This window comes from Ruegeria sp. AD9 (assembly GCF_056542305.1).
Genome location: NZ_JBQFZP010000006.1, coordinates 1 through 112,777 on the forward strand (window position 1 = coordinate 1; position 112,777 = coordinate 112,777).

Sequence of the window (112,777 nt, forward strand, 5' to 3'; positions counted from 1 at the left end):
CCGGTGCGTCTCAACCGTCTTTCCAGTCCGTCAGGCCAACCTCAGCTGCGCCGGTGAAGGGGTATTTACGGATTAGACTCCCTACCCGCAAGCGGAAAATGACGATATTGATCTTTTTTTTGAGTTTTCTTTGTTTATTACTTAATTTCAATAGCTTATACGCAATCACAATTGCCCGCCACCCTTCCGTCCGGGTGCTATTAGGCATGATCTGACCGGCAAGCCCCTAAAAACAAAAGGGGCCGACACAAGATATAGAGACTCCGCAATTTCAAGATACAAGTCAGGGCGACTCGAAACGGGAAAACGAGTCGGATTTGCGGCCAGAATACGGTCAAAAACCTCTCACCCCCGTCGGACGCCTTGTACTGCGGGTCGCTCCCTGCCGGAATGTGGACGCATCAGGCACAATGTCGGCTATTGAACGCCCTGTCTTGCGCATCCCCTAAAGATGCGGTCAGGTTCCACCAATTCACTCTTCGATCCGAAAGCAGATCAGCAATGGCGCGCAATGTTCAGTTTCCTTTGGTCAGAACCGTCGGATTTGATGGCGCGCTGGTGACCTTTGCAGACAAGATGACCGACACCGCGAACCGGGCGGCGCTGGCGTTTCGGGCCGAAGTGGATCGTCTGCACTGGGATGAGGTGACCGAGTCGTCAGCCTCCCTGGGTTCGGCCTTTGTTCGGTTCGACACGCAGCGCATCTCTCATCAGAAGATGCTGCAAAAGCTTAGGGAACTGGTTGAGCAGAAGGACTGGTACATTACACCGCTGCCTGCCGGCCGCAGATTGTGGCGCGTTCCGACGGTTTACGGGACCGATCTTGCTCCCCAGCTTGACGATGCCGCCGCTGCCGCCGGCCTGACACCAGACGAAGCAATACGTAGGCTTGGACAGTCCCGCGTGCGGGTTCTGACCATCGGCTTCGCTCCGGGGCAGCCTTACCTTGGACCTCTGGGGCCCGAGTTCAACATTCCCCGGCTGCAAAGCCTGACCCCCATGGTGCCGGAAGGGGCTTTGGTTCTGGCGATCTCGCAATTTGTTCTGTTTTCCGGGCCGACACCAACCGGGTGGCGGCATATCGGACAGACCGCCTTTCGGTGTTTCCGCCCTGAAAGGGCCGAGGCCTTTACCCTTAGACCCGGCGATGAGCTGTTGTTCAAGCCCGTTTCCCGCGACGTTCTGGAACACATCAAGGCCAACAACGAGGACGGCACAGGCGGCGCAACCTGTGAGGAGATTGCACCATGAGCCTGATCGTCCACCGGATTGGCCCGGCCTGCACCATTCAGGATCAGGGGCGAACAGGCTATCTGGATCAGGGGCTGTCCCGGTCGGGGGTGGCGGACATTCTGGCCTTGCACGAAGGGGCGGCGTTGCTGGATCAGAGCGCAAACCTTGCGGCGCTGGAAATGGCCGGGATGGGGGGCGAATTCGAGGCGACGCATAACATGCGCATCGCCCTGACTGGCGCGCGGATGCAGGCCAGTATTGATGGCAGCCCTGTGGCCTGGAACGCGTCGCACCAACTGATCGCCGGGCAAAGGTTGGTTATAGGGGCGACGCTGGCTGGAAACTATGGCTATCTGCATCTGGGCGGAGGTATCGATGCCGAGGTTTTTCTGGGGTCCCGCTCAACCCATCTGACAGCGCGAATAGGCCGGGCGCTACAGCAGGGTGACAGGCTGACCTGTGGACCGGATGCAGGCAACAGCGGGATGAAACTGGCTGCTGCCGAGCGGTTTTCGGGCGGGGTGCTGCATGTGATTGCCAGCTTTCAGACCCCTTTGTTTGATGGCGCAACACTTGAACGGTTTGCCCAAACCAATTTCCGGCGCGGCGCACGCGCCAACCGGATGGGCATGCAGCTGGACAGCGACGGCGACGGCTTTGCTGCCTCAGGCCAGCTGAATATCCTGTCCGAGGTGATCACCCCCGGCGATATCCAGATGACCGGCACTGGCGACCCGTTCATCCTGTTGCCGGAATGTCAGACCACAGGCGGGTACCCTCGTATCGCGACCGTTCTGCCATGCGATATGCCCCGCGCGGCACAGACACCCGCAGGCGGCGACATCCGGTTCGAATTTGTCAGCATGGAACAGGCAGAAGAAATGCATAAAACGTTCCTGTCAGACCTTGCGCGCCTGCCCTCAAAAGTCGAGGCGCTGGTGCGTGATCCCCATGACATACCGGACCTGTTGTCCTACCAATTGATCGGCGGAGTGATCTCTGCCACCGACTAAGGAGATGTGCCAATGCCAAGCGTCGATCTGAATGCCGATATGGGGGAAAGCTTTGGCCCCTGGAAAATGGGCGATGACGAAAGCCTTTTGAAAATCATCACCTCGGCCAACATCGCCTGTGGGTTTCATGCCGGTGATCCGGATGTAATGGCATCAACGATGAAACTGGCGGACGAAAACGACGTCGGCATCGGCGCGCATCCCGGCTTTCCCGATCTGCAGGGATTTGGTCGGCGGAACATGAAGCTGCCCCATGACAACCTCCGCAATCTGGTCCGGTATCAGTTGGGGGCCGCAATCGGCATGGCCAACGCGGTTGGCACCAAAGTACGGCACCTGAAACTGCACGGGGCGCTGGCCAATATGTGTTCAGCCGATATCGATATGGCGCGCGCCTGTTATCAGGGCGCATTGGATGTTGATCCCGATATCATCGTCATGGTGCTGGCCGCGACAAAACAGGAAGAGGCCGTGCGTGAGCTCGGGTGCAGCTGGGTGGGCGAGATTTTTGCCGACCGTGCATATAATGACGACGGAACACTGGTTGACCGCAGCCTGCCCGGCGCCGTCATCCACGATGCCGAGGTCGCAGGCCCGCGCATCCTGAACATGGTCCGCGAAGGTGCGATCATCACCGAAAGCGGCAAGCGGCTGGAAACATCCATCGACACGATCTGCCTTCATGGAGACGGCCCGAACGCGGTTCAAATCGCTCGCTCGGTTCGCGACAACCTGATCGGGGGCGGTGTCGAGGTCACGAAATTCACCCGCTGAACATCATGCGTTAACGTCGGCAACCCAATTTTACGACTGTTGCCCGTACAGGTCTCAGCGCCTAGCATGACGGGCAAGCACATGTTCTGAAACCTACAATTTCAAACGATAGCTCGCCCCGGTCGGGGTTCCGCGCAAGGAGGTAGTCGAATGTCCTTTGATCTGATGTCCTATCAACCCCGGGGCGACAAGAAGAACTCGGACTTCTTTGCGCAATACCTTCCGAAAATCTACGAGCGCCGGACAAGCTCGGGCATCGCCGATCAGGTCGGGCCAATGCGCGCAATCTGTTTGCAGATCGAAACCGACGCGCTGTTCGATACCCTCGTCGAGCTTTACGTGATGACACCCTATCGCCACAGCGCCAGCTATCTGGGGCAGACCCACAAATTCTCGATCCTGCATTCGCATCCCGACTATCCCGCGCTGATCGTGATGGCCCCGCTCAGCCCGGGTTTCGAAGACTTTATTCCCCGCATCAATCGCATGTACCCGCTGGCCCGCAACACACCCCAAACGCGGTATGTTGGCGAGGTTTTCGCGGCCAGTGATCTGAAGGCACTGACCGGGACGCTTGAGGATCAGAACATCCGCTTCGAATATGCCGGAGACACCGAAAACCCGTTCTACACATTGAACGGCTTCCGGTTCACGACCCCTTCGGATTTCACCTGCAACCGGGTCGGATATTCGACACATGATTTCAACGACACAGACAGCCTGGGCCTTGGTGATCGCGTGTTGCTGAGTGACGCGGAACAAGCCCGGCTGGATCAGGCCGCCGCTTTCGGATCGGATAGCAAAATCGCGCCTTTGATGCTGGGCATTGATCATCTGGCGACGCGCGTGCTGGCGGGTGAGCGCGAGGATGCGATCCTCGAATTCCTGACCATGGTGCCCTACTATTTCTGGGGGGCCTACAACATCTTCGACATGAACTCGTCCACCAACGTGAACCGCAACGCCAATGTGGATGATGACAAGAAATCCCCGGCCAAGGTTTTCACGGCCAATAACACGCCGTCCTTCGTCAACTCATTCGCCAAGCTGCCGATGCCGACCGAAGATTTTGTGCGCAATTTTGGCCGTCGCCTGCATCACATGGCAGTCGAGATCAAGGATGGCGATCATGGCGCCGGGGAAAAGAATGTTGACTTTGTCGTGAACACGCTGAAGGACAAGGGCGTGCCGTTCCTGGCGCATGTAGTGGGCGAATGCAAAGACGACCCTAACCTGAAGCAGATCTTCTCAAAACACTCGAAGAACACGCTGCTGATCACCGAATATATCGAGCGGTGTCACAAGTATGACGGGTTCTTCACCAAGGACAATGTCGCCGCCCTGACCGCCGCCGCGGGACAGGACGAGCAATATCAGCACGGTCACGTTTTCGATTAAAAAAGGGCTGCGGATGACCGCAGCCCAGACCCAACAGGAGAGAATATGCCGGACCTTATGATGGCCCGATCATGAAACAGGTGACATTGCGGGCTTGCAGGCGGCGACACGCCAGATCGGCCTGTTCCCGCGTCATGCCTTGGAATGTCGCGTCAAAGCCGCGCGAGCTCTGACTGACCTTGCGCAGACTGCCATCCAGCGTGGTCATCTCCGACAGCGCCGTTTTCAGCAGAACCTTCTCGGCCTCGTATCGTGTGGTGTAGCGGCCCACATTGACCCCCCACAGATGCCCACCGGACGAAGACAGGCGGGTAACCACTTCCTGCTCGGGCTCTGGCTGGCTGACGGGCTCGGTCGAGGCCAGCACCAGATTGTCCGGGCGCAGCGCCGGTCGGGTATCGGATGTTTCAACTGGTGGGGCGGCTGGGGTTATATCCGCTTCGGCAATCGCTGCGGCAATGCCGCTGCTGATACGGTCGCTGTTCTGGTCTGCCGATGCCGCAACCGCACTTGCAACCTGTGTCGCAGCGCTGGGGCGCCCAAGCGGGCGCAGGCTGGATTTCGGTGCGCCGCTCAGCGCTGCGACCTGGGTATCGCCCCCCAACCCGGCATTGCCCGCATAAACCGGGCGCTCAGGCTTGCGAATGGGTGCGCGCGACGGGGCAAGGCGAAACCCCAGATCCAGCAGTTCCGCAACCTTGGCGTTCCGCGACTCTCCGGATTTTCCGCCAAAGACAGTTGCGATGATACGCTCATCCTTGCGTTTGGCCGACGCCACCAGGTTGAACCCCGCCGCACGTGTGTATCCGGTCTTTATTCCGTCCGCACCCTTATAGGCTGCCAGCAGGCGGCGGTTGGTGTTGGGAACAGTCTTGATACCGGCATCCGTCGATTGGCGCGAGAACAGGTTATAATACTGCGGGTAATCATACAGCAGATGCCGTCCCAGCGTGGTCATGTCGCGCGCGCTGGACAGGTGCCCTGCCTCAGTCAGACCATGCGCATTCTTGAAGGTCGTGCGGCTCATGCCCATCGCTTTGGCGGTTCGGGTCATGCGGCGGGCAAAGGCCGCTTCCGAGCCACTGATGGCAATGCCGATCGCCGTAGCCGCGTCATTGGCCGATTTTACCGCAGCAGCACGGATCAGATAGCGGAACGCAATCGTCTGGCCCGCGCGCAGGCCCAACTTCGACGGGGGCTCGGCCGCTGCCTTCTGGGTAATCCGAACGGGTGTATCCAGCGTGATCTCGCCGTTTCGCACCGCCTCAAACGCGATATACAGCGTCATCATCTTGGTCAGCGAGGCCGGGTGCAAGCGCGCATCCGCATTGCGTGAATGCAGCTCCTCGCCAGTTCGGGCGTCGATCACCATAGCTGCATAAGGCGCCGCCATGGACCTGAGCGGCGCAAACGCCAGCACACATAGCAACGCTATAAGGAAAAAGCCCATTCGGGCCGGAACTGTCCGCCGAATCTGCACGATCTTTGCCTCTGTCTGCCTCGCGCTGCCGGGTTTTCCCGGTCAGCAAAAATTATTTTATTGTCCCCAAGGCTATCACAGCGACCCAATGAAATAAACCGAAAGCTGAGGTTTTCGCAGTTTCGATTTGCTTCTGGGCTGAGGCTATATCTTGCGAAATTCCCCCTCAGAACCACCAAATGCGCGATAAAGGCGAAACTGCGTCAGGATGCGGCAGGGTTTATGTGAAACTGAGGCGAAAAGGCAACATCACTTCAGGTTGCCCAGCAGATCGGTCAGATCGCCCAAATCTCTCAACTCGCGGAATCGGGGGCTGTCGACAGGGGCTTCGGCATGTTCCACCTCCCAGACCAGACCGTGGGGCACGTAGACGCCCCAGCACCCGGCCTGAATCGGGGCTACGACATCTGACCGCATCGAATTGCCGATCATCATTGCGGCAGTCGGGCCATCACCATGACGGTCGAACACGAACCGATAGGTTTCGGGCGTCTTTTCGGAAACGATTTCCACACCATCGAACAGATCACCCAGCCCGGATTGGGCCAGTTTGCGTTCCTGATCGATCAGATCACCCTTGGTGATCAGGATAACCCGATACGCATCGGCAACACCTTCGACAGCCTCGCGGGCATGGGGCAACAGCTCAATCGGATGGGCCAACATCTCTTGCCCTGCTTCGATCAGCTGCCGGATGACCGACGCAGGAACGAGGCTTTCGGTAACTTCGATCGCAGTTTCGATCATCGACAGGACAAACCCCTTGATGCCATACCCATATCGCTGAATGTTGCGTTTTTCAGCAGCAAGAAGTCGCTCCATCAGGTGATCACGATTGGCATGATCGGCCAAGAGTTCAGCAAAACGAGCCTGCGTCAGCTGAAAAAACCGTTCGTTATGCCAAAGGGTATCGTCCGCATCGAACCCGATTGTCGTCAGCTTGGTCGTCATCCCGTTTACGTCCGCTTGCTCTTTTCACTGGCCATGCACACGTTATATAAGCGCCAAGATAAACCCCAAGCCTGAATCGGACAGTTGCACACGATGCTTGAAATGATCTGGATGATGTCTGACAAGCCGGACGACGACAGTGACGCGTCCGTCCTGGTACAGACACGCCCAAAAACCAAGCGTCCGCCTTTATACAAGGTCCTGTTGCTGAACGACGATTATACACCGATGGAATTTGTGGTGCATGTGCTTGAACGCTTCTTCGGCATGACCCATGCGCAGGCGTTCGAGATCATGCTGACCGTTCACAAGAAAGGCGTGGCCGTAGTCGGTGTTTTCAGCCACGAAATTGCCGAGACCAAAGTTGGTCAGGTGATGGATTTTGCCCGCAGGCACCAGCACCCTTTGCAATGCACAATGGAACGCGAAGAGTAAGGCCTTTGGCCTGACGCGCGCGCCTCTCTCAGCCGGAATTGCCCATGTCCCCTCGTCTGGAACTTGCCTTGCAAAACGGCCTGACGCTGTCCCCCCCTCTTAGCGTGATTTGCCCCACACCCGACCATGATCTGTCTGCGCTGGCGGGCGGCGCACAAGTTGTGCAGCCTTTCAAACCATTTCACGACCATTTCGCCGCGCAGGGTTTTGAAACGGTGCCCGACGCAGATGGCCCCTGTCAGGACGCCATTGTCTTTCTGCCCCGCGCCAAGGCACTGGCCCGGTCGCTCATTCATCAGGCCTGTGCGCGGGCGAGCGGCCTGGTTGTCGTCGACGGTGCCAAGACGGACGGTGTGGACAGCATATTGAAGGATGTGCGCAAGCGGGTTCCGGTCGAGGGACCGCTTTCCAAAGCACATGGCAAGATTTTCTGGTTTCAGGCCGATGATCAGGCCTTTGCGGACTGGGCCGCGCCGAAACATCAGATGGTTGACGGATACCACACAGCGCCGGGTGTGTTTTCAGCGGACGGGATTGATCCTGCCTCAGCCCTGTTGCTGAAGACTCTGCCTGACCGGCTTGGTCCCTGCGTGGCCGATCTGGGTGCGGGATGGGGGTATCTGTCTGCGGAAATCCTGAAGCGCTGCGGGATAACCTCGCTGCATCTGGTCGAAGCTGACCATGCGGCCCTGACCTGCTCGCGGCTTAATGTCACTCAATCCCAGGCGCATTTCCACTGGAGCGATGCCGTATCCTGGACCGCCCCGGAACCTATCGACACCGTTGTGATGAACCCGCCATTCCACACGTCTCGCAGCGCGGATCCCGCCTTGGGGCAAGGGTTTATAACCTCCGCCGCCCGCAATCTGACACGCAACGGAACCCTTTGGATGGTCGCCAACCGGCACCTTCCTTACGAAGCTACACTGAACGAACATTTCGCTCAGGTCGGTGAAATTGCCGGCGACAACCGGTTCAAGGTATTCCAGGCCTCTCGCCCTCGGCGTTAAGGCCCGTTAACCTGCGCCCCAATTCAGGAGGATTCGGATGTCCTTTTCCATCGCTGGCAAGACAGCAATCGTAACGGGCGGGGCCAGTGGCATCGGCCTGGCCATCGGGCGGCATTTCGCGGATGCGGGCGCAAATGTCATGTTTGCCGACATAGATGAAAAACGCCTGATCGACGAGCTTGGAGAACAGGCCGAAGGCAGCAATATCCGGTACTTTGCGGGCGATCTGCGCGAAAAGCTGACCATAGCCAACCTGTTATCTGCGACGCTGGATGCGTTCGACCAGGTGGATATTCTGGTCAACGGCGCACGGCAAGTGATCCCGTCTGATCCGCTGGATCCGGATGACGATTCGATGCGCACCCTGCTGAACCAGAACCTGATGCCCGCCTTGCGGCTCAGCCAGTTGGTCGCAAATCGCATGATCAAACAGGCCGACGGCGATGTCCAAAACCCGGCGGGGACGATCATCAACCTGTCCTCGATCGCGGCCCGGCGGACCCACCCCGATCTGATGGCCTATTCCGTTTCGACCGCTGCACTGGATCAGCTGACCCGGTCCCTTGCGGTTGCGCTGGCTCCGAAACGGATCCGCGTCAACTCGATCGCGCTGGGTTCGGTCATGAGCGCATCGCTACAATCGACCCTCAAGGACAATCGCGACTACCGCGTCGATATCGAAAAGCACACACCCCTGGCCCGTATCGCCTCGGCCACGGAACTGACGGAAACCGCGCAATATCTTGCGTCTGATGCCGCCGGTTTCGTCACCGGGCAGATCCTGACAATCGACGGTGGCCGTACCCTGCTTGACCCAGTCGCGGCCCCTGCACATTAAGACCCATGTTCAAAACAGAAAAATCTACCGCCTCCGCCTGGTTTCGCCAATTGCGCGATGACATCGTTGCAGCGTTCGAAGCCCTCGAAGACAGCCACACCAACGGGCCGTTTGCCGATGCCGCACCCGGGCGGTTCGAGGTCAAGGAAACCAAACGCCAGTCGGACGATGGGTCAGACGCGGGCGGCGGGTTGATGTCGGTCATGCGCGGCGGTCGAGTGTTTGAAAAAGTAGGTGTCAATGTCTCGACCGTCTACGGCACGCTGGGCGAACGTGCGCAACAGGCAATGGCGGCGCGCAAAGGCATCCCCGGAATGACCGAAGACCCGCGCTTCTGGGCGTCGGGGATCAGCCTTGTGGCCCATATGCAGAACCCCCATACCCCGGCGGTTCACATGAACACACGCATGTTTTGGACACCCCATGCCTGGTGGTTCGGTGGCGGCTCGGACCTCAACCCCTGCATCGAGTATCGCGAGGACACCGCGCATTTCCACGCCACGCAAAAGGCGCATCTGGACCCGCACGGACCCGCCCATTACCCGCGCCTCAAGGACTGGGCCGACGAATATTTCTACATCCCTCACCGCAAACGCGCGCGCGGCGTCGGCGGGATCTTCATGGACGACTATTGCACCGGTGACTGGCAGGCGGATTTCGCCCTGACACAGGATATTGGCAGAGCCTTTCTGCCCGCCTTCCTGCCCTTGGTTGAAAAGCGCCGCGTTCAGAACTTCTCAGAAGCGGACAAGACCACCCAACTGGTGCATCGCGGCCTTTATGCGGAATACAACCTAGTCTATGACCGGGGCACAAAATTCGGTCTGGAAACCGGGCATGACCCGGATGCCGTTCTGATGAGCCTGCCGCCGATGGCAAAATGGGTCTGACGATCAGAACGTGTCCATGATGAAATTGTCGTAGCAATAGTTCTGCGCCGACACCGCCGACATGTTTGCTCCGACTTTCTTGACCGTGATCGAATAGCCGGGTTTCGTATCGGCCCCCGGCGGCGGAGTCATGGAAAACTGCACCGTTCGCACGCCGGGTTCATACGCCCGCCAGATATAGATCCTCTGCAAGTTCGGAACGCCCAGTGTGCGAATGGCATAATCTCCGATCCCGCACCAATAATTGACCGGCGCGGATGAACCGACAGCCTTTACTTCGTAAACCCCGTCCGGCAAGGGCGTGATCTCGGTTCGGAACTGCGGCCGGACTGACAGGCCGAACCCAACGGCCCCGGCCACCGCAGGCGTCATAACAAGTGTGGCAGCGATGAATGGCTTGAGAAAACGCATGATCCAGATATCCCGAAACAATGGCACCAATACCGATAGCATAACCACGACACCCTGCGAGTAAAGTGGGGCACACCAGCTGCGCCGGCACAGTTATCCGGGGAAATTCCACTATTCATATCGCCGGAAACAAGTACACTACCCGAAAGAATTAATAACGCATCAAACTGTCGGCAGTTCCGTTGAACAAGAGTTTTCCAAAAGACTGGTTCGATTTCCCACCCGAGAAATATGCGGATCTGGGTGCGATGTTTTATCTCGCGGGTCTGACGAAAACGCACCAGAAACGTAATCTGGCACAAGTTCTTTATGCGTTCGAAACCCCGTTTCGTCTGGGCCAATACCAGATCTTCAGGCAGAATGGCTTTCCCCGCGGATTTGTCACTTTTGCCGGTCTCAGCCCCGAGGCCGAGTATCGCTATGCGGTGAAAGAAAATCCGCTGATGGACAAGGATTTTACCAGCGGGTCCTCCTTCTGGATCATCGACCTTGTCGCGCCGTTTGGACAGACCAGCCAGATTGTTGATTTCCTCAAGCAAGAGATCCCGCATCCGCGCGTGCGCACCAACCGAATGGACAGCGACATGACACGCAACCGGATTGTCGAATGGACGCGGGACGATGCAGGCGAGGTTCATATGCGCCTGTACCGAAAGAAGGAATTTGAGCGGATGCTGCAACAAGGCGAGGTCTAGTTGGTTTCAGTTCCGATCACAGGTGAATTGACCGGCAACGTGACCGGGTCCCCACCCAATGTGGCGATGGGGCAACCCACGCTGAACAACGGAAACTTTACACCGCTCACCCAAACCTGGACAATTGCGACACCCCCTGCCAACGGTACAGCCACGATCGACCCAAATACCGGTGAGTGGACCTATACGGTCGATCCGACGTATTTCGACAGCCTCGACAATGGTGAAGTTGTCTTTGATTCCTTCTTCATCAGTGTCTCGGGAACAACGCAAGCCGGTCCGATTACACTTCCTTTTACCGGCTCTCCGGACCCGGTAGAGGTGGTCATCCGGATCGAAGGCGTGTGTTTCGTAGCCGGAACCCTGATCGAGGCCGAAAACGGCCCCCGCGCCATCGAGACCCTGAAGGTCGGGGACAAGGTGGCGACAGCCGACCACGGGTTGCAACCTGTTCGCTGGATCGAAAGCAGCACGATCCCACCCGACCGATTACGCGACGAACCCGCAATGTGGCCCGTTCGCATCTCGGCAGGCAGTCTGGGACCCAACACACCCTCGCGGGATCTTCTGGTGTCTCAGCAGCACCGTATTCTGGTGAAAGGCCCCCGGGTCGAACTACTTTTCGGAACCACCGAAGCGCTGGTTGCCGCCAAGCACCTGTGCAGATGGCCCGGAATAGGGCTCGATACCTCGGTTGAAACGGTCGAGTATCTGCACATCCTGCTGGATCGGCACGAAATCCTCTCGGCGGATGGGGCACAGGCGGAAAGCCTGTTTCTGGGGGAAGAGGCGCTACATACCCTTTCATCCGACGCGCTTCAGGAACTGGCCGCAATATTTCCCGACCGTCCCTCCTCCGGCCATCAGGGGTTTGGGCGCGCCGCGCGCCTTATCCTGCTGGAACACGAAGCCCGCGCACTTGCCTGAGGTCAGGTGCCGGTCCCGATGCGGCCACCGACATTCTGCGGGGCCAGTGCAACCGTCTTGATCACGGCATGGCACGTGCTGCCCGGCTGCAAGTTCAACGCCGCAACTGACCGGCGCGTGACCCGCGCCAGAACAGTCCCAGCCAGTGTCCTGACCGACACGATCGCTCCGGGACCTTCACCCGACCGGATCGAGTCGACCGTCCCGCTGAGCACGTTCAATGCCGACAGACCCTCGGGCTTTTGGACGGACAGGATCACCTCCTGCGCCGGAATGCGAATTCGCAGATGTGTGCCGACCTCCTGCCCGATACGTGGCAGAAACAGACGCGCGCCATTTGCGTTCAGCTCGGTCAACCCGTCAGCGTGGTGCTGGTGCACCTGCACTTCCAACACGGCCCCGACCGCGCGCACACCTGCGGGCGCCACGGACGGATCGGACAGAACCTCGGACGCGGGACCATGGCGGACGACCCTGCCATCCTGCAAAGCGACAACCGATGTGGCCAGACGGGCCACCTCGTCGGCTGAGTGGGTCACATACAGGATCGGGACAGACACCTCATCCCTGAGACGCTCGAAATAGGGCAGGATCTCCGCCTTGCGGGCCTCGTCCAGCGCCGCAAGCGGTTCATCTGCAAGGATCAGTCGCGGGCTGGCCAGCAACGCCCTGCCTATCGACACGCGCTGTTTCTCGCCCCCTGACAACCCGGCTGGACGGCGGTTCAGAAGGTGGCCGATCCCCAGCATCTCGATGACTTTTTCCGGGTCTTCACGCCGCGCGCTTTTGGGGGCGAACCAGCGGCCATAGGCAAGGTTCTGGCGAACGGTCAGATGCGGGAACAACCGCCCTTCCTGAAAGATATAGCCCAGCCGCCGCCGGTGCGGCGGCAGCCAGTGCCCGCGTTCGGTGTCAATCAACACCCAGTCATCCACGGCCACCCTGCCCGCGCGCGGTCGCAGCAATCCGGCCACCGCGTTGACAATCGTGGTCTTGCCCGACCCGGAACGCCCGAACAGCACAGTCACACCGGGTGGCGCGTCAAAACTGACCTCCAGATCGATCCCCGGTAGCTGATGATGCAAGCGAACAGACAAGCTCATGATCCGGCCACCCGCGCTGCGGCGCGCCGTCCCACATATTCCGACAGCAGTAACGCGCCCATGGCGATGACGATCGAGATCAGGACCAGCCTTGTTGCAGCAGCCTCGCCCCCCGGTACCTGCAAAAAGGCGTAAACAGCCGATGGCAATGTCTGCGTCTGTCCCGGAATATTCGACACGAATGTAATCGTGGCCCCAAACTCACCCATGGCCTTGGCAAAGGCCAGAATGGCCCCGGCGATGACACCGGGCAGGATCATCGGCAAGGTTACGGTCAGAAACACCATAGGCCGCGACGCCCCCAGCGTCGCCCCAGCCTGTTCCAGCTTCGGGTCAACCGCCTCGATCGACAGACGTATCGCCCGGACCATCAGCGGAAACGCCATGATACCTGCGGCCAGCGCGGCCCCAGTCCAGCGAAAGGCGACCACAATGCCGAACTCGGCCAAAAACCGCCCCAACGGCCCCTGAATGCCGAAAGTCAGCAACAGAAGATACCCCGTCACTACCGGCGGCAGGATCAAAGGCAAATGCACCAGACCATTCAGAACCTGCCGCCCGGGGAACCGCCAGCGGGCCAGAATGTAGGCAACAAAAATGCCGAACGGCAAAGTGGCCAGCGTCGCCCAGAACGACACGCGCAGCGACAGCTTCAGCGCTTCAGCTTCGGCGGGGCCCAACCACTCCAACGCGATCACCCGCCCGGCAGGGAAAATCCCTGCTCCTGAAAAATTGCCAAAGCCGCATCGCCGTGCAGATGATCCAGAAAAGCCCGCGCCGCACCTGTGGCATTACCTGTCATCGCCGTCGGATAGATGATCGGAGGGTGCAGGTCGGTGGGAAAACTGGCCACAACACTGACCCGCTGTTCCGCCTGCGCATCTGATCGATAGACGATCCCCAGAGGCGCGGCACCGGTTGCCACAAGGGCCAGCGCAGCGCGCACATTGTCGGTTTGTGCCACTCGGTCCTGCACCGCCTCCCACTGGTTCAACCCCTGCAAAGCCGCCTTGCCGTAGATACCGGCGGGCACCGCATCGACCAGCGCCATGGCCAGAAAGCCTTCGCCCAGCTCGGCCCTGAGGTCTTGAACCGCCCGAATATCGCCCAGATCAGGACGCCCCGCAGCGCCGATCAGAACCAGACCGTTGCCCAGCAAATCCGACCGTGTCCCAGGCTGCAACAAGCCCTGTTGTTCCAGAAAATCCATCCATTCGGGATTGGCCGAGATGAACACGTCCGCAGGCGCACCCTGCTGAATCTGACGCGCCAGCACTGAAGACGCTGCGTAGGACACGGTGACATCGTGACCCGTCCGCTCTGTGTATTCCGTCGCGATTTCGTCCAAAGCGGTCTTGAGGCTGGCTGCGGCAAAAACCAAAACCCCTTCTGCCCCGGCCCGGACCGGAGCCAGCACAAATGCGCCAAGGACCAGTGCCACCATCCAGATACGGCAGGCGAAGGGTAGGATCATGTGTGCTCCCGACCGGAAAGTTGCAGTCTCTTCGGGCATATCGGAGGCCATAGGGCGCTTGCAAGCGCCTTTGATCTTTTACACCCGCTGATCCAGATCAGGCGCTGGCAACCCACCCCGGCCAGCCTCGTCAACCTGTGGTCACCCCAGGCACGCGTTGATGGGGGCGGCATTTCCTATCCGCAACCCATCGCGGAATAAAAATCTCACAGACCCTCTTGCGCACGCCCGCTGGCTTGGCTACATGCAGCGTCACGGGTGATTAGCTCAGTTGGTAGAGCGCTTCGTTTACACCGAAGATGTCGGGAGTTCGAGTCTCTCATCACCCACCATCCTTTCCCCACAATGTATCAAGGTCTTACGCGACTGGCATCTATTGCTATGCTGCGCATGAAACCGTGTCCGCTGCGCATTGATCGCCCGGCAGTTTAAATAGCGTTTTCTTGATTAGTGACGCGTATCTCAGCATGATCCGAATATGTCGGATGAAATGGACACGTGGCTTAACGACCTCGGACTGGGTCAGTACGCAGATGTTTTTGCGGTAAACGACATTGATGCGCGGGTTCTGCCACTGCTGACAGGCGACGACCTGAAAGAGCTTGGGGTAAGTCTTGGTCACCGAAAGATCATCCTTGCGGCAGTTCAGGATTTGGTTGGCTCTGGTCACCTGTCTTCATCAGCGCCTGCCGCAGGAGAGCCCACCCGCGAGAATACTCGGCCATCCGCCGTTGATGTCGTGCAGGGCGAAGCTGCACCGACGAAAAAGCCCATCGCGCCCGCGGCTGAACGGCGTCATCTGACAGTCTTGTTTGCGGATCTGGTCGGCTCGACAGAGCTGACCAACCGTTTTGATCCCGAAGACATGCGGGATCTGCTACAGAACTATCAGGATACCGTCGCGGGGGCAGTGAGCAGGTATGGTGGCTATGTTGCGAAATACCTTGGCGACGGTCTTCTTGTGTTTTTCGGCTGGCCAACAGCCTACGAAGATCACGCCATTCGCGCAATAAAGGCGGGGCTTGAGTGCGTCCACCGGGTTGAAGAGCTCAACACTCCTGACGGTGAGCGTTTGTCGGTCAGACTGGGTATCGCGAGCGGCGATGTCGTAGTCGGCGACACGATCGGCGAAAACTCGTACGAGGAAGGTGCCATGACCGGGCCGGCGGTCAATCTGGCGGCGCGGATACAGGAACACGGCTTGCCGAACTCGGTGGTTTTGTCTGCGGAAGAAACCGAAGCCGCCTTGCACCGGATATTCGAGTTCGAGACCCTTGGATCAACTCAATTGAAGGGGTTCAAAGACCCTCGGACCTTGTTGAAGGTCGTATCGGAACGCAGCGCGGAAAGCCGGTTTCGCGCGTCGTACAAGGATGACGCCGACAGTACCATGATTGGCCGGGACTACGAAAAGGGGATCCTGTTGCAATCGTGGCAGCGCGCCCAAAGCGGTCATGGTGAGGTGGTTCTGCTGTCGGGTGAGGCTGGAATAGGAAAATCGCGCCTGACTGAGGGGTTTCTTGCGGATGTCACGGCAACCGGACAGGCCGATGTGATAAGGCTGAACTGCTCTCCCTATCTGACCAGCAGCCCCTTTCATCCGGTCACCCAGCGTATCTCGCAGGATGCAGGTGTTGAACCGGATTTTGATGACAATCAAATTCTGGAGCATGTCAGGAAGCTGCTGGAAGGCCGGGAAGGTCTGGACTGGGAACAGGTTCTGCCTGTCTTTGCAGCGCTGGTCGCGCCGCGCAGCGCACTGGCTCGTGAAGTTCTCGAGATGTCGCCGCAGGAGCAACGCGACATAACGATCCAAACCCTGATCCATACGGTGCAGGTCCGGGCAAGCGTGCGCCCGGTTATTCTGTGTGTTGAGGATGCACATTGGATCGACCCCTCGACGCAAGCCCTGCTAGAGCGGTTCAAGGCGATTTGCACCGATCTTCCCCTGATGATCCTGATGACCCACAGACCCGGGTGGGACCTGGCCCGCGATGACGGGGACACGCATGTTCAAACACTCCTGCTGCGCCGGTTCGGTTCTGCTGATGTCGCGGATCTGGTCCGCAATATCACTGGCAAGGACCCGGACGATGCCTTGATCGCGACAATCATCGAAAAGACGGACGGTGTGCCCCTGTTTGTCGAAGAATTGACCCAGGCGATCGTGAATGCTGACGAGCAGGGACAGGTCCGCATACCATCGTCGCTGAAGGGCGCCTTGATGGCGCGGCTTGATGCAGTTTCGCCCGAGGCCAAACAGGTCGCGTTGACGGGGTCAGTCATTGGGCGGGAATTTGAACCAGATTTGTTAAGGGCCGCGATGGGGCTGGAACGCGCAGATATCAATCTTCGCCTCGAAGAACTGTCGCGAACGGGACTGATCTTTGAAAGCGGAAACAACCGCGGGCATTTCGTGTTCCGCCATGCCCTTATCCGCGATACGGCATATCAATCCATGTTAAGCTCTACCCGCAGGCAGCAACATTCAGACGTTGCCCGCGCACTGATCGCGATGCGATCTGCTGAAATCGAACGCCGGCCCGAGCTGGTGGCCCGCCATCTGTCAGAAGCAGAAGAATGGCGCGCCGCATTCGACAAATGGGAAGCTGCGGCTGAAATGGCGTTGGCCCGGTCAGCCAGCCAGGAAGCGATGACTAATGCGCAGGAGACGCTCAAAGCGGCTAAGCAGCTGAACTCGGAAACCTGCCCGGAAATGGTCAGGGGCATGATCCTGGTTGGCCGCAGCCATGACAGCCAGGGTCAGTTGTCCGAGGCGATAGCGGTTCTGAAAAGTGCATCTACCGCTGCCCAGAAACTCCACGATGTGGAGCTGGCAGCCGATGCAGCCAATCATTTTGCTGACTCGTGCATGATGACGAGCAAGCGACATCACGAAGCGATTGACCTTTGTGAAAAGGCGCTAAAAGACCTGTCTGACAATGACGAAGTCAGGCGGTGCCGGTTGATGAGCCAACTTGCGCGGGCGTATATGTTTGTCGGCCAGTTTTCCGTAGGCACCCGCTTTGGTCAGCAATCCATGGAACTGGCGGCGAAGCTTGGGGATCATAAATCCCAGTTTTCGGTAATGATGATGCATTTTGGGGCGCCATTCGTTGCGCGCAACGGGCAAGAGGCACGACATTGGCGTGAAAACCTGGACGCCATGCATCAGGTAGCGGAACACCTTGGCAGTATTGATCAGGGCCGCGACCGGACGCTCAGCCTGTTTGTCGGCGCTGAAATGGCCGACCGCGACCTGTTGGACAACTCACTCGAATTGCTGACGGCGATTTCCGAAAAGGACAATCATCTGCAACTCTATTGGGTTCAAAAACACGCACGCGCCATGGTTGCAATCATGGACGGCGACTTTGTTCAGGCTGAAAAGCACGCCACCGAAGCGGTCAAGATCGGTCGAAAAACGCACGGCGAACATGTCGAGGGCGTTTTCGGCGTTCAGATGTTTACCATCCGGCGCGAGCAGAACCGCCTGCACGAGGTCGCGCCTGTGATCAAGAAACTGATGACCGACAGTCCCGAAGACATCTCGTGGAAGCCTGGTTTTGGCCTTATCGCAGCCGAACTGGGATACACGGAACCGGCTGAAAGAATACTGAATGAAATGGCGGAAAACGGCTTCGACCTACCGCCAGATGCCATGTATTCAACAACTCTGTCCTATCTTGCCGACATCTGCGTGGCTGTCGGGCATCCGGGTCATGCCCAGACGCTTTACAGTATGCTGCAACCTTACGAAGACCTGACGATCACCGCAGGGGCAACCACAGTTTGCACAGGTGCCGCAGCCAGACGCTTGGGGAGACTGGCAACGGTGCTGAAAGACTGGGAAATTGCCGGGAAGATGTTCCGGAAAGCCATCGAGATTGACACGCGGATGAATTGCCCGCTCTGGATTGCGCATTCCAAGGCAGCGTATGCATCAGCACTCAGACAACAGGGCCGCCCCAGCGATTTGGAACTGGCGTTTCAACTGGAAGGGGAAGCGTTGGCAATATCACAGAAATTGAGTATGGTTTCCCTTAAGTCAAAGCTCGAAGGGGTAGCCAGTTAAGGTCCGGAAAATGCTTGGGGGGCATAATGCCACGATACATCATTGAACGAAATTTTGCGGAACAGCTGAATATCAGCGACAACGACAAAATTCACATCAAAGAAATCAACGACGAAGTCGGCATTGAATGGATCTTTTCCTTCCTCAGCGCAGATAAGCGCAAAACATACTGCCTTTACGAAGCCCCGGATGAAGAAAGCCTGCGAAAAGCGGCCGAGCGTCTAAACATTCCTGCCGATGTCATCACGCCGGTAGATCGGATCGATCCGGGAATATTTGCCTGACGACCAGCTTTCCCCCACAACCAAGTATCCCCTTCTCAGGGCAATAACAAATTCACGAGGCAGCCGTGCGCGAAACCTTTCCTGAAACAAGGGAGGCCTAAGCATGTTTGACCTGAAAGCACTCGACGGACGTATCGCGACTGTGGATCAAGGCGATTTGGACGCGCTTGATGCCTCACTGCGCGGTGGGGTCTACCTGCCGGGAACCCCGGAATATGAAGAAGCCAGGATTACCTGGAACAGCATGTTCGAGCGTTACCCCGCCTTCGTGATCCGTGCGATGGGGGCAAGCGATGTCCAGAAGGCAATAAACTTCGTCCGACAAGCAGGCCTCATGATGACCGTTCGATCAGGTGGACACCAGATTGCAGGGCACGCCGTCGCGGACAAGGCCGTCATGCTGGACCTGTCCCAGATGCGTTCGGTTCACGTGGACCCTGCCCGCAAAACTGTCCGCGTTGCACCGGGTGCGTTGCTTGGCGACGTTGATCGCGAAACACAGGCCCATGGTCTTGTTGTCCCCACAGGCATCAACTCGACAACCGGCATCGCAGGGCTGACCTTGGGTGGCGGTTTTGGCTGGACGACGCGGAAATTCGGCATGACGATCGACAACCTTCTGTCGGCAGAAGTCGTGACGGCGGATGGCGCGATCGTCACCGCCTCGTCCACGAGCCACCCGGAACTTTTCTGGGCTATTCGTGGTGGTGGCGGAAACTTCGGTGTCGTCACCTCATTCGAATTCCAGTTGCATGATCTTGGGCCCGATATCCTGTCCGGCCTGATCGTGCACCCGATCGAAAAGGCACCAGAGCTGCTTTCCGCGTTTGTGGCCATTGCAGACACCTCCCCCGATGAGCTCACCGTCTGGAGCGTGATGCGAAAAGCGCCGCCACTCCCGTTCCTGCCGGAAGAGTGGCACGGGCGCGAGGTGCTGATTTTCGCGGCGTGCTATAGCGGCCCGATGGATGAGGGTGAAAAAGCGATGTCGGCCTTGCGCGCGCTGGGTGAACCGATTGTGGATGTCATTTCACCGCACAGGTTCGTGGACTGGCAGGCGGCGTTTGATCCCCTGTTGTCGCCGGGCGTCCGCAACTATTGGAAAAGTCATGACTTCAACACGTTGCCCCCGGCCGCCATCACGGACCTGCTGGACGCGATTTCCACCCTTCCTGACCCAGCATGTGAGGTTTTCATTGCTCATGTCGGTGGCGCGATGGCCCGCGTTGAGCCCGCTTCTACCGCCTACCCGCAAAGATCTGCGCATTTCATCATGAATGTCCACACGCGATGGGAGGACCCTGACAAGGATGACACCTGCATCGGGTGGGCACGCCAGCTGTACGAACAGATGAAACCATACTCAACAGGCAGTGCCTATGTGAACTTCATGCCTGAAGACCAGGCAGACCACGTGACCGGCGCTTATGGTGTGAACGGCGAAAAACTTTCCAAGATCAAAGGAAAGTACGATCCCACCAATTTGTTCAGGATGAACCACAATATTCTACCAACGTAAGACAACCATAGTGGTAGTACCCGATCGGCATTGATGTTGAGACTCTTGTCTTAGCACCACGCAAATTGTGTCGCTGGCCAATAATCGCGCCAAGCGGTTCCTCTCACCTATGGCCGCGCTGGCAATCATGCCCTCTTTTCGTGCAGCTATCCTAGATGCACAAGCGCGTTGAATTCACGGATCGCGAACGAAACCAACTTCCCTGATCCCGTTTCAAACACCTGTTTTACGCTTAAGCCTGCAATCTCGGTCGCTAGGAGCAATTCATCGAATAACCGCTTCGCTAATCGCAGAGCAAGTTTCCTTCGGCTTCTTGCTAGAACTATCCGATGGGCCCATTGCGGCGTCCGGTTCCCAGAACCTTCACCTCCAGCCAGTGGAAAACCAAGGCAATTACGCCCGCTATGAGAATGTAGAATACGGCCAACAGGATAAGCGGTTCGTAGACGATAAACGTATCGGCGCGCACACGGGACGACACGGCATAGATATCAACCACGGTTATTGTGGCGACCAGCGGTGTTGCCTTTAATTGCAGGATGGTTTCACCGCCCAAAGTCGGCAGAACATTGCGGATTGCCTGTGGTAACCAGATACGGCGAAACATCGTCAGCCTTGGCATACCAAACGCCTTGGCCGCCTCCAGCTGTCCTTTGGCAACGCCCTTGAAGGCTCCGCGCATGACCTCACCTTCGTAACCCGCATAAGAAAGTGTCAACGCCAGCACCGCATAGGGCCAAGCCTGACGCAGGTACGGCCAAAGTTCAGATGATCGTATCCATGGAAACTGCGGAAACAGAGAGCCGAGGCCATAATACAGCAGCCAAAGCTGCAAAAGCAGCGGCGTGCCGCGAATGATGGTACAAAACGCCTTTGCAGGTGCCGCAAGGTACCATGGCCCAACGGCCTGCGCTAACCCAAGGGGTACAGCCAGTAAAAAACCAAAAACGATCGTGACAACCAGCAGCCAGAGCGTGGCCCAGATTCCCTGCAATGCAAGCGGCGCATAATTGGGTATCCAGTCCCACCGCAATGTCATCGCGCACCAAACCACGATCCCGGCAAAGATCAGCATCATCACGATACGATGGGGTTGCATCAGAGATCTGAGGTCGATCATCTGCTGCCTCCGTTCAGAGCGGGTTGACCGCGCCGGGCCCATTTCTCAATCCGCGCAAAGATTCCACCCGAAAACAGCGTAACCATCAGATAAAGGAAGCCCGCCGCCAGGAAAAAGGTAAAGTAGGCCCGCGTGCTGCTGGCCGCCTGGCGCGTTTCCAGTGTCAGCTCGTTAAAGCCGACAACGGCCAGCAATGCGGTGTCTTTGGTTGCAATCAGCCACAAGTTGGCCAGACCCGGTACCGCAAAGCTCATCATGGCGGGGATCGTGACGCGCCGCATGGTCATGAAGGCCGGCATTCCGTAGGATTTCGCCGCTTCGATCTGACCGGGCGGAACCGCCTGAATGGCACCGCGCAGAATCTCGGTCGCATACGCGCCCTGAACGACGCCCAGCACCCAAATGCCTGCGGCAACTCCGTTGATCTCAACCCGGCCACCACCCATGGCAGCAGATATTTTGTTGATAATATCGGATCCTACGTAATACAGGATCAGGATCAGGACCAGTTCCGGCACGGCCCGGATCACGGTCGTGTAAATGGCAAGAAGGTCGCGCGTGACCTTCCCGCCGTAAAGTTTGCCATACGCTCCGAACAATCCGATCACGAGGCCCAGTGCATATGCGCCAAAAGCGATCTGCAATGAGTGGGACAATCCGCGTAGCAGATTGGCCCCCCACCCCGGTGGCGAGAGCGACAAAAGCTCTGCGCTCTGCGCCAAACCAAGTGATTCCAGAAATCCGGTCACGGCAACGGCTTAGTAGATGCTGGTCGAGAAATAGTTCGACGTGATCTTCTCGTGCGTTCCATCGGCAAGAATTGCCGCGATGCCCTTGTTCAACGCCGCAAGCAGGTCATCCTGCCCTTTACGAACGCCCGCACCGACACCACGCCCCAAAATGGCGGGATCGTCCTTCACGGCACCTTTGATTTCGCAGCAAGCACCGGCATCCGAATTCACAAAATCGGCCATCGCAATGCTGTCAGCTTGTGTGGCGTCGATCCGACCGGCAAACAAGTCCTGATTGGCCTCATCCTGAGTTTGATAGACGCGCAGTTCGGAATCCTTGAAGTATTCCTGCGCATAGGCTTGGTGGATCGTCGAAGCCTGAATGCCAATGACTTTACCCGCCAGCGATTCCGGGGTTGCTTCGATATCCATCGATTTATCGGCAACGATAACCGCAGGTGTGTTATAGTAAGGATCGCTGAAATCAATGGTTTTCAACCGTTCCTCGGTGATCGACATCGAGGCCATGATGGCGTCGATCTGCTGTCCGGTCAGCGAGGGGATAATACCGTCCCAGGCCACCGGCGTGATAACACAGTCAAGTTCCGCGGCGGCGCAAACTGCATTGATGACATCGATCTCCCAACCAACCCAGTTGCCTGAGCTGTCCAGCGACGCGAAGGGCGGATAAGGCTCGGCCGCGATGCCGATCTTGACCTCTTCTGCACTGGCAACACCAGCCGAAAGGACAGCGGCGGCAAGACCGGACGCGAGCAGTTTTTTGACGTTCATTTTGTTACTCCCTTTGGTTCATTATGTTGTTTTTCTGGATCAGGCGACCGAGCTAAGGAACTGCTTCAATCGCTCTGATTTTGGATTTCCGAAGACTTCGGAAGGTGGGCCTTGCTCTTCAATGCGGCCCTCGAAAAGATAGACGACGTGGTTCGCGACTTCGCGCGCAAATTTCATTTCGTGGGTCACAAGCAGCATTGTGCGCCCTTCCGCTGCAAGATCCCGGATTACGGTCAGAACTTCGCCTACAAGCTCTGGATCAAGCGCCGAAGTTGGCTCATCGAAAAGCATTACGGAAGGATCCACCGCAAGCGCGCGTGCGATGGCAGCGCGCTGTTGCTGACCGCCTGACAGATAGGCCGGATAGGTGTCGGCCTTGTCGCCGAGGCCCACCCTCTTGAGCAGTTCATGCGCCCGCGCGATAGCCTCTGCCTTTGGTACCTTAAGGACATGTACCGGCACCTCGATCACGTTTTCCAGAAGCGTACGGTGTGTCCACAGATTGAACTGCTGGAAAACCATCGCCAGCCGTGTACGGATACGTTCGATCTGGCGGCGGTTCGAGGGGCTGCCGTCGGCATGCATTTCAACCAGCTCACCGCCGATCGTGATCTTTCCCGAGCTTGGTGTTTCCAGAAAGTTGATACAGCGCAGCATCGTGGATTTGCCCGAGCCTGAGCCCCCGATGATGGCAACGACATCGCCCTTGTTCGCTGTCAGCGAGACACCTTTCAAAACCTCCAGCGTGCCGAAAGACTTGTGCAGGTCCTCAACCCTTATCGCCTCTTCAGACGTGGTTGCTTCGCGTGCGGGTGTTGCTGCTTTGGCTGTGTCCATATCCAAGAATCTTCTGATTTCAGCTTGCAGTAAGCCTCGAATCTCGCAATTATGCAAGTGTATAATAATTCCGTACCATGGATGACCCGGACGTGCAGGACGACAGCCGTAAATTTACACGTGAATCTGCCGAGTTTCGGCGCGAGGCGCTGATCCTGGCGACTTTGGACCTGATTGCCGAGATGGGCGTTCGGGGTGCCACTGTGCGTCAGATCGCGGCCCGCGCGAACGTGACCCAAGGGCTGATCCGGCACTATTTCTCATCCAAGGAAGAACTGGTTCAGGCTGCGTACGAACATCACATGAATACGCTGACCGATCAGACTGCTGCGTCGTCAGGGAAAGGCAGCGCAGTATCTCAGTTGACCAACTTCGTTGATGCGTCGCTGCGACCGCCAATCGTTGATCCAAGCGCTGTGGCCTTGTGGGCCGGCTTCCTGAACAAGGTACAGCGTGATCCGAAAATGCAACGCATCCACCAGCAAACCTACAGCTATTTCCGGGATCAGCTTGAAAAGCTGATCGTCGCCGCATTGCAAGAAACCGGACGTCCAGTCACCACGTCGCAAGCCGTGCAACTGGCCATTGCCTGCAACGCGGTTATCGACGGTCTTTGGCTGGAAGGCGGTGCGCTTCCAGATGAATTTTCCGAAGGTCAATTGGCGCAGATCGGATTGGATTCCGTCAGTGCTATCGTCGGTATCCCATTGATCAAAGAGGTGGAACAACCATGAAGACCACATCTGTGACAGAACGGTTAGCGGGCTTGGGTGGCGCCAAATGGGGCGTACATCTGAAAGCGCGCGACCTTATCAAGGCCGGAGCGGACATCGTCGAAATGACGATAGGTGAACCGGACGTGCCGGTGTCGGACGCGCTGGTCGAAGCCACCGTAACCTCACTGCGGGCCCAGCGAACGGGCTACTCCAATGGCCGTGGCGAAGCTGGCTTGCTTGACGCGCTTTCCGCCCGTTACTCGGCTTCCCGCGGACGCGTTTTCGGGCCCGAGAATTTTCTGTGCTTTCCCGGAACGCAGACCGCACTGTTCGCTGCCATGGCCGGCGTTGCCGAGGCCGGTGACGAAGTTCTGGTCGGTGATCCGATGTATGCAACCTACGAAGGGGTCGTGCGTGCTTCCGGGGCGGAAATGGTGCCCGTACCTCTGCGCCCGGAACACGGGTTTCGCATGCAGGCCAAAGATATCACCGCACGCGTAACACCGCGCAGCCGCGCCATTCTTCTGACAACGCCACACAACCCAACGGGCGCGATCCTGACCGCCGAGGAGCTAACCGAGATCGGACAGCTCGCGATTGCGCATGATTTGTGGATTATCTCGGACGAGGTCTATGAAGAACTGATCTTTGACGGGGCCAGATTTGTGTCGCCACTGGCAGACCCGGAACTGGCGGATCGTGTCATAGGCGTATCATCCATCTCGAAATCGCATGCCGCGCCGGGGTTCCGCAGTGGCTGGTGTGTCGGGCCAGCCGCGTTTTGCGAAGCGCTACTGCCCTATTCCGAGACCATGCTTTTCGGCAATCAGCCCTTTATCGCCGATATGACTGAAAAGGCGATCCGCGACGGGTCCGAGGTTGCCTCCGGCATGGCCGCCCGTTTTTCAGCGCGCGCCACGCTTTTGGCTGATCGCCTCGAAGCAGAAACGGATCTGACCGTTCACCGGCCTCAGGCGGGAATGTTCGCCATGATCAACGTCTCCGCCACCGGGCTGGACGGCGAAGCCTATGCCTGGGACTTGTTGCAGACCGGGGTGGCTGTCATGCCGGGATCCGCCTTTGGGGACAGCTTGAAAGACTGGGTGCGAGTGGCCCTGACGATCAGTGACACCAACTTTGCCACTGCGGTGTCCCGCCTCATCGATCACGCCAACAGAAAATCACGCGAGGTTGCATGAGTGAAATGACCGTGGGCGAAGCATTGGTTGCCAGGCTTCGCCAAAAGGATGTGACCTGCGTGTTCGGAATTCCGGGCGTTCATACGGTCGAGCTTTACCGCGGGCTTGCAGGCTCGGGCATTCGTCACGTTACACCCAGACACGAACAGGGTGCAGGGTTTATGGCCGACGGCTATGCGCGCGTGTCAGGCAAACCGGGTGTGGCCTTTGTGATCACCGGGCCTGGATTGACCAATACATTGACGCCGATGGCGCAGGCCCGCGCGGATTCAATACCGATGCTGGTGGTGTCCGGTGTCAACAAAACCGCATCTCTTGGCAGGGGTTTAGGGCATCTGCATGAATTGCCAGACCAGTTGGGACTGGCCAGGACCGTTGCGTTGCTGTCCGAACAAGTTTCCGCCACCAACGCTCTGGACCCGGTCTTGGACCGCGTGTTCCACACCCTCGCCAACGGTCGATCCGGACCGGTGCATATCGAAGTTCCGTTGGATATCGCAGCTTCAGATTATCAGGAAACACCGGTCGAACCGCCTGTCTCGGTCTCACCGATTGACCCGGCTTTGATCACCCAAGCCGCAAAGCAACTGGCCAAAGCGAAGAACGTTGTCATTCTGGCGGGCGGCGGCGCAAAGCATGCAGAGGCTGGATTGCAGGCACTGGCCGAAGCTCTGGATGCCCCCGTGGTGCAAACCGTCAACGCGCGCGGCCTGATGCACAGGCATCCACTGACCGTTCCGGCCAGCCCCAGCCTGAACGCGGTACGCGGCTTGATAGAAAGCGCCAATTGCATCCTTGCGCTGGGAACTGAGTTGGGGCCAACCGACTATGATATGTATGCCACCGGCCAAATTGCTGAAATGTCAGGGTTGATACGGGTTGATCGATGCAGCGAGCAACTGACGCGACATGAGGCAGCGCTCATCATTCAAGGTGACGTCAACTTGGCTGTATCAGCGCTGGTTGACGCTTTACCGCACAAGCCAAATCAAAGCGACGGTACGGAACGTGCAGGCAAAACACGTGACGCCGCCTGGGCGGAGATTGGTCCGGACTATCGCAAACAGGTAGAAATCCTCAACGCAATGCGCTCTGCGCTCCCGAACGCGCTAATGGTCGGAGATTCCACCCAACCGATCTATGCCGGCAATCTTTTCTACGACCACGACCGGGCCGGAGGCTGGTTTAACGCGGCAACTGGGTACGGCGCACTGGGCTATGGAATCCCCGCAGCCATCGGCGCTTCGGTCGCCGATCCCACAGCACGTGTGATATGCATCGCGGGCGATGGAGGCGCGCAGTTTTCTCTGCCTGAAATTATGGCCGCAGTCGACGAAGACCTGCCGGTCACCTTCGTGATCTGGAACAATCACGGATACCAGGAAATCGCCACGTCAATGCAGGATGCGGGCGTAACAGTCATAGGATGTGATCCCTCGCCTCCCGATTTTTCAGCAACGGCCAAGTCATACGGCATTCCATTCGCTTCGGTTCCAGCTGAACCGCAGGCTGTCGCGCAGGCATTGCGCCAAACTGCCGCCCAGAACGGGCCGGTAATGATCGAAGTCACCACTCCGAAATTCGCAGCTCAGAAAGATTGAAACATGTCAGACCCAACCTTTGAGTTTTCCCGCGCCATCACCCGCCGTCCGGCTCCGACTATTGCAGGCGGGTTGCGTGCAGAAGATATCGGAAACCCGGATTTCGACGGGATGACAGCGGCCCATAAGGCATATGTGGCAGCACTGAAAAGCACCGGGGCCGAGGTGATCGAACTGGATCCCCTGAACGCGTTTCCCGACGCACAATTTGTCGAGGATACAGCCCTTTGCCTGCCGCAAGGTGCGATACTGATGCGGCCCGGCGCACCTTCTCGGATGGGTGAAGTGGCTGAAATGGCACCGACCCTTCACGGCTGCTACGATACGGTTCTGGAAATCCAGGGCCCCGGCCATATCGAGGGTGGAGATATCCTTGTTACCGGTCGCGAAATTCTGGTGGGCCGGTCAGACCGTACCGACGCGGAAGGTGTCGCCGAGCTGGCGAAAATCACCTCGGAGTGGGGGCACAAACTGCGCGAGGTGTTCACGCCCGAGGGCGTCTTACACTTCAAGACAGATTGTTCACTGATGGACGCCGAAACAATACTGTCGACCCGACGGCTGGATGCCTCAGGCTGTTTCGAGGGCTACCGGGTGCTGCATGTTGCGGACGGAGAGGAAGCTGCCGCCAATGCGATCCGCTTCAACAATCTGGTGCTGATGGCCGCTGGCTTCCCACGCACAGCTGAGATGTTAGATCGTGAAGGGTATGAGGTCGTTGAAATCGACAACATCGACTGCGCAAAGCTGGATGGAGGAATGTCCTGCCTTTCGCTAAGATTTTAGGAGTGTAACCGGTAGCGTTCGATCCTTGGTGTTTCTTGCGAAAACTGTCGCCCGTACCGGTCTTTCCTTTCCCGCCATTCGCTCATAAATATAGGTGGCTGTCGATGATCTCGTCCGCCGAGTGCGGCCTGCAACCGGTTGCAAGACTTTTGTGATGGTGCATAATGAAGCTCTGATGAAAAACACCTTGATATCTCTGACCATCAACGACCGGAGCCGCACTGCGTGAGCGTGACCCTGAAAGACGTCGCCGCCTTGGCTGGCGTATCGCGATCTGCGGTGTCGCGCACCTTTACCGAAGGCGCCTCGGTCTCTGCAAAAACACGCAGCAAAGTTGAAAAGGCCGCGCGAGAGCTTGGCTACAGCCCCAATGCCCTCGCCTCGTCCCTGACAACCGGGCGCACCAAACTGATTGGGTTGATTTCGAACAACTTTCACAACCCGATTTTTCTTGAGGTGTTCGATCAGTTTACCCGCGCCTTGCAGGAACGCGGGCTGCGTCCTTTAATCGTGAACCTGACGGACGAGACCGAGCCCGCAAACTCGGTCCGCATGCTGCGCCAGTATTCGGTTGACGCGGCCATCGTTGCGTCTTCGACGCTGCCGCCCAGCTTTGCCAAGGCGTTCCACGATGCGGGCGTACCGGTGGTGCATACATTTGGCCGCTCGGCCACCTCGCCCGAAGTGCATGTGGTGGGAATCGACAACGTCGAATGCGGGCGCATGGCCGCGCGAGAGCTTTTGGCGCGCGGATACAAGCGTGTCGGCTATCTGGGCGGCCCCGAAGATGCAACCTCGGCACTTGACCGGTATCGCGGGTTCATGGAAGAACTGGCAGACCACCCCGATATCGAAGTAAGCCATTGTTTCGCAGGGGCTTATTCCTTCGAAGCTGGCCGCGCCGAAATGTTGCGCCTGTTGGCCGACACCCCGTCCGAGGCGTATTTCTGCGGCGATGACATCCTGTCTGTTGGCGCATTGTCCGCACTGGCCGATCACGGGCTGAAACCGGGTCAGGACATTGGAATCATCGGTCTGAACGACATGGAGATGTCGCGCTGGGAAAGCGTTAACTTGACAACGATCCACCAGCCGATCAAACAGATCATCACTTCATCCGTCGATCTGGTCGTTGAGATGCTGAAAGAGCCTCAGCGCTATCCCGAGGCCCGCATTTTCCCCTGCCGCGTGATCGAACGGGGCACATTGCGGCCCCGCCCCTGATCAGCGAAACATCGGCGGGCGCGCGTCCTGCCATGCGCCATCGGCCTTGCCCGACGCAACAGCCGCGTGGACGGCCGCAATGGACCGCAGCCCATCTGCCGCACCGGGTAGACCGTCGCGTCTTTCACCACGGATCGCATCCGCCAGATCGCAATAGATGTTGGCGACCGCCAGCGGAAAACCCTCGGGGTGCGCAATGGCGACACGCGACAGGCGTTGCACCTCATCGTGCAGACCGCCCTCACCCTTTTCGATGATCTGAGTACGCCCGCCGACCGGAGTATAGATCAACTGATTGGGCTGTTCGGACGCCCACCGCAGCCCACCGGTTTCGCCAAAGACCTGAATGTCAAAGCCATGCTGCCGCCCGATCGCCACTGATGACGTCCAAAGGCGTCCAACCGTGCCGCCCTCCATCCGGAAGTTGATCATTGCATCATCTTCCAGCTCACGGCTGACGATGGTCGAGGCCATGTCGGCAGACAGGGTTTTCACCTGATCGTCACAGATGAAACTGGCCATGTGCAACGCATGGATGCCGCAATCGGCAAACTGCCCTGAAACCCCGGCCATCGCAGGGTCATAGCGCCAGCGCACGCGCGGGTTATCCGCATCTGTGGCATCGCCATGATGGCCGTGGCTGAAATTGGTCACCACCAGACGCACCTTGCCGATATCGCCTGCGCGCACCATCGCACGGGCCTGACGCACCATCGGATAGGCGGAATAACAGTAGTTCACTGCACAGATCCTGCCCGAGGCTTCGGCCACGCGCACAATCTCTTCGCCCTCTTTCACCGTCATGGTCATCGGCTTTTCGCACAACACGTTAAAGCCTGCCTCAAGATAGGCCTTGGTAATCTCAAAATGGGTCGAATTGGGCGTCGCGATGGTTACCAGATCAATCCGATCCTCGCGGTCTTTTTCGCCCGCCAGCATCTCTTGCCAATCGCCATAGGCACGATCGGCAGCAACACCCAATCGCTGCGCGTATTCGCGGCCCACCTCGGGCCGGTGATCCAGCGCGCCAGCCGCAAATTCGAACAACCCGTCCGCCTGCGCCCCAAGGCGGTGTGCTGGGCCAATCTGGCTGCCTTCACCGCCCCCGATCATGCCCCATCTCAACTTAGCCATGGTCATTGTCTCTCATTGGAATTGTCACGTAGAGCGATCAGAAATCGCTAATGTCCTGCCACTGCCGCTGATCGGACGAGGTCAGCGCAGCGGCCAGCACACGATTGACCTCATGCCCGTCGCGGAACGTGGGCCAGATCGCCTCGCCGGTATGGATGGCCTGTAAAAAGTCCTTGGCCTCGATGATGATCTGGTCCTGATAGCCGGTTCCGTGACCCGGACCCTGACAGAAGGGCTCATAATCCGGGTGCGCTGGGCCAGTCAGGATCTTGGTGAACCCGCGCGCGGCTTCGGGCCCTTCGCGCTTGTACAGCCACAGCGCATTCTGGTCCTCCTGATCGAACCGGAGCGCGCCTTTTGTACCTGATATTTCATAGGCATAGCCCATTTTCCGCCCCGTCGCGACGCGGCTGAAATACAAGCTTCCCATGACCCCGTTTTCGAACCGGCACATCATCTGGGCATGGTCGTCATTTGTTACCGCACCACCGGGGCGGGTTTTGTGAACGGTCTCAACATCGGCCATCACCTGCGCAATGGGCCCGACCAAGGCCAATGCGCCGTTGACCATATGCGGGGCAAGATCGCCGATTGTGCCGTTGGCCATACCGGTCGTGCGCCAGGTGGCCGGGGCCTGCGGATCTGCATAGAAATCCTCGGTATGTTCGCCCCGGAACCACGTGATGTCACCAATCGCGCCATCGGTAATCAACTGGCGGGCATATTGGCTGGCGGGTGTGCGGATATAGTTGAACCCCACCATGTTCACCGCCCCCGAAGCCTCAGCCGCGGCAACCATCGCCCGACTGTCTTCAAGCGATGCGCCCAGTGGTTTCTCGCACAAGACCGGTTTGCCCAAGGCAAAAGCCGCTTCGGCAATCTGACGATGTGTTGACTGAGGCGAGGCGATCACGATTGCCTCGGCCTTGGGGTCTTCAACCAACATGCGCCAGTCATCGGTTGCCCGCTGAAATCCATAGGCCGCCCGGTAGCGTTCGGCACTGTCCGGGCTCGACGCGCAGATGACCTCAAGCCGGGGGCGCAACGCCGTGTTGAACACCGCTCCGACGGCCGACATCGCGACGGAATGGGCCTTGCCCATATAACCGCCACCCACGATTCCCACTCCGATTTCAGGCATCTGCCATGGCCTCGCACATTGTGTTTGCAACCGGTTGCAAAATCAGTATCGTGTGAATCGATTCAACGCAAGGTCCAAACTTTGCCCACCCACTTTGCCGGAGGACATGACGTGAGCGCTTTGATAGACGGTATCAAAGGAAATCGCTTTGCCGTTCTGGGGCGTGCGGGTATGGACCTTTACGCAGACCCGGTCGGTGTCAAAAGCGAAGAGGCCGATACGTTCCATGCCGATCTTGGCGGCTCGTCCGCGAATATCTGTGCCGGTCTGGTCAAGCTGGGCAGCCAGGCATCCTTGATCACCTCCATCTCGGACGATGCAATTGGTCGGTTCTGCCTCAACCGGTTGCAACATTACGGGGTAGATACCTCTTATATCCGCGTGTTGGGGGGCGAGTATCGCACCTCTCTGGCCCTGTATGAAAGCCGGACCGAGAACTTTCAGAATGTCATCTACCGCAACGGAGCGGTCGATTTTCAGGTTACTGACGCGGATGTGGACAGGGTTGATTACTCATCCTTCTCGGCCTTGATTTCGGCTGGCACCGTCTTTGCATCCGAACCCTCGCGCAGCGCCACGTTCCGAGGGTTTGAAAATGCGCGCAAAGCTGGTCTTCCGATCATTTTCGATGTTGATTACCGCCCCTACAGCTGGCCTTCGCCGGAAATTGCCGCTGACGTTCTGTCCCGTGCGGGCGAAGCCAGTGACCTGATTGTCGGCAATGATGAAGAGTTCGGCTTCATGGCCGGAGGTCTGGAAAAGGGCTTTGCCAAGGCACAGGACCTCGCCAAAAAACCGGGCCGGGTCGTCATTTACAAGATGGGCGAAAAAGGCGCCGTGACGCTGGCGGATGGGCAGGAAATCAAAACCGGGATCTACCCAGTGGACGCTATCAAGCCCGTCGGGGCCGGTGACAGTTTCATGGCAGGGCTTCTGGCTTCGATCGCGGCGGGGCACGCGCTGAAAGACTCGGTGATGCGCGGTTCTGCCTGCGCATCCATTGTCGTATCCAAACCCGGCTGCGCCCCCGCTATGCCCACGACCCCCGAACTGAACGCGTTCCTCGCCTCTCACTCCGGTCTGACCACATAGGAGTATCCCATGCATATCGCGCCCCATGACAATCAGAACAAGCCCATCGTTGACGCCGGCGATCCGACCGTTCCGCTGAACTATTTCAACATCGTCAAACTGAAAAAAGGCGAGGCGTTCGAATACCGGGTGCCGGGCTACGAGACCTGCATCGTCCCTGCAACCGGCAGCGTCGATGTGGATGTCGAAGGCGTTTCCTTCCCCAGGCTGGGCAACCGGGGCGAAGATGTCTGGGATGGCGAGCCCGAGGGCGTCTACGTACCCGTCGGCGCAAAGGTGCAGATGGTCTGCCTTTCTGACGCGACCGAAGTGTTCATTGCCGGTGCGAAATATGACAAGGTGCTGGACCCGTTCGATGTGCGCGAACACGACCTTGTGCAATATGGCAGCGACGACACCAAAACTCACCGCAAAATCAAACACATCCTTGGCCAAAAGCACCACGACAAGGTCGGCCGCCTATTGGTGAGCGAGCTGTTCACCGTCGGTCAGGGCGGCTGGTCGGGCTTTCCCAGCCACAAGCATGACACCAACCGCCTGCCGGACGAAACCCGCCACGATGAGACCTATAATTTCCGGTTCAAGCCCAACTGGGGCTCGGGCCTTCAGATGTTGCAGCGCGAAGATAACCAGCCGGGTGACGCCTATCACATCGTGGATGGATCGACCGTTTGCATCGACAAGGGCTATCACCCCTGCTGCGTTTTGCCGGGGTACGAGATGTATTATTTCACCATTCTCGGCGGCCTGACCCAGCGTTCTCTGGTGCAGTATTTCCAGCCCACACATGCCTATCAGATCGAAACCATTCCCGGCATCAAAGACATGATTGCGAAATTCAAATGACCCTCGTCACGCTGAAAGACGTCCTGCAACCTGCTTATGAACAGGGCTATGCCGTAGGCGGGCTAGTCACACTCGGCTGGGAAGATATGCGCGCCTATGTGGCCGCGGCCGAGGCCGAGAATGCGCCCGTGATCCTGCAAGCCGGTCCCAGCTGCCGCGACCACACTCCGCTGCCTGTACTGGGCAAGATGTTCCGGCATCTTGCCGAAAACGCTTCGGTTCCGGTCGTTGCGCATCTGGATCACGGCTATACGTTCGAAGACTGCAAGATCGCGCTCGACAGCGGTTTTACGTCCCTGATGTTCGACGGGTCGCGCAAGCCCCTGCGGCAAAACATCGATGAAACCGCCGCAATTGCCGAGATGGCCCATGCGGCAGGGATTTCCTGCGAAGGCGAGATTGGCTTTGTCGGCTATTCCGGCGGTGAAGGATCAAACGGCACCGACCCGGCAGAAGCCGCCCAGTTCGCACGTGAAAGCGGTGTGGATGCGATGGCGATATCGGTCGGCAACGTCCACCTGCAACAAAACAAGGAAGGCGGTCTGGACGAAGCCCGCATTGCCGAGATCGACGCCATGACCACAGTGCCTCTGGTTATTCATGGCGGGTCGGGCGTGCCGGTAGATCAGCGCATGAAGCTGTCCCGCGAAACCTCGATCTGCAAATTCAACATCGGAACCGAGCTGCGCATGGCCTTCGGCAATGCCCTGCGAGACGCTGTCAATCGCGATCCCGAACGATTTGACCGCGTGACCATCCTGAAAGAAACCCACGATCCGGTCGAAGCCGCCGCGCGGATGGTCATCCGTACCTTTGGCGCGCCGCCGCAACGTTGACGCGCGCTTTCGTCCTCAGATCGAACCCCCCTCGACCATGAAGTTGCCCGCGCTGCACATGGCGGCGTCGTCCGAGGCCAGAAACAGCACCATGCGCGCGACATAGACAGGCTCAATCGGATCGGGCAGGCATTGGCGGTCGACCTGTTTGGCCAGCGCCTCGGGCGTGACCCAGAGGTTCTTCTGGCGCTCGGTCATGATCCAGCCCGGCACCACCGTGTTCACACGAATGCGGTGATCGCCCAATTCGCGCGCCATGGTGCGGGTCAGGCCATGCACCGCCGATTTGGCGGTGGCATAGGCCGGAAAACCTGCCCCGGCCTCCCACCACGAATTCGATCCGATATTGACGATCGAACCTGCGCCCTTGGCGATCATACCCGGGGCCACAGCCTGAATGGCAAAGAACATATGGCGGATATTGGTCGCCATCCGCTCATCCCAATAGTCCGGCGTCACCTTGCGCCAGTCGTGGCGGTCATCCTGGGCGGCGTTGTTGACCAGCACATCCGCCTCGCCCAACTCCTCGACCAGTTGCTCCAGCGCGGCCCGCATCCCTTCAATATCGCGCAGGTCACATTGCGCAAAGGCGTGTTCACCGTCCAGGTCCGCCAGCAGAGCATGGCCCGCATCCGCATTGATATCCAGAAACCCGACCTTCGCCCCTTGCGCGGCAAAGGCGCGAACGGTTTTCGCACCAATTCCCCCGGCCCCGCCGGTGATGACAACCGTTTTGCCCGCAAGGCTTGGGTAATTGGCGAAGTCTTGGCTCATCCGTCACGCTCCATGATCCATTCGACCTCGGGGGCCAGGGCAAACCGCCATTTGCGCAGGGGGCCCGCCATGACGTTCAGGTAATACATCTCAAACCCATAGGGCGCGCCACAAGGGTGATGGCCGCGCGGAACAGTCACAACATCGCCATCGGAGACAGCCATCGTCTCATCCAACTGGCCATCATCGGTATAGACCCGCTGAATTCCGAACCCGTTGGCCGGGTTGAGGCGGTGATAATACGTCTCTTCCAGATAGGTGATGCGGGGAAAATCATCCTCATCATGTCGATGACTGGGGTAAGAGGACCAGTGCCCATTGGGCGTAAAGACCTCGGTCACCAGCAGACTGTCGGCATAATCCTCGTTCTCCATCGCGATATTGTTGATATATCGCGTATTCACGCCCTTGCCGCGTTCGGTCAGGGTGATGCCATCCGGCCCAATCCGGCGCGCTTTGTGGCCGCCCTTGCCCGGGGCCGAGCAGACCGCCACAACACAATCGGTTTCCGCCACAGCCTCCCACTCGGTTCCGTTGGGCAGATACAGGCTATGCGGCGGTGTCTTTTCGAACACGTTCATCCGACCGCCCAACACGCCCCAGTCCTGCCCAGCCCCGGTGATCCGCGCCTTTCCTTCGACCATCACCAGAATGACTTCGCGGTCTCCTGTCGCCTCGGCCGCCCTGTCGCCTGCTTGCAGATGATAGAGCCCAAAACCCACATATCGCCATCCGGCACTGTCCGGGGTGATGTCATGTACCTTGCCACGGGTTCCAATAGGCTTCTTCAGCAGATCTGCCATTCTTGTTCTCCTTATTGGACGGGCCTAAACGGCCCGCCTGTATCGCCCTCAGGCCGCTTGCCGTGCTTGCAGGGCCAAAAGCGCGGCAGACAGCTGAGCCTCGGCCCACCCTTCCGATACGGCCCTGTGCAATATGTCGGCCTGGCTTTCGGGCGCGTTGCCACCAATCGGCGGGTCGGTGTCCAGATTGGTCGGGAACGGATAGCCCTCAGCCGTTGCGGCAATAGCGGCATTCAGCTCTGCCGCACTCAGCGCCCCCCGTTGTTTCAGGGCGACCAGCGACGGAAACACCGCCTGCGACATGGACTGCCGGTCAACCATCTCCATCGCGCGGCCAAAAGCGGATGAGACCTGCAACAGGTTCGCCATCCGCTGAATATCCGTACTGCTGTTTTCCCCGGCAGCGTGGAACAGCGCCGGGTTGAAGAACACCGCATCCCCCTTCGCAAGGGGCAACTGAATGTAGTTCTCTTCAAAAAACGCCCGGTGTGCCGCATCGTGAAAGGCCAGATATCCCGGCGCGTAAAGCTGCGAAAACGGCAACAGTTTGGTTGGGCCGCTTTCCACGGGCATGTCACAATGCGCAACCGCGCCTTGCAAGGTCAGCGAGGCCGTCACCAGATGGGCATGGGCCGGATACCGGGCGGCGCTGTCGGCGGTTTGAAAGCCCAGATGGTAATCCCGATGCGCCTGCTGTGCCTTGCCGCCGGGGCGCACCTGATTGATTTGCGCGGTCATTTGATAGTTCGGCCCCAGCCACGCCTCGCAAGCCGCTGCAATGGCCACATTCCCGAAATAGAGTGCAAAGCCCTCGGGGTCGCGCAAGCACTGTTTCTGCAATGCGTTCCATATGCGGTCATTCGCGCCCGAGGCCGCGAAGTGGTCGCCTTCTCCGGCCCCGCCCTGACGTTCTTCCACGATGATCTGCTGGAACACAGCCGTCGCCCGGTCGATCACGGACGTATCCGCAAATGCGCCTTTTAGAACGATCACACCCGCAGATTTGTCCAACACGCCTGCCCATTCCGCCAGCAGCGCTTTTCTTTGATCTGCCTTCTCCAGCGCCGGGCGCAGCGCATGCATATCATAGATCGGAACGTTCTTTTGCACCGATGCGGCATGAGGAACCGCACCGGCTGTCAGGTTTTGCGAGGTCAACACCTTGAATTCATCCAGATCACAGGATTCCCGGTCAAAATAGCCGACATATCCAAGGTCTTGATGTACCATGACAAACTCCTCTTTCATGGCTTCGGTGTTGCCCCGAGGGGCGGTGATTAAACGGTGATCTCCAACCCTGCCTTGCCGCAAACCTCGACGATGTGGTCATAGCCCAATTTGGAGTACTCATAGGGCGGCGCCTTGGCGGGGTCCTGCTCTGCCTCGACCACGATCCAGCCGCTGTAATCCATTGCTTTCAACGCGTTGGCTACGGCCTGAAAGTCGATGCAGCCATCACCCGGCACGGTGAATGCGCCGGCAATTACGGCATCCAGAAAGCTGCGATTGTTCTCGCGCGTGTCCTGCACGATGTCTGGGCGGATGTCCTTGAAATGCACGTGATGCACCCGGTCGCCCCAACGGTTCAGCGTGGCCATCACGTCGCCACCGCCAAACAGCAAGTGACCCGTATCGAAACACAGCTTCAGCTCGGGGCCTGAACCTTGCATCAGCCAGTTCACATCCTCTTCGCTTTCGATGATCGTGCCCATATGATGGTGATAGGCCACCGGCATACCCTGATCTGCCATCCATTTGGCAAGCTCGGTCAGCTTGCCCGCATAGGCCAGAACCTCGTCTTTGGACAGCTTCGGGCGGTCATTGACCGGTGTTCCGATCTGCCCCTGAACGGTATTTGAACACTCGGCGTAAACAATGCAGGGGCTGTTCAGCGCAACAAATTGTTCCACCTGCTCGCGCACGATGGCGATCTCGGCCTCAAGGTCATTGACCAGAGTACTGCCCGAACACCAACCGCCACACAGCGCGATGTCGTTTGCGTCCAGATAGGCGCGCAACCCTTCGGTGTCGCCGGGCATCCGCTGGCCCCGTTCAACACCGGTATAGCCGATCTCGCGCGCTTCTTTCAGCGCCTGCTCCATCGTGTAGGCTGCGGTCAGGTCCGGCAGATCGTCATTCTGCCAGGCAATCGGAGAGATACCGATCTTCACGCTCATTTCGTGTTTCTTTCCTTGATGGCGACCTCATAGGCCGCACGTTTTTCGTTTACTTCCGGACGGATGCTGACCTCGGGCACCGCCACTTCCCACCACGTTCCGCCATATTCGGTCGATGGGTAGGGATCGGTGTCGATCACCACCACATAGGGGCCTTTGATGTCACTTCGCTTCGCCAGTGCCTCCTCAAGCTCGGTGATCGAGCTGACCTTGAGCGCGGTCGCCCCCATTGCTTCGGCATGTTTGGCAAAGTCGATCACCGAATTTTCGCCGCCGATTGCGTGATCCAGCAGGTTGTTAAACTCGGCCCCGCCGGTTCCCATCTGCAAACGGTTGATGCAGCCAAAGCCGCGATTGTCGGTGACCACAACGGTGAACGAAATCCCCATCATCGCCGCCGTCGCCATTTCCGAGTTCGCCATCATGTAAGTACCGTCGCCGGTAAAGCAGATCACGTCGCGGTCGGGCTGGGCCATCTTGATGCCCATCGCACCGGCGATCTCATACCCCATGCAGCTGAAGCCATATTCCATATGATAGGCACCGGAGCGCGGTGCCTTCCACAGCTTGTGCAACTCACCCGGCATCGTGCCCGCGGCACACATGGCAACGGTGTTTTCATTGGCCACCCGCTGCACGGCACCAATCACCTGCATATCCGTGGGCAGCGCATTGGTGTCTGCGGGCGCGTCGGTCAATGCGTCGACCTTGGCAAACCATTCCGACTTCAGCGTTGCAGGCATATCAGGCGCGCGGTAACCGCCCAACGCGTCGCTCAGTTCACCCAGTCCAACGTGGGCGTCAGCCTGCAGCGGCATCGCGCCGTGCTTTGCCGCGTCATAGGCGGCGGTGTTCAGGCTGATCAATTCCCGCTCGGGGTTCGCGAACAATCCCCATGACCCGGTTGTGAAATCCTGAAACCGGGTGCCGACGCCCAGCACAAGATCCGCCTCGGCGCAGATATCGTTGGCAGGCTCACCGCCGGTGACGCCAATCGGACCAAGGTTCAGCGGATGATCCCAGGCCAGCGCGGATTTACCTGCCTGCGTCTCGGCCACCGGCACATTGTGCGCCTCGGCAAAGCGCTGCAAAGCGGCGGTCGCGTCCGAATAATGCACACCGCCCCCGGCCACGATTACAGGGCGCTTGGCTGCCTTAATCGCGGCCACGGCCCGTGTCAGTTCACCCTCATCCGGACGAATTCGGCGCTGATACCAGACGCGCGGCTCAAAAAAGCTTTCGGGATAGTCATAAGCCTCGGCCTGCACATCCTGACAAAAGGCCAGCGTCACCGGACCGCAATCCGCCGGGTCCGTCATCGTGCGGAAGGCGCGCGGCAGCGCCGTCAACAGGTGCTCCGGCCGGGTGATGCGGTCGAAATAGCGGCTGACCGGTCTGAAACAGTCATTCGCGCTGATGGTTCCGTCCGAGAACACTTCGGGTTGCTGCAAAACCGGGTCGGGACCACGCGTGGCGAACACGTCACCGGGCAGCAACAAAACCGGCAGGCGGTTCACATGGGCCAGAGCAGCAGCGGTGACCATGTTGGTGGCCCCCGGCCCGATGGACGAAGTGACCGCCATCGCCCGCCTGCGCCCCAACTGCTTGGTATAGGCAATCGCGCAATGCGCCATGGTCTGCTCATTATGACCGCGATAGGTGGGCAGGCTGTCTTTCGCACCGTGCAGCGCCTCGCCCAGACCGGCCACGTTGCCATGGCCGAAGATCGCCCAGACACCTGCGATAAAGGGCTCTCCGTCCTCGTTCATCTGCGCGCCCAGATAGCGCACCAGAGCCTGCGCCGCGGTCAGTCGGACTGTCTTGCTCATCATGATCCCTTTCAACTCAGCTCCGCCTTTGGCGACCTACGGGTTTTCTCATTTGCGAAAGTGCCAGCTTTTGTATCAAAGCCTGAAAAAAGTGGGGCGTCACGTGCCACCGCCCGATGGATGCCCCATTGGGGCATCCAAGTTCTGTACTTTAAACCGTACCGCCCAGCGATCCTTCTAGCTCGGCCATTTCCTGACCGCCTGCCATCAGGTCCTGCAACTGCTCTGGCGTGATCTCGCCACGCGTTGCTGTGCCCAGCGTCTTGCCCCGGTTCAAAACGGTGAACCTGTCACCCACCGCCAGCGCGTGACGCACGTTGTGGCTGATGAAAACCACGCCGACGCCCTGACTGCGCACCTTGTCGATGGTGGCCAGAACGTTCGAAGTCTGGCGCACACCAAGGGCCGAGGTCGGCTCGTCCAAGATCAGGATCTTGGCACCAAAATACACGGCGCGGGCAATGGCAACGGTCTGCCGTTCCCCCCCAGACAGGGTGCCAACAGCCTGATCCGGCCCGCGCAGGTTGATGCCCATCTTGCGCATCTCTTCCATGCAGACCTCATTCGCGTGTTCAACATCGAACCGCTTCAGCAGACCTTTACCCTTGGTCGGCTCGCGCCCCATGAAAAAGTTGCGCGTGACGCTCATCAGCGGGATCATCGCAAGGTCCTGGAACACGGTCGCAATGCCTGCCTCCATCGCATCCCGCGGAGTGTCAAAATGCAGCGGTTTGCCCTCGAAAAAGATCTCGCCCTTGGTGGGTTTATGTACCCCGGACATGGTCTTGATGAAGGTCGACTTGCCCGCGCCGTTATCGCCCAGCAGGCAGTGGCATTCACCCGGCTTGACGTCAAAACTGACGCCCGCCAATGCGATGATGTTGCCAAAGTGCTTCTCGATATCCTTCATTTCCACGATGGGGGCCTGATCGCCTGCCGCATCGCCATGGTGGAACTTGGTATCTTCGGTCATATCAGCGCTCCCCGGTTACGCGTTTGCGGATCGCGTTGTTGAACAGAACGGCAATCAGCAGCATCGCGCCCAGGAACACCTGGAACCAGTCCTGATCGAAATCCGTATAGGTCAGTCCGATGACAACCATGCCAAAGATGATCGAACCAAAGAACGCCCCGATGGCCGAGCCATATCCGCCCGTCAGCAGACAGCCCCCGATCACGGCAGCGATGATCGCCTCGAATTCTTTCTGGAAACCACGCCGTGCGTCGGTCGAGCCCGCGTCGATCACCGTAATGATGGCCACCAGTGCAGCGCAACAGGCAGTCAGCATGAACAGAGACACCTTGATCTTGCTCACGGGAACACCGGAATTCGATGCCGCAGTGCTGTCACCGCCCGCCGCGAAAATCCAGTTCCCCGCCGGGGTTCGCAGCAACACATAGGTGGCGGCCAATGCCAGCACAATGAACCACAGGATTTCGACCGGAACGCCGGGCACCTTGGGTGCTCCGCTTTTGAAGGTGTCGATCATGCCGTTGGCCGCCAGCCAGGCAAACAGGCTGCCAAAGGCTTCACCCGAAAAGAACGGCGCCAGCCAGTCGTTTTCAACCACGTCACGCACACCGCGCAACTGGGTCGACCCTCCGGTCGCCGCTTTGAGGCCAACAAGGGACAAGCCACGCAGAATGAACAGGAAAGCCAGCGTCACGATAAAGGACGGCAGGCCAGATCTTATGACGATATTGCCGTTCACTGCTCCGACGAATGCCGCGAATACAAATGTCATGGGGATCGCAATGATCAGTGGCAGATGCCATGTCACCACGCAGACGCCGAAGAACAGGCCCGCAAACGCCACCATCGATCCGATGGACAGATCAAACTCACCACCGATCATCAAAAGCGCTGCGCCGATTGCCAGAATACCCAGCTGTGCCGCAGGTGTCATGAAATTCATGACCCCGGCCAGGGTAAACATCGAATCGTCTGCTGTGATGGCAAAGAAGATGACCACCAGAACGACACCGGCCATCGCACCGAGTTCGGGCCGTTTCATGAGCTTGGTCATGAAAGGTTCTTTCTTGACCCTTTCGTCCCCGGCGATTTGCGCTGAGTCACTCATCGTTTCCTCCCACTTGGGTGGGAGCGGCGCCACCGCGCCGCCCCGTTTAGTTCAGGTTGCGGTATGGATCAGCGGATGCCCTGCGCGGACAGCTCGATCACCTGCGCGGCCTTGTCCTGAGTGATCAGGTTCGGACCCGAAGGAACGTTGCCACCGGGCATCAGGCCGTATTTGGCGTGCAGGCCCATGAAGTTCACCGACAGGTACCCTTGCAGATACTGCTGCTGGTCAATGGCAAAGGCCGCGTCGCCATCCGCAATCGATTGCAGGAAGTTGGCCGACAGGTCGAAGGATGCAACGTTCACATCACGGCCCGACGCTTTGACAGCGGCAACAGTCGGCTCACCGGCCGAGCTTGCACCCAGCGCCATAACCGTATCGACGGCTTCGTTTGCAGCCAGAGCAGCCGAGACCTTCGACTCGATTTCCGACGGATCGTTCGAGGTCGGCAGAACTTCGACATTACCGCCAAAGCCTTCCGCGAAACCTGCGCAACGCAGGTCCAGCGCAACGTTGCCCACTTCGTGGTTCACACAGATCGCGGTTTTGCCCCCCATCGAAGCCAGTTGTTCACCCGCAGCTTTCCCGGCGTCAAACTCGTCCTGACCCACGTGCAGCAACGCACCCAGCTGTTTCGACACATCCGATCCCGAGTTGATCGAGATCACCGGGATTCCAGCGGCAACGGCACGTTCGATTGACGGGCCAAGCGCATCCGCATCCGGGATCGAAACGATCAGGCCATCAGGTTCCTGGTTCACCGCTGCGTCGATCAGCTGCGACATGGCCACCATGTCGAAGGTTTCCGGCGCGCGGTATTCCACATTCACACCGACATCCTTGCCAGCCTGTTCAACACCGTTCTTCACGACGTTCCAGAATGCGTCATTGGCCTGGCCATGCGATACGACCACGATGTCCTGCGCAAGAGCGGGCGTAGCCAGGGCCAGTGCCCCCGCGGCAAGTGCACCTTTAACGAATTTCTTCATTTCAGTTTCCTCCCATTGGTTCAGTCTGATCTTCTGTTGGGGTACCGGCCCCAATCATCCGGCTGTGCCGAATCTCAGTGGCTGCGGCGCAGGGCCGAGCTGTTGTTAGTTTGAAGAATTTTGGTCATTTTGCAACCGGTTTCAAAATTTCCTCCATCCGGACGGGCTTTCCCGTCTTCGCTGACAGGGTCGCGGCCTCGGCCATCGCCAGCGCCGCCACACCATCCTGCAACGTGACGGGAACGTTGGAACCGCCGCTGACGGCATCAACAAATGCGGCCCATTCCACGCGATAGGCCGGCATGTAGCGTTCCAGAAAGAAATAAGTCGGCTTTGCGCCCACAACGCCATCTGCCGTCGATTTCACGACGGTGTTTTCCAGCATGTTATGCGCCTGCAACAACCCTTCCGAACCCAGCACCTCGACCCGCTGATCATAGCCATAGGCCGCCCGGCGCGAGTTCTTGATGACCCCAATCCGGCCGTCTGCGTAAGTCATTGTGACCACAGCTGTATCCACATCGCCTGCCGCGCCGATCTCTGCATCCACAACCGACGATCCCACCGCCGTGACGGTCTGGGGCACATCCCCCATCAGAAAGTTCGCCATGTCGAAATCGTGGATCATCATGTCCCGAAACAGTCCACCGGACACTTTTACATAGCTGACCGGTGGCGGGGCCGGGTCAAATGACGTGATCGACAACAGTTCGGCCTTGCCGATTTCACCTGCGTCCAAACCGGCCTTCAAAGCTGCAAAATTAGGATCGAACCGCCGGTTAAACCCGATCATGACAGGTTTGCCACGCCCCGCGACCGCTTTCAGACAATCCTGTGCCCTCTGAAGGCTCAGATCGACGGGCTTTTCGCACAGAACGGCTTTGCCAGCGCCCGTGGCCGCCTCGATCAGGTCGGAATGCGTATCCGTCGGCGTTGCAATCAGAACCGCGTCAATCTCGGGATCAGCGATTATTTCTTCTGAACTGCGTGCCTCGGCCCCATATTCATCCGCCAGGCTGGCTGCCGCCTCGGGTAGCGCATCGGATACCGCACACAACCTGCTCCCCGGATGGGAAGATATGGCCTGCGCATGAACACGCCCAATACGCCCGGCACCCAGCAATCCGACCCTCAACATGCAGCTCTCCCGAATCTTGTTGTTGTGCGTAACAATGATTTTCTTTGCAACCGGTTGCAATATTTTTTTTGCATCGCCGCCGGTTTTGCCAGCCTATCCCGCACCCTCACCGTGAATGCCGCGCAAAAACCCGGTCTGATCTCAACAGGATTACCCCGCCCGACACGCATTTTCCGCGCAAATGCCAGCCTACGGGAATCCCCCAATATCGCCGCCCGGTGAATCACGTTAGATTGTACTTAAGGAACACATACTACCACTCTGTGACCCCTTAGAGGGGCTGGCATGACCCCCTCGTCCAGCCCCTCATACCACACCAAACAGCCACAAGATCACATCGCGCCGACCAAAGCAGGCGCATGTCCGGTATTGATCTGGTTTGACAATGGCGATCCCTGAAGGACTCGAACCCTCAACCTGCTGATTAGAAGTCAGCTGCTCTATCCAGTTGAGCTAAGGGACCGCTGCGCCCTTCTTGCGGTTTTTACCCGCGGGGTTCAAGAGGCAAGCGCATGAATGCGCTGTTGGGATCGTCAACATACCCAAAGATAGGCCCGCAATAGGAATAGCCCAGCGACTCATACAGCTTGCGGGCGGCATCATATTCGCGAAGATGGCTTGCCCCGGTCTCAAGAACCAAAGCCTCGCACCCCTCTGCGCCAGCCTGTTCAGCCAGATGCGTCATCAGCACGTGCGCCAGCCCGCGCCCTCTTGCCTGCGCCAGAATATGCACCGATTTCACTTCGGCGGTTCCATCGGGCAGCGCTTTCAGCGCACCGCATCCCAATGGCTGCTGTCCGTCAAAAATGGCCCAGAATCGCACCCCCGGGCCAGCCAGTGCTTCGGCGTCCATCGTGTGGTTGCTTTCCGCAGGTCCCGCAGTTTCGCCATGGGCAAAATGCGCCTCGACAATCGGGCGTAATACGTCCGATGTCGGGTCAGCCTCGCGGATTTCGATCATTCAGTGAGTCCAGGGGGCACGCCGGTCGGTTGCGAAATTCTCGCCATAGCCCCGCGCACGCAGATTGGGTTTGCGCTTGTGCGGCTCGCTGACCTGCGCATCGATACCGTGGGCCTTGGCATAATCCAGCGCCTCTTCCCTCGTGTCGAACTTCAGGCGCACCTGAGCCTGCGTGTCGCTGGACGACGTCCAGCCCATCAGCGGATCAACCCCGCGCGCCGAGGCCGGGGCGTATTCCAGAACCCATTTGCGGGTCTTGGCCATCCCCGAGGTCATCGCATTTCTTGCGGGCTGGTAGATCCGTGCGCGCATGTCGCCTCTCCGTACTCACTTGGCTGAGCCCGTTTATGCGTCAGAGCGCGCCCGGGGGCAAGATTGCAATTGTCGCGGCCCTCGCCCGCGAACTCATGCCAGAAACTGTCATCAGGCTGGGATAGGATCGCGCCAAACAAACGCAAGAACATTACACCATCTCACCCCTCGCACAGTCTCAGACCGCATTGCGCGCAATGAATTCGGATCGGCCCTTGCAGTTGGACAAAATAAGAACAAATGTAAGGGCCTGACGCCCGGAGCCTGCCAATGCCTTACGCCCATTCCGACAAGACCCAACTGACCGCCGAAGACGTGCGCGCGCGCCTGAAACTGGAAGGCGGCAGGCAATTCGTGATGCATACCGAATTCAATCCGGCAGGCGATCAACCCACGGCGATCAAGGAATTGGCGGGCGGCGTGCTGGACGGGGAACGCGATCAGGTGCTGCTGGGCGCGACCGGAACGGGCAAAACCTTCACCATGGCCAAGGTGATCGAGGAAACCCAGCGCCCCGCCATCATCCTGGCCCCCAACAAAACGCTCGCCGCGCAGCTATACGGTGAATTCAAGGGCTTCTTCCCCGAAAACTCGGTGGAATATTTCGTGTCCTACTACGACTATTACCAACCCGAAGCTTATGTGCCACGCTCTGACACCTACATAGAAAAAGAATCGCAGATCAACGAACAGATCGACCGGATGCGCCACTCGGCCACGCGGGCGCTGCTGGAACGCGATGACGTGATCATCGTCGCCTCGGTGTCGTGCATCTACGGTATCGGTTCGGTCGAAACCTACGGGGCGATGACGCAGGATCTGAAGGTCGGTCACGAATACGACCAGCGGCAGGTGATGGCCGATCTGGTGGCCCAGCAATACCGCCGCAACGATCAGGGGTTTCAGCGCGGCTCGTTCCGGGTGCGGGGCGACAGTCTGGAAATCTGGCCCGCCCACCTTGAGGACCGCGCCTGGAAACTGTCCTTCTTCGGCGAGGAATTGGAACAGGTCACCGAATTCGACCCGCTGACCGGCGAAAAGACCGACACGATGGACCATATCCGGGTCTATGCAAACTCCCACTACGTGACGCCAAAACCGACGATGCAGCAGGCGATCATCGGGATCAAAAAAGAACTGCGGATGCGCCTCGACCAGCTGGTCGGCGAAGGCAAACTGCTCGAGGCGCAGCGGCTGGAACAGCGCACCAATTTCGATCTGGAAATGCTCGAGGCCACCGGCGTCTGTAACGGGATCGAGAACTATTCGCGCTATCTGACCGGTCGCGCACCGGGCGAGCCGCCCCCGACCCTGTTCGAATTCATCCCCGACAACGCCATCGTCTTTGCCGACGAATCCCATGTCAGCGTGCCGCAGATCGGCGGCATGTACCGGGGCGACTATCGGCGCAAGTTCACGCTGGCCGAACACGGGTTCCGCCTGCCGTCCTGCATGGACAACCGGCCTTTGAAGTTCGAGGAATGGGATGCCATGCGCCCGCAATCCGTCTTCGTCTCGGCCACCCCCGCCGCGTGGGAGCTCGACCAGACCGGCGGCGTCTTCACCGAACAGGTGATCCGCCCCACCGGCCTGCTGGACCCGCAGGTCGAAATCCGCCCCGTGTCGATGCAGGTCGACGACCTGCTGGACGAGGTGCGCAAGGTCGCCGCCGATGGCTATCGCACGCTGGTCACAACGCTGACGAAACGCATGGCCGAGGATCTGACCGAATACCTGCACGAACAGGGCATCAAGGTGCGCTATATGCATTCCGATATCGACACGCTGGAACGCATCGAGATTCTGCGCGACCTGCGTCTGGGCGCGTTCGACGTGCTGGTCGGCATCAACCTGCTGCGTGAAGGGCTCGACATTCCCGAATGCGGGCTGGTCGCCATTCTGGACGCCGACAAGGAAGGCTTTCTGCGGTCCGAGACCTCGCTGGTTCAGACCATCGGCCGCGCCGCGCGCAACGCCGATGGCCGGGTGATCATGTATGCCGAAAAGATCACCGGTTCGATGGAACGCGCGCTGGCCGAAACCGACCGCCGCCGCGCCAAGCAGATGGCCTATAACGTGGAACACGGCATCACGCCCGCGACCGTGAAAAAGAATGTCGAGGATGTTCTGGCCGGGCTGTATGCGGGCGACGTGGACATGAACCGCGTCACCGCCACCATCGACAAGCCGATGCACGGCGCCAACCTCGAGGCGCATCTGAACGGGCTGCGCGACCAGATGCGCAAAGCCGCCGAGAACCTGGAGTTTGAAGAGGCCGCCAACATCCGCGATGAAATCAAACGCCTGGAAGCGGTCGATCTGGCCATCGCCGACGACCCTATGGCCCGCCAATGGGCGGTCGAGAAAGCGTCTGAGGATGCGGTGAAATCGCGTGGGCGGTCAACGGCTGGACGGCCGGGGCAGCGGGGTGGGAATGTAAAGAGAAGGAAGCGGTAGGAATTCTTTACTGCCGACGATACGGAATGTTCGCTCCCCGCACTTTCTTCGCCAATGTCGTTTTCTTAAATTCTTGCAGCATCTTGCGGGTCGCCATCACAGAAATTGGCGTACTGGCCGTTGGGCCAAGAATTACCGCGTCAGCTAAATTTTCATAGGAATAGTCCATGCCAAAGATGCTGCTAAGCTCTCCCATATTCAGCTTCAGGCGAGGCTCGATTCCACGGTCTGAAATGGAGTAGCTCTTCATCTTCTCAAATTGAGAGTCTGGATCGCGGTCTTTCAAATATGCAAGGCGCCACTCTTGTTCTTCTCGAAACCCGACGTCCTTTGAAAAGATCGAGGCCAACACAATCCTCTTAAACACTTCTTTGGCAAGAGTAGGGACCGCAGCATCATCAAATTCGACTTTTCTCAAGAACTCCGCGACAGAACTGAATAGCCTGTCAATCCAAGCTAACCGCTCTTGCGCAGTGCCGTAGACTACCTTTGCCAAGACAAGGCCACGCTGTGGAACACTCGTCAGCTTCGCAGTGTCTAAAACAATCGCAGCTCCCCCACCATCAGCGCCATAGGCTCTCCACATCGACAGTTTTCCGTTGGGCTCACGATCATCGTATTGCGAGAAACAACCAACGTACAATTCGGCTATCTCACTCGTTCCATATTCGTCATAGCAAGATTGAAAACTTGCTAGAAAAAGATCACATCTCTGCTTTGTTTGTAGTGAGTTTAGCAGCCTTTCATGCTGATATATCGCTCGCAGTGACGCGTTGATCCCAAATGCAACTTCTTCATAGTCGTTCATTACTAAAGGGTTAGAAAGCCAGAGCTCATCATTCTTCAACATGCTCTCAAGCACAAAAAGCGAGGAATAATGTGCCAGCTTTGGTCGCGTCGTTTCAAATTCATTTTCGGCGGGTAAGTCCGAGTATAGAAACTGAACAAACTGCTGGATCGGATCTGCGTGTTGGTCTGACACTAATCTACTTCGTATTGGTTAATTGGTCTTCGAAACCTGTCCACGTTCGCGCTCATTTGCAAGCGTTAGTTGTATCATGTTGCGTCTTCCACGGCACTCCACCCTTGCAGCCCAGTGCGCACTCCTCCACGTTTGAAATCACAAATTGTGTTTCCAAGCGGTTGCCATGACGAACCCGAACACCCTGGCCAGACCGCATGAGGTCCAAATCGCTGTTCTCTCCAACTAAAAGAAAGGGCGGGAACCCCCGCCCGAACCGTTACCCCTTATCCCAATGGGCAATCACGTCGTACCCAACCGGCGTCGGCGGGCCTTCCATGAATTCGGCGAAATGGCCCCACAGCTCGGCCACTTTGGGAGCATTCGCGTTCGAGGTCGCCTCGCTTTCGACCACCGAAATCACATAGCCCGAACCATCCTCGTTCATCACATTGGTAAAACTGTGCATGCCGGGCATACCCATGATGTCGGATTTCAATTCATTCATCTTCGCCGTCGCCGCCTCGCGCGTACCGGGCTTCATTTTGTATTGGGTAATTCGTGCAAACATCACTTTCCTCCGTCGTCTGGCAAAATTGCCATGTAACACGGCCGGAACGGCCCCGCCGCGCGTACCCTAGCACGACGGTCCGAAATCTCGCATTGATACCGGCGATTTGCGCCGATTTTCAACCATACACCGCACTGCATCCGGGCGGCTGTCCCTTCAGGGTTGCAGCCTCGCCCCCAGTGCGGTTGTTTTTGCACCGATGGATGCTTGATCCCAATCAATGTCGAAACGCGAATGCGTCGGCAAAGTGGGTCCCATGCAAACACAGAACCCAACCGGAATTGACGCCTACAAACCCGCCCAGATCGCCGAGCTGGTTGAAACCGCCGGTGTTGCCAAGGCACATCTCACGGTCGGCCAGACGCTGACTCTGGCGATACTCGCGGGCGTGTTCATCGGCTTCGGCGGGGCCGCCTATACCATGGTCATGACCGGCGTTGACACCGGATTCGGACCAGCCCGGTTTCTGGGTGGGGTCGTGTTCTCGCTGGGCCTGATCCTTGTGGTCGTCGGCGGGGCCGAGCTGTTCACCGGAAATGCCCTGATGACTATCGCGGCGGTGGACCGGAAAATCTCGCCGCGCGCCCTGCTGCGCAACTGGGGCCTCGTGTATCTCGGGAATTTGGTCGGGTCTATCGCGCTGGCTCTGGCCTTCGCTGCAACCGGTTTGCTGGACGGGCCCATGGGGGCCACCGCATCAGCAATCGCAAATGGCAAGGCCGACCTCTCGGCCACCCAAGCCTTTACGCGCGGCGTTCTGTGCAACGCGCTGGTCTGCCTTGCTGTCTGGCTGAGCTTCGCGGCCAGATCGGTGGTGGGCAAGGTCATGGCGGTACTCTGGCCCATAGCGGCGTTTGTCCTCTTGGGGCTCGAGCATTCCGTCGCCAATATGTACCTGCTGCCGCAAGGCGCGCTTGCCGGTGCCGACCTCGGTTTTGGCGCGGCCATCGGCAACCTGTTCTGGGTCACGATCGGCAATATTTTCGGCGGCGCAGGCGGCGTCGCGCTTGCCTATCGCTTTGCCTATCTGCGCAAGATACCCCAATGAACACGCCGAACCTCCGGTCGGGGACGCGGCAAACCCCGGCATTTCAAACTTGCACCCCGCTCCACCCTCCTCCACGTTTGAAATCACAAATTGTGATTCCAAACGGCTGCCATGACGAACCCGAAAAACCTGCCCAGCGCGCATGAGGTCCAAAGTGCCATTCACAGGGTGCGCGGCACCCGCGTGGTGCTGGCCGAGGATCTGGCGCAGTTCTACGGAAAATCCGTCAGTGCGTTTAATCAGGCGGTGTCGCGCAACACCGACCTGTTCGAGGGCTACCGCTTTCAGCTGACCGATGCCGAGGTCGCTGATTTGCAATCACAGAATGTGATCTCAAAACCCAAAGGCCGCGGCGGGCGGCGGGTCAATCCGTGGGTCTATACCGATTACGGCGTGGCCATCGCCTCGGCTCTGTTCAAGGACCCGCGCGCGATCAAGATCACGCGGATGATCACCGAAGCCTTTGTCGATGGCGCGAACGCCCTGGCCGAAACTCCACGCAACCTGCCGGAAATCCTGCCCCCCGAACAGACTCCCGCCCCGCTGCTGCCCAATGGCGACCAACTGCGTGAACTGGCTGAAAACATCCTCGATTCCGGGCAGCAGAGCCTTGTCGATTACATCGCCAACCCCACCACCAAACGCCAACAGGCCGTGGCGGTGATCATGAAGACGCTGGCCGAAACCGCCGGGGAAGAGGTCCGCACCCAACAGGAACGCCTGCGCCTGCGAATCGCCGAACGGCTGGCCACCGGCGATTATGCCAGTGACGACGACCGCAAAGGGTTGTTGGAACTGCTACAGGCGATGAAAGGCTAGACCCTTCCCCCGAATTCAGGGGCGCACGAACTTGGCGCTTCCCACCGACCGTTCGCGCGGCTTCGGCTGGTCTTGCGCCTGCACGGTGGTCGCGCGCGGCAGCTCCAGCTCGGCATACCCGCAGGCCACCCCGTCACCATCCGGGTCGTTGCGCTCATGATATCCCGGCTGTCCTGCGCGGAACGGCCCGATCCCCATGGCCTGTGTCGCATCACATCCCGCCAGCGCGATCAGGTGGATCACCGCCTCGTCCCGCTCATAGCCCGAGGTGCGCAGAAAGACGCCCGTGGCAATCAGCGCGGTCGTCAGCGGCAGCAGCAGAACCATGACCAGTATCCTCAGCGGGGACAGCGCCTGCCGCCGCGCCGCCTCGGCGCGCTGGTGTCGTTTGGCCGAGCGCGGGTTCAGGTCAGGTGCTTCCTGCGTTGGTTTCTTGAACAACATGCCCAGACCCATAAGGGCAATATGTGGCAAAGCCGAGGCAACACAGTTCCACCGGGTTCAAAAAATCTGGCCCGGCCCGAAACCGCCGCCCGCACAGGCACAATTTTGCTTACTGCCAGTGATGTCCGACTGTCACCGAACCACATGCACCGCACAAGGGGCGTGGCGCACGATATGGGACGCGGTTGACCCCAACAGCAGATCCTGCATCCCCGGCCGGTGCGAGGCCACGATGATCAGGTCCGGGTGATGCGCCTCGGCCCAGTCCAGAATGGTCCGGCCGGAATGCCCTTCGATCACGACGCCCGTGGCATTCGGCAATTGCGACGCCAGCGTATCAAGCTCTGACTGAATCGCCTTTCGGGCCTCGGTCAGATATTCGGACGGCATGTACGAGATTGCATAATTTGGAATATGCTCAACCACATGCAGCAATGTGACTTGCGCGTCCGGCGTGGCCAGAACCCGGGCCAGTTTCAACGGCCCGGACGTGTCTCTTTCAGCATCGAAAGAGATCGGAACGAGAATGTTGTGATACATAGCATGCGCCTCCGTTTTGCAGGCTTACTTTGAAACAGACATGCACGGCAGGCTTTGATTCAGGTCAGGTAGAGCCAAATGTCTCTGCAACGTCATACATGACCGGCTCAAAGCTCTTGCACAGCTCGTTGATCTTGCGGTTGCGGTCGCGCATCTCGGCGGTCCGCAGCATGGCCAGGAAATCCTCGCGGCGTTGCCATTGCGAATAGTTGGCAATCCGGGTTTGCGCATCATTCACATGAAGCCCGGCAGAAACAAAGCCGGGCTGCTTCGAGATGAACTCGGAATAGGCGTCGGTCAGCGCCTCCAAAAGGTCCTGACAGGTGCCGGGCGTCATTTCAAACGTGGTGATAACTGTCTGAACATTGGCGTTTTTGGCGATTTTCGGCATCGGGATTCTCCATTTCTTTCCCCAAGCCTAGCACATCAGATTAAAACGTCGCCTATTTCCTTGCCGCTGCGCCAATCCGCGCTTTTCTGCGCCCGTTTGTCAGGCGGCTGGCCACCCGAAATGGGCGGCCAGCCGCTGCTTCAACGCTCCATGCGCATCGTGACCGAGACTTCGCCTTTCAGGTGATCCGGCCAGCGCAGAATAAGACTGTCGCCACTGATCCCTTGTTCGGTCAAAACATGAGGGGCCGAATAGACAAGGTTGTTGAACACCCCGGTCAGCGACCCGATGGCAGTGACCCCATCGCAGCCGCGCGCCTTGCCGCCAAATGGCAATTCCCCGTTTGCCGAAACAGACCAGACATTCGCGACCGAGTTCTGCTGGCTGCGGACGCGCAGCGGGTTCGATGATCTCTTGGCAATCCCGTGATAGGTATTGTTCTCGTAGGTTACGTTCGAATGCCTGTTATTGTCCAGATCGGCAAAAGATGTATCGACCCGTTCCGCCCGATCGATCGAACCGCTGGTGGCGCGGAACTTGTTGCCGGTCACCGTCACACCATTCAGGTAATGGCCAGCGCCATAGGGGCGGATGATGATATAGCTGAACCAGGCCGGTGCATCGCTCGAGAAAAAGATATTGTCCGTGATGCTCATCGAACTGAACGAGAACCCGCTGGTATAGGTGGGTGCCGCATCGCGTTCATTGGTCCATTCGATAAAGCAGTTGTCGACATAGTTCTCGGCAATGGTCGAAGTGTTGTAGGTGCCGATCATGATCAGCCCCGCGGTACGGACCCCCTGCGGGATGCCGTCGCCCTGAAAGAAATGGTTGCCCAGAACCAAATTAGTACCGCCGCCCAGAACGGCAAAATGCTTGAACCGCACCGCCTGATTGTGACGCAGCTTCACATCGTTCGAGTTGGTGTTCAGCCCGATGGAATTCCGGTCCGTCACGTCAAGCGCTTCTTCTGAGGACAGGAACTGGCAATTATCGATCAGCAGCCCCTTGCACCCCGTCGCGGTCGAGGTCAGGCCCCGATCCTTCGGGCGACTGATAAAACAGTCTTTCAACGAAAACGTACTGCCCGAGGCCGCCAGACGAATACCGCTGCACCGGCTGTTGCACTGAAACTCGATCTGTTCCATGCCGAATTTCCGCAACGTATCGAAACCGCTGAAATCCAGCAGGTATTTGAACGACTGAAAGGTAAAGGTCTGGGTACCGGCGGCGTCATAGATGGGTGCACTCAGGGTTATCTCACCGGCACCTATGTTTTTCGAGCGCACGTAAACCTCACGCCCGACACCACTGCCTTCAACCAGCGATCCTACCGGAATATTGGCCACATTGGCGACATTGGTCAGGCGTGTCTTGTCCAAGGGGTCATAAGTAGCGACAGAGGTGAAGGTTTCGGTGTCCCAGGCGGTACCGCTTTTGACATCGAGCTGCCCGTTGCGGATCACGCGGCGCGTGGAAAAGCCGCTTTGCTTGTTGGGAACCGCAGCGGCCATGTCGATCGGCGCGGAAACGGAAATCTTGCGCCCGCCAAGATCCAGCGAGTCATGGTCCGAATTGTTTAGCAGAGCCTGAAACGCCTTCTTGAAAGCCAGCTCCTCATCTCCGAACGCCTCAATATATGCGGGCAGATGGAAATCCTTGGTCAGCAACAGCATCTTGTCATCCGGCATGGTGACGGTGCCTTCGAATTCAATCTCCGCATCGATGCTGGTGTTTTCCGCAAGGTGATAGATGCCTTGCGGAACAAAGACCCGGCGGCCACCGGCCGCCTGATCCGCCGCCTCAAACGCAACCGAGTCATCCGTCACACCATCACCAACAGCACCAAAGTCGCGCACATCGACCAGGCTGATCATCTCGCGCAGAAAAAACCCGGTGACATCGGTGATCTCAAGATCATCGACACGCACCAGCGCGCCGTTGGCCCCTTCGATATCCAGGCCGAAATGCCCGTAAAGGGCGGCCAGCCCCCAGGGCATGTCCACGCCCGGGCGCTGGCCGGTGCCGACAATCGCGGTGATCTCGTGAACCGTGCCATAGCCCGACAGCTGGGTGGCAGGCCCCTGTTCCACAAGACCGGCCACATGCACATCACCCGCGCCACCGGCCCAGGCTGCAATGCGCACCGACGGCAACGGGCCGCTGATCGCCTTGACCCGGGCTTTGATCTGCAAATAGCAACCGGGCAGGATCGGCGTCTGCCCCATGTAACGCAATTGCTGCGTCGTGTTGACCTTCAGGATTTCAAGACAACCGGCAAAATCCGCATCCGCCGGAACAAATACCCCCGTGCCGGACCCGCCATATGTGGGCGATCCGGGTGTTCCGTCCCCCGCAGACCAAACCGTCAGACCATTCGCGAATTGAGGCGGCATGAACACGATGCCGTCGGTGATTGCCTTGTTCATTGAAAACCCTTTCCCAATCGCGTCGCGCAAATCCGGCGACGCGTTCAAACCCCGTGTTCAGGTCCGCCCCGAACGCGACAGTCTGGATATCGAAAAGGAATTAACCACGGCTCATCTCACCGTGACGGTGGTGTTGCCTCAGGCCGCAGGGTCAGCGGCACCCAACAGTTGCACCCCGTTGATCTTCCAGCCTTCCGTCAGCGGGATCATCTGATAGTCCAGAAGATGCACCCGCCCGTTACCGTCCGTAATCATCACCTTCTGCCACAGCGCGCCATCGACCTCGCGCAGTTCCAGAAAACGCACATCGGCGGGGCGCCAGACCATGGGATAGCCATTGCGCACCATCGCGCCGAAATTGTCGGGGTTTCGGAACAGACGCTGGATGCTGGGGCTGGCAAAGGTGAAGGCGGTCGCAAAGTCATCCGCCCGGAAGGCCTGTATCTGCGCCGCGATATTGGCCTCGATCTCGGCACTCTGCGCAAACGCGCCCGACGCCAGCCCGGCGCTCAGGGATAATGCAAGCAATAATCGACGCATGGGGCCACCTCCTGTGCCAAGGATAGCCCCATGCCGGTTCAGGTCAAATCAGACCAGCTCTCCGGCCAGTGCCTTGTCGATCAGCGCGATGGTCTCGGGCACGCCGTAAAGCGCGATAAAACCCCCGAAGCGCGGCCCTTGCGAGGCCCCCAGCAGCACCTCATAAAGCGCCGAGAACCATCCTTTCATCGGATCAAACCGCTCGCGGCCGATGGCATAGACCACCGATTGCAACGCTTCATCCTCGGTCGGGCCATCATACGCCTCAAGCGCCGCTTTCAGCGCTTCCAGCGCCTCGCGCTCCTGATCCGTCGGCGCGCGATGCTTGCGCGTCGGCTTGACGAAATCGTTGAAGTACCGCACGGCGAAACCAGCAGCCTTGTCCAGATCGGGATGGCTCTCTGCCGTTGCCTCGGGCGCATAGCGGCGAATAAAGCCCCACAGCGCCTCCTTGTCTTCGGCACCGGAAACCGATGCCAGATTCAGCAGCATCGCAAAGGGAACGATCAGGGTCGATTCCGGCACGTCGCCGCCGTGAATATGCCAGACCGGGTTGTTCAACTGGGCCTTCAGGTCCTGCCCCGGATAGGCGCGCAGCTGCTGATGATACTCATCATAGGCTTTCGGGATCACGTCGAAATGCATCCGCTTGGCCGTCTTGGGCTTTTGGTACATGAAATAAGCCAGCGACTCGGTCGGCGCATAGGTCAGCCATTCGTCAATCGACACACCATTGCCCGACGATTTCGAAATCTTCTGTCCGTTCTCGTCCAGAAACAGCTCATAGCTGAAATGCTCGGGCGCGCGGCCACCCAAGGCCCGGCAGATCCCGTCATAGATCTTTTCGTTGGTCGCGTGTTCCTTGCCGTACATCTCGAAATCAACGCCCAGTGCCGCCCAGCGCGCCCCGAAATCCGGCTTCCATTGCAGCTTCACGTTGCCGCCGGTGACGGGAACGGTCCATTCCTTGCCGTCTTCATCATCGAAGGTAACGGTATAGGTTTCGGCGCAGACCTTTTTCATCGGCACATACAGAACCCGCCCGGTTTCCGGGTGGATCGGCAGGAAGATCGAATAGGTCTGCTGGCGTTCTTCCCGCAGGCTTTTCAACATGATGGCCATCACGTCGTCGTAGCGTTCAACCGCACGCTTCAGAATCTCGTCGAACTGGCCCGAGCGATAAAAGTCGCGCGCCGAGTAGAACTCGTATTCGAACCCGAAGGTATCAAGGAACCGGCGCAACATCGCGTTGTTGTGTTCGCCAAAGCTGTCAAATTCGCCAAACGGATCAGGAACCGAGGTCAGCGGGCGCTGCAAATGCTCTTCCAGCGCCTCGGGGTTCGGCACGTTGCTGGGAACCTTGCGCATCCCGTCCAGATCGTCCGAAAAACAGATCAGCTTGGTCGGGATATCCGACAGCGCTTCAAAGGCGCGCTTGACCATCGTGGTCCGCGCCACCTCGCCGAACGTGCCGATATGCGGCAGGCCCGACGGGCCGTATCCGGTTTCAAACAGCACATACCCCTTTTCCGGAGCACCTTTCTGATAGCGTTTAAGCAACCGGCGCGCCTCTTCAAAGGGCCAGGCCTTGGACGACATCGCGGTTTCGCGCAGTTCAGACATTTCAATGTGCTCCATTGGGGAAACGGTCGCGGCTGCACCACGCAACCCGACCGGCCCCTCCTATTGTGCCAGTGCAGCATGAGTCAATAAAGCACCGGTGTTTTCACCGCCCGGAACCCTGGAAAACCACCTTGTCACGGGGTTTTGCCGCCAATTGACTGTTCTGCCCGCCCTCAGCCTCTGATCCACGCCCCCTGCGTCCGCCATCCCGCACCGGTTTTTCCATCCGCAGGCCTTACTCCAGCCACACTCATGGGGTGGATTTGGCGCGCGAAACATAAAAGACACGGGCGACAGGCTTTGACCTGATCCGGATGTTTCGCGTGTTTGCACAGCGGTGCTACGATAGACAGACGCCGGGAAACCTCCCCGGTCCAAAGGAAACGAGATGCGACGCGAAACCACCAACCTGATCCGCTTTGTGCTCGAGGATATCGTCCCGCCGATCCTGCGCGACAGCGCCGCCTTTCACTGGCTTGCGCGCCGTGTCTGGGGGGAACACATTACCCGGCTGGCAGCGTTCCGCGAACGCGCGCCTTTTCTGACAGACGAAGAATACGAAACGCTCTACCGGGAACACCCGCGCGTGCATGACGGAACCGACAATTCCGACGCCTGCATCGACCGGTTCGCCAGCGACATTGTTGGCGACAGCATCTGCGACGTCGGCTGCGGCACCGGGGCCCTGCTGCAACGCATCCGCTCCCTACGCCCGGACATCACGGCCATGACCGGCGTCGATTTCGTTGTCGATGACGCTGAAGCCATCGAAAAACCGCTCAAGGATCAGGCAGCATGAGCGCAACTGCACCCATAATGCTGATCTGGACCGGGCTGCTTCTGACACCTGTCATGATTTCGATTGGACAGGTTCTGTTCAAAATTGCCAGCGGGCGGATCGACGGCCGCACCGCGACCGGGGCGATGGGGGTGTTGCATACCCTGCTCGATCCTTTCTTGCTCGTCGCTCTGGCGATTTACGGCACAGCAACGATACTATGGATTTACGTCCTCAGGCATGTGCCGCTGTCGCAGGCCTATCCCTTCATGGCCCTGAGCTTCGTACTGGTCCCCCTCGCCTCGTGGCTGTTCTTCGGGGAAACGCTGGGGCTGCGCTATTGGATCGGGGCGGGCCTTTTGCTCAGCGGTATGGCGGTGATGAACACCTGACCGGTTCAACCTGCCGCACAGTTGGGGCAAAACAAGATGTTGAACCTGCCCTGCCCCCCTTCTATCCTGCGCCATTGACGAACCCCAAGCAGGATGCCCCGAATGACCGAGCAAGTTCCCCACCCGATGTCCCCACAGGATTGCCTTGTGGCGATCATGGTTGCGATCTCGGCCTCCGACGAAACCATCCGAACCGCCGAGCTGGTCAAGATCGAGGTCGCCGTGAACATGTTGCCGGTCTTCGCCGGGTACGACATCGACCGGATGCGCCACGTGTCGCAGGTCGTGTTTGACTTGTTCGAACAGGAAGACGGGCTGGATGCGCTGTTTGGCCTGATCCGGGACAACCTGCCCGAACGCCTGAACGAAACCGCTTATGCTCTGGCCTGTGACGTCGCTGCCGCTGACGGAACGCTGGCCGAATCCGAACTGCGCCTGCTGGAAGAAATCCGGTACGAGCTGAACATCGACCGCCTGCACGCGGCCGCGATCGAGCGCGGGGCCAGGGCGCGCCATACCGTCTGACGCCCGCTTCAGGCGGGTTTCAGGTTTCAGCTTCCATAAAGTGACCCCCAGCGCTCCAGCAAAGCGCGCTGCAATTTTCGCGATCTGCTGTTCCAGCTGCGTGCACCGTCCGGGCGCTCACGCTGCGCGCGTGGGATCGTTGCGCGATGGTCCACGTCGGCGGTGAATATCGCAAAGGCCAGATCAACCCCGTCCGCAGTCGTCAGGAAACCGCCCAACCCGGATACAAAGTTCAATGTCCCTGTCTTGGCATCAACCTTGATCGGGTGGTTCTTGACGGGCCGCCCGTTCCGGTCGGTCAGTGCAAAAGGTTTCATCAAGGGCCGCAACATCCCCGACTTCTGTGTTGCGACAAGGGCCGCAACCAAATCCTCCGGTACCATGCGCGAGGCATCGCTCAGACCCGAATGATCGACCATGGCGATTCCTGTCACGCCGAAACGACTGGCGGCCCACCGGTTCATCTCGGCTGCCGAATCCGCCAGGGTGTGCGGGTTAACACCGCGCGCCCTGGTCGCGGCCAGCCCGACCATCTCGGCCGTCAGGTTGGTCGAGTATTTCAGCATCCCGCGCAGGACACGATCCAAACTGTCGCTGCGATGCACCACAAGATCGACACCCTGCACGCTCTGGCGTGTCACCTGAACGCGCTTCAAAACGATCCCGTTCGACCGCGCCAAGGTGCGAAATACATCGCCCGCGTACAAAGCGGGCTTGCGCACCGGCAACCAGCGGGCCCCGCCATTGCCCAGCGCGCCCTTGGCCACGGTCCAGCGATCCTGCCGCGCGCTTGCCTGATAGGTATAGATCGGCAGGCTACGATCCTCGACCCGCATGGCCGAGACATCCACCGCAGGCACATAACGCTCGCTGCGGGCATCCATGGTTATGTCATAGCCACTCCCTGCGCGTTTCCATTCGAAATGGACGCGATTGAAGTTCAGGGAAATGCCGCTGACGGCTGGGCTATAGCCCACATGATCCGGCTGCTCGGGATCGATGCTGAACACATAAGGCAACGCCCCGTCGTAAACCCTGAACGCGCCGCGCACTTCGATAATCCCGGCCTCGCGCAAATTGGCCGCCATCGTAGCCAGCGCATCCGTATCCAGCAGCGGGTCGCCGCCCCCAACCAGAATCAAATCGCCGTGCAAAACGCCCTTCTCGATCCGGCCATCCGCCACCAGACGGGTCTCGAACCGGTGTTCCGGCCCCAGAACATCCAGCGCATAAAGCGCGGTCATTGCCTTTCCGACGCTGGCCGGGGGCAGACTTGCGCCCTCGCCAAACACTTCCAGCTGCGCCCCGGTCGCCACATCCGCAACCGCAAACACAACCTCGCCCTTCAGGCCTGCTGCGGCCACCAATCGCTCAGCGCCGCTTAATATGACCCCGCGCGCCTGCGGCCTAAGCGATACAAGCGGCGCCTGCGCAAGGCCCGCTGCCGGGATCAGGGACGCCCCTAATCCCCCCAGAAACAAACGACGTGAATAACGACCAGCCATAGCCGAATTAAAATCCCACAGATCAAAAGCACACAACCACTGTGTTAGATTATGCGCCCGTTGGGGCTATTCCGGCAACACTTCTGCGCCCCATTCGCCGCGCGTCCGGAGTTCGGTCGAACTGACATCGATCATCGGCACGTTCACGAAACACCAGGCCGGAGCCTGCGCCTGCCCCAAAAGGTGCCGCGCCTGCCCGTCGATCCGGTACTTCGCATAAACCCGCGCCGCAGGTGACATCCGGGCCGAGATCCGCTCACCCGGCCGCGCCACCACGCCCACCGGCACAGTGTCCATGATCAGCCGCCAGTCTTTCCAGCGATGAAACTGCGCCAGATTGTCCGCGCCCATCAGCCAGACAAACCGCACCTGCGGGTAAAGCCGCCTGAGCGCTGTCAGAGTGTCCGCCGTTGCCCGCGTGCCGACCAGCGCCTCGATATCCGTCACGTCGACCTTCGGATGCTGCATCACCCGCCGCGCCGCCGCCATGCGCCGCGCGATCGGCGCAGGCCCCCGCTCTTTCAACGGATTGCCGGGTGACACCAGCCACCACGCCCGATCCAACCCAAAGGCCTTCATCGCCTCACGCGTCACATGCACATGGCCCTGATGCGGCGGATCGAATGACCCGCCGAACAACCCAACGACCTGCCCGGGCCGCGCGTAAGGGATGTCGTACCGCTCCATAACCTGCTGATGTTCAGAACCGGGCCGCGTTGTCAATCAATCGGTTGCACGGCGTCGCCCAGCGCAACCCGCCCCGGCCTGACAACTTCGGCGCACCATCCCCCATGCCCCCGCACGGCAGAATAGCCGCCCTTGCCCAGCGCCTCTTCCATCCGGCTGCATGGCGCACAGATCACGGTAAAGCGCAAAACCGCCTCACCCACCTGCACCTCACGCCCCTTGAGCGCGGCCAGATTGATCCCCGAAACCACCAGATTGCGCCGCAGGGTTTCGGGGGCAACCGGTCCTTGCCCCAGATAAGATCCAATGGCCGCCAGATGCTCCCGCTGGATCAAAGAAACCGCCCGCTTACCCGCACGGCCCCGGTCACCGTCGAGCCCATCGGCCGAGACCACCGCCTCCCTCACCACCTCCACCCCAACCCGCCGCTCGGGCCGGACGCCAATCCACTCCACCCGCCCCGGTTGCGCCCAGCCTGATATCAGTTCCGCCAGTTCCACCACTTCATGCCCCTCATACAGCCCGGCAAACCTAGCCCATGCAGATACGGGACGAAATTCACAAAACCACCAGCTTGCCCCGCCCGCCCCGCTCGGATATCCAGCGTTTCAACCCAATTTCCCGACCCAGAGGACGCGACATGGCCGCCTATCAATATGTCTACCACATGCAGGGTGTCTCCAAGACCTATCCCGGTGGCAAGAAGTGCTTTGAAAACATCCACCTCAGCTTTCTGCCCGGCGTGAAAATCGGTGTTGTCGGCGTCAACGGCGCGGGTAAATCGACGCTGATGAAGATCATGGCCGGGCTCGACACCGACTTCACCGGTGAGGCCTGGGCCGCCCAAGGTGCCAAGGTCGGTTACCTGCCGCAGGAACCGCAGCTGGATGAATCCCTGTCGGTCCGTGAAAACGTCATGCTGGGCGTGGCTGCTAAAAAGGCCAAGGTCGACCGCTTCAACGAGATTGCCATGGAGATCGCCGAGAATTACTCGGACGAGCTGATGGAGGAAATGACAACCCTGCAGGACGCCATCGACGCGGAAAACCTCTGGGACCTCGACAGCCAGATCGACGTGTCGATGGAGGCACTGCGCTGCCCGCCGGACGACGCCAACATTGCCAACCTTTCGGGCGGTGAAAAACGCCGCGTGGCGCTCTGCAAGCTGCTGCTCGAAGCGCCCGACATGCTGCTGCTCGACGAACCGACCAACCACCTCGACGCCGAGACCATCGCCTGGTTGCAACAGCACCTGATCGACTACAAGGGCACCATCCTGATCGTCACCCACGACCGTTATTTCCTCGATGACATCACCGGCTGGATCCTCGAACTCGATCGTGGCCGCGGCATCCCTTACGAGGGCAACTACTCCGCATGGCTGGAACAAAAAGCCAAACGGCTGGAGCAGGAAGCCCGCGAGGACAAATCCAAGCAGAAGACCCTGCAACGCGAACTGGAATGGATGCGTCAGGGCCAGAAGGCCCGTCAGGCCAAATCCAAGGCCCGAATCAACGCCTATAACGAGCTGGCCGAACAGTCCGAACGCGAAAAGCTGACCCGCGCCCAGATCGTCATCCCCAACGGCCAGCGCCTCGGCGGCAAGGTGATCGAGGTCGAGGGCCTGTCGAAGCACATGGGCGACAAGCAACTGATCGAAGGGCTGGATTTCGCCCTGCCCCCCGGCGGCATCGTCGGCGTCATCGGCCCCAACGGTGCCGGTAAATCGACGCTCTTCAAGATGCTCACCGGTCAGGAACAGCCCGACAGCGGCACCATCACGTTGGGCGACACGGTCGAGCTGTCTTATGTCGACCAGTCCCGCGACGACCTGAAAGACAACGACACCGTGTGGGAGGCGATCACCGGCGGTGCCGAGATCATTCAGCTGGGTGACGCGCAGGTCAATTCCCGCGCCTATTGCTCGTCCTTCAACTTCAAGGGCGGCGACCAGCAGAAAAAGGTCTCGCTGCTATCCGGCGGTGAGCGCAACCGCGTCCACATGGCCCGCCTGCTGAAAGAGGGCGGCAACGTCCTGCTGCTGGACGAACCCACCAACGACCTCGACGTCGAAACCCTGCGCGCACTGGAAGACGCGCTGGTCGATTTCGCTGGCTGCGCCGTCGTCATCTCACACGACCGCTTCTTCCTCGACCGGATTTGTACGCATATTCTGGCGTTCGAGGGCGATGCCCATGTGGAATGGTTCGAGGGCAACTTCGAGGATTACGAAGAGGACAAAAAGCGGAGGCTCGGGCCGGACGCGCTGGAGCCCAAGCGGTTGAAGCATAAGAAGTTTGCGCGGTGATTTGATTGGAAAAAACAATCTAAGAAAATACATCCATTTTGGCGCAGTATTGCTTTTCGTTCGAAGCAATGCAGAGGATAGTTTGCCCTACATCGGAGAGGGATTTATCCAGCAAAATTTGGAACGAGTATTTAGTTACATCGAAGAACTAAATCTCAAAGTTTCAAACAACGCGTCTAAAAAACTCAAAGAAATGAAGGCGGAATTTGACAACAAATATAAAGATGGTTCGAACTTAGAGGCTCCCGACGGCAAGGCACTATTTGAGGAGATCAATGTTCTACAAAGAGTTATATTCGCGGAAGCAGAAGAACTATCCGCGTTCTTTCCTGATGAGAGAAGATACAATACCGACCTATTGTTCGAAGATATCTCTGGCATATTTGGCCGAGAAACTTTTGCACGCTTGCCAGAAAACGCCCAAAATGACTTCCAAGAAGCTGGAATGTGCCTAGTCCTTGGGCGCGGCACGGCGGCTGCATATCACCTCATGCGCGGCTCCGAATGTTGCCTAAAACAACTGTACTTTTCTGTTATCAAACAGAAAAGACTGGACAAACCGATGTGGGGCCCAATGGTAAAGGCACTAGAAGGTCGAAAAGCGCTTGACGATGCGTTGAGCGGAACTTTGGACAATTTCAGGAGCGGGTTTAGAAACCCGGTGGCGCACCCCGACAAGTTTTATACGATTGACGAAGCTCAAGACCTATTAGGCACAACCACCCAACTTGTTTCTTTGATTGCTAACCACAACAAGTACGCACCGCCGAAATTAATAAGCAAGCGTTGGATGCGTGCTCGCACCCCTTGCCCGTAGGCCGGGCTTCAGCCCGGCACCCCTCGAAACACTCACTCCTTTACCAACATCCGCCGATGAATGGCCTCATAACCCTTCAATCGCTCTGAGGGGAATGGTGGATGCCGGGCTGAAGCCCGGCCTACGGTTTGCCCTGTTCACGCCCATGGTGAACCGCGCCTTGATCGCACCCCACCGCGTGGAATAATCCGCATCGCCCGGCGGCAAGGTCCACACCGCGTGCAGATGATCGGGCAACACCACAAACGCATCACACCAGAACGGGCGCTCCCGCTGCGTTTCGGCAAATGCCGCGCGCAGATGTGCGACCTCGCGGATCAACAGGTCCGATGACCGGTCGGCCAGCGACACCGTAAAGAAATATCTGGCACCGGGAATGCGGACGCGGCGATAATCACTCATGCGTGCAAGGTGGCGCAGGTGTGACTACCAAGTGGTTAACACGCGCCTTTGCAGGCAACCGTCGAAAGTCGCATGCTCCACCGACCCCCGGTGTCCCATATCACAGCATTCAAGGATGGTTGCAGACGCGGCGCTTACCCGAACCGGTTGCCACGCAGCCGTCCGACACCGAACAGCCCCGTCAGCGCCCCAAGCAGCAGCAGCCAACTGGCCGGAAGCGGCACGGCCGAGACGTTCACGTCCACCGGCGTTTCTTCGGACCCGGGCTCATTGCACCACAGCTCACAAAACTCAGGCCCGGATTCCGCCACGACCTCCGTCCGTTCAGTCAGTATCTCGGGCAAATGCTTGGGTCCTCCAAGCTCGACAAGACGAGGGCGTCTTTCCTTACGGCGCGGGTTCTCCTTCGCGAAGACCGGAGCCTTCAGCTCGTGTTCAAATTCGAACATGTTGTAGAGTTTGAGCCCGCCTTCACGCGCGCCCGGCATAAAACCCTCAGTCCCAAATGGAACAGTCAGGGCCTGCGAGGCTCCGGCCCAGCACAACAGCGTTATCGTGTATACAACTTTCATATCCGCCCCCACGGCTGCCAAATAGTATAGCACCGGATCGCAGATTTTCCAAACATAGTGTTTAACGAATAAAAACTGTCGGTTGTGAGAAGACCCCCCGCTCAACCGGTCAGAATGACACTGGTCGTGAACACGTGCCTGCAACCAAAAAGTGTCCCCCTCCCGCGCAGGCGTGGCACGTGGTGATCGCTCCGCATGGCCGACCGGGAAGGTGTGAGTCCGGGTTTCTCATTGCCGTCGCGCGCGTCAACAGACAGGGTGACCAGAGCACCCGGAATGCTGTCAAACACCGCCAAAACCAGCCTGAAACCCATCAGCGGATTCTTGTACAAATTGGGCTTTCTGCCCTCTGGCCCCAGTACAATCCGTACAAACCACTCTTGCCACAGGCTTACCTCAATGCCATATGCGGGGTGCTAACGTTTTTCTATTTCGACCTACTGTCTCCTTCTACGGCGCTCAGTCTATCGATACAGACATACGACGCCAGGCTGCCGCAACTCCGTGGGCAGCACCAAACAGGAGACACGGATATGCCAGCAGGCACCGTAAAATGGTTCAACACCACCAAAGGCTACGGCTTTATTGCACCAGAAGATGGCGGCAAGGACATCTTCGTCCACATCTCGTCCGTCGAACGCTCGGGCCTGACCGGTCTGGCCGACAACCAGAAAGTCACGTACGAACTGCGTTCGGGTCGTGACGGCCGCGAGAGCGCCGACAACATCCAGCTTGCATAAGCTCTTGAAAGGGTGAGGGAAATCCCTCACCCTTTTGTTCAACCGCTGCCGTTTCAGGTGGCCGATTGATCACATCACGGATGCGTGATGCTTGCCCCAGAATTGACCAAATAACATATCATGATGAAACTGGTTCTTGGGTTTCATTGGTCAATTGATGAGGGTTTCGATGTTTACACGCCGAGTTTTTCTGGCCGGAACAGCAGCCACGCTGCTGCCGGGCATCGCCAGCGCCAAGAAAGCGGTCGAGTATGATCCGACACCGCAATTCGTGCGCATCAAAAAGCAGTTCCTGCCCGGGCAGCTGCTGGTCGCCCCCCGTTCATTCTATCTTTACTATGTCACCGAACCACGCAAAGCGATCCGCTATGGCTGCGGTGTCGGCAAGGCTGGTCTGGAATTCACCGGCACCGCTACTATCGATGTAAAAAAGGAATGGCCGACCTGGCGCCCGACCCAAGAGATGATCCAACGCGATCCGGTGGCCTATGCAAAATTCAAGGACAATGACTATGTCCAACCGGGAGGTGGGGATAACCCCCTCGGCGCGCGTGCGATGTACTTGTTTCAAAACGGTGTCGATACCTATTTCCGAATCCATGGCACGACCCAGCCACAAACCATAGGCAGGGCGGTGTCAAACGGGTGTATTCGGATGCTGAATGAACATGTCATCGATCTGTATAACCGGGTCCCTATCGGAACGGTGGTCACGGTCGTCTGATCGCTATCGCGGGGATGGCTAACCTTCCCCGCCCGCCTGCGTCACAAGTTGCAACACAGAGGGGCCCAGCGCTTCGACGATCTTCGCCACCCCGGCCGCATTTGGATGAATGCCGTCCGATTGCATGAATTGCGACACGGCTGCGGGGTCACCCTCCGCTGCAAGCCCTTCAAAGAAACTGCTGAAAAACAGAACTTCAAACTCCTGCGCCAGTACAGGGTACATGCCATCGAATGCCTGCTTGTATTCAGCGCCGTAGTTGCCCGGCGCCTGCATTCCGATCAACAAGACAGGAACCTTTGTATCGCGTGCAACCTGAAGTATCTTGCGCAGATTGGCTTGCGAAACTGCAGGATCGATCCCGCGCAACACGTCATTCCCGCCTAAGGCAACGATCAGTCCGTCCACATCGGGTGTCAGGGTCCATTCTACCCGCGCAGCGCCACCCGCCGTTGTATCGCCCGAAACGCCTGCGTTGATAACGCGAACATCTTCGCCCTTCGCCTGCAACCAACGGTCAAGCTGGGGAACAAACCCGTTCTCCTCCACCAGCCCGTAGCCTTGCGTCAGCGAGTCCCCAAGGGCTGCGATCACCACCTGATCGGCTGTGGCCGCAAAACCGCAGAACACAAATGGACTTGCCATCAAAACCTTGCGCAATACGGTGATCACTCCATATCCCAAAAACCGCTCCTTTATCGGGAAGACCCATGACGCCTGCTGTTCTCGCTCTTCAGAATGCCGCTTTATCGCTGGATGGCAATGCCGGGCGGGTCGATATTTTGCATGACATCACGTTGACCGTGAACAGGGGGGAAACGCTGGGGCTGATCGGGCCATCGGGGTCGGGAAAATCGTCGCTGTTGATGCTGATGGGTGGGTTGGAACAGGCAACAAGTGGTCAAATCTTGGCCTTGGATCAGAATTTGACAAGCATGGACGAGGACGCCCTGGCGCGGTTTCGGCGCGACAACATGGGCGTCGTGTTTCAGAATTTCCACCTGATCCCAACGATGACCGCGTTGGAGAACGTGGCGACACCGCTGGAACTGGCGGGGCACAAAGATGCGTTCGACCGTGCCGAGACTGAACTGAATGCCGTGGGGTTATCCCATCGTCGCGATCATTACCCGGCGCAGTTGTCGGGCGGCGAGCAGCAACGAGTTGCCCTGGCGCGTGCATCGGCACCACGCCCCAAGATCTTGCTGGCGGACGAACCAACCGGGAATCTGGACGAGACAAACGGTGCCGCGATTGTTGATTTGCTGTTCGGGCTTCGGCGCAAATATGATGCGACGCTGGTTCTTGTAACGCACAGCCGTTCACTGGCTGAACGATGTGACCGGGTGATCAGGCTGCGCGACGGCAGGATTGCCGAAATGACCCGGCAGGAGGCCGCAGAATGAGCCTTCGGCTGGCCGCGCGGCTGGCCCGTCGAGAGCTGCGCGGGGGCCTGCGCGGCTTTCGCATCTTTCTGGCCTGTCTGGCCTTGGGCGTCGCAGCCATCGCAGCCGTCGGATCGGTGAGTCAGGCGATTCAGACCGGGCTGACCCGTGAAGGCGCATCCCTGCTGGGCGGCGATGCCGAGCTTGAGTTCACCTATCGTTTTGCTACTGAGGCCGAGCGCCTCTGGATGCAGCAGTCATCCGAACAGGTGTCAGAAATTGTCGATTTCCGCTCGATGGCGGTTGTGCCCCGCGACGCCGGGCCGGAACGTGCGCTGACCCAGGTCAAATCCGTCGATAAGGCTTACCCGCTCATCGGATCGGTCAAACTGGAGCCGGGCATCACGCTGGACGACGCCCTGAATGGCAGGTCCGGATTACCCGGTGCCATTATGGAACCCGTTCTGATAGACCGGCTTGGTTTGTCGGTCGGTGATCACTTCGCGCTTGGCACGCAAGAGTTCATTCTGATGGCCGCACTTCGGAATGAACCCGACAGCGCCGCGGCTGGTTTTGCCTTGGGGCCACGTACAATGGTGCGTACCGAAGCGTTGCAGGCATCTGGCCTGCTGGAGCCCGGAACGCTTTTTTCGACCAGGTACCGGCTGACCTTGCCCCAAGACGCGAACCTGTCGGAGGTGTCCGCAAGAGCCAGCGCGGCGCTTGAAGGCTCGGGGATGCGCTGGAGCGATGCGCGCAACGGCGCGCCGGGCATATCGGAATTCGTCAACCGCCTGAGTGCCTTTCTGGTCCTTGTCGGATTGTCGGGGCTTGCCGTCGGTGGCATCGGTGTGTCCGCCGCCGTGCGAGCCTATCTGAGTCAGAAAACGGAAACCATTGCGACATTGCGGACATTGGGGGCGGATCGCTCCACCATTTTTCAAACTTACATGATTCAGATCGGGGTGCTGTCCCTGACTGGCATTGTAATTGGGCTGGTACTGGGCGGGATGGCACCGCTTTTGCTGGCACCGCTGCTGGAATACCAGTTGCCCGTTCCAGCAGTGTTTTCTCTGTATCCGCAACCGCTGATAGAGGCTGCGCTTTATGGCCTGCTGACAGCATTTCTTTTCACGCTCTGGCCGCTGGCCAGAACCGAAGATGTGCGCGCCGCAACCCTGTTTCGCGATGCGCTGAGTGCGGCTCGTCCCATCCCACGCGCAATTTACGTCGTGGCAAGCGGGATTGGATTGGCGTCCCTGATCGCGATTGCGTCCTGGTTCAGCGGCTCAACGCGCCTAACCCTGTGGACCAGCGGCGGACTTGCGGGCGCACTGATCCTGCTGGCGCTCGCAGCCCATGCCATTCGCAAACTGGCACGGGCTGGGACACCTTTGGCGCGGGGCCGCCCTGCCCTGCGATGGGCTTTGTCCGCCATCTCTGATCCGCGTGAGGGTGCGGGGTCAGTGGTTTTGTCACTTGGTCTGGGTTTGTCAGTGCTGGCGGCGGTTGGGCAGATTGACGGCACGCTGCGCAACGCGATCTCCGGCAATCTGCCGGATGTCGCGCCCTCATACTTCTTTGTCGATATTCAAAAAGACCAGATGCCCGGTTTTACCGAACGGCTGCAAACCGATCCTGCTGTCAGCCGCATTGAAAGCGCACCAATGCTGCGGGGCATCATCACCCAGATAAACGGTCGCCCTGCGCGCGAGGTGGCCGGAGATCATTGGGTTCTGGAGGGAGATCGCGGCGTCACCTATTCAGCCCGCCCCCCGGCAAATGCACGGGTGACAGCGGGGGAGTGGTGGGCAGAGGATTATTCTGGCGCACCACAGATCAGCTTTGCAGCCGAAGAAGCCGAAGAGATGGGTCTGAAACTGGGCGATCAGGTAACTGTCAACATCCTGGGGCGGGATATCACCGCAGAGCTGACCTCAACCCGAGAGGTGGATTTTTCCACAGCGGGTATGGGTTTTGTCATGTCGATGAACCCGTCGGCACTGGCGGGTGCGCCACACAGCTTTATTGCGACGGTATATGCAGAAGAACAGGCCGAGGCCGCCATTCTGCGAGATCTTGCAGGCCAGTTCCCGAACATCACGGCCATCCGAGTGCGCGACGCAATTGACCGTGTTTCGGGCCTTTTGGCAGGGATCGCCGCCGCAACCTCGTATGGCGCGGGCGTGTCTTTGTTGACAGGATTCCTGGTGCTGATCGGGGCGGCAGCCGCCGGCGAACCCGCCCGCAGATACGAGGCGGCAATCCTCAAGACGCTGGGGGCTGACCGTGGCCGCATCCTGCGCAGTTTTGGACTACGCTCGGTCCTGCTGGGCGCCGCAGCGGGCTGCGTCGCCTTGCTGGTTGGCATCCTGGGCGGATGGGCTGTGGCCACCTACATCTTCGACACAGGTTTTACCGTGATCTGGTCTTCGGCCTTTGGCATCGTTCTGGCCGGTGTCGGCGTCACGCTCTGCGCAGGTTTCGCATTCGCGCTGCGCCCTCTCTCTGCCCGGCCAGCCCGCATTTTGCGGGCCAGCGACTAAGGTCAGCGTACGCAGGCCACGGGCTGCAACAGCTTCAGCAACGGGTCGTTGTCACAAACCAGCGCATCCAACGACACTTCGTCCAGAGATGCATAGAAAACTTCCGCCGCATCCTGCAATGCCAACCGCAGCCTACAGGCATCGGTCAAAGGACAGGTGTTGTCCGCATCCGCAAAACACTCGGCGATGGGCAAGGCCCCTTCGACGTGCCTGAACACCGCGCCGATCCGGATTTGGCTTGCCGGACGCGCCAACGACATACCGCCGTTGCGGCCGCGCTGAGTGCTCAGGTAATTCAACTGGCTTAACTGGTTGATCACCTGAGCCAGATGGTTTTCCGAGATGTTGCAGACTTCGGCGATCTCGGCTTTGGTGACCAGCCGGTCCGGGTGTGCGGCGCAATACATCAACAGGCGCACAGCGATATTCGTCCGTTTGGTAATCCGCATGAAGGCCTCCCTGAATAAAAGATGAAGCCTTATTGCATGTCGCGGAAAAAAGCGGTTTGACATACATCAATCGACCCAAAGGACACCTCTCACATGGCCGACCCCTATTTCTTTGGTTATGGAAGCCTTGTGAACCTCGCCACACATGATTTTCCCGACCCCCGCCCAGCAATACTGAAGGGGTGGAAACGCGCATGGCGACACACTGATCTGCGCCCGGTCGCGTTCCTGACAGCTGTCCCGGACCCCGAGTCTGAGATCGAAGGCATGATCGCGCATGTCCCCAAGAACGACTGGGCTGCGCTGGATGAACGGGAATGGGCCTATGACCGAATTCCGGTATCCCGGTCGATTTCACATCCACTGACACATGAAGTTGAAATTGCGGTCTACGCCGTCCCGCAAGATCGGCACAACGAGCCCAGCAATCACCACCCCCTGCTACTCAGCTACATCGATGTTGTTGTTCAGGGTTACTTGCGGGCGTTTGGAGAAGACGGGGCAGACCGGTTCTTTGCAACAACCAGCGGATGGGATGCCCCGATCCTGAATGACCGGGCCGAGCCACGTTACCCGCGACATCAACAACTCAAACCTGTCGAGCGTGATTTTGTCGATGACCGCCTGACCAGTTTGTCGGTTCGGATTGAACAACCGGTTTGACGACAAAAGGCCACGCCGACGGCGTGGCCCTTAAATGTCGTGTACTACCGCGTTAGCCGCGCGCGCGGATCACCTGCAGCAACGGCAGCAACGCCGCCATTTCCGGGCCACGTTCTGCACCTGTCAACGCCTTGCGCAGCGGCATGAACAGGCCTTTTCCCTTGCGGCCTGTTGCCTCTTTCACGGCGTTGGTCCAAGCTCCCCAAGTTTCACCATCGAACGGGCCTTCGGGCAGCAGCGACATGGCCTTAGCGATGAATTCGCGATCTTCATCGGCAACCAACGGTTCGGCGCCGTCACGGCACAGGTCCCACCACCCTTTGAGGTCGGCCAAAGTGGTGATGTTTTCCCGCGCCATGGCCCAGAACGGTTCGGCCAGTTCGGCAGGCACCCCGGCATCCGCGACAGCATCGGCCACATTCGCCAGCGGCAGCGATTGCAGGTATTTGGCGGTCAGCGGGAACAGGTCCTGCACGTCGAACTTGGTCGGCGCGGCACCAAACCGGCTCACGTCAAAGCCGTCGATCAACTCGGCCATATCCGAGCGCAGCTCGACCGGATCGGACGAACCCAGTCGCGCCATCAGGCTCAGCAGTGCCATCGGCTGCACGCCCTGTTCACGCAGATCGCGCAGGGCCAGCGTACCGAGGCGTTTCGACAGAGCTTCGCCCTGCGGGCCGGTCAGCAGCGAGTGATGCGCAAAGCGCGGGCAATCCCCGCCCAGTGCCTTGATGATCTGAATCTGGGTCGCAGTGTTGGTCACGTGATCCGAGCCGCGCACGACATCAGTCACGCCCATTTCAGTGTCATCCACCACCGACGCAATCGTATAAAGAACCTGCCCATCACCACGGATCAGAACCGGATCAGAGACCGAGGCCGCATCGATCGAGATGTCGCCCAGAATTCCATCGGTCCACTCGATCCGTTCGTGATCCAGCTTGAAACGCCAGACACCGTTGCCACGTTCAGCGCGCAGCGCATCCTTCTCGGCATCCGACAGGTTCAGCGCGGCACGGTCATAAACCGGCGGCTTGCCCATGTTCAGCTGTTTCTTGCGCTTCAGGTCCAGCTCGGTGGGCGTCTCAAACGCTTCATAGAACCGCCCCATCGCGCGCAACTTGTCAGCCGCTTCGGCGTAGCGATCCAAACGCTCGGATTGACGCTCGACGCGATCCCAGTGCAAACCCAGCCACTCAAGATCCTGTTTGATGGCATCGACATATTCCTCTTTCGAGCGCTCGGGGTCGGTGTCATCGATGCGCAGGATGAACGTACCGCCCGCCTTGCGGGCGATCAGATAGTTCATCAGGGCGGTGCGCAGGTTGCCCACATGGATGTAACCGGTGGGCGACGGGGCGAAACGGGTGGTTGTCATGGGTGTCTCCTGTTGGCGCGGCTCTTGTCACATGGGCGCGTTTTTGTCCAGCCGCCGCTTGATCCATCAGGTGATTCAACGCGGTTCCACGGGCCATATCCTGCCAAGGTCGTCCAACCCGGCGCGAATGAGTTCCGACAGAACCTGCATGTCGATATCCGCCAGCTTGTTCACATACAGGCAGGACTTGCCCAACTTGTGCTTACCCAACCGGGCCAGAATGCCGCCAAAATCCGCGTAACCCGGCATGATATAAATCACCAGCGCCGACTTGCGCGGAGAAAATCCGGTTGCCAGAAAATCGCCCTCTCGGCCCGAGGCGTAGCGATAGTGATAACGGCCATACCCTATCATCGACGGGCCCCACATGACCGGATCAAATCCGGTGGTAGCCCGAAACAGGTCGTCCAGAGCGCGCGTCTCTTCGGCCCGACGTTCTGATTGGACCGAATTAAGGAAGTCTTCTACACTTTGATCCGTTGGAACGGTTTTGTTCTGCGATCGCGACATGAACAAAAATTAACACGTATTGTTCATCCATGCACCCTGCGTGGATGTCGTAACATCTGGTCAGAATCTCACACCGTTCTAGTTTTTCTAAAGGTGTTCTGACAGGGAGAACGATAATGACGATCAAACTTACTCGCCGCGCCGCCTTGGGAACTGCTGCCGCCTTACCGTTTGCCACGGCAGCAGCGCCGGTTTTGGCCGCAGGCTCTGACGCCAAGGCCAACTCGACCATCGCCAAGTCATTCCATGTCGGCGACTTTACCGTCACGACCTTGCTGGATGGCAGCCTGCCCCGCGATGGCGCCCAGGATATCTTTGGCGGCGGAGCGTCAGATGAAGACTTCGCAAAGGTTTCGGCCGAGAACTTTATTCCCGCCGACACCGCCCAATTTTTCTTTACCCCCTCACTGGTCAACACCGGATCGGAACTGGTATTGTTCGACACCGGTCTGGGGCAAGGCGGCATTCAGGCCGCTTTGGCCGATGCAGGTGTCAGCCCGGATCAGATCGACGTTGTCGTGCTGACCCATATGCATCCAGACCATATTGGCGGCATGACAACGGATGGCGCACCAACCTTTGCCAACGCACGCTATGTGACCTCGGCAACGGAATACGATTTCTGGTCCGCGCAAGAGGCCGGAAACAATGTCGGTGATCTTGTAGCCGCAAAAGTCACACCGCTGGCCGAGAAGATGAGCTTTATCGGCGATGGAGAGCAAGTGGCGTCGGGCATAACTGCGGTTGCGGCCCACGGCCATACCCCGGGTCATACGGTTTATCATCTGGAGAGCAACGGACAGCGCCTTCTGCTGACAGCGGACTTGGCCAACCATTACGTGTGGTCCTTTGCCCATCCGGAATGGGAGGTTCGGTTTGACATGGACAAGGCCGCCGCAACCGCCGCGCGCCGAAATGTTCTTGGCATGCTGGCAGCCGACAAGGTGCCGATGGTCGGCTATCACATGCCCTTCCCTGCCGCGGGCTTTGTCGAGACACGGGGCGAGGGCTTCCGCTTTGTTCCAGTCAGCTATCAGATGATGGGCTAAGCCCCTAGTAACCCGGATCCGGTCGCACTTTTGAGCCGTCAGTGAACCGAGACAGACGGAACGCGGTCGGATCCACACAAGGGGTTGAATCAGTGACAAGGTCCGCTGTCAGGCGGCCGGCGCCGGGACCGATGCCAAAGCCGTGGCCGGAAAAGCCCGTGGCGATATACATACCCGGCATGTCATCCACGCCCGAGATTACGGGAATGGCGTCGGGGGTGACATCAATCATACCCGCCCAACTTTGGACGATTTCACTATCCAGCAAGGCAGGAAATCCTTTTCGTGCACTGGCCCAGGCTTGTCGCAAAAACTTCTGCGAAGGTTCAGGATCCAAAACCCGGCACAGCTCGAACGGGGTTATGTCGGTCGGCAACCATCTTCTGTTTTGACGGGCCTCGATAGCCCACTGATTTGACCAGCGAAAGCGCAGGGATTTCCATTCCTGCGCAAAGGCAAAGCGAAACTGCAACCCCAGCCGGAAACTGTCCGGTACGATATCGACCGTGTTCTGATGTCCGGACGCGATGGTGTGCCCCCCATCAGCGCGCTTTCGGATCGCAACATCATCCGACCATAACGCAGTTTCGGGCCCATCTTTCACCGGAGAAGTCCGCAGAACCGTATTCAGAACCTTAAGCTGCGGCAGGTTGATACCTGCATTTCCCGCAAACAAACGCGACCACGCGCCCCCCGCCAGAACCACGCGCCCGCAGGCGACCTTGCCGCGCTCGGTGAATACACCAGCAATACGCCCATCCTGAATGTCTACACTTCGCACGGCGCAGCCTGTCATGATTACAGCACCCAGACGCCGTGCGGCTTCGGCTATGGCCGGGGCAGCCCATTGCGGCTCGGCGCGCCCGTCCTGCGGCATGTACAGGGCAGATGTCAGGCCGGTTTCATGCCCGTGCAACAACTCTGCCAACTCGCGTCCCGACACCATTTTTGCCCCGGTCTGTAATCCTTCTACATGGCGCATCCAACGCTTCAGATTGACTTCGCCCCGCTTGCCGGACGCGCCAAAAAGAATGCCGGATTGCGTATATCCGGTATTGCCATCCAGGCGGGCATCAAGGGTCGGCCATATCCGCAACGCCTCTTGCATCAGGGGAATTTCGCGGGGGTCTCGCATACCCAAACGCACCCACCCCCAATTGCGCGAGCTTTGTTCAGCCGCAATCTGTCCCTTTTCGCACAAAAGGACGGAAGCTCCGCGTTCTGCCAGTTCCAGCGCTGTTGAAACGCCGATTATGCCGCCGCCAACAACGACGACATCAACAGATTTGGGAAGGGCAAGATTGGATTCTACGGGGTTCGGTTTTGGTGCCGTCATAAATATGCATTACTCTGTCGCCTGAACCCGTATGGGGACCAAGGTCTAGAAGTTTGGCAACACGAATTGTCGCAATGTTGGCACTATTTATGACGCCTGTGGCCCAGACGCCAACGGCATCGAAAATCCTCAGCACATCACGCTGCGCCGGACAGTTCCGCCCATTTCTGACGCAGCTTCGCGGTCAACCCGGTGTCTTTTTGCACGGTCTGGGCGGTTACGTCCTTCTGCGGCAACAAGCTTGGAAACTCAGCCCGAAGCGACGCCGCTGCCTGTTCGTCGGACAGCCGCTGTTCATTCAGGACACCGGCAATCGCCGCTTCCAGCTTTTCCTCATCCAACTCCTGCGGCGGAGATTCCATCGTCCGCCGTTTCAAAAGAGCATGATGCGATCTCTGATATTCACTATACATGTCAAAACCAAACCATTTACTCAGACATCCAACCCCGGATGCGTCACACTTCATCAAAATCGGCTTGCGACTTTGAGAATTGCGTCGCATCCGCCCCACATAGGGCAATTTTCAAGCTGAAATGTGGCAGAAAGTTGTCACTACAACAAGTCAAAGGCCGGATTTTGTTCCTCTGGCAGGCCCAAAACGAGAAATCGGAAAACAATCAAAAGGAGGGAAACTTTACTGTTTCCAATGCAACGCGCGAATTGCGGCAATCAGGGGCGATCGCGCCAGCGATTCACAATTGGATACCGCCGGTCCAGCCAGAACGCGCGGTTGCTCAGGCGCGTACCGGGGGCGGACTGGAACCGTTTATACTCGCTGATATAAACCAGATGTTCGACCCGCTGAGCATCTGCTTCGTTGTACCCGGCGGCGACGCAGTCCGCGATCGATCCGTCCTGATCGACCAGGATCTCAAGTATTCCGTCCAGCACCGGGTAATCCGGCAGGCTGTCGCTGTCTTTCTGATCTTCGCGCAGTTCCGCACTGGGCGGTTTGTCGATGACAGAGGGACGGATCACTTCGCCTGCAGGGCCCATCATCCAGTTGCGGTGATTGGCATTGCGCCAGCGGCAGGTTTCAAACACACGGGTCTTGTACAGATCCTTGATCGGATTATAGCCGCCGTTCATGTCGCCATAGATCGTGGCATAGCCCACGGCGACCTCGGATTTGTTGCCGGTGGTCAACAGCATTTCGCCGAACTTGTTCGAGATCGCCATCAACAGCAACCCGCGCAGGCGGGATTGAATGTTTTCTTCGGTCAACCCTTCATCCAGCCCTGCAAACAACGGGGCCAAAGTACTGGTGACGGCTGCGCGGCTGTCCGAGATCGGCACGTAGTCATAATGCACGCCCAGCGCTTTGGCGACCGCCTCGGCATCGTCAAGCGAGGCCTGACTGGTGTATTCCGACGGGAGCATCACGCAGCGGACATTTTCGGCCCCGATGGCATCGACCGCAATGGTCGCGACCAGCGCGGAATCAATCCCGCCGGACAAGCCCAGCAGCGCCTTTTTGAAACCGGTTTTCCCCATGTAGTCGCGAAGAGACTGCACCATCGCGCGGTAGTCCTGCTCCCACTCATCCGGTTGGGGCACGATTTCACCTGATGCGATCCGCCAGCCGTCTTCGCCGCGCTTAAGATCGACATACGAGAGCAGCTCGTCGAAAACAGGCATCCGGAACGCCAATTCCCCGCCCGGGTTCAGGCCAAAACTGGCACCGTCAAAGACCTGATCATCCTGCCCGCCAACCATATTCAGGTAAATCAGCGGCAGTCCCGTTTCGACCACGCGCGCGACCATATGGTTCAGTCGCACATCGTATTTATCCCGGAAATAGGGCGACCCGTTGGGGATCAACAAAAACTCGGCCCCGGTTTCCTCCAGCGTTTCTGCCACGTCCGGGTGCCAGCTGTCTTCACAGATCGGGCTGCCAATCCGGAAATTCCCTACCGAATACGGCCCACCCAGAGGTCCCGCATCGTAAAGGCGCACTTCGTCGAACACCGTCTCATTCGGCAGGTGGTGCTTCAGAACCTTGCTGGTGATCCGGCCACCCTTCAGGATCAGGTAGGCGTTGTACAGCTTTCCATCATCGACCCAGGGACCACCTACGGCAATTGCAGGACCTTCGGCGCATTTTGCAGCCAGCGCTTCGACCGCAGACATGGCCGCGCGGTGGAATACCGGTTTGAGAACCAGATCCTGCGTGTTGTAGCCGGTGATGAACATCTCGGGGAAAGCCACCAGATCCGCGCCCGCTGCCTTGCCTTGTTCCCATGTCGCAAAGGCCTTTGCTGCGTTGCCTTCGATATCGCCAACGGTCGGGTTCAGTTGCGCCAGAGTGATGCGGAAACGGTCGGCCATGCTGCCCTCTTGCCTCGTAAGTCCTATTGCCATTTAGCAGATCACCGCGCGAGTAAAAGACCAATGCGGCAAAAGCCGTTGCTCTGCCTGCAACGGTACCTTAGTTTTGCGCAAGAGATATCACCAGCGACGACCGGGCAGACAGGACCAGAAATGAACGTGATCCGAAACTCAATTTTGGCAGCGGGGATGAGCCTGGCAGCTGCCACTGCTTTCGCGCAGGACGGGACTGTCATCGTCAAGGATGATGAAGTTGGCGGTGTCTATGAAGGCACTTACGAGAACGGGTTGCGGCACGGGACAGGAACGTATCGGCTGCCGAATGGGTTTGAATACACGGGGCAGTGGGTAGAAGGCGAAATTCAGGGTCAGGGTACGACACGCTACCCCGACGGGTCAGTCTACGAAGGCATGTTCGCCAAGGGTCAGCCCGAAGGGCGCGGCAAGATCATCTATGCCAATGGCAGCAGCTACGAGGGCGATTGGTCCAAAGGGTCAATCAACGGCACCGGCATCGCTGAATTCGCGAACGGCACGCGCTATGAGGGTGAGTTCAGGAACGCTCAGCGACATGGCAAAGGCGTGCTGAGTTTTCCCGACGGATATATCTATGATGGCGACTGGGTCGACGGTGAGCGGCAGGGCAAGGCCAGGATCAACTATACGGATGGCAGCGTTTACGACGGCGACGTCAACGCAGGTTTGCGCGATGGAACCGGCACGCAGACGATGCCCGACGGAATGGTGTATTCAGGGGATTGGTCCGGCGACCAGATCACCGGGACGGGCAGCCTGACTTATTCCAATGGCGATATATACGAAGGCGAACTTCAAGAAGGGCGCCGCTACGGTAAGGGCAAAGTGACCCACGCGCAGGGGGATGTGTACGAAGGCGATTTTGTCGACGACCGTCGCCACGGCAAAGGAACGTTCACCGGAACAGACGGCTTTGTGTATACCGGCGACTGGAACGCCGGGCAGATTGAAGGCCTAGGCGAAGTGACCTATCCGGATGGCTCTGTCTATGTCGGCGATTTCGTTGCCGATCTGGCCGAAGGAAACGGCAGCATCACCTATCCGGACGGATCGACCTATGAAGGCGAATGGATCGCGGGTGTTATCGAGGGTCAAGGCACGGCCACGTATACCAATGGTATGATCTACAAAGGCCAATTCAAAAACGCGCAAAGCCACGGCAAAGGTGTGGTTACGCGCGCAGATGGCTCGGTATATGACGGCGACTGGGTTGAAGGTGTGCGTCAGGGCAAAGGCAAGGCGACCTATTCCGATGGCACGGTCTACATCGGTGATTTCCTGAACGGAAAACGGCATGGCAAAGGCGAAATCGTAACCCCCGCCGGGTTCAAATATTCGGGCGACTGGTCGGACGGAAAAATCAACGGCGTGGGTACCGCCACCTACTCGAACGGCGACGTGTATGAGGGCAGCTTTGTTGACAACAAACGGCAGGGCAGTGGGACGATGCGCTATGCCAACGGCCAGGAGGAAAGCGGTGTCTGGGAAAACGGCGTGTTGCCGAACCAGACCTCGGACCAGCAGAGTGACGCTGACACCCCTGCCCCGCAACCCAGCCCGGATGCAAATACTGAAGCAACCGGAAGCTCGGACGGGTGAAGGCTCACCACTGGACCGGCTTACCGGCCCAATCATAGAACCCACCGGTATCAGCCAGCGTTAACCCGCGTATCACGTTCAACAGGTTGTCGGCGGCTGCTTCAGGTTCGACGGAAGGATGACGACCCAGGTATTTGTTCGTGAACTCTGTTTTTACCGTGCCGGGGTGAAGGGCGACGCAAATTGCTTGTTTATGTGTTCGGGCCAATTCAATTGCGGCGGTATGGACGACCTGATTGACCGCTGCCTTAGCCGCACGGTAGCTGATCCAACCACCTGTCCGATTGTCCCCGATTGATCCCACCCGCGCCGAAAGCACCGCGAATACAGATCGTCTATGTCGCGGCAACAGCTGATACGCGCGGCTTAGCACCAATGCCGGACCAACGGCATTCAACGCAAACTGATCCATCATGGCTTTGGCTGAAATCGCCCGAATGGTCTTTTCCGGCACAGCGCCGTCTATCTCTAACGCGCCCGAAGCCACCAGAATCAGATCAAACTGGTCTGGCAGGCTTTCAAGCATCAGCATCACCCTGTCCCGATCGGTCAGGTCAAAGCCGTCCTCCGACCGGGACAAACGCGTAACCGAAACGCCCTGCTCAACCAGCCGTCCGGTAACAGCTGCGCCAATCCCGCCAGAAGCACCAATTATCAATGCAGTTTCCATCCGTGACCAGCTAGCGGCGCAGTGCGAACAATCAAGGCTGTCGAAAAAGGGCAGTTGCCAGAAGTTCGCGTATTGCAAATTGGTTCTTTCCATTCCCGGCGGGCTCTGTATAACCTCAATCCCATGATCAACCGCGCAGATATCCCTTGTGTCGACACCGCCCTTCGCGGTGCGTCGCTGCGTGGCCTACTGATCCTAATCCGCCTCTGAGCGTGCCATCCGGCGCGCCCGCTCAGAGGAGGACGCCAGCGCGCCATAGGCTTTAGGACAGAAGAAGAAAGAGAACCCCATGACCAACGTGACCGACCAAGACCGCGTCTTGATCTTCGACACCACTTTGCGCGACGGCGAGCAGAGCCCCGGCGCCACCATGACCCATGACGAAAAACTCGAGATCGCCGAACTGCTGGACGACATGGGCGTCGATATTATCGAGGCCGGCTTCCCCATCGCGTCGGAAGGCGATTTCAAGGCTGTGACCGAAATTGCACAACGGTCGAAAAACAGCCGCATCTGCGGTCTGGCCCGCGCGAATTTTTCCGATATCGACCGCTGCTGGGAGGCGGTAAAACACGCCGAGAAGAACCGCATTCACACGTTCATCGGCACTTCACCGCTGCATCGCGCCATCCCGAACCTGACGATGGACGAGATGGCCGACAAGATCCACGAAACGGTCAGCCACGCGCGCAATCTGTGTGAAAACGTCCAGTGGTCGCCGATGGACGCGACCCGAACCGAATGGGATTACCTGTGCCGGGTGATCGAGATCGCAATCAAGGCCGGGGCAACCACGATCAACATCCCGGATACGGTGGGCTATACCGCTCCGGTGGAAAGCGCGGACCTGATCAAGCGTCTGATCGAAACGGTGCCGGGGGCGGATGGCGTGATCTTTGCCACCCATTGCCACAACGACCTTGGCATGGCGACCGCGAACTCGCTGGCCGCTGTCGCAGGCGGTGCGCGCCAGATTGAATGCACCATCAACGGTCTGGGCGAACGCGCAGGCAACACGGCGCTGGAAGAAGTGGTCATGGCGCTGCGCACGCGCAACGATATCATGCCGTGGCACACTGGCATCGACACCACCAAGATCATGCACATCTCGCGTCGGGTTGCGACGGTCTCGGGTTTTCCGGTGCAGTTCAACAAGGCAATTGTTGGCAAGAACGCTTTTGCCCATGAAAGTGGCATCCATCAGGACGGGATGCTGAAAAACCGCGAAAACTTTGAAATCATGCGTCCTGAGGACATTGGTCTGTCGGGAACATCCCTGCCGTTGGGCAAACATTCGGGCCGCGCAGCCTTGCGCGACAAGCTCGAAACGCTGGGGTTTGAGGTTGGTGACAACCAACTCAAGGATATCTTCGTCCGGTTCAAGGATCTGGCGGATCGAAAGAAAGAGGTGTTCGACGACGATCTCATTGCGCTGATGACGCTGGACGAGGCCGACGACCACCTGCAACTGGTTTCGATGAAGGTGACTTGCGGCACGGGCGGTAAGGCGGAATCGACGGTCGAGCTGGAAGTAGAAGGCGTGGACAAAATCGCCACCGAACATGGCGACGGCCCGGTGGATGCAACCTTTAAGGCGATTCGTGCGATTTATCCCAACACGGCGCGTCTTCAGCTTTATCAGGTTCATGCCGTAACCGAGGGCACGGACGCGCAGGCAACGGTTTCCGTGCGCCTGGAAGAGGATGGCATGATCGCAACAGGCCAGTCGGCAAACACCGATACCGTCGTGGCATCAGCTAAGGCTTATATCCACGCTCTCAACCGCCTGATCGTGCGCCGTGAAAAGGCTGGACCGGGCGCAGATGCGCGCGAGATCAGCTATAAAGACCTGACCTGATCGACGAAGCTCCAGAAAACGGCCCGAACTTCCGGGCCGTTTTTTACCTCAGGACAATCCAGCCTTAGCCAGCCCCTGGATAAGATGCTGCAAATCCTCTTCGCGTCCGTAATGAAGGTTCGCGACAAGGTCCTGAACAGTCAAATCCGGCTGTGACACATGGATTTCCTTGACATGTTGGCGGGCTTTGGCCTCGTTGCCCAGCCAACTGTGACACGCCGCAACATAGGCGTGCTGAACCACATCCAATGCCGGTAAGCGCGAAAAGTCCTCGATCGCAGCTTCATATTGCTTTGCGCCGAAATGGGCTTTGCCCAAATGGCTCCAGAACCGGGCCGGATGATGGGGGTTCAGCCGCATCGCTTTTTCGATCCACTCGGCACCTTCCTCGGGTCGACCGGACCAGGTCAGCAACTCTCCCATCTGCACCACGACCAAATCGTAGTTTGGATTCAAAGACAGCGCGCGTTCCTGATGGTAGCGGGCGCGCCCAAGGTCATTTTGCAAAATTTCCACCGCCGCCATCAACCTGTGTACGTCGGCATCGTTATCGTCCAGTGATGCCGCCTTCTTGGCCGAATCCAGCGCCAGCATCTTCATCGCCTCGCCGTCCTCGGCCCAGCCGTACCCCCAGGCCTGACCGCGAATGCAACCGCGCCAGGCATGGGCATGAGCATATTCCGGGTCCAGTTCGATGGCCCGCTCGATCAGTTTCATCGCTTCGGCATTGTCCTCACGTGTGCTGCGGTGGTGCAGAACCTTTGCGGCCAGAACGCACTCATACGCCGCGAAATTTGAAGGGGTCTTTCGCTTTAACTCTTCCTGTTGCGACGCTTCGATGCGGCCCGGCAGTGTCGCCACAACTGCCGAAGTGACCTCGTCCTGGATGGTAAAGATATCATCCAGGTCACGGTCGTATTTCTCGGCCCAGATATGGGCGTCGTTCTGACTGTCGATCAACTGTACCGTGACGCGCAGGCGATTTCCGGCTTTGCGCACACTGCCTTCGACGATGTATTGCGCGCCCAGAGTCTCGCCGACTTGGCGAAGGTTCACGGCCTGCCCCTTGTAGACGAAACTGGAATTGCGCGAAATCACGAACAACTCGTGCCGACGGCTGAGTTCGGTTAACAGGTCTTCAGTCAAACCGTCGACGAAGAACTCCTGTTCGGGATCGCCGCTCATGTTCTCGAACGGCAGAACCGCAATTGTCGGTTTGACGACTCTGGTTGAGCCGTCCTCTTTGGAATTTTCACCAGCCGCCGCAGCAGGCGCGTCCAGTTCAACGCGGAAGGCATGAACCGGCTGGGAAATATTCTTGAGCGAAATCTCCCCCAGATCCTGAAAGCGAAGATCCAGCCGACTGGTCACCTGGTTGTGCACCGCGCCGGAAATCAACACGTCACCAGGAGAGGCAGACTGTTCCAGGCGCGCGGCCACATTGACCCCACTACCGAAAATATCCCCGTCTTCAAAGATGATTTCATCCAGATTGATGCCGATCCGAAATTGGATGCGCTGATCCTTAGGCACATCTGCATTTCTGCGAAACATCCGGTTCTGGACTTCGACGGCACAAGCCACGGCATCGCAGGCGCTGGTGAACTCGACCAACATCCCATCGCCGGTTGTCTTGATAACAGTGCCTCGGTTTTTTTCGATCGAGGGGTCGATTAATTCGATCCTATGAGTGCGCAAACGGGCCAAGGTGCCTTGTTCATCCGCTTCCATCAGGCGGCTGTAACCCACCATGTCTGCTGCCAGAACTGCTGCGAGTCTGCGATTCATTGCGATCCCCCCAGCGCCAAGTCTAGTGCCGCATGCCCTGACCGAACAAGAATTTTAATCGGTACATGCAGGGCGTGTATCGGCGAGGTGGCGTGCGCCTTCAACATGTCGTCTGGTGTCAGCCGAGACCGGAAAAAAGCGCATCCAGTTTTTGCGTTTCTTCGGCAAACCCGAATGGCGCATTCACAATGAACATCCCGGACCCCACCATCCGATGCCCTTCGCGCGCGGCGGGAAAGCGGACCTCATGACGCACAGATTTCGGCATATTCTGAGCCTTCAAAGCGGCGACCATCCCGACGTGCCTCTCATCCGTCAGGATCGGGTACCAAAGGGCAATCACGCCCACATTCCACTTGCGGTGCAGCTTGGCGATAATGCCGGGCATGCGGTCGTAATCGGTTTTCACCTCGTAACTGGGGTCAATCAGCATCATGCCCCGGCGCGGAGTCGGAGGCAGCAAAGACTGCGCCAGATCGAACCCATCCTGCTGATAGACCTTCGCCCCAAACGGCGACATCGCCAACGACAGGGCCGCAAATTCCTGTGGGTGCAGTTCCGCGAGGTTCAAACTGTCCTGTTCCCGCAACATTGTCGCAGCAATCATCGGCGATCCCGGATAGGCCGTGTCGCCGTACCGCGCCTGTACCTGCTTCAGGACCTGCTCCATCGGGTGGTCGGGCCCGAACCACCCTTCCCGCTGTGCGCGACCGATCCCTTCCGCTGCCTCTCCTGTCCGAATGGATTCGTCTGCATCCAACCGGTACAACCCGCGCCCGGAATGCGTCTCGATATAGCTGAGCGGCTTGTCTTTGCGTGTCAGATAATCCAGCACCCACGCCAGTAATGCGTGCTTTTGGACATCCGCCAGATTCCCGGCGTGGTAAATGTGTTGATAAGAGAGCATTTTGCCTTCTAAAGTCCCATTCAATAAGGCGGAAAGGTGCTGATTGTCGCGGAATCAGCCCTTTTACCGGGCGTGATGGCACCCTATAAGTCATCCGTCCCGGAACCGTCGAGTCGCGGGCAGTAGAAAACCGACATTACAGGATCAGGGAAAACATGGGGATCTTTGGCAATCTGGGCGGCCTGTTCACAGCGGACATGGCTATCGACCTTGGAACAGCAAACACGCTGGTTTACGTCAAGGGGCGCGGTGTCATCCTGTCTGAACCTTCGGTTGTGGCCTATCACGTCAAGGACGGTGTGAAGAAAGTTCTGGCCGTTGGCGAAGATGCAAAGCTGATGCTGGGTCGGACACCCGGTTCGATCGAGGCCATCCGTCCGATGCGCGAAGGTGTGATCGCCGATTTTGATACTGCCGAAGAAATGATCAAGCACTTCATCCGCAAGGTGCACAAGCGCTCGACTTTCTCGAAACCCAAGATCATTGTCTGCGTTCCCCATGGCGCAACCCCGGTCGAAAAGCGCGCAATTCGTCAGTCGGTCTTGTCAGCAGGTGCCCGTCGCGCGGGCCTGATTGCCGAACCGATTGCGGCCGCGATCGGGGCCGGTATGCCGATCACCGACCCGACCGGCAACATGGTTGTCGATATTGGCGGGGGCACCACCGAGGTTGCGGTTCTGTCGTTGGGCGACATTGTCTATGCCCGTTCGGTCCGTGTTGGTGGTGACCGGATGGACGAGGCCATCATTTCCTACCTGCGTCGCCAACAGAACCTTCTGGTGGGTGAATCCACGGCTGAGCGCATCAAGACAACCATCGGCACCGCCCGCATGCCCGACGACGGGCGCGGTCAGTCGATGCATATCCGGGGGCGTGACCTGTTGAACGGCGTGCCCAAGGAAATCGAGATCAGCCAGGCCCAGATAGCCGAAGCGTTGTCAGAGCCCGTGCAACAGATCTGCGAGGCTGTTATGACCGCACTTGAGACAACGCCGCCCGACTTGGCTGCGGACATTGTCGACCGCGGTGTGATGCTGACCGGTGGCGGTGCGCTGCTGGGCGATCTGGACCTGGCCCTGCGCGAACAGACAGGCCTGGCGGTTTCCATTGCGGACGAAAGCCTGAATTGTGTGGCTTTGGGCACCGGCAAGGCACTGGAATATGAAAAACAGCTGCGCCACGCGATTGACTACGAAAGCTAAGGCGCGCACCCTCGGAAGATAGGGTTATATCGGCGCGAGCAGCACGGGAAGGTAACCTGTGGCAAAAGACCGATCACAGCGCGATGAGTACACGCCCCCCCTGCGACGCTTGTTGCTGGGGATCGTTGTGCTGTGCCTGCTTGGTATCTTCCTTTTGTGGCGGATCGACAGCCCGCGTGTAGAACGGTTCCGCGCGCGAATCGTGGATACGGTTGTACCATCGATGGAATGGGCCATGGTCCCGGTGACTGCCGCCGTCAATCTGGTGCGTGACTTCCAAAGCTATCAGCGCCTGACCGAGCAAAACAGGGAACTGCGTAGCGAACTGCGCCTAATGCGCGCCTGGAAAGAGGCTGCTTTGCAGCTTGAACAGGAAAACGCGCGACTTCTAGATCTGAACAATGTCCGCCTTGACCCTCGTCTGACCTACATCACCGGCGTTGTCATGGCAGACAGCGGGTCGCCATTCCGGCAATCCGTTCTGCTGAATGTCGGAGAGCGTGACGGGATCGTAGATGGATGGGCCACGATGGACGGCATTGGCCTGGTGGGACGGATATCAGGTGTTGGCCCTGACACGGCACGCGTGATCCTTGTGACGGACGCGACCAGCGCCATTCCCGCAACCATTCAACCTTCTGGGCAGACCGCTCTGATCAAAGGCGACAACAACCCCGCGCCCGCGGTGGAGTTTCTTGAGAACCGCGAGTTGGTTCGCCCCGGCGACCGGGTGATCACTTCGGGTGATGGCGGCGTGTTTCCTGCGGGCCTGCTGATCGGTCAAATCGCGGCAGACCCCGGGGGGCGCCTGCGGGTCCGACTGTCGGCAGATTTCGAAAGGCTCGAGTTTCTCAGGGTTCTGCGGTTTCACTCGGCTCCGCCCATTCAGGATCCGGGCAGTATCGTAGGCCCCACCCGCCCAGAGGTGGCATTGACCCCGGATGAGGTCAGCGATGGATAGACCGACTTCGCAAATCTGGGCCATGCGCAGCCTTTATGCCTTGCTGGCTTTTGCTGTGCTGTTTCTGCACCTGTTGCCATTGGACGCTCAACCCGATCGTTGGCCTTTTCCCGACGTCCTGATTGCCCTGACTTTTGCCTGGGTGTTGCGGCGGCCCGATTACGTCCCGACTGTTTTGGTCGCGCTTGTCATGCTGATGGCCGACTTTCTGCTACAACGTCCACCGGGTCTATTGGCAGCGCTGACCGTAGTCGGGTCGGCCTATCTGCAGTCAGCGGCTTTGGGTATGAGGGATGCGGGATTTGCCGGGGAGTGGATGTCTGTCGGCATTGTGATCACGGCGGTCATCTTGATGAACAGGTTAGTACTATCGGTGATGTCCGTACAGCAGGCTGCAATGGGGCCGGTCGTGGTTCAGCTTGTGCTGACGGTCGCTGTCTACCCGTTGGTCGTGTTGCTTAGCCAAAGCGCGTTGGGAGTCCGCCGCATATCCGCTGCTGATGTCAGCGCTGTGGGAAGCCGGGCATGAAACAGCGCAAATCCAAATCCCAGGGCCTTGCCTATAAGCGACTGCCACGCAGAGCGCTGTTGCTGGGTGGTCTACAGGCGGTGTTCATAGGCAGTCTGGCGGCACGAATGCGGTTCATGCAGGTAGAACAGGCCGACGAATATCGCCTGTTGGCCGAAGAAAACCGCATCAACATCCGGCTTATCCCACCGACCCGTGGGCGTATCTATGACCGGAACGGTCAGATCATCGGCCAGAACTCACCTTCCTATCGCATCGTCATTGTGCGTGAGGATGCCGATGACGTGGAAAAAGTCATCGCCAAACTGTCGGAACTGATCCCTCTGAACGAAGATGAGATCGAGCGCGCCAGGACTGAAATGCGCCGCTCGGCCCCGTTTCTGCCGGTGACGCTGGCGGATCAGGTTACGTGGGAGGATATCTCGAAGGTTGCGGTCAATGCTCCGGCGTTGCCGGGCGTAACGCCCGAGGTCGGCCTGACGCGGCAATACCCACGATACGAGGATTTCGCCCATATCGTCGGCTATGTCGGCCCGGTCAGCGACTATGACCTCAGCAAAATCGAAGACCCTGAGCCGGTATTGCGCATCCCAAGGTTCCAGATTGGAAAGGTCGGCCTTGAGGCAAAGCAGGAAATCGAACTGCGCGGCAAAGCCGGTGCAAAGCGGGTCGAGGTCAACGCGACGGGGCGTGTCATGCGCGAGCTTGACCGGCAGGAAGGACAACCCGGGGCAGATCTGCAACTGTCCATCGACGCTGAACTGCAACAATATGCACAGGCGCGACTGGCGGGCGAAAGTGCGGCCGCAGTTGTCATAGACTGCGAAACCGGCGACCTGCGCGCGGTCGCCTCGGCACCCAGTTTTGATCCGAACCTGTTTGTTCGCGGCATTTCGGTCGCCGATTACCGGGCACTGACAGAAGACAAGTATCGTCCGCTGGCGAATAAGTCCGTGCAAGGCACATATCCTCCGGGATCGACCTTCAAGATGGTCACCGCGCTGGCCGCGTTGGAAGCTGGCGTAGTCTCCCCCGGCAACACCGTGTACTGCCCCGGGCACCTGAAGGTCGGCAGTCGTCGCTTCCATTGCTGGAAACGTGGTGGGCACGGGACGGTCGACCTCAACCTCTCGCTGAAACGCAGCTGCGATGTCTATTACTATGACGTGGCTCTGCGGGTTGGCATCGACAAGATCTCTGACATGGCCCGCACTTTGGGACTGGGGGTCAAGCATGATATCCCGATGTCTGCAGTGGCAGATGGGCTGGCCCCCAATCAGGAATGGAAGCAGCGCGCGTATGGTCAGGAGTGGCTTGTGGGCGATACGGCAAATGCGTCCATCGGTCAGGGCTTCATGCTGGCTTCGCCGCTGCAACTGGCTGTGATGACCGCCCGCATCGCCACCGGTCGTGCAGTCACGCCGCGCCTGGTGCGCTCGATCGACGGTGTTGAACAACCCTCGGGCGCCGGAGAACCACTGGGCCTCAGTTCCTACAATCTGGAACAGGTCCGCAAGGCCATGTTCTCGGTCTCGAATGACAGGCGGGGCACGGCATATCGAAGCCGCATCATCGCGGATGAGTTCCGGATGGCAGGGAAAACCGGAACCAGCCAGGTTCGAAACATAACCAAGGCCGAACGAGCGGCAGGCGTGATCCGCAACGAGGACCTGCCGTGGGAACGCCGCGACCACGCACTGTTCGTTTGCTTTGCACCGTTTGATAACCCGAAATACGCCGTAGCCGTGGTTGTTGAGCATGGCGGCGGCGGGTCCACAGCCGCAGCCCCGATTGCACGCGACATCATGCTGCAAGCTCTTTATGACGGCACTCCGCCGCTTGAAGCCTACCCCGTCGCCGACCGCGAACACATCAAAGAACAGCAAAAACGGCTGGAGGGTGAAAAACGCCCCAAGGCGCGACCGGATGGAAAGGACCGTGCATGAGCTATCTTGAATATGCCGTCAAATCCACGCCGTCGGGGTTTCGCAAATTCCTGTATATGAACTGGCCGCTGACGTTGCTGTTGATCAGCACCGCCAGCGCGGGCTTTCTGATGTTGTATTCCGTTGCGGGCGGTTCGTGGACGCCCTGGGCCGAACCGCAGATGGAACGTTTCGGGCTTGGCCTGGCAGTGATGTTCATCATCGCACTGGTTCCGATCTGGTTCTGGCGCAACATGTCGGTGCTGGCCTATCTCGGCTCGGTGGCTTTGCTGGTATTTGTTGAACTGTTCGGCACCATCGGAATGGGTGCGCAGCGCTGGATCGACCTTGGGTTCATGCGCCTGCAACCCTCGGAGGTCATGAAAGTCACGCTGGTCATGTTGCTTGCGGCCTACTACGACTGGCTTCCCTCGCATAAGACATCCCGTCCGCTTTGGGTTCTTATCCCGGTTGTCCTGATCATCCTGCCTACCTTGCTGGTTCTGAAACAGCCCGATCTTGGCACATCTATCCTGCTTCTCGCCGCAGGTGGTGGGTTGATGTTTCTGGCGGGGGTTCACTGGGCCTATTTTGCCGCCGTTATTGCTGCTGTCGTGGGCCTTATCGCCACTGTGTTCAACAGCCGTGGGACCGACTGGCAATTGCTGAAGGACTATCAGTTTCGGCGCATCGACACCTTTCTGGACCCGTCCACCGATCCCCTGGGGGCCGGTTACCACATTACACAGTCCAAGATTGCCTTGGGGTCCGGCGGCTGGAACGGGCGTGGTTTCATGCAGGGCACGCAGTCCCGCCTGAACTTCCTGCCCGAAAAGCACACCGATTTCATTTTCACGACGTTGGCCGAAGAGTTCGGATTTGTCGGGGGAACGACCCTGTTGACCCTTTATGCCTTGATTCTGGTTTTCTGCATGGTCACGGCACTGGCAACCAAGGACCGGTTTTCATCTCTGGTCACGCTGGGTATCGCGCTGAACTTCTTCCTGTTTTTTGCCGTCAACATGTCGATGGTGATGGGCATGGCCCCTGTCGTGGGTGTACCACTGCCGATGGTCAGCTATGGTGGCTCGGCCATGCTGGTTCTAATGGCAGCCTTTGGCATCGTCCAAAGCGCCCATATTCACCGCCCCCGTTGATCTGAAAGGTCTATGATGTCTGTGAACGTCCTGTTTTCCGCGCGCCCTGCCCTATGGCCGGTGTATGAGCCGCTGCTGACACAATATCTTGATGAGGCGGGTCTGGACGTCCAGCTTGGAACCGAGTTCGAACCGGATCAGGTCGATTACGTTGTTTACGCCCCAAACGGAGGGGTACAGGATTTCAGACCTTTCACGCGCCTGAAAGCGGTGTTGAGCCTTTGGGCCGGGGTCGAAAAAATCGTGGGTAACAAAACACTTACCGTTCCGCTGGCGCGGATGGTGGATCACGGTCTGACGCAGGGCATGATCGAGTGGGTGGTTGGCCACGTGCTGCGCTACCATCTGGGGATGGACCGGCACATCATGGTACAGGACGGTGTCTGGACCCCAGACGTCCCACCGCTGGCGCAAGAGCGCAACGTTTGTATTCTGGGGCTTGGAGCATTGGGTGAAGCCGTGGCCCGCGCGCTGACAGCGCTTGAGTTTCGGGTCTCAGGCTGGAGCCGTACAGCCAGGGACATTCCCGGTGTAACATGCCTGCATGGTGCCGAAGGGTTGCGCCAGGCGCTTTCTCACACAGAAATCGTAGTCTTGTTGCTGCCCGATACTACTGCCACGGAAAACGCGCTGAATGCGGAAACGCTGGCCCTGCTGCCCAAAGGTGCGCGGATCATCAACCCGGGACGCGGGCCGCTGATTGATGATGATGCGCTGTTGAATGCCCTGAACTCGGGTCAGGTGGGCCACGCAACGCTGGATGTGTTTCGTGTCGAGCCCTTGCCCGCCGACCACCCCTATTGGGCGCATCCGAATGTCACCGTGACCCCTCACATAGCGTCCGAGACCCGCCCGGTCACTGCCGCACAGGTCATTTGCGAAAACATCCGGCGTGGCGAAGCCGGTGAGCCCTTTGTGCACCTGGTCGACCGCACGCTGGGCTACTGACGTCACGCCGCAATCAAACCGCGGCCTTTTAACAGGGCATCCACGCCCGGCAATCGCCCCCGGAACGCAAGATACAGGTCCTCCGCCTCGCGCGAACCGCCGGTGGACAAGATACTATCTTCCAGCGCTTTGGCCCGTTCGGGATCGAAGGCGCCACCTGCTTCTTCGAAGGCGGCAAAGGCGTCAGCATCCATCACCTCGGACCACATATAACTGTAATAGCCCGAGCTATAGCCATCGCCTGCGAATACATGCGCAAAGTGGGGCGTGGCATGGCGCATTCCAATGGCTTGTGGCATCCCCAACCCGGCTAGAACCTCGGCCTGTTTTGCCATCGGGTCTGCTGGGGCGTCGCCATCGTGGAAGGCCAGATCAACAAGGGCCGAGGCGACATATTCCACCGTCTGGAACCCCTGGTCGAAATTGGCGGCATTCAGCACTTTTTCAAGCATCTCTTGTGGCATCGGCTCGCCCGTTTCGGCATGGGTGGCAAACTCAGTCAGAACTTCGGGCACTTCCAGCCAGTGTTCATAAAGCTGGCTGGGCAGTTCGACAAAATCGCGCGCAACCGAGGTACCCGAGATGCTTTCATAGGTCACGTTGGACAGCATCTGGTGCAAGGCGTGGCCAAACTCGTGGAACAGGGTGCGTGCATCGTCATAAGACAGCAGTGCCGGATCACCCTTGGCGAAGTTGCAGACATTGATGACAATCGGTGCCTGTTCATTCGGGAATCTGGCCTGTGCCCGCATCGCGCTGCACCAGGCACCTGATCGCTTTGACCCCCGTGCAAAGTAGTCACCGATGAACACGGCGACGTGCCGACCGTTGCGTGTAACCTCCCACGCGCGGCAATCAGGGTGATAAAGCGGCACGTTCAAAGGCTTGAATTCCAGCCCGAACAGGCGATTTGCGCAAGCAAACGATGCCTCGATCATTCGGTCAAGTTGTAGGTAGGGTTTCAGTTCCGCCTCATCCAGATCATGTTCCGCCTTACGTCGCTTTTCAGCATAATAGCGCCAGTCCCATGCTTCCAGCGGGCCGTTGACGCCGTCGTCCTGCATCATCCGGGTCAGGATTTCTGCGTCCGCATCGGCGCGGGCCCTGGCAGGTTCCCACACCTGCATCAACAGCTCACGCACCCGGTCCGGCGTGCGCGCCATCTCGGTTTCCAGCTTGTAATCGGCGAAACTGTCATAGCCCAACAGCTTGGCGCGTTCCTCACGCAAGCCCAGAATCTCAGCCGCGATCTCGCGATTGTCGGTCTCGCCGCCATTCGCCCCGCGGGCAGCCCAGGCGCGATATGCTTTTTCGCGCAGGTCCCGACGAGGTGAAAACTGAAGAAACGGCACGATCAGCGACCGGGACAGAGTAACAACCGGCCCCCCCGCACCCTTTTCCGCACCAGCAGCGCGCGCCGCATTCACAACGAAATCCGGCAGGCCCTGCAGATCTTGTTCGGTCAGGTCCATGAACCAATCCCGCTCATCCGCAAGAAGGTTCTGGGTAAAGGATGTCCCCAACGAGGCGAGGCGCGACTTGATTTCTTGCATACGAGCGTCTTCCTCCCCGTCCAACGCCGCACCTGCACGAACAAAACCTCGATGGGTCAGCATCAGAACGCGTGCCTGTTCCTCGGTCAGGTTCAGGTCATCGCGCCGTGCCCAAAGGTCGGCAACGCGTTCAAACAGCGCCTTGTTCGAGGAAATCCCCGAGAAATGCGCCGAAAGCTTGGGTGAAAACGCGCGCTGCAACTCTTCCCGCTTTGGGTTGCTGTCTGCGCCTGCAACGGTGAAGAAGACCGACAGAACCTTGTCCAGCTGCTCGCCCGCAGCCTCGAGGGCTTCGACTGTGTTGGCGAAAGTAGGGGCCTCTGCATTTGCTGCAATCGCATCGATCTGGGCGTTATGCGCGGTCATCGCCTGATCCAGAGCCGGGGCAAAATCATCATCCGAAATATCGGCGAAAGGGGCTATTTCGAATGGGGTGGTCCAGTTGGACAGGATCGGGTTGGTCATGCGGATCTCCTTTGACCCTATAGCTAGTTCGCCATGGCCGGGTGTTCCAGAACCCCCAGCCCACGTTAAGAAAGGTTAATCGCTTGCGGTACCGCAGATGGGGCAATCAGCACGGCGGGTCAGTGTGATCTTGCGGCTTTCACCATATAGGGCGTCGTAGATCAGCATCTCACCCCGCAGCGCCATGCCAGCGCCCGTGATCACCTTTATCGCCTCAACCGCCATCATCGATCCGACGACGCCCGGCAACGGGCCAATCACACCGGCCTCGGAGCAGGACGGGGCCAGACCGGGGGCCGGGGCTTCGGGAAAGATACACTGATAGCACGGGCTGCCATTGGCTGGGTCAAACACGCTGAGCTGCCCTTCCCATTGCGACAAGGCCCCCGAAATCAGTGGCTTGCCCAGCGCGGCGGCAGTCCGGTTGGCCAGATAGCGGGTCTCAAAATTATCCGTACCGTCAAGGATCAGATCGAAGTCGGCAAAAAGATCTGCCGCGATTTCATCGCTCAATCTGCGATGAAAGGGCAGAACCAGCACATTCGGGTTCTGCGCCTCCATCGCTTGCTGGGCGGAAAAGACCTTGGGCATATCGATATCTGCATCGCGGTGGATCACCTGCCGCTGAAGGTTCGCATTCTCGACTATGTCGTCGTCAATGACCCCGATTGTACCCACACCTGCGGCCGCCAGGTATTGCAGCGCCGGGGCGCCCAAACCTCCCGCACCGATCACCAGAACACGGGCTTGTTTCAACTTTTTCTGACCCGGCCCGCCCAATTCGCGCAGCACGATGTGGCGGGCATACCGGTTCAGCTCGGTTTCAGTGAAACGGTCAGAGGGCAAGGTAGATTCCGGTTTGGAGGCCTTTACTGCACGGTTGCGAAGGGCCTTCAGCACACGGCCATATAGCAAAACGATGGCCGCGAATCCCGCAAGGATCAGCCACAGCGCCGCAGACCCACCGGTTGCTTCGCGCAGGGGATGCCCATTCGGCAAGATCAGATGAGACAGGATCACCCCGACCAACAACACACTCACCGACACCACGCGCGCGGTTTTTGACGCGCCCGCGATATAGCCGACGCCCCATAGCCCCGCTGCCAGAACAAGAACCAGCAGCATCAGCCGCGCCCGGTCGAGCCGAAACCACCAGCCCCGCGATCTGTTTCACCCAATGCCTCAGCCAGTTCGAATGCCGCCTGCACAACAGGGGCAACTACCAGCTGCGCGATACGATCGCCATGAGCAATCTCGAACGGTTCCTGACCGGCATTCATCACGATTACCCCCAGAGGTCCGCGATAATCACTGTCTATGGTGCCCGGCGTATTGAGCAGCGTGATCCCGTGTTTCAGTGCAAGGCCCGAGCGGGGACGGACCTGAACCTCGTATCCCTGCGGGATTTCAATGCGCAGACCGGTCGGCACTAGCGCCCGCTGTCCGGGCTCCAGCATAATCGAAGCCCCCTCGGGCAAATTGGCACGCACGTCCGCGCCAGCAGCACCCGCAGTTTCGTAGGACGGAAGCGCCACGGCGGGGTCTGCCCCGTCTTCGCGGATCACTCGAATTGCAACCATGGTTTTGCCTTTCCTTCAGCCCGCCAACGCGTCTGCGATCCTGCTTGCCAACCGCCGCGCAACCTCGGCCTTGCCCATACGCGGCCATTCTTCGGCTCCGCTGTCCGAGATCAGGATAACTGCATTCTCGGACCCGCCCATGATCCCGGTGGCAGGGCTGACATCGTTGGCAACAATCCAGTCACAGCCTTTGCGCAGTCGCTTGGCGGTGGCATGTTCGATCACGCCATCGGTCTCGGCTGCAAAGCCGACAACCAAAGGTGGGCGCCCATTTTCCATCCGCGAGACGCGTCTGAGAATGTCGGGGTTCTCGGCAAATTCCAGAACCGGCAGACCGTCGCGGCTTTTCTTCAGTTTCTTGTCCGACGCACTGGCCACACGCCAATCTGCCACCGCCGCCGCAAACACGCCCGCGTCGACGGGCAGCGCCGCATCAACCGCGTCCGACATCTGTTGCGCGGTCTCGACCGGCACGACCTGCACACCCGCCGGTGGCGGTACGTCAGCAGGGCCCGTGACAAAGATCACCTCGGCCCCCAAATCCGCAAGCGCCTGTGCCACGGCCGATCCCTGCGCCCCGGAAGAGCGGTTCGCGATATACCGAACCGGATCAATCGGCTCATGCGTCGGGCCCGATGTTACCAGCACGCGCTTTCCCACCAAGGGTCCTGCCGCAAGCTGCGCCTCAACCGCCGCGACGATTTCCAGCGGTTCCGACATGCGTCCGGGGCCATATTCACCGCAGGCCATATCACCTTCGTTTGGGCCAACAAAGCGCACGCCATCCGCTTGAAGCTGCTTCAGGTTGCGTCGCGTCGCCGGGTGTTCCCACATGCGTACATTCATCGCGGGCGCACACAGAACAGGCGTGTCCGTCGCCATCAGAAGGGTCGATGCCAGATCATTTGCCAACCCCCCGGCCATCTTGCCCATCAGGTCCGCGGTTGCGGGGGCCACAACAATCAGATCGGCAGAGCGTGACAGCTGGATATGGCCCATCTCGGCCTCGGCGGTCAGATCGAACAGATCGCCATAGACCTTTTCTGAGGCAAGAGCAGACACGGACAGAGGTGTTACAAATTCCTCTGCCGCACGCGTCAGCACAGGCGTCACGGCTGCGCCACGCTCACGCAGCTTGCGGATCAGATCCAGCGATTTGTAGGCCGCTATGCCGCCGCCAATGATCAGCAGAATGCGTTTGGATGACAGCATGTTCAGCCCTTCCTGTCCCGGTCGGCCCCGACATTAGGCAAGGCCAGCAGGTTGTTCCAGCGATTAATTCTGAACCTGAAACGCCACACAGGGGTCTTCACGCTCTACTGTGGGGCTATCGATTACGAGATCAAAGTCGCCATCGATAATATCGTCCTCAGACTGTCCGACCGAGACCACCTTCCATCCGGGTTGAAGCCGTTCAAGATATGTCGGGATACCTCGGTCTTTGCGCGCATGTCCGTTCCCAGTGATCACGGCAACCGGGCCGCCCGTTTCTTCCATCGCGCGCATCACGGCGCGAGCCAGCACAGCATCGCGCAGTCGCTGGATCGCAACCATCTGGGGTAACATCTCGGGCGGGAGAGCATCGCAATGCGCGGCCAGTTGATCCGCCTCGCGCGCCTCCTGCTCCTCAGGCGTCAGCGGTACAGTCAAACCATAGCGCGCCGCATCTGCACCCAACGCGGTGGCTGCTCCGCGTTCCATCGCAGCCCGCGCGGCAGCACGCGGCACCATGGCCCCGTAAACCGGCGCACCGGAGGCCTTGAACACCGGATAATAAAGCCTAAGAGGTGGCCAACCGCTTTCTGCCCATTGCAGAATGCGGCTCAACTCTTCAGGGTTGGACACCGCTTTTTGCGCCAGCCGTTGCGCGCCTTCTTCGGTAACCATCTCCCAGACAACAGCCGAAGGTGAGATTTTCATAATCGCTTCAGCTTGAATAAGGTGGTGGCGGGGATTGTCGTGAACCTCTCCCAGAATGACCACATCAGCATCCCGCATCGCGAGAGCCACATCATCAGAAATAAGATTTTCCGCCAGTCCGGGTCGCGCTGCTGTAACCGTAAGGCCCAGAACACAGGCAAGAATCGCAAGCTGTTTCATGCGATGAAGTGTTGCACCTCGCTCGACTGGGCTTCAAGGTTCTTGCGCATTTTTGCGAACGCCGCAGCCTCGAGCTGTCGCACGCGTTCCTTGGACAGACCCAACTCGACGCCGAGACTTTCCAATGTCCGCGCAGGCTCGCGCAGTTTGCGTTCGCGCACAATGAACCGCTCGCGGTCATTCAGTGCGTTCATCGCGATCAGCAACCATTGGCGCAATTGTTTGGTATCGTGGGTGTGTTCAACTGCTTCGGCGGCCTGTTCACGTTCATCTTCCAGCGCATCGATCCATTCACGCCCGTCTTCGTCGGCGGATTGCACCGCGTTCAGAGAAAAATCTGACCCTGACAGCCGACCTTCCATCAGTTCAACGTCGCGCAGAGGAACCCCGATTTCCGTGGCAATCATCTGATGCAGCTGGTGGCGATCCAATTCAAGACCTTCGGTCGCGGCCTCGCGTTCAAGGCGGGCCTGAACCCGACGCATGTTGAAAAACAGCGATTTCTGCGCCGAGGTGGACCCCGTTCGCACCATGGACCAGTTCCGCATCACATAGTCCTGAATGCTCGCCTTGATCCACCACACCGCATAAGTCGAGAACCGCACGCCGCGATCAGGGTCGAACTTGTCTGCGGCCTTCATCAATCCCAGACCGGCCTCTTGGATAAGGTCATTCATCGGCGCGCCATAGCGTTTGAACTTGGCCGCCATCGAAATTGCCAGCCGCATATACGCTGTGATCAGGCGGTGCAGTGCCTGTTCGTCACGCTGGTCACGCCAGGCATAGGCCAGCTTCAGTTCCGTTTCCGCATCCAGCAACTCGGCCTTCATCGCTTGCCGGGACATCGAAAAATCTGTCGCGTTGTCCAGTGCCATAAACCTCTCCCCTGTTTTGCAGGCGTTGGCCGGGCTTGCCATGCCGACCTATGACCGATACGCAAAACAGCACCAATTGGATCATCTTTAGGTAAGTACTGTGACGTCAGATTTAACCTTAATTCTGGGTGGAGCTGCTTCGGGCAAGTCGGCATTTGCCGAGAACCTCGTTGTTTCCACTGGGAAAAATCGAGTTTACCTAGCGACATCACAAGTGTTTGATGACGAGATGCGGCAGAAGGTTGATCGCCATCTGGAACAGCGGGGCGGCGGGTGGACCACGATTGAAGAGCCTCTTGACCTGGGACCGGTGCTGTCCAGCCTATCCTCGGATCAGGTGTGTCTGGTAGATTGCGCCACCATATGGCTCAGCAATCATTTGCTGGCCGAAACCGATCTGGGGGCAGTCCAAACTGACCTGTTAAAGGCCCTGCGCGCTTGTTCAGCGCAGATTGTGATCGTGTCGAACGAAGTCGGACACGGTATTGTTCCGGATAACGCGCTTGCCCGTCGCTTTCGCGAAGCGCAGGGTCGGCTGAACATCGCACTTGCGGCACAGGCTGATCTGGTGGTGCAAGTGACCGCCGGGTTGCCGTTGGTCCTGAAAGGGCAGCTGCCGTGACGCGACTGCATCTTGTTCGCCATGGGCCTACGCATGCAAAGACGATGGTTGGCTGGTCCGATCTGCCTGCTGATCTGAGCGATACAGCAGCGCTGAAGCGCCTGCACGATCATTTGCCACCCGATGCATTTGTGATTTCGTCCGACCTGTCGCGTGCAATTGACACTGCTTCGGCCATTCAGGGCCAGCGTCACCGTCTGCCACATCACCCGAACCTGCGGGAAATCCATTTCGGTCAGTGGGAGCTTCGCGGGTTTGCCGATATTGAAGCCGAAGACCCCGAGCTGGCTTTTGCCTATTGGGACAACCCCGGTGATGTCCGCCCACCGCAAGGTGAAAGCTGGAATGAGGTCCGCGACCGGGTCGATTCCGCGATCGACGCGCTTATGTCCGCGCATACGGGCCGCGATCTGGTGATCGTCGCGCATTTCGGCGTAATCCTAACGCAAGTACAACGCGCCCTTGGTCTGGACGGGCAGCGGACCTTTGCGCATCGGATCGACAACCTTTCCGTTACGGATATTGCTGTCAACGGCGGGGTGTGGACTGTCGGATCGATCAATCACCTTCCGTGAACAGGTCCAACACAAATCACTGATTTACCGGTCCGAAAAGCTGAGGCATCGTCCGCGCATGACTTATGACCTTTATATCGGCGATCGCCTCTTCTCCAGCTGGTCAATGCGCGGCTGGTTGATGCTTGAGAAATTCAACCTGCCCTATCGCAGCCACATGATCGGCCTCTATTCCGGCACCATGGCGCAAGACATGGAACCGCTGGCCCCTGCCCGCCTTGTCCCTGCCCTGCGCATGCCGGATGGAACGGTTGTGGGGGAAAGCCTGGCGATGGCCGAAACCCTGGCCGAACGCCACCCCGATGCCGGGTTGTGGCCTTCGGATGCCGCAGCCCGGGCAACAGCCCGCTGGCTATGCGCCGAAATGGTAGCCGGTTTCAGCGCCCTGCGTGGAGAATGCGCCATGCAGCTGCGCAACGTGTGGCAAGGCTTTACGCCGTCTGAGGCGACTTTGTCAGACCTGGAGAGGATTGAAACACTCTGGGCACATGCGCGGAGCGTGTCAGGGGCAGACCAAGGCCCGTTATTTGGTGCCTATTCACTGGCAGACGTCTTCTACACACCCGTTGCTGCGCGGATTATAGGATATGGGCTGCCGGTGTCAGAGGCGAACCGGGCTTATTGCATGGAATTGCTCTCTGATCCCATAGTCAGACAGTGGCGCGCCATGGGATTGACCGTTGTGTACGGCACCTTCCCATACGCGCAGGATTTACCGTCCAGCCCTTGGCCGGTCGGGGGTGTATCTGCTGCGAAGCCGGTTTCAGGTGGTCCGTCAATCAACGCCGCCTGCCCGTATTCCGGCAAGCCTGTCACCGATTTCCTGGAGCTAGACGGACAATGTTGGGGGTTCTGCAACCCATTCTGCCGGAACAAAACCGTGGCCGATCCCGAAGCATGGCCCAAATTCGCGGTCATGCGCGCAGCCGTTAACGACTCTTAAACCAGAACCGTGGCAGCAACGTCCTGTTAACCAAAACAGGACTGCCATGGTCGCCCGCGCCCACACCGTTGCTTTTCAAGGCGTTGATGCCCGCCCGGTCGAGGTGCAATGCGCAGTCTCACCCGGACTGCCAGCCTTTTCCATCGTGGGCCTGCCCGACAAAGCCGTGTCCGAGGCGCGTGACCGCGTCCGCAGCGCGCTGAACGCTATGGCCATTGCGCTGCCGTCCAAGCGGATCACCATCAATCTGTCCCCCGCCGACCTTCCTAAAGAAGGCAGCCATTTCGACCTGCCCATCGCGGTCGCGCTTTTGTCCGCGCTCGACATCATCCCTGCCGATGCCGCGGAAAGCACCGTTGCATTGGGGGAGTTGTCACTCGACGGTTCTCTGGTGCCCGTTGTTGGTGCTTTGCCCGCCGCGATGACGGCCGCGTCAGAAGACCGCACATTGCTTTGTCCGCGCGCCTCCAGCGCCGAGGCGGCCTGGGTCGATGCCACTCAGGTGATCGGTGCCGGATCGCTTGGAGAGGTCGTGCGCCATTTCTCAGGCCAATCCCCTTTGCCAGCGGCACAACCCGGCGAAGTGAACCTGACACCGTCCAATCGCGACCTGCGCGATGTGAAAGGGCAGGAGCGCGCCAAACGCGCCCTGGAAATCGCCGCCGCCGGACGTCACCATCTGATCATGATCGGCACGCCGGGATCGGGCAAATCCATGCTGGCGGCGCGGCTTCCCGGAATTCTACCGCCGCTTACAGCCGTGGAGGCCCTGGAAACGTCGATGATCCAATCGCTATGCGGGTTGCTGGATGAAGGCGGAATAAACCGCACACGCCCGTTCCGCGAACCGCACCACACGGCCTCGATGGCGGCCATAGTTGGTGGTGGGAAAGGGGCCAAACCGGGCGAAATCTCATTGGCCCACAATGGTGTGTTGTTCATGGATGAATTCCCTGAGTTTCCACGAACGGTTCTGGAAACCCTGCGCCAACCCATTGAAACCGGCGAAGTCATGGTGGCGCGCGCGAACGCCCATGTGAAGTACCCTTGTCGTTTCATGCTGGTGGCCGCCGCCAACCCTTGCAAATGCGGCTATCTGACCGACCCGTCCCGTGCCTGTTCGCGGGCACCGGGGTGTGGTGAAGATTACCTGAACCGAATCTCGGGCCCTTTGATGGACAGGTTCGATCTGCGGATCGAAGTCCCGCCCGTGGGTTTTACCGACCTTGATCTGCCCCCTTCGGGCGACAGTTCGTCGACGGTTGCAGCACGTGTCGAAAGGGCGCGTGCCATACAGGCAGACCGGTTCCGTGACACGCCGGAGTTACGACAAAACGCTGACGCAGAAGGCAAAATACTGGAAGAGATCGCCACGCCCGATGCCGAAGGAAAAGAACTGCTGTTGAAAGCTGCGGATCGGTTCGGCCTGTCAGCTCGGGCCTTCCATAGAATCCTGAGGGTGGCGCGCACCATCGCCGATCTGGACGGCGCGACCGATATCCGCCGCCCACACGTGGCCGAGGCACTGAGTTTTCGCATCTCTGCCCGGGTTATGGCCTAAAGCCTGGCCTCGATGGCCTGCCAGATCTTTTCCGCAATATTTACGCCATCAAACCGTTCCAGCTCTTGAATGCCAGTCGGTGAAGTCACGTTAATCTCGGTCAGATAGTCGCCAATAACGTCAATTCCGACAAAGACCTGACCCTTTTCCTTCAGCAAAGGTCCAATCGCCGCGCAGATCTCAAGATCGCGTTCGGACAAGCCGATCTTTTCCGGACGTCCGCCAACATGCATGTTCGACCGCGTTTCGCCTTCGGCTGGTACACGGTTAATCGCGCCGACCGCTTCGCCATCCACCAGGATCACCCGTTTGTCGCCATTGCTGACATCCGGCAGGAATTTCTGCACGATCAAAGGTTCGCGCGAGAATCCGGTGAACAGCTCATGCAAGGAAGTCAAGTTGCGGTCATTGGCATCAAGCCGGAACACACCCGCGCCGCCGTTCCCGTAAAGCGGTTTGAGGATGATATCGCCGTGCTTTTCCTTGAACGCCTTGATTGTCTGCAAGTCGCGCGCAATCGTTGTTGGCGGGGTCAGTTCGGGGAAATCCAGCACCAGCAGCTTTTCCGGGTAATTGCGCACCCAGAACGGATCGTTGACGACAAGCGTCTGCCCCTTGAGACGATCCAGCAAATGCGTGGACGTGATGTAATGCATGTCAAAAGGCGGGTCCTGACGCAGCCAGACGACATCGAAATCGGCCAGATCCACCTCACGTTCGGGGCCCAGAACCGCAGGATCTCCGGCAACCCTTTGCACGGTCATGTCGTGACCTCGCGCGGTGATGCGACCTTGCTGATAGGCCAAGTGATCCGGACCGTAGAAAAACAATGAATGCCCGCGCGCCTGCGCCTCTTCCGCCAGACGGAACGAACTGTCGGCGTTGATATCCACGGCCCCGATCGGGTCCATTTGAAAGGCGATTTTCATGGCATGTCCCTCAGTTTCCCGCCAGATACATGGACCAGCACGCCTGTGGGTTCAATGGGGCTTAGCCAAAACCAAAGGCGTTTTCGATGATGTGAACCGCGCCAGAGCCATCCACAAGTGCCGCGTCAAAGCGCACGTTTGTCAGTTGCCCGGTCGGCTCGTTTTCCAAGAACTGCGCGGCAGAGGCGTAGATTCGTTCGATCTGCCTGCGGCTGATCCGGGCAGCGGCCTTTTCAAAGCTGGTGCTTTTCTTAACTTCGATGAACACAAGCCCGTCGCCGTCGCGCGCAATCAAGTCGATCTCTCCGCCAGCGCCCCGCCAGCGGCGATGCGCTATGGCAAAACCCCGACGTTCGTAATCTGCGGCGACCTGTGACTCTGCGGCCTGTCCAGCGTGGTATGAGATCGAACCCTGTCGTTCACGCCGCCCCATGTCATCCCTTGCCCAATTTCAGAGCTTTCTGGTAAATCGGTCGGCGCGGCAGGTCGTACATTTCCGATACAAGATCCGCTGCATCCCGAACTGAGTGATTTTCCAAAGCCCGTTTCAAAGCTTCTTCTAGGTCGGATTCGTTAACACTTTGCGAATGACTGCGGTCCACCAACAGGACGATCTCGCCTTTGACGGTCTTGTCCCGATACTCTGCTGCCAGTTCGGACAGGCTGCCGCGGCGGACCTCTTCAAACTTTTTCGTCAGCTCTCGACAAAGCACAGCCTGCCGTTCAGGCCCCAGGCATTCAGCTAGGTCCGACAGACAGGCGGCAACGCGTTTCGGAGATTCGTAGAACACCAATGTGCCGGGGATGTCCTTCAACGCCTCGATACGGGTGCGGCGTGCTTTGGATGCGTTGGGAAGGAAGCCTGCAAAAAAGAAGGCGTCGGTGGGAAGCCCCGCCAACGTCAGGGCCGTTACAACGGCAGACGCGCCGGGGGCACAGGTCACGGTATACCCGGCTTCTGCGGCCTGCTTGCCCAGATCATAGCCCGGATCGGCAATCAGCGGCATTCCAGCTTCGGACGCGTAGGCCACCGATTGCCCCTGCGCCAGCGCCTCCATGATCTTGCCGCGTGCGCCAGCGCCGCTGTGGTCGTGATAAGCTTGGATTCGTCGGCCTTCCAACGGGATGCCATGTATTTCCATCAAGCGACGTAAACTGCGGGTGTCTTCTGCCGCAATCACATCGGCTGAGGCCAAAACATCCAGGGCTCTGAGCGTAATGTCGCGTGCTGTTCCAATCGGAGTGGCAACAAAATACAGGCCCGCAGCCAACTTGATCTTTTGGAAATTCAAAGCTGGACCCTCACAGCGTGACGTTTATTATCGCGGCTCAACAGAACAGAAGCATTCGCAGCCGTCGGATCAGGGAGTTTTCATTTAGATGTTTACCGTTTGCAAGCCCGTAAGCAAGCTGGCGAAAGTCGCCGCTGCCCTGACGACCGCAGCGTTTCTTGCTGCCTGTGAACCGGGTGGTCTTGGCGAAGGCCCCTCGATCAATACCTCAAAGCCGGTTCCTGTCGCCTTGCTGGTTCCCAGAGGATCTGCGCAATCTGGTGATGCAGCGCTGGCGCAAAGCCTTGAGAATGCCGCGCGGCTTGCGATGTCGGATTTGCCGAATGTCCAGATCGACTTACGCGTTTATGACACAGCCGGAAACCCGAACACGGCGACAGCCGTTGCACAGCAGGCTGTCGCGGACGGGGCAAAAATCATCATTGGTCCGGTATATGCCCAGGCAGCAAATGCTGCCGGGTTGGCCGTGCTGAGCAAGAACGTCAACGTTCTTTCGTTTTCAAACAACGCCAGCATTGCAGGCGGCAACGTCTTTGTATTGGGCCCGACCTTTGACAACACGGCCAACCGGCTGGTGAATTATGCGGGCAGTCAGGGCAAGGTTAACACGGTGGTCGTGCACAGCAACGACGCTGCAGGACAGCTGGGCCAGTCCGCAATCGCCAATGCCATAGCGAACAGCCGGGTCAACAATGCAGGGACCGTCGCATACGACCGGTCGCAACAGGGCGTCATCAATGCGGTTCCCACGATCAAGGCCACTGTTGATTCGACAGGCGCGGATTCGATCTTCCTGACGGCGACCACGGCGGGGGCATTGCCGCTGTTCTCGCAATTGCTGCCAGAGGCCGGTGTTTCTCCGGCAACCACGCAATACATTGGCCTGACACGTTGGGATATCCCTCCTCAAACTCTGGAGCTTCCGGGGGTTCAAGGGGGGTGGTTTGCATTACCTGACCCGTCCAAGGCACAAGCCTACCGTCAGCGTTACAACGCAACTTACGGCGAAGCACCGCACCCAATCAGCGGTCTGGCCTATGACGGTATCGCCGCAATTGGTGCCTTGGTCAGCCAGGGCAAATCAGACGCCCTGACCGCTTCGGCCCTGACACAGAACGCCGGTTTCCAGGGCGTTGGCGGCATCTTCCGCCTGCGCCCGGACGGCACCAACGAACGCGGTCTGGCAGTTGCCACGATCCAGAACAAACAGGTGGTTGTGATTGACCCTGCCCCACAAAGCTTCTCTGGCGCCGGTTTCTGATCTGACTGGCGCGATCAACGTGCCCGAAAGCGCGTTGATCTGCCCTGCCGGGGACATCTTCGACAGCACTGCCGTCAATGATGCACTGGCTCAGGCCTTTGAGGCCTGCCCGGACAACACCAAAATGCGGTCCGAGACGGTGCGCATTCTGCGCGAGGCTCAAAAGTCTGGCCGCGCGGTCATTGCAGAGGCATTTGGCGAACGTCCTTTCGACGCGCGGGCACTCACGCGCTCATACACTTACCTGACGGATCAACTGGTTGGGACGGCGATGCTGGTCTCAAGCACAGGCCTGCATCCGCTTGCAACGCCCACCCAAGGTGAAAAGATCGCCGTTCTGGCTGTTGGCGGTTATGGGCGCGGGGAAATGGCGCCGTTTTCCGACGTCGATCTGCTGTTTCTCACCCCCTACAAGATCACCGCATGGGCCGAGAGCGTTATCGAGTCGATGCTTTATATCCTTTGGGATTTGCGGCTGAAGGTCGGGCATTCCTCACGCACGATCAAGGATTGTCTGCGGCTAGGCGCCGAGGATTTCACGATCCGCACAGCGATGTTGGAGCAACGCTATCTGGCCGGTGACAAGGCGCTGGCGGACGGGTTGGACCGAAGGCTGAAAGACGAACTGTTCAAGGGAACTGAACGCGAGTTCATCGAAGCAAAGTTGCACGAACGTGATGAACGCCACCACAAACAAGGCGAGCGTTACATGGTCGAACCCAACGTGAAGGAAGGCAAAGGCGGCCTACGCGATTTGCAATCCCTCTACTGGATCGCGAAATATGTCTATGGCGTTCAGGACGTGGCCGAACTGGTGCCTTTGGGCTTGTTCACACCCGAAGAGTTCAAGACCTTTGTTCAGGCCGAAGAATTCCTTTGGGCTGTGCGTTCGCACCTGCATCTTGTCACCGGTCGTGCGACCGAGCAGCTTACCTTTGACATGCAGGTCGAGGTTGCCGCGCGCATGGGGTACGAGGACCGCGCCGGGCGTCGCGCGGTCGAAGTGTTCATGCAGCGGTATTTCCGCGAAGCCACCCGCGTGGGTGAGTTGACGCGCATCTTCCTGACCAAACTCGAATCGCTGCACATGAAAGGTGCGCCGTTGCTGGAACGCATTTTCCGCAGGCGTCGACGGGTCAAGGCGGGGTACAAGGTGGTTCACGGCCGTCTGGATCTGGTGGAACCTGAAAAATTTCTATCCGACAAAGTGAACCTGCTGCGCCTGTTCGAAGAAGGTTTGCGGACAGGTATGCTGATCCATCCCGATGCCATGCGGCTGGTGAGCGCGAACCTGCATCTGATCGATGACGAGATGCGCGGCGACAAGGAAGCCCAGCGCATTTTCCTGGATCTGATGTTGAAACACGGCAACCCGGAACGCGCATTGCGACGGATGAACGAGCTGGGCGTGCTGTCCGCTTTCCTGCCCGAGTTCGAGCATATCGTGGCGATGATGCAGTTCAACATGTATCACAGCTATACGGTGGACGAGCATACGATCCAATGCATCGTCAATCTTGCCCAGATCGAACGCGGAGAGCTGGTCGAATCCCTGCCTCTGGCGTCATCGATTCTGAAAGGCGGGGTGAACCGAAAGGTGCTGTACGTCGCGCTTCTTCTGCATGACATTGCGAAAGGTCGCCCCGAAGATCACTCGATCCTTGGGGCACAGATCGCGCGCAAGGTGGCGCCTCGGCTCGGCCTGAACAAATCGGATTCCGAAACCGTTGAATGGCTGGTGCGCTATCATTTGCTGATGTCCGACATGGCGCAAAAACGCGATATCTCCGACCCTCGGACGGTGCGCGATTTTGCCAAGGCCGTTCAGACAACCAAACGGCTGGATCTGCTGACGGTTTTGACGGTTTGTGACATTCGCGGTGTTGGCCCGACCACCTGGAACAACTGGAAGGCCACCTTGCTGCGCGCCCTGCATGCTGAAACAAAGCGTGCACTGGAAACCGGTATGGAAGATCTGAACCGGGCGAACCGGGGGGCCGAGGCCAAAACAGCGCTACGCCGCGCCTTGGACAACTGGTCCAAAGCTGACCTCAAGGTCGAGACTGGGCGTCACTACGCCCCGTATTGGCAGGGCCTGAACCTTGCGACGCATATCGAGTTTGCCGAGATGCTGTACGCGCTGGAACAAAGCGGCGATCCCGGCGCGATGGAAATTCGCCTGCAACCTGATGAAGACCGTGATGCGACGCGGGCCTGTTTCGCCATGGGAGATCACCCCGGTATTTTTGCCCGCATCGCCGGGGCACTGGCTCTGGTCGGCGCGAATGTCGTGGATGCACGCAGCTATACCACCAAAGACGGCTACGTGACGGACGCGTTCTGGATTCAGGACGCCGAAGGGCACCCGTTCGAGGCATCGCGCCTTCCACGCCTGACGCAGATGATTCACAAGACCCTGCGCGGCGAAGTCGTCGCCAAGGAAGCACTGAAGTCTCGTGACAAGATCAAGAAACGCGAACGCGCTTTCAACGTGCCAACTCATATCACGTTCGACAATGAGGGCTCTGAAATCTACACAATCATCGAGGTGGACACACGCGACCGCCCAGGCCTGCTGTTTGATCTGACCCGGACCCTGGCCGCGGCGAACGTGTATATCGCCAATGCCGTGATCGCGACCTATGGCGAACAGGTGGTCGATACGTTCTACGTCAAGGATATGTTTGGCTTGAAGTATTACTCGGAAAGCAAGCAGCGCGGACTTGAGGCGAAGCTGCGCACGGCAATCACCGAAGGCGCCGAGCGTGCGGCCTCATGAAGCAAATACGGTTGTTCTCTGGCCTGTTCACGGTCGGCTTCTGGACGCTCGCCAGCCGAATTCTGGGGTTTCTGCGGGAAATACTGTTGACGGCCTATATCGGACCGGGCCCAGTGATGGATGCCTTTGTTGCTGCCTTTCGCCTGCCCAACATGTTCCGCCGCTTTTTCGCCGAGGGGGCATTTAACGCGGCCTTTGTGCCGATGTTCTCCAAACGACTGGAAGCCGACGAAGACCCTCAGGGTTTTGCGCAGGACGCGTTCAATCTTCTGGCCGTGGCTGTTCTGGCGCTGGTCGGGCTGGCCATGGTTTTCATGCCCGGTCTGGTGTGGCTTACCGCCGAAGGGTTTTACGGCGATGAACGGTTCGATCTGGCGGTGGATTATGGATATGTTGTGTTTCCATACATCCTGTTCATGTCTCTGGCTGCCTTGTTTTCTGGTGTTCTGAATGCAACCGGGCGGTTTGCGGCAGCGGCAGCTGCACCTGTTCTGCTGAACATTTTCGCCTGCACCGCCCTGATCGCCGGTGCCATGTCCGGCGGCGAAGTGATCCGGTGGTTGATCCCGGTCATTCCGGTGGCCGGTGTCGCGCAACTGGCGCTGGTCTGGGTTGCTACCGAACGCGCCGGCATCCACATCCGCCCCTGCATGCCGCGTCTGACGCCCGAAATGCGACGGATGGTACGTATCGCAGTCCCGGCCGCGCTGGCGATGGGGGTCACGCAGGTCAATTTGGTTGTCGGGCAATTGGTTGCATCGAAAACCGAAAATGCCGTCAGCTGGCTTTTTGCCGCAGACAGGCTCTACCAGTTGCCTTTGGGTGTTGTAGGCATTGCTGTCGGCATAGTCTTGTTGCCGGACCTGTCCCGCCGTTTGCGTGCGAATGACAAAGAAGGCGCACGCAATGCCTTTTCCCGGGCCGGTGAGTTCACACTGCTGCTGACGCTGCCTTCGACTGTCGCCCTCGTGGTTATGCCAACCCCCCTCGTGTCGGTGCTGTTCGAACGTGGTCAGTTCGGCCCCGAGGATACGGCCGCCACGACGCTTGCGGTTGCCATCTACGGAGTCGGGCTTCCGGCTTTCATGTTGCAAAAATCGCTGCAACCGCTGTTTTTTGCGCGCGAGGATACACGTTCCCCGTTTCACTACGCGGTTGTTGCGATGATCGTGAACGCAGCTCTGGCGTTTGGTCTGTTTCCACTGGTGGGCTGGATCGCACCGGCAATTGCTGCATCGACTGCCGGGTGGGCGATGGTTGTGCTACTGGCCTTGGGCTCACGACGTATGGGTGAAGAGGCACGCTTCGATGACCGGTTCAAAAAGCGCGCGAGCAGGATTGTGGCCGCTTCGCTTGGGATGGGCGCGATCTTATACGCCGCGCTCTACCTGTTCGGGTGGGCGCTGGAAGTTTCCGGCTGGCGTTATCTGGCACTGCTGATCCTGATCATGGTCGCTGCCGTCTCATATTTCCTTCTGGGTCATATCTTCGGCGCCTTCAAACTGTCGGAGTTCAAACACACTCTGCGCCGGTCCTGATCAATCCCGGCGAATGCGTCCGACGATCCGGGACCACGCGCCCGGTGCAACAAGAAAAGACAAGCCAAAACCGGTGGCAAACCCACCCAGATCGGCAACCCATTCCCAGTTGCCACCAAAGATCAGGCCGAAAAGAAACTGTATGCCCATAAGGACTGCAATCAATTGAAATGCCCGTGCTTGGTTTGCACCTACAAGTGACAGTTTGCGCCACAACAGCCACGTGAATGCGCCGATCAGGCCATACACCGGCGGGAACCCTCCGATCAGCGGATAGCGTGGGTCCAGTAACACGGCATAAGCCAACGCGCCGCCAATGCCCGACACAACAAAAATCAGCAGCATCGGGAAACCGCCGAACACTTCGCCAACCATTTTGCCCATCGCCAGCACGAAAACACAGACGAAAATCGCCTGCGTGAAATTTGCGGACACAAAGGGGTAGGTCACGAAGCGGATGACATGTTCGAATGGCCAGCGCCCGTTCAGTACCATCCAGTCGAAAATATCCGCCGAGAACGCATAATGCTGGATCGCATCCAGCCGCCAGCCCACCGCTGCTGGTCCTCCAACCAGCCCGCGTGATCCCAGCGTGAAGGCAATTTCTATCCCGATGATGAACAGAACCAGCGCCACCACGGCAGGTGGCAGGGGGTTCACAGGCGGTGTGTAATGTTCACTGCTCATTGGGCTGGCCTTTCGCGGCTGTTGACGTCCCTTTGCCTCATGGGTAAGCGACGGGGGCTGATTTTTCCAGACAGGAGTTCCCTTTGATGACTGAGTCCCAATTCACGCCGCGCGTGTTTTCCGGCATCCAGCCTTCGGGAAACCTGCACCTTGGGAACTACCTTGGTGCACTCAAGCGTTTTGTCGATATGCAGGGTCCCGAATTCGAAACCGTCTATTGCATGGTCGATTTGCACGCCATCACCGTATGGCAGGATCCGGAACGTCTGCGTGAAAAAACACGCGAGGTTTGCGCGGGCTTTATCGCGGCGGGTCTTGATCCAGAAAAATCAATCCTGTTCAACCAAAGCCAGGTGCCCGAGCACACTCAAATGGCCTGGATTTTCAACTGCGTCGCCCGAATGGGCTGGATGCAACGGATGACGCAGTTCAAGGACAAGGCGGGCAAAAATGCGCAAAATGCCTCGCTTGGCCTGTTTGCGTACCCTGCCCTGATGGCAGCCGATATTCTTGTCTACCACGCGACACATGTTCCTGTGGGCGAAGACCAAAAGCAGCACCTGGAATTGACCCGCGATATCGCGATCAAGTTCAACCATGACTACGGCGTCGACTTCTTTCCCGTGACTGAGCCCGTGATTGGAGGCCCTGCCCCGCGCGTGATGAACCTGCGGGACGGTTCGCGCAAAATGTCGTCCTCCGATCCCTCGGACATGAGTCGGATCAACCTGACCGACGATGCAGATGCGATCGCAAAGAAAATCCGCAAGGCCAAGACCGACCCTGACGCTTTGCCGTCGGATGTCGAAGGTCTGGAGGGCCGCCCCGAAGCGCGTAATCTGGTCAATATCTACGCAGCACTCAGCGAACAAAGCATCGAGCAGGTTTTGGCCGAAGTTGGCGGCAAGCAGTTCGGTGATTTCAAACCGATGCTGGCTGATCTGGCGGTCGCCAAGCTGGCCCCAATCTCGACTGAGATGTCGCGCCTTATGGGAGAACAGGCCGAGATTGACCGGATTCTGGCTCACGGGGCCGAACGCGCCCGCCAGATCGCTGCTCCGATCCTGCAAAAGACCTATGAAATCGTCGGTATGGTCGGATCGGCATCACGCTGAATGCACTGGACCTTCGCCTGACGCCCACCTAGGGTCTGCCTGAACCACAGGAGGGCGTCATGGCAACCGGCAAAAACATCCGGACCTACTTTCAGGGCCAATGGCATGACGGGGATACACCCATCATGCGCGCAGCGGATCATGGGGCCTGGCTTGGATCATCCGTATTCGATGGTGCCCGCTATTTCGACGGGTTGGCCCCTGATCTGCAAGCCCATTGCGCCCGGGTGAACCGGTCCGCCGAAGCCCTGATGCTGACACCGACCATGACAACCGAACAGATGGTCGAATTGGTGCATGAAGGGTTGCAAGCCTACAGCCCTGACACAGCTGTTTATATCCGCCCGATGTATTGGGGCATTGATGGCGACAGCACGGCAATCGTTCCGCAGGAAAACAGCACAGGGTTTGCCATCTGTCTGGAAGAAATCCCGATGGCACCTGAAACGGCTTCAGCCACGCTGTCGACCACGCGGTTCCGTCGCCCGGTACTGGAATCAGCAGTGGTCAACGCCAAGGCCGGGTGCCTTTACCCCAACAATGCGCGCATGTTGCAAGAGGCGCGCTCCAAGGGATTCTCGAACGCACTGGTCGCTGACGCGATGGGCAATGTGGCCGAAACGGCAACAGCCAACATCTTCATGGTCAAGGATGGCGAGGTCTTTACCCCGATCCCCAACGGCACATTTTTGGCAGGGATCACGCGGGCGCGACATATCAAGAATCTGCGCGAGGATGGTGTTACAGTTCATGAAACGGTCTTGGGTTTCGAGGA

At 58.7% G+C, this 112,777-nt stretch carries 109 protein-coding genes and 2 tRNA genes (1 of these 111 cut by a window edge); 54 read left to right on the top strand and 57 right to left on the bottom strand.

Annotated elements, in window-relative coordinates; all coding sequences use genetic code 11:
* Positions 1–501 precede the first annotated feature (501 nt).
* From ACR0AM_RS10405 to ACR0AM_RS10420, 4 genes are all read left to right on the top strand, one after another.
* The gene (locus tag ACR0AM_RS10405) at positions 502–1,251 is read left to right on the top strand and encodes a 5-oxoprolinase subunit B family protein (RefSeq protein ID WP_480622850.1); all 750 of its coding nucleotides are present in this window, start codon (positions 502–504) and stop codon (positions 1,249–1,251) included.
* Entirely contained in the window at positions 1,248–2,246 is a 999-nt protein-coding gene (locus tag ACR0AM_RS10410) for a 5-oxoprolinase subunit C family protein (protein WP_480622851.1), read from the top strand. The genes ACR0AM_RS10405 and ACR0AM_RS10410 overlap by 4 nt, the downstream gene beginning before the upstream one ends.
* Before the next feature lie 12 nt (positions 2,247–2,258).
* Positions 2,259–3,020, top strand: a complete 762-nt coding sequence (locus ACR0AM_RS10415; protein ID WP_480622852.1) for a LamB/YcsF family protein — start codon at positions 2,259–2,261, stop codon at positions 3,018–3,020.
* Between the two features lie 150 nt (positions 3,021–3,170).
* Positions 3,171–4,418: a hypothetical protein gene (locus tag ACR0AM_RS10420; RefSeq protein WP_480622853.1), complete on the top strand. Its 1,248-nt coding sequence runs from the start codon at positions 3,171–3,173 to the stop codon at positions 4,416–4,418.
* Between the two features lie 55 nt (positions 4,419–4,473).
* Here the strand turns inward: ACR0AM_RS10420 and ACR0AM_RS10425 are convergent, their stop codons facing one another.
* Complete coding sequence (locus ACR0AM_RS10425) at positions 4,474–5,868, bottom strand: D-alanyl-D-alanine carboxypeptidase family protein (RefSeq protein ID WP_480475350.1); 1,395 nt, start codon at positions 5,866–5,868, stop codon at positions 4,474–4,476.
* 279 nt (positions 5,869–6,147) lie between these two features.
* Positions 6,148–6,849 (bottom strand): HAD family hydrolase, encoded by a 702-nt coding sequence (locus ACR0AM_RS10430; protein ID WP_480475348.1) that lies wholly within the window; start codon positions 6,847–6,849, stop codon positions 6,148–6,150.
* Between the two features lie 93 nt (positions 6,850–6,942).
* On the opposite strand from ACR0AM_RS10430, the gene clpS reads away from it, so the two are divergent.
* The 4 genes from clpS to hemF are packed head-to-tail and all read left to right on the top strand — an operon-like array spanning position 6,943 to position 10,022.
* Entirely contained in the window at positions 6,943–7,284 is a 342-nt protein-coding gene (gene clpS, locus ACR0AM_RS10435) for an ATP-dependent Clp protease adapter ClpS (RefSeq protein WP_209598551.1), read from the top strand.
* Between the two features lie 44 nt (positions 7,285–7,328).
* Positions 7,329–8,294, top strand: a complete 966-nt coding sequence (locus tag ACR0AM_RS10440) for a class I SAM-dependent methyltransferase (protein WP_480483343.1) — start codon at positions 7,329–7,331, stop codon at positions 8,292–8,294.
* Between the two features lie 37 nt (positions 8,295–8,331).
* Positions 8,332–9,132 carry an SDR family NAD(P)-dependent oxidoreductase gene (locus ACR0AM_RS10445; protein WP_480622854.1) on the top strand — a complete coding sequence of 267 codons (801 nt, stop codon included), beginning with the start codon at positions 8,332–8,334 and terminating at the stop codon, positions 9,130–9,132.
* Between the two features lie 5 nt (positions 9,133–9,137).
* Positions 9,138–10,022: an oxygen-dependent coproporphyrinogen oxidase gene (gene hemF / locus ACR0AM_RS10450; protein ID WP_480495567.1), complete on the top strand. Its 885-nt coding sequence runs from the start codon at positions 9,138–9,140 to the stop codon at positions 10,020–10,022.
* Positions 10,023–10,025: 3 nt separating this feature from the next.
* Here hemF and ACR0AM_RS10455 read toward each other — a convergent pair whose 3' ends face one another.
* Entirely contained in the window at positions 10,026–10,475 is a 450-nt protein-coding gene (locus ACR0AM_RS10455) for a hypothetical protein (RefSeq protein WP_480622855.1), read from the bottom strand.
* A 140-nt stretch (positions 10,476–10,615) separates the two neighbouring features.
* Between ACR0AM_RS10455 and ACR0AM_RS10460 the strand changes: the two genes are divergently transcribed.
* Together ACR0AM_RS10460 and ACR0AM_RS10465 are read left to right on the top strand one after the other, a co-directional pair.
* Positions 10,616–11,128: a toxin-activating lysine-acyltransferase gene (locus ACR0AM_RS10460; RefSeq protein ID WP_480622856.1), complete on the top strand. Its 513-nt coding sequence runs from the start codon at positions 10,616–10,618 to the stop codon at positions 11,126–11,128.
* The gene (locus ACR0AM_RS10465) at positions 11,129–12,055 is read left to right on the top strand and encodes a Hint domain-containing protein (protein WP_480622857.1); all 927 of its coding nucleotides are present in this window, start codon (positions 11,129–11,131) and stop codon (positions 12,053–12,055) included. It begins immediately after the preceding gene.
* A 2-nt stretch (positions 12,056–12,057) separates the two neighbouring features.
* Here ACR0AM_RS10465 and modC read toward each other — a convergent pair whose 3' ends face one another.
* From modC to modA, 3 genes are read right to left on the bottom strand one after another with little or no spacing between them, the layout of a single operon-like run.
* Positions 12,058–13,158, bottom strand: a complete 1,101-nt coding sequence (gene modC, locus ACR0AM_RS10470) for a molybdenum ABC transporter ATP-binding protein (protein WP_480622858.1) — start codon at positions 13,156–13,158, stop codon at positions 12,058–12,060.
* Positions 13,155–13,847: a molybdate ABC transporter permease subunit gene (modB, locus tag ACR0AM_RS10475; RefSeq protein WP_480476900.1), complete on the bottom strand. Its 693-nt coding sequence runs from the start codon at positions 13,845–13,847 to the stop codon at positions 13,155–13,157. The genes modC and modB overlap by 4 nt, the downstream gene beginning before the upstream one ends.
* A gap of 5 nt (positions 13,848–13,852) precedes the next feature.
* Positions 13,853–14,632, bottom strand: a complete 780-nt coding sequence (gene modA / locus ACR0AM_RS10480) for a molybdate ABC transporter substrate-binding protein (RefSeq protein WP_480622859.1) — start codon at positions 14,630–14,632, stop codon at positions 13,853–13,855.
* Between the two features lie 256 nt (positions 14,633–14,888).
* On the opposite strand from modA, the gene ACR0AM_RS10485 reads away from it, so the two are divergent.
* The 4 genes from ACR0AM_RS10485 (at position 14,889) to ACR0AM_RS10500 (ending at position 20,510) form a co-directional block, all read left to right on the top strand.
* Positions 14,889–14,964, top strand: a tRNA-Val gene (locus ACR0AM_RS10485).
* A 146-nt stretch (positions 14,965–15,110) separates the two neighbouring features.
* Positions 15,111–18,707, top strand: a complete 3,597-nt coding sequence (locus ACR0AM_RS10490; RefSeq protein WP_480622860.1) for an adenylate/guanylate cyclase domain-containing protein — start codon at positions 15,111–15,113, stop codon at positions 18,705–18,707.
* 26 nt (positions 18,708–18,733) lie between these two features.
* The gene (locus ACR0AM_RS10495) at positions 18,734–18,991 is read left to right on the top strand and encodes a DUF4242 domain-containing protein (RefSeq protein WP_209504668.1); all 258 of its coding nucleotides are present in this window, start codon (positions 18,734–18,736) and stop codon (positions 18,989–18,991) included.
* A 103-nt stretch (positions 18,992–19,094) separates the two neighbouring features.
* Positions 19,095–20,510, top strand: coding sequence for an FAD-binding oxidoreductase (locus ACR0AM_RS10500; RefSeq protein ID WP_480622861.1), 1,416 nt, complete (start codon positions 19,095–19,097; stop codon positions 20,508–20,510).
* A gap of 322 nt (positions 20,511–20,832) precedes the next feature.
* On the opposite strand, the gene ACR0AM_RS10505 is transcribed toward ACR0AM_RS10500, so the two are convergent.
* The 4 genes from ACR0AM_RS10505 to ACR0AM_RS10520 are packed head-to-tail and all read right to left on the bottom strand — an operon-like array spanning position 20,833 to position 23,990.
* On the bottom strand, positions 20,833–21,630 hold the full coding sequence (locus tag ACR0AM_RS10505) for an ABC transporter permease (RefSeq protein ID WP_480518610.1): 798 nt from the start codon (positions 21,628–21,630) through the stop codon (positions 20,833–20,835).
* Positions 21,627–22,379, bottom strand: a complete 753-nt coding sequence (locus ACR0AM_RS10510; RefSeq protein ID WP_480475310.1) for an ABC transporter permease — start codon at positions 22,377–22,379, stop codon at positions 21,627–21,629. Before ACR0AM_RS10510 ends, ACR0AM_RS10505 begins: the two co-directional genes overlap by 4 nt.
* A gap of 9 nt (positions 22,380–22,388) precedes the next feature.
* Positions 22,389–23,153, bottom strand: coding sequence for a transporter substrate-binding domain-containing protein (locus ACR0AM_RS10515; RefSeq protein ID WP_480475308.1), 765 nt, complete (start codon positions 23,151–23,153; stop codon positions 22,389–22,391).
* A gap of 39 nt (positions 23,154–23,192) precedes the next feature.
* Positions 23,193–23,990 (bottom strand): ABC transporter ATP-binding protein, encoded by a 798-nt coding sequence (locus ACR0AM_RS10520; RefSeq protein ID WP_480622862.1) that lies wholly within the window; start codon positions 23,988–23,990, stop codon positions 23,193–23,195.
* Between the two features lie 77 nt (positions 23,991–24,067).
* Here ACR0AM_RS10520 and ACR0AM_RS10525 point away from each other — a divergent pair, with 77 nt between their 5' ends.
* From ACR0AM_RS10525 to ACR0AM_RS10545, 5 genes are all read left to right on the top strand, one after another.
* Positions 24,068–24,724: a TetR/AcrR family transcriptional regulator gene (locus ACR0AM_RS10525; RefSeq protein WP_480622863.1), complete on the top strand. Its 657-nt coding sequence runs from the start codon at positions 24,068–24,070 to the stop codon at positions 24,722–24,724.
* A complete protein-coding gene (locus tag ACR0AM_RS10530; RefSeq protein ID WP_480622864.1) occupies positions 24,721–25,905 on the top strand; it encodes a pyridoxal phosphate-dependent aminotransferase in 1,185 nt (394 codons plus the stop codon). The genes ACR0AM_RS10525 and ACR0AM_RS10530 overlap by 4 nt, the downstream gene beginning before the upstream one ends.
* Complete coding sequence (locus ACR0AM_RS10535; protein WP_480622865.1) at positions 25,902–27,506, top strand: 5-guanidino-2-oxopentanoate decarboxylase; 1,605 nt, start codon at positions 25,902–25,904, stop codon at positions 27,504–27,506. Before ACR0AM_RS10530 ends, ACR0AM_RS10535 begins: the two co-directional genes overlap by 4 nt.
* 3 nt (positions 27,507–27,509) lie before the next feature.
* Positions 27,510–28,292, top strand: coding sequence for an arginine deiminase family protein (locus ACR0AM_RS10540; RefSeq protein ID WP_480622866.1), 783 nt, complete (start codon positions 27,510–27,512; stop codon positions 28,290–28,292).
* 225 nt (positions 28,293–28,517) lie between these two features.
* Positions 28,518–29,516, top strand: coding sequence for a LacI family DNA-binding transcriptional regulator (locus ACR0AM_RS10545; protein WP_480622867.1), 999 nt, complete (start codon positions 28,518–28,520; stop codon positions 29,514–29,516).
* Here the strand turns inward: ACR0AM_RS10545 and ACR0AM_RS10550 are convergent, their stop codons facing one another.
* Both ACR0AM_RS10550 and ACR0AM_RS10555 read right to left on the bottom strand, forming a co-directional pair.
* Positions 29,517–30,650 carry a Gfo/Idh/MocA family protein gene (locus ACR0AM_RS10550; RefSeq protein ID WP_480518598.1) on the bottom strand — a complete coding sequence of 378 codons (1,134 nt, stop codon included), beginning with the start codon at positions 30,648–30,650 and terminating at the stop codon, positions 29,517–29,519.
* 37 nt (positions 30,651–30,687) lie between these two features.
* The gene (locus ACR0AM_RS10555; RefSeq protein WP_480622868.1) at positions 30,688–31,791 is read right to left on the bottom strand and encodes a Gfo/Idh/MocA family protein; all 1,104 of its coding nucleotides are present in this window, start codon (positions 31,789–31,791) and stop codon (positions 30,688–30,690) included.
* Positions 31,792–31,902: 111 nt separating this feature from the next.
* Here ACR0AM_RS10555 and iolC point away from each other — a divergent pair, with 111 nt between their 5' ends.
* From iolC to ACR0AM_RS10570, 3 genes are read left to right on the top strand one after another with little or no spacing between them, the layout of a single operon-like run.
* A complete protein-coding gene (gene iolC / locus ACR0AM_RS10560) occupies positions 31,903–32,883 on the top strand; it encodes a 5-dehydro-2-deoxygluconokinase (protein ID WP_480622869.1) in 981 nt (326 codons plus the stop codon).
* A gap of 9 nt (positions 32,884–32,892) precedes the next feature.
* A complete protein-coding gene (locus tag ACR0AM_RS10565; RefSeq protein WP_480518593.1) occupies positions 32,893–33,729 on the top strand; it encodes a 5-deoxy-glucuronate isomerase in 837 nt (278 codons plus the stop codon).
* Positions 33,726–34,565 (top strand): class II fructose-bisphosphate aldolase, encoded by an 840-nt coding sequence (locus tag ACR0AM_RS10570; RefSeq protein ID WP_480475286.1) that lies wholly within the window; start codon positions 33,726–33,728, stop codon positions 34,563–34,565. Before ACR0AM_RS10565 ends, ACR0AM_RS10570 begins: the two co-directional genes overlap by 4 nt.
* Positions 34,566–34,580: 15 nt before the next feature.
* Here the strand turns inward: ACR0AM_RS10570 and ACR0AM_RS10575 are convergent, their stop codons facing one another.
* The 9 genes from ACR0AM_RS10575 to iolG form a co-directional block, all read right to left on the bottom strand.
* Complete coding sequence (locus ACR0AM_RS10575) at positions 34,581–35,339, bottom strand: SDR family NAD(P)-dependent oxidoreductase (RefSeq protein ID WP_480495533.1); 759 nt, start codon at positions 35,337–35,339, stop codon at positions 34,581–34,583.
* Complete coding sequence (gene iolB / locus ACR0AM_RS10580; RefSeq protein WP_480554161.1) at positions 35,336–36,142, bottom strand: 5-deoxy-glucuronate isomerase; 807 nt, start codon at positions 36,140–36,142, stop codon at positions 35,336–35,338. The genes ACR0AM_RS10575 and iolB overlap by 4 nt, the downstream gene beginning before the upstream one ends.
* 48 nt (positions 36,143–36,190) lie before the next feature.
* Entirely contained in the window at positions 36,191–37,372 is a 1,182-nt protein-coding gene (locus ACR0AM_RS10585) for a phytanoyl-CoA dioxygenase family protein (RefSeq protein ID WP_480622870.1), read from the bottom strand.
* Between the two features lie 47 nt (positions 37,373–37,419).
* Positions 37,420–38,319 (bottom strand): myo-inosose-2 dehydratase, encoded by a 900-nt coding sequence (gene iolE, locus ACR0AM_RS10590; protein WP_480518582.1) that lies wholly within the window; start codon positions 38,317–38,319, stop codon positions 37,420–37,422.
* On the bottom strand, positions 38,316–40,148 hold the full coding sequence (gene iolD / locus ACR0AM_RS10595) for a 3D-(3,5/4)-trihydroxycyclohexane-1,2-dione acylhydrolase (decyclizing) (protein WP_480622871.1): 1,833 nt from the start codon (positions 40,146–40,148) through the stop codon (positions 38,316–38,318). The genes iolE and iolD overlap by 4 nt, the downstream gene beginning before the upstream one ends.
* A gap of 151 nt (positions 40,149–40,299) precedes the next feature.
* Entirely contained in the window at positions 40,300–41,121 is an 822-nt protein-coding gene (locus tag ACR0AM_RS10600) for an ATP-binding cassette domain-containing protein (RefSeq protein WP_480475274.1), read from the bottom strand.
* Between the two features lies 1 nt (position 41,122).
* On the bottom strand, positions 41,123–42,229 hold the full coding sequence (locus tag ACR0AM_RS10605) for an ABC transporter permease (protein WP_480475272.1): 1,107 nt from the start codon (positions 42,227–42,229) through the stop codon (positions 41,123–41,125).
* A 68-nt stretch (positions 42,230–42,297) separates the two neighbouring features.
* The gene (locus tag ACR0AM_RS10610; RefSeq protein ID WP_267364100.1) at positions 42,298–43,218 is read right to left on the bottom strand and encodes a sugar ABC transporter substrate-binding protein; all 921 of its coding nucleotides are present in this window, start codon (positions 43,216–43,218) and stop codon (positions 42,298–42,300) included.
* Positions 43,219–43,342: 124 nt separating this feature from the next.
* On the bottom strand, positions 43,343–44,356 hold the full coding sequence (gene iolG, locus ACR0AM_RS10615; protein WP_480622872.1) for an inositol 2-dehydrogenase: 1,014 nt from the start codon (positions 44,354–44,356) through the stop codon (positions 43,343–43,345).
* Here iolG and ACR0AM_RS10620 point away from each other — a divergent pair.
* A complete protein-coding gene (locus ACR0AM_RS10620) occupies positions 44,309–44,578 on the top strand; it encodes a hypothetical protein (RefSeq protein WP_480623006.1) in 270 nt (89 codons plus the stop codon). The two genes, iolG and ACR0AM_RS10620, sit on opposite strands and share 48 nt — an antisense overlap.
* A gap of 164 nt (positions 44,579–44,742) precedes the next feature.
* Here the strand turns inward: ACR0AM_RS10620 and ACR0AM_RS10625 are convergent.
* The 3 genes from ACR0AM_RS10625 to ACR0AM_RS10635 form a co-directional block, all read right to left on the bottom strand.
* Positions 44,743–44,819 (bottom strand) — tRNA-Arg (locus ACR0AM_RS10625).
* A gap of 21 nt (positions 44,820–44,840) precedes the next feature.
* Positions 44,841–45,317 carry a GNAT family N-acetyltransferase gene (locus ACR0AM_RS10630; protein WP_480518577.1) on the bottom strand — a complete coding sequence of 159 codons (477 nt, stop codon included), beginning with the start codon at positions 45,315–45,317 and terminating at the stop codon, positions 44,841–44,843.
* Positions 45,318–45,629 carry an ETC complex I subunit gene (locus ACR0AM_RS10635; RefSeq protein WP_480622873.1) on the bottom strand — a complete coding sequence of 104 codons (312 nt, stop codon included), beginning with the start codon at positions 45,627–45,629 and terminating at the stop codon, positions 45,318–45,320.
* A gap of 270 nt (positions 45,630–45,899) precedes the next feature.
* Between ACR0AM_RS10635 and uvrB the strand changes: the two genes are divergently transcribed.
* On the top strand, positions 45,900–48,086 hold the full coding sequence (gene uvrB, locus ACR0AM_RS10640) for an excinuclease ABC subunit UvrB (RefSeq protein WP_480622874.1): 2,187 nt from the start codon (positions 45,900–45,902) through the stop codon (positions 48,084–48,086).
* Positions 48,087–48,093: 7 nt separating this feature from the next.
* Here uvrB and ACR0AM_RS10645 read toward each other — a convergent pair whose 3' ends face one another.
* On the bottom strand, positions 48,094–49,068 hold the full coding sequence (locus ACR0AM_RS10645) for a DUF2971 domain-containing protein (RefSeq protein ID WP_480622875.1): 975 nt from the start codon (positions 49,066–49,068) through the stop codon (positions 48,094–48,096).
* A gap of 259 nt (positions 49,069–49,327) precedes the next feature.
* The gene (locus ACR0AM_RS10650; protein ID WP_209507883.1) at positions 49,328–49,618 is read right to left on the bottom strand and encodes an antibiotic biosynthesis monooxygenase family protein; all 291 of its coding nucleotides are present in this window, start codon (positions 49,616–49,618) and stop codon (positions 49,328–49,330) included.
* 256 nt (positions 49,619–49,874) lie between these two features.
* On the opposite strand from ACR0AM_RS10650, the gene ACR0AM_RS10655 reads away from it, so the two are divergent.
* Together ACR0AM_RS10655 and ACR0AM_RS10660 are read left to right on the top strand one after the other, a co-directional pair.
* Positions 49,875–50,666: a formate/nitrite transporter family protein gene (locus ACR0AM_RS10655; RefSeq protein WP_480622876.1), complete on the top strand. Its 792-nt coding sequence runs from the start codon at positions 49,875–49,877 to the stop codon at positions 50,664–50,666.
* A gap of 111 nt (positions 50,667–50,777) precedes the next feature.
* The gene (locus tag ACR0AM_RS10660) at positions 50,778–51,485 is read left to right on the top strand and encodes an ORF6N domain-containing protein (protein ID WP_480622877.1); all 708 of its coding nucleotides are present in this window, start codon (positions 50,778–50,780) and stop codon (positions 51,483–51,485) included.
* 15 nt (positions 51,486–51,500) lie between these two features.
* Here the strand turns inward: ACR0AM_RS10660 and ACR0AM_RS10665 are convergent, their stop codons facing one another.
* From ACR0AM_RS10665 to ACR0AM_RS10690, 6 genes are all read right to left on the bottom strand, one after another.
* The gene (locus tag ACR0AM_RS10665; RefSeq protein WP_480612287.1) at positions 51,501–51,929 is read right to left on the bottom strand and encodes an excalibur calcium-binding domain-containing protein; all 429 of its coding nucleotides are present in this window, start codon (positions 51,927–51,929) and stop codon (positions 51,501–51,503) included.
* A gap of 132 nt (positions 51,930–52,061) precedes the next feature.
* Complete coding sequence (locus tag ACR0AM_RS10670; RefSeq protein ID WP_480475256.1) at positions 52,062–52,469, bottom strand: universal stress protein; 408 nt, start codon at positions 52,467–52,469, stop codon at positions 52,062–52,064.
* Positions 52,470–52,533: 64 nt separating this feature from the next.
* The gene (locus ACR0AM_RS10675) at positions 52,534–52,860 is read right to left on the bottom strand and encodes an antibiotic biosynthesis monooxygenase family protein (RefSeq protein ID WP_480554169.1); all 327 of its coding nucleotides are present in this window, start codon (positions 52,858–52,860) and stop codon (positions 52,534–52,536) included.
* Between the two features lie 140 nt (positions 52,861–53,000).
* Positions 53,001–55,289: a glycosyl hydrolase family 28-related protein gene (locus tag ACR0AM_RS10680; RefSeq protein ID WP_480622878.1), complete on the bottom strand. Its 2,289-nt coding sequence runs from the start codon at positions 55,287–55,289 to the stop codon at positions 53,001–53,003.
* Positions 55,290–55,427: 138 nt separating this feature from the next.
* Positions 55,428–55,829 (bottom strand): DUF4864 domain-containing protein, encoded by a 402-nt coding sequence (locus ACR0AM_RS10685; RefSeq protein WP_480475250.1) that lies wholly within the window; start codon positions 55,827–55,829, stop codon positions 55,428–55,430.
* Between the two features lie 48 nt (positions 55,830–55,877).
* A complete protein-coding gene (locus tag ACR0AM_RS10690) occupies positions 55,878–57,452 on the bottom strand; it encodes a lysine--tRNA ligase (protein WP_480475248.1) in 1,575 nt (524 codons plus the stop codon).
* Between the two features lie 388 nt (positions 57,453–57,840).
* Here ACR0AM_RS10690 and ACR0AM_RS10695 point away from each other — a divergent pair, with 388 nt between their 5' ends.
* The 3 genes from ACR0AM_RS10695 (at position 57,841) to ACR0AM_RS10705 (ending at position 59,147) form a co-directional block, all read left to right on the top strand.
* On the top strand, positions 57,841–58,251 hold the full coding sequence (locus ACR0AM_RS10695) for a class I SAM-dependent methyltransferase (protein ID WP_480622879.1): 411 nt from the start codon (positions 57,841–57,843) through the stop codon (positions 58,249–58,251).
* Positions 58,248–58,622 (top strand): EamA family transporter, encoded by a 375-nt coding sequence (locus ACR0AM_RS10700; protein WP_480622880.1) that lies wholly within the window; start codon positions 58,248–58,250, stop codon positions 58,620–58,622. The genes ACR0AM_RS10695 and ACR0AM_RS10700 overlap by 4 nt, the downstream gene beginning before the upstream one ends.
* A 102-nt stretch (positions 58,623–58,724) precedes the next feature.
* Positions 58,725–59,147 carry a tellurite resistance TerB family protein gene (locus ACR0AM_RS10705; protein WP_209507905.1) on the top strand — a complete coding sequence of 141 codons (423 nt, stop codon included), beginning with the start codon at positions 58,725–58,727 and terminating at the stop codon, positions 59,145–59,147.
* Between the two features lie 26 nt (positions 59,148–59,173).
* Here ACR0AM_RS10705 and dacB read toward each other — a convergent pair whose 3' ends face one another.
* The 3 genes from dacB to ACR0AM_RS10720 all read right to left on the bottom strand — a co-directional run bounded on the left by dacB (position 59,174) and on the right by ACR0AM_RS10720 (position 61,842).
* Entirely contained in the window at positions 59,174–60,652 is a 1,479-nt protein-coding gene (dacB, locus tag ACR0AM_RS10710) for a D-alanyl-D-alanine carboxypeptidase/D-alanyl-D-alanine endopeptidase (protein WP_480622881.1), read from the bottom strand.
* A 66-nt stretch (positions 60,653–60,718) separates the two neighbouring features.
* Complete coding sequence (locus ACR0AM_RS10715; RefSeq protein WP_480518555.1) at positions 60,719–61,339, bottom strand: nicotinate-nucleotide adenylyltransferase; 621 nt, start codon at positions 61,337–61,339, stop codon at positions 60,719–60,721.
* A 32-nt stretch (positions 61,340–61,371) separates the two neighbouring features.
* Entirely contained in the window at positions 61,372–61,842 is a 471-nt protein-coding gene (locus ACR0AM_RS10720; protein ID WP_480495496.1) for an MOSC domain-containing protein, read from the bottom strand.
* 137 nt (positions 61,843–61,979) lie between these two features.
* Here ACR0AM_RS10720 and ettA point away from each other — a divergent pair, with 137 nt between their 5' ends.
* Both ettA and ACR0AM_RS10730 read left to right on the top strand, forming a co-directional pair.
* Entirely contained in the window at positions 61,980–63,647 is a 1,668-nt protein-coding gene (ettA, locus tag ACR0AM_RS10725) for an energy-dependent translational throttle protein EttA (protein ID WP_480518551.1), read from the top strand.
* Positions 63,637–64,464, top strand: a complete 828-nt coding sequence (locus ACR0AM_RS10730; protein ID WP_480622882.1) for a hypothetical protein — start codon at positions 63,637–63,639, stop codon at positions 64,462–64,464. Before ettA ends, ACR0AM_RS10730 begins: the two co-directional genes overlap by 11 nt.
* Before the next feature lie 66 nt (positions 64,465–64,530).
* On the opposite strand, the gene ACR0AM_RS10735 is transcribed toward ACR0AM_RS10730, so the two are convergent.
* Positions 64,531–64,866, bottom strand: coding sequence for an REP-associated tyrosine transposase (locus tag ACR0AM_RS10735; protein WP_480622883.1), 336 nt, complete (start codon positions 64,864–64,866; stop codon positions 64,531–64,533).
* A 134-nt stretch (positions 64,867–65,000) separates the two neighbouring features.
* Positions 65,001–65,438 carry a hypothetical protein gene (locus ACR0AM_RS10740; protein ID WP_480622884.1) on the bottom strand — a complete coding sequence of 146 codons (438 nt, stop codon included), beginning with the start codon at positions 65,436–65,438 and terminating at the stop codon, positions 65,001–65,003.
* Positions 65,439–65,971: 533 nt separating this feature from the next.
* On the opposite strand from ACR0AM_RS10740, the gene ACR0AM_RS10745 reads away from it, so the two are divergent.
* Both ACR0AM_RS10745 and ACR0AM_RS10750 read left to right on the top strand, forming a co-directional pair.
* A complete protein-coding gene (locus ACR0AM_RS10745; protein ID WP_209506380.1) occupies positions 65,972–66,178 on the top strand; it encodes a cold-shock protein in 207 nt (68 codons plus the stop codon).
* A 169-nt stretch (positions 66,179–66,347) separates the two neighbouring features.
* On the top strand, positions 66,348–66,902 hold the full coding sequence (locus ACR0AM_RS10750; RefSeq protein ID WP_209506382.1) for a L,D-transpeptidase: 555 nt from the start codon (positions 66,348–66,350) through the stop codon (positions 66,900–66,902).
* Between the two features lie 18 nt (positions 66,903–66,920).
* Here the strand turns inward: ACR0AM_RS10750 and ACR0AM_RS10755 are convergent, their stop codons facing one another.
* Positions 66,921–67,547 (bottom strand): arylesterase, encoded by a 627-nt coding sequence (locus ACR0AM_RS10755; RefSeq protein WP_480623002.1) that lies wholly within the window; start codon positions 67,545–67,547, stop codon positions 66,921–66,923.
* Positions 67,548–67,612: 65 nt separating this feature from the next.
* Here ACR0AM_RS10755 and ACR0AM_RS10760 point away from each other — a divergent pair, with 65 nt between their 5' ends.
* Together ACR0AM_RS10760 and ACR0AM_RS10765 are read left to right on the top strand one after the other, a co-directional pair.
* Positions 67,613–68,308, top strand: a complete 696-nt coding sequence (locus ACR0AM_RS10760) for an ABC transporter ATP-binding protein (RefSeq protein WP_480554174.1) — start codon at positions 67,613–67,615, stop codon at positions 68,306–68,308.
* Complete coding sequence (locus tag ACR0AM_RS10765) at positions 68,305–70,833, top strand: ABC transporter permease (RefSeq protein WP_480604809.1); 2,529 nt, start codon at positions 68,305–68,307, stop codon at positions 70,831–70,833. The genes ACR0AM_RS10760 and ACR0AM_RS10765 overlap by 4 nt, the downstream gene beginning before the upstream one ends.
* A gap of 2 nt (positions 70,834–70,835) precedes the next feature.
* Here the strand turns inward: ACR0AM_RS10765 and ACR0AM_RS10770 are convergent, their stop codons facing one another.
* Entirely contained in the window at positions 70,836–71,282 is a 447-nt protein-coding gene (locus tag ACR0AM_RS10770) for an RrF2 family transcriptional regulator (protein ID WP_267366061.1), read from the bottom strand.
* A gap of 93 nt (positions 71,283–71,375) precedes the next feature.
* Here ACR0AM_RS10770 and ACR0AM_RS10775 point away from each other — a divergent pair, with 93 nt between their 5' ends.
* A complete protein-coding gene (locus ACR0AM_RS10775) occupies positions 71,376–71,945 on the top strand; it encodes a gamma-glutamylcyclotransferase family protein (protein ID WP_480622885.1) in 570 nt (189 codons plus the stop codon).
* A gap of 52 nt (positions 71,946–71,997) precedes the next feature.
* On the opposite strand, the gene gltX is transcribed toward ACR0AM_RS10775, so the two are convergent.
* A complete protein-coding gene (gene gltX, locus ACR0AM_RS10780) occupies positions 71,998–73,323 on the bottom strand; it encodes a glutamate--tRNA ligase (RefSeq protein WP_480622886.1) in 1,326 nt (441 codons plus the stop codon).
* A gap of 75 nt (positions 73,324–73,398) precedes the next feature.
* The gene (locus ACR0AM_RS10785) at positions 73,399–73,833 is read right to left on the bottom strand and encodes a DUF1801 domain-containing protein (protein ID WP_480554178.1); all 435 of its coding nucleotides are present in this window, start codon (positions 73,831–73,833) and stop codon (positions 73,399–73,401) included.
* A 116-nt stretch (positions 73,834–73,949) separates the two neighbouring features.
* On the opposite strand from ACR0AM_RS10785, the gene ACR0AM_RS10790 reads away from it, so the two are divergent.
* Complete coding sequence (locus tag ACR0AM_RS10790; RefSeq protein WP_480475212.1) at positions 73,950–74,882, top strand: MBL fold metallo-hydrolase; 933 nt, start codon at positions 73,950–73,952, stop codon at positions 74,880–74,882.
* Between the two features lie 4 nt (positions 74,883–74,886).
* On the opposite strand, the gene ACR0AM_RS10795 is transcribed toward ACR0AM_RS10790, so the two are convergent.
* The 3 genes from ACR0AM_RS10795 to ACR0AM_RS10805 all read right to left on the bottom strand — a co-directional run bounded on the left by ACR0AM_RS10795 (position 74,887) and on the right by ACR0AM_RS10805 (position 78,547).
* Positions 74,887–76,218 (bottom strand): NAD(P)/FAD-dependent oxidoreductase, encoded by a 1,332-nt coding sequence (locus tag ACR0AM_RS10795; protein WP_480622887.1) that lies wholly within the window; start codon positions 76,216–76,218, stop codon positions 74,887–74,889.
* A gap of 137 nt (positions 76,219–76,355) precedes the next feature.
* Positions 76,356–76,580: a hypothetical protein gene (locus tag ACR0AM_RS10800; protein ID WP_245220582.1), complete on the bottom strand. Its 225-nt coding sequence runs from the start codon at positions 76,578–76,580 to the stop codon at positions 76,356–76,358.
* 308 nt (positions 76,581–76,888) lie between these two features.
* Complete coding sequence (locus ACR0AM_RS10805) at positions 76,889–78,547, bottom strand: NAD+ synthase (RefSeq protein ID WP_480622888.1); 1,659 nt, start codon at positions 78,545–78,547, stop codon at positions 76,889–76,891.
* A gap of 153 nt (positions 78,548–78,700) precedes the next feature.
* Between ACR0AM_RS10805 and ACR0AM_RS10810 the strand changes: the two genes are divergently transcribed.
* Entirely contained in the window at positions 78,701–80,182 is a 1,482-nt protein-coding gene (locus ACR0AM_RS10810; RefSeq protein ID WP_480622889.1) for an MORN repeat-containing protein, read from the top strand.
* Between the two features lie 4 nt (positions 80,183–80,186).
* Here ACR0AM_RS10810 and ACR0AM_RS10815 read toward each other — a convergent pair whose 3' ends face one another.
* Entirely contained in the window at positions 80,187–80,852 is a 666-nt protein-coding gene (locus ACR0AM_RS10815; RefSeq protein WP_480622890.1) for an SDR family NAD(P)-dependent oxidoreductase, read from the bottom strand.
* Positions 80,853–81,141: 289 nt separating this feature from the next.
* Between ACR0AM_RS10815 and ACR0AM_RS10820 the strand changes: the two genes are divergently transcribed.
* Positions 81,142–82,710 (top strand): 2-isopropylmalate synthase, encoded by a 1,569-nt coding sequence (locus ACR0AM_RS10820; RefSeq protein WP_480622891.1) that lies wholly within the window; start codon positions 81,142–81,144, stop codon positions 82,708–82,710.
* Between the two features lie 48 nt (positions 82,711–82,758).
* Here ACR0AM_RS10820 and ACR0AM_RS10825 read toward each other — a convergent pair whose 3' ends face one another.
* Together ACR0AM_RS10825 and ACR0AM_RS10830 are read right to left on the bottom strand one after the other, a co-directional pair.
* Positions 82,759–84,498, bottom strand: a complete 1,740-nt coding sequence (locus ACR0AM_RS10825) for an adenylate/guanylate cyclase domain-containing protein (RefSeq protein WP_480475200.1) — start codon at positions 84,496–84,498, stop codon at positions 82,759–82,761.
* Positions 84,499–84,616: 118 nt separating this feature from the next.
* Positions 84,617–85,405, bottom strand: a complete 789-nt coding sequence (locus ACR0AM_RS10830) for a 23S rRNA (adenine(2030)-N(6))-methyltransferase RlmJ (protein WP_480518517.1) — start codon at positions 85,403–85,405, stop codon at positions 84,617–84,619.
* A gap of 155 nt (positions 85,406–85,560) precedes the next feature.
* Here ACR0AM_RS10830 and ACR0AM_RS10835 point away from each other — a divergent pair, with 155 nt between their 5' ends.
* From ACR0AM_RS10835 to ACR0AM_RS10860, 6 genes are read left to right on the top strand one after another with little or no spacing between them, the layout of a single operon-like run.
* A complete protein-coding gene (locus ACR0AM_RS10835) occupies positions 85,561–86,607 on the top strand; it encodes a rod shape-determining protein (RefSeq protein WP_480475196.1) in 1,047 nt (348 codons plus the stop codon).
* A gap of 58 nt (positions 86,608–86,665) precedes the next feature.
* Complete coding sequence (gene mreC, locus ACR0AM_RS10840) at positions 86,666–87,568, top strand: rod shape-determining protein MreC (RefSeq protein ID WP_480475194.1); 903 nt, start codon at positions 86,666–86,668, stop codon at positions 87,566–87,568.
* Positions 87,561–88,097, top strand: a complete 537-nt coding sequence (locus ACR0AM_RS10845) for a rod shape-determining protein MreD (protein ID WP_480622892.1) — start codon at positions 87,561–87,563, stop codon at positions 88,095–88,097. Before mreC ends, ACR0AM_RS10845 begins: the two co-directional genes overlap by 8 nt.
* Complete coding sequence (gene mrdA, locus ACR0AM_RS10850; protein ID WP_480622893.1) at positions 88,094–90,043, top strand: penicillin-binding protein 2; 1,950 nt, start codon at positions 88,094–88,096, stop codon at positions 90,041–90,043. The genes ACR0AM_RS10845 and mrdA overlap by 4 nt, the downstream gene beginning before the upstream one ends.
* A complete protein-coding gene (rodA, locus tag ACR0AM_RS10855) occupies positions 90,040–91,179 on the top strand; it encodes a rod shape-determining protein RodA (RefSeq protein ID WP_480475188.1) in 1,140 nt (379 codons plus the stop codon). The genes mrdA and rodA overlap by 4 nt, the downstream gene beginning before the upstream one ends.
* 15 nt (positions 91,180–91,194) lie before the next feature.
* Entirely contained in the window at positions 91,195–92,127 is a 933-nt protein-coding gene (locus ACR0AM_RS10860; protein ID WP_480622894.1) for a 2-hydroxyacid dehydrogenase, read from the top strand.
* A gap of 2 nt (positions 92,128–92,129) precedes the next feature.
* Here ACR0AM_RS10860 and ACR0AM_RS10865 read toward each other — a convergent pair whose 3' ends face one another.
* From ACR0AM_RS10865 to ACR0AM_RS10890, 6 genes are all read right to left on the bottom strand, one after another.
* On the bottom strand, positions 92,130–94,145 hold the full coding sequence (locus tag ACR0AM_RS10865; RefSeq protein WP_480622895.1) for a M3 family metallopeptidase: 2,016 nt from the start codon (positions 94,143–94,145) through the stop codon (positions 92,130–92,132).
* A 75-nt stretch (positions 94,146–94,220) separates the two neighbouring features.
* On the bottom strand, positions 94,221–95,270 hold the full coding sequence (locus tag ACR0AM_RS10870; protein ID WP_480622896.1) for a HesA/MoeB/ThiF family protein: 1,050 nt from the start codon (positions 95,268–95,270) through the stop codon (positions 94,221–94,223).
* The gene (gene dut / locus ACR0AM_RS10875; RefSeq protein WP_480622897.1) at positions 95,270–95,725 is read right to left on the bottom strand and encodes a dUTP diphosphatase; all 456 of its coding nucleotides are present in this window, start codon (positions 95,723–95,725) and stop codon (positions 95,270–95,272) included. The genes ACR0AM_RS10870 and dut overlap by 1 nt, the downstream gene beginning before the upstream one ends.
* A gap of 15 nt (positions 95,726–95,740) precedes the next feature.
* On the bottom strand, positions 95,741–96,937 hold the full coding sequence (gene coaBC / locus ACR0AM_RS10880; protein WP_480622898.1) for a bifunctional phosphopantothenoylcysteine decarboxylase/phosphopantothenate--cysteine ligase CoaBC: 1,197 nt from the start codon (positions 96,935–96,937) through the stop codon (positions 95,741–95,743).
* Positions 96,938–97,000: 63 nt separating this feature from the next.
* Positions 97,001–97,825: a ChaN family lipoprotein gene (locus ACR0AM_RS10885; protein ID WP_480518503.1), complete on the bottom strand. Its 825-nt coding sequence runs from the start codon at positions 97,823–97,825 to the stop codon at positions 97,001–97,003.
* The gene (locus ACR0AM_RS10890; RefSeq protein WP_480475174.1) at positions 97,822–98,700 is read right to left on the bottom strand and encodes an RNA polymerase factor sigma-32; all 879 of its coding nucleotides are present in this window, start codon (positions 98,698–98,700) and stop codon (positions 97,822–97,824) included. The genes ACR0AM_RS10885 and ACR0AM_RS10890 overlap by 4 nt, the downstream gene beginning before the upstream one ends.
* A 100-nt stretch (positions 98,701–98,800) precedes the next feature.
* On the opposite strand from ACR0AM_RS10890, the gene cobU reads away from it, so the two are divergent.
* The 4 genes from cobU to ACR0AM_RS10910 are packed head-to-tail and all read left to right on the top strand — an operon-like array spanning position 98,801 to position 102,401.
* Positions 98,801–99,322 carry a bifunctional adenosylcobinamide kinase/adenosylcobinamide-phosphate guanylyltransferase gene (gene cobU / locus ACR0AM_RS10895; RefSeq protein WP_480622899.1) on the top strand — a complete coding sequence of 174 codons (522 nt, stop codon included), beginning with the start codon at positions 98,801–98,803 and terminating at the stop codon, positions 99,320–99,322.
* Positions 99,319–99,897 carry a histidine phosphatase family protein gene (locus ACR0AM_RS10900; protein WP_480475170.1) on the top strand — a complete coding sequence of 193 codons (579 nt, stop codon included), beginning with the start codon at positions 99,319–99,321 and terminating at the stop codon, positions 99,895–99,897. The genes cobU and ACR0AM_RS10900 overlap by 4 nt, the downstream gene beginning before the upstream one ends.
* Before the next feature lie 58 nt (positions 99,898–99,955).
* On the top strand, positions 99,956–100,840 hold the full coding sequence (locus tag ACR0AM_RS10905; RefSeq protein ID WP_480622900.1) for a glutathione S-transferase: 885 nt from the start codon (positions 99,956–99,958) through the stop codon (positions 100,838–100,840).
* 46 nt (positions 100,841–100,886) lie between these two features.
* Entirely contained in the window at positions 100,887–102,401 is a 1,515-nt protein-coding gene (locus tag ACR0AM_RS10910; protein ID WP_480622901.1) for a YifB family Mg chelatase-like AAA ATPase, read from the top strand.
* On the opposite strand, the gene gshB is transcribed toward ACR0AM_RS10910, so the two are convergent.
* The 3 genes from gshB to rsmI form a co-directional block, all read right to left on the bottom strand.
* A complete protein-coding gene (gene gshB / locus ACR0AM_RS10915; protein WP_480518495.1) occupies positions 102,398–103,330 on the bottom strand; it encodes a glutathione synthase in 933 nt (310 codons plus the stop codon). The genes ACR0AM_RS10910 and gshB overlap by 4 nt on opposite strands.
* Before the next feature lie 61 nt (positions 103,331–103,391).
* Complete coding sequence (locus ACR0AM_RS10920) at positions 103,392–103,763, bottom strand: YraN family protein (protein WP_480494278.1); 372 nt, start codon at positions 103,761–103,763, stop codon at positions 103,392–103,394.
* 1 nt (position 103,764) lies between these two features.
* Complete coding sequence (rsmI, locus tag ACR0AM_RS10925) at positions 103,765–104,622, bottom strand: 16S rRNA (cytidine(1402)-2'-O)-methyltransferase (RefSeq protein ID WP_480622902.1); 858 nt, start codon at positions 104,620–104,622, stop codon at positions 103,765–103,767.
* 88 nt (positions 104,623–104,710) lie between these two features.
* Between rsmI and ACR0AM_RS10930 the strand changes: the two genes are divergently transcribed.
* Genes ACR0AM_RS10930 through murJ form a run of 3 tightly spaced genes read left to right on the top strand, consistent with a single transcriptional unit; the run spans position 104,711 to position 110,200 of the window.
* Positions 104,711–105,883: a penicillin-binding protein activator gene (locus tag ACR0AM_RS10930; RefSeq protein WP_480622903.1), complete on the top strand. Its 1,173-nt coding sequence runs from the start codon at positions 104,711–104,713 to the stop codon at positions 105,881–105,883.
* Entirely contained in the window at positions 105,843–108,662 is a 2,820-nt protein-coding gene (locus ACR0AM_RS10935) for a [protein-PII] uridylyltransferase (RefSeq protein ID WP_480622904.1), read from the top strand. The genes ACR0AM_RS10930 and ACR0AM_RS10935 overlap by 41 nt, the downstream gene beginning before the upstream one ends.
* Positions 108,659–110,200, top strand: a complete 1,542-nt coding sequence (gene murJ / locus ACR0AM_RS10940) for a murein biosynthesis integral membrane protein MurJ (RefSeq protein ID WP_480622905.1) — start codon at positions 108,659–108,661, stop codon at positions 110,198–110,200. Before ACR0AM_RS10935 ends, murJ begins: the two co-directional genes overlap by 4 nt.
* Here murJ and ACR0AM_RS10945 read toward each other — a convergent pair whose 3' ends face one another.
* The gene (locus tag ACR0AM_RS10945; RefSeq protein ID WP_480585624.1) at positions 110,201–110,887 is read right to left on the bottom strand and encodes a rhomboid family intramembrane serine protease; all 687 of its coding nucleotides are present in this window, start codon (positions 110,885–110,887) and stop codon (positions 110,201–110,203) included.
* Positions 110,888–110,973: 86 nt separating this feature from the next.
* On the opposite strand from ACR0AM_RS10945, the gene trpS reads away from it, so the two are divergent.
* The gene (trpS, locus tag ACR0AM_RS10950) at positions 110,974–112,002 is read left to right on the top strand and encodes a tryptophan--tRNA ligase (RefSeq protein WP_480622906.1); all 1,029 of its coding nucleotides are present in this window, start codon (positions 110,974–110,976) and stop codon (positions 112,000–112,002) included.
* A 59-nt stretch (positions 112,003–112,061) separates the two neighbouring features.
* On the top strand, positions 112,062–112,777 hold the 5' portion of the coding sequence (locus ACR0AM_RS10955) for a branched-chain amino acid aminotransferase (RefSeq protein WP_480622907.1). Its footprint extends 148 nt past the window's final position; 716 of the gene's 864 nt are visible here — the first part of the coding sequence; the start codon lies at positions 112,062–112,064; its stop codon lies off the right edge, out of view.

What these genes read in the sequence shown, in the direction of transcription:
- ACR0AM_RS10830 (WP_480518517.1), bottom strand. Translation starts at nt 85,405, where the DNA reads ATGCTCTCTTATCAACACATTTACCACGCCGGGAATCTGGCGGATGTC.
- ACR0AM_RS10755 (WP_480623002.1), bottom strand. Translation starts at nt 67,547, where the DNA reads ATGGCAAGTCCATTTGTGTTCTGCGGTTTTGCGGCCACAGCCGATCAG.
- mrdA (WP_480622893.1), top strand. Translation starts at nt 88,094, where the DNA reads ATGAAACAGCGCAAATCCAAATCCCAGGGCCTTGCCTATAAGCGACTG.
- ACR0AM_RS10865 (WP_480622895.1), bottom strand. Translation starts at nt 94,145, where the DNA reads ATGACCAACCCGATCCTGTCCAACTGGACCACCCCATTCGAAATAGCC.
- ACR0AM_RS10860 (WP_480622894.1), top strand. Translation starts at nt 91,195, where the DNA reads ATGTCTGTGAACGTCCTGTTTTCCGCGCGCCCTGCCCTATGGCCGGTG.
- ACR0AM_RS10805 (WP_480622888.1), bottom strand. Translation starts at nt 78,547, where the DNA reads ATGGCCGACCGTTTCCGCATCACTCTGGCGCAACTGAACCCGACCGTT.
- modA (WP_480622859.1), bottom strand. Translation starts at nt 14,632, where the DNA reads ATGATCCTACCCTTCGCCTGCCGTATCTGGATGGTGGCACTGGTCCTT.
- ACR0AM_RS10500 (WP_480622861.1), top strand. Translation starts at nt 19,095, where the DNA reads ATGTTTGACCTGAAAGCACTCGACGGACGTATCGCGACTGTGGATCAA.
- ACR0AM_RS10680 (WP_480622878.1), bottom strand. Translation starts at nt 55,289, where the DNA reads ATGAACAAGGCAATCACCGACGGCATCGTGTTCATGCCGCCTCAATTC.
- ACR0AM_RS10910 (WP_480622901.1), top strand. Translation starts at nt 100,887, where the DNA reads ATGGTCGCCCGCGCCCACACCGTTGCTTTTCAAGGCGTTGATGCCCGC.
- gltX (WP_480622886.1), bottom strand. Translation starts at nt 73,323, where the DNA reads ATGACAACCACCCGTTTCGCCCCGTCGCCCACCGGTTACATCCATGTG.
- ACR0AM_RS10700 (WP_480622880.1), top strand. Translation starts at nt 58,248, where the DNA reads ATGAGCGCAACTGCACCCATAATGCTGATCTGGACCGGGCTGCTTCTG.
- ACR0AM_RS10685 (WP_480475250.1), bottom strand. Translation starts at nt 55,829, where the DNA reads ATGCGTCGATTATTGCTTGCATTATCCCTGAGCGCCGGGCTGGCGTCG.
- murJ (WP_480622905.1), top strand. Translation starts at nt 108,659, where the DNA reads ATGAAGCAAATACGGTTGTTCTCTGGCCTGTTCACGGTCGGCTTCTGG.
- ACR0AM_RS10845 (WP_480622892.1), top strand. Translation starts at nt 87,561, where the DNA reads ATGGATAGACCGACTTCGCAAATCTGGGCCATGCGCAGCCTTTATGCC.
- modC (WP_480622858.1), bottom strand. Translation starts at nt 13,158, where the DNA reads ATGAGCTTGTCTGTTCGCTTGCATCATCAGCTACCGGGGATCGATCTG.
- ACR0AM_RS10650 (WP_209507883.1), bottom strand. Translation starts at nt 49,618, where the DNA reads ATGTTTGCACGAATTACCCAATACAAAATGAAGCCCGGTACGCGCGAG.
- trpS (WP_480622906.1), top strand. Translation starts at nt 110,974, where the DNA reads ATGACTGAGTCCCAATTCACGCCGCGCGTGTTTTCCGGCATCCAGCCT.
- ACR0AM_RS10695 (WP_480622879.1), top strand. Translation starts at nt 57,841, where the DNA reads ATGCGACGCGAAACCACCAACCTGATCCGCTTTGTGCTCGAGGATATC.
- clpS (WP_209598551.1), top strand. Translation starts at nt 6,943, where the DNA reads ATGCTTGAAATGATCTGGATGATGTCTGACAAGCCGGACGACGACAGT.
- coaBC (WP_480622898.1), bottom strand. Translation starts at nt 96,937, where the DNA reads ATGCTGTCATCCAAACGCATTCTGCTGATCATTGGCGGCGGCATAGCG.
- ACR0AM_RS10750 (WP_209506382.1), top strand. Translation starts at nt 66,348, where the DNA reads ATGTTTACACGCCGAGTTTTTCTGGCCGGAACAGCAGCCACGCTGCTG.
- ACR0AM_RS10565 (WP_480518593.1), top strand. Translation starts at nt 32,893, where the DNA reads ATGCATATCGCGCCCCATGACAATCAGAACAAGCCCATCGTTGACGCC.
- ACR0AM_RS10430 (WP_480475348.1), bottom strand. Translation starts at nt 6,849, where the DNA reads ATGACGACCAAGCTGACGACAATCGGGTTCGATGCGGACGATACCCTT.
- ACR0AM_RS10425 (WP_480475350.1), bottom strand. Translation starts at nt 5,868, where the DNA reads ATGGGCTTTTTCCTTATAGCGTTGCTATGTGTGCTGGCGTTTGCGCCG.
- ACR0AM_RS10440 (WP_480483343.1), top strand. Translation starts at nt 7,329, where the DNA reads ATGTCCCCTCGTCTGGAACTTGCCTTGCAAAACGGCCTGACGCTGTCC.
- ACR0AM_RS10540 (WP_480622866.1), top strand. Translation starts at nt 27,510, where the DNA reads ATGTCAGACCCAACCTTTGAGTTTTCCCGCGCCATCACCCGCCGTCCG.
- rodA (WP_480475188.1), top strand. Translation starts at nt 90,040, where the DNA reads ATGAGCTATCTTGAATATGCCGTCAAATCCACGCCGTCGGGGTTTCGC.
- ACR0AM_RS10665 (WP_480612287.1), bottom strand. Translation starts at nt 51,929, where the DNA reads ATGTTGTTCAAGAAACCAACGCAGGAAGCACCTGACCTGAACCCGCGC.
- iolB (WP_480554161.1), bottom strand. Translation starts at nt 36,142, where the DNA reads ATGGCAGATCTGCTGAAGAAGCCTATTGGAACCCGTGGCAAGGTACAT.
- ACR0AM_RS10520 (WP_480622862.1), bottom strand. Translation starts at nt 23,990, where the DNA reads ATGGACACAGCCAAAGCAGCAACACCCGCACGCGAAGCAACCACGTCT.
- ACR0AM_RS10530 (WP_480622864.1), top strand. Translation starts at nt 24,721, where the DNA reads ATGAAGACCACATCTGTGACAGAACGGTTAGCGGGCTTGGGTGGCGCC.
- ACR0AM_RS10765 (WP_480604809.1), top strand. Translation starts at nt 68,305, where the DNA reads ATGAGCCTTCGGCTGGCCGCGCGGCTGGCCCGTCGAGAGCTGCGCGGG.
- ACR0AM_RS10610 (WP_267364100.1), bottom strand. Translation starts at nt 43,218, where the DNA reads ATGAAGAAATTCGTTAAAGGTGCACTTGCCGCGGGGGCACTGGCCCTG.
- ACR0AM_RS10815 (WP_480622890.1), bottom strand. Translation starts at nt 80,852, where the DNA reads ATGGAAACTGCATTGATAATTGGTGCTTCTGGCGGGATTGGCGCAGCT.
- ACR0AM_RS10690 (WP_480475248.1), bottom strand. Translation starts at nt 57,452, where the DNA reads ATGTCTGAACTGCGCGAAACCGCGATGTCGTCCAAGGCCTGGCCCTTT.
- ACR0AM_RS10715 (WP_480518555.1), bottom strand. Translation starts at nt 61,339, where the DNA reads ATGGAGCGGTACGACATCCCTTACGCGCGGCCCGGGCAGGTCGTTGGG.
- ACR0AM_RS10800 (WP_245220582.1), bottom strand. Translation starts at nt 76,580, where the DNA reads ATGGAATCTCCGCCGCAGGAGTTGGATGAGGAAAAGCTGGAAGCGGCG.
- ACR0AM_RS10405 (WP_480622850.1), top strand. Translation starts at nt 502, where the DNA reads ATGGCGCGCAATGTTCAGTTTCCTTTGGTCAGAACCGTCGGATTTGAT.
- ACR0AM_RS10670 (WP_480475256.1), bottom strand. Translation starts at nt 52,469, where the DNA reads ATGTATCACAACATTCTCGTTCCGATCTCTTTCGATGCTGAAAGAGAC.
- hemF (WP_480495567.1), top strand. Translation starts at nt 9,138, where the DNA reads ATGTTCAAAACAGAAAAATCTACCGCCTCCGCCTGGTTTCGCCAATTG.
- ACR0AM_RS10635 (WP_480622873.1), bottom strand. Translation starts at nt 45,629, where the DNA reads ATGCGCGCACGGATCTACCAGCCCGCAAGAAATGCGATGACCTCGGGG.
- ACR0AM_RS10905 (WP_480622900.1), top strand. Translation starts at nt 99,956, where the DNA reads ATGACTTATGACCTTTATATCGGCGATCGCCTCTTCTCCAGCTGGTCA.
- ACR0AM_RS10515 (WP_480475308.1), bottom strand. Translation starts at nt 23,153, where the DNA reads ATGAACGTCAAAAAACTGCTCGCGTCCGGTCTTGCCGCCGCTGTCCTT.
- ACR0AM_RS10835 (WP_480475196.1), top strand. Translation starts at nt 85,561, where the DNA reads ATGGGGATCTTTGGCAATCTGGGCGGCCTGTTCACAGCGGACATGGCT.
- ACR0AM_RS10745 (WP_209506380.1), top strand. Translation starts at nt 65,972, where the DNA reads ATGCCAGCAGGCACCGTAAAATGGTTCAACACCACCAAAGGCTACGGC.
- ACR0AM_RS10655 (WP_480622876.1), top strand. Translation starts at nt 49,875, where the DNA reads ATGCAAACACAGAACCCAACCGGAATTGACGCCTACAAACCCGCCCAG.
- ACR0AM_RS10920 (WP_480494278.1), bottom strand. Translation starts at nt 103,763, where the DNA reads ATGGGGCGGCGTGAACGACAGGGTTCGATCTCATACCACGCTGGACAG.
- ACR0AM_RS10490 (WP_480622860.1), top strand. Translation starts at nt 15,111, where the DNA reads ATGTCGGATGAAATGGACACGTGGCTTAACGACCTCGGACTGGGTCAG.
- ACR0AM_RS10575 (WP_480495533.1), bottom strand. Translation starts at nt 35,339, where the DNA reads ATGAGCCAAGACTTCGCCAATTACCCAAGCCTTGCGGGCAAAACGGTT.
- ACR0AM_RS10445 (WP_480622854.1), top strand. Translation starts at nt 8,332, where the DNA reads ATGTCCTTTTCCATCGCTGGCAAGACAGCAATCGTAACGGGCGGGGCC.
- ACR0AM_RS10890 (WP_480475174.1), bottom strand. Translation starts at nt 98,700, where the DNA reads ATGGCACTGGACAACGCGACAGATTTTTCGATGTCCCGGCAAGCGATG.
- ACR0AM_RS10495 (WP_209504668.1), top strand. Translation starts at nt 18,734, where the DNA reads ATGCCACGATACATCATTGAACGAAATTTTGCGGAACAGCTGAATATC.
- ACR0AM_RS10420 (WP_480622853.1), top strand. Translation starts at nt 3,171, where the DNA reads ATGTCCTTTGATCTGATGTCCTATCAACCCCGGGGCGACAAGAAGAAC.
- ACR0AM_RS10505 (WP_480518610.1), bottom strand. Translation starts at nt 21,630, where the DNA reads ATGATCGACCTCAGATCTCTGATGCAACCCCATCGTATCGTGATGATG.
- ACR0AM_RS10415 (WP_480622852.1), top strand. Translation starts at nt 2,259, where the DNA reads ATGCCAAGCGTCGATCTGAATGCCGATATGGGGGAAAGCTTTGGCCCC.
- ACR0AM_RS10740 (WP_480622884.1), bottom strand. Translation starts at nt 65,438, where the DNA reads ATGAAAGTTGTATACACGATAACGCTGTTGTGCTGGGCCGGAGCCTCG.
- ACR0AM_RS10825 (WP_480475200.1), bottom strand. Translation starts at nt 84,498, where the DNA reads ATGAATCGCAGACTCGCAGCAGTTCTGGCAGCAGACATGGTGGGTTAC.
- ACR0AM_RS10605 (WP_480475272.1), bottom strand. Translation starts at nt 42,229, where the DNA reads ATGAGTGACTCAGCGCAAATCGCCGGGGACGAAAGGGTCAAGAAAGAA.
- ACR0AM_RS10870 (WP_480622896.1), bottom strand. Translation starts at nt 95,270, where the DNA reads ATGCTGCTGGTTCTTGTTCTGGCAGCGGGGCTATGGGGCGTCGGCTAT.
- iolG (WP_480622872.1), bottom strand. Translation starts at nt 44,356, where the DNA reads ATGTTGAGGGTCGGATTGCTGGGTGCCGGGCGTATTGGGCGTGTTCAT.
- ACR0AM_RS10810 (WP_480622889.1), top strand. Translation starts at nt 78,701, where the DNA reads ATGAACGTGATCCGAAACTCAATTTTGGCAGCGGGGATGAGCCTGGCA.
- ACR0AM_RS10820 (WP_480622891.1), top strand. Translation starts at nt 81,142, where the DNA reads ATGACCAACGTGACCGACCAAGACCGCGTCTTGATCTTCGACACCACT.
- ACR0AM_RS10550 (WP_480518598.1), bottom strand. Translation starts at nt 30,650, where the DNA reads ATGGCTAAGTTGAGATGGGGCATGATCGGGGGCGGTGAAGGCAGCCAG.
- ACR0AM_RS10570 (WP_480475286.1), top strand. Translation starts at nt 33,726, where the DNA reads ATGACCCTCGTCACGCTGAAAGACGTCCTGCAACCTGCTTATGAACAG.
- ACR0AM_RS10660 (WP_480622877.1), top strand. Translation starts at nt 50,778, where the DNA reads ATGACGAACCCGAAAAACCTGCCCAGCGCGCATGAGGTCCAAAGTGCC.
- ACR0AM_RS10945 (WP_480585624.1), bottom strand. Translation starts at nt 110,887, where the DNA reads ATGAGCAGTGAACATTACACACCGCCTGTGAACCCCCTGCCACCTGCC.
- ettA (WP_480518551.1), top strand. Translation starts at nt 61,980, where the DNA reads ATGGCCGCCTATCAATATGTCTACCACATGCAGGGTGTCTCCAAGACC.
- gshB (WP_480518495.1), bottom strand. Translation starts at nt 103,330, where the DNA reads ATGAAAATCGCCTTTCAAATGGACCCGATCGGGGCCGTGGATATCAAC.
- ACR0AM_RS10770 (WP_267366061.1), bottom strand. Translation starts at nt 71,282, where the DNA reads ATGCGGATTACCAAACGGACGAATATCGCTGTGCGCCTGTTGATGTAT.
- iolE (WP_480518582.1), bottom strand. Translation starts at nt 38,319, where the DNA reads ATGAGCGTGAAGATCGGTATCTCTCCGATTGCCTGGCAGAATGACGAT.
- ACR0AM_RS10735 (WP_480622883.1), bottom strand. Translation starts at nt 64,866, where the DNA reads ATGAGTGATTATCGCCGCGTCCGCATTCCCGGTGCCAGATATTTCTTT.
- ACR0AM_RS10585 (WP_480622870.1), bottom strand. Translation starts at nt 37,372, where the DNA reads ATGGTACATCAAGACCTTGGATATGTCGGCTATTTTGACCGGGAATCC.
- ACR0AM_RS10885 (WP_480518503.1), bottom strand. Translation starts at nt 97,825, where the DNA reads ATGAAACAGCTTGCGATTCTTGCCTGTGTTCTGGGCCTTACGGTTACA.
- ACR0AM_RS10705 (WP_209507905.1), top strand. Translation starts at nt 58,725, where the DNA reads ATGACCGAGCAAGTTCCCCACCCGATGTCCCCACAGGATTGCCTTGTG.
- ACR0AM_RS10760 (WP_480554174.1), top strand. Translation starts at nt 67,613, where the DNA reads ATGACGCCTGCTGTTCTCGCTCTTCAGAATGCCGCTTTATCGCTGGAT.
- dacB (WP_480622881.1), bottom strand. Translation starts at nt 60,652, where the DNA reads ATGGCTGGTCGTTATTCACGTCGTTTGTTTCTGGGGGGATTAGGGGCG.
- ACR0AM_RS10795 (WP_480622887.1), bottom strand. Translation starts at nt 76,218, where the DNA reads ATGACGGCACCAAAACCGAACCCCGTAGAATCCAATCTTGCCCTTCCC.
- ACR0AM_RS10675 (WP_480554169.1), bottom strand. Translation starts at nt 52,860, where the DNA reads ATGCCGAAAATCGCCAAAAACGCCAATGTTCAGACAGTTATCACCACG.
- ACR0AM_RS10630 (WP_480518577.1), bottom strand. Translation starts at nt 45,317, where the DNA reads ATGATCGAAATCCGCGAGGCTGACCCGACATCGGACGTATTACGCCCG.
- ACR0AM_RS10525 (WP_480622863.1), top strand. Translation starts at nt 24,068, where the DNA reads ATGGATGACCCGGACGTGCAGGACGACAGCCGTAAATTTACACGTGAA.
- ACR0AM_RS10410 (WP_480622851.1), top strand. Translation starts at nt 1,248, where the DNA reads ATGAGCCTGATCGTCCACCGGATTGGCCCGGCCTGCACCATTCAGGAT.
- ACR0AM_RS10785 (WP_480554178.1), bottom strand. Translation starts at nt 73,833, where the DNA reads ATGTCGCGATCGCAGAACAAAACCGTTCCAACGGATCAAAGTGTAGAA.
- dut (WP_480622897.1), bottom strand. Translation starts at nt 95,725, where the DNA reads ATGGTTGCAATTCGAGTGATCCGCGAAGACGGGGCAGACCCCGCCGTG.
- ACR0AM_RS10930 (WP_480622903.1), top strand. Translation starts at nt 104,711, where the DNA reads ATGTTTACCGTTTGCAAGCCCGTAAGCAAGCTGGCGAAAGTCGCCGCT.
- ACR0AM_RS10620 (WP_480623006.1), top strand. Translation starts at nt 44,309, where the DNA reads ATGAACACGCCCAATACGCCCGGCACCCAGCAATCCGACCCTCAACAT.
- ACR0AM_RS10790 (WP_480475212.1), top strand. Translation starts at nt 73,950, where the DNA reads ATGACGATCAAACTTACTCGCCGCGCCGCCTTGGGAACTGCTGCCGCC.
- iolD (WP_480622871.1), bottom strand. Translation starts at nt 40,148, where the DNA reads ATGAGCAAGACAGTCCGACTGACCGCGGCGCAGGCTCTGGTGCGCTAT.
- ACR0AM_RS10555 (WP_480622868.1), bottom strand. Translation starts at nt 31,791, where the DNA reads ATGCCTGAAATCGGAGTGGGAATCGTGGGTGGCGGTTATATGGGCAAG.
- ACR0AM_RS10600 (WP_480475274.1), bottom strand. Translation starts at nt 41,121, where the DNA reads ATGACCGAAGATACCAAGTTCCACCATGGCGATGCGGCAGGCGATCAG.
- uvrB (WP_480622874.1), top strand. Translation starts at nt 45,900, where the DNA reads ATGCCTTACGCCCATTCCGACAAGACCCAACTGACCGCCGAAGACGTG.
- ACR0AM_RS10535 (WP_480622865.1), top strand. Translation starts at nt 25,902, where the DNA reads ATGAGTGAAATGACCGTGGGCGAAGCATTGGTTGCCAGGCTTCGCCAA.
- ACR0AM_RS10775 (WP_480622885.1), top strand. Translation starts at nt 71,376, where the DNA reads ATGGCCGACCCCTATTTCTTTGGTTATGGAAGCCTTGTGAACCTCGCC.
- ACR0AM_RS10455 (WP_480622855.1), bottom strand. Translation starts at nt 10,475, where the DNA reads ATGCTATCGGTATTGGTGCCATTGTTTCGGGATATCTGGATCATGCGT.